This is a genomic window from Agromyces humatus, assembly GCF_021228295.1.
Lineage (GTDB): Bacteria > Actinomycetota > Actinomycetes > Actinomycetales > Microbacteriaceae > Agromyces > Agromyces humatus.
In genome coordinates this window covers 224373-336183 of sequence record NZ_JAJQPD010000005.1, presented here as the reverse complement: position 1 = coordinate 336183, position 111811 = coordinate 224373, and the positions used below count along the sequence as shown (strand labels likewise).

The 111811-nt window shown below is 69.7% G+C and carries 116 protein-coding genes, 1 tRNA gene and 2 pseudogenes (2 of these 119 only partly in view); 81 read left to right on the top strand and 38 right to left on the bottom strand.

Features of this window, described 5'->3' with window-relative positions:
- The 18 genes from ftsH to LSF15_RS10980 all read left to right on the top strand — a co-directional run.
- A protein-coding gene (gene ftsH, locus LSF15_RS11065; RefSeq protein ID WP_232498591.1) for an ATP-dependent zinc metalloprotease FtsH crosses the window boundary here: on the top strand, positions 1–60 show its 3' portion. It extends 1953 nt beyond the left edge of the window; only the last 60 of its 2013 coding nucleotides appear in the window; its start codon lies beyond the left edge, outside the window; it ends in the stop codon at positions 58–60.
- 22 nt (positions 61–82) lie between these two features.
- Positions 83–676 (top strand): GTP cyclohydrolase I, encoded by a 594-nt coding sequence (gene folE / locus LSF15_RS11060; RefSeq protein ID WP_232498590.1) that lies wholly within the window; start codon positions 83–85, stop codon positions 674–676.
- A gap of 118 nt (positions 677–794) precedes the next feature.
- A complete protein-coding gene (folP, locus tag LSF15_RS11055; protein WP_232498614.1) occupies positions 795–1586 on the top strand; it encodes a dihydropteroate synthase in 792 nt (263 codons plus the stop codon).
- Complete coding sequence (gene folB, locus LSF15_RS11050) at positions 1579–1965, top strand: dihydroneopterin aldolase (protein WP_232498589.1); 387 nt, start codon at positions 1579–1581, stop codon at positions 1963–1965. The genes folP and folB overlap by 8 nt, the downstream gene beginning before the upstream one ends.
- Positions 1962–2447, top strand: coding sequence for a 2-amino-4-hydroxy-6-hydroxymethyldihydropteridine diphosphokinase (gene folK / locus LSF15_RS11045; protein ID WP_232498588.1), 486 nt, complete (start codon positions 1962–1964; stop codon positions 2445–2447). Before folB ends, folK begins: the two co-directional genes overlap by 4 nt.
- Positions 2444–2917, top strand: a complete 474-nt coding sequence (locus LSF15_RS11040; RefSeq protein WP_232498587.1) for a DUF3180 domain-containing protein — start codon at positions 2444–2446, stop codon at positions 2915–2917. Before folK ends, LSF15_RS11040 begins: the two co-directional genes overlap by 4 nt.
- A complete protein-coding gene (locus LSF15_RS11035; RefSeq protein WP_232498586.1) occupies positions 2910–3383 on the top strand; it encodes a PH domain-containing protein in 474 nt (157 codons plus the stop codon). The genes LSF15_RS11040 and LSF15_RS11035 overlap by 8 nt, the downstream gene beginning before the upstream one ends.
- The gene (locus LSF15_RS11030; protein WP_232498585.1) at positions 3380–5203 is read left to right on the top strand and encodes a PH domain-containing protein; all 1824 of its coding nucleotides are present in this window, start codon (positions 3380–3382) and stop codon (positions 5201–5203) included. Before LSF15_RS11035 ends, LSF15_RS11030 begins: the two co-directional genes overlap by 4 nt.
- Positions 5200–5958, top strand: a complete 759-nt coding sequence (locus LSF15_RS11025; protein WP_232498584.1) for a Rossmann-like and DUF2520 domain-containing protein — start codon at positions 5200–5202, stop codon at positions 5956–5958. Before LSF15_RS11030 ends, LSF15_RS11025 begins: the two co-directional genes overlap by 4 nt.
- Positions 5955–6821 carry a pantoate--beta-alanine ligase gene (gene panC / locus LSF15_RS11020; RefSeq protein ID WP_232498583.1) on the top strand — a complete coding sequence of 289 codons (867 nt, stop codon included), beginning with the start codon at positions 5955–5957 and terminating at the stop codon, positions 6819–6821. Before LSF15_RS11025 ends, panC begins: the two co-directional genes overlap by 4 nt.
- A gap of 132 nt (positions 6822–6953) precedes the next feature.
- On the top strand, positions 6954–8486 hold the full coding sequence (lysS, locus tag LSF15_RS11015) for a lysine--tRNA ligase (RefSeq protein ID WP_232498582.1): 1533 nt from the start codon (positions 6954–6956) through the stop codon (positions 8484–8486).
- A gap of 35 nt (positions 8487–8521) precedes the next feature.
- Entirely contained in the window at positions 8522–8671 is a 150-nt protein-coding gene (locus LSF15_RS11010; protein WP_232498581.1) for a hypothetical protein, read from the top strand.
- A gap of 185 nt (positions 8672–8856) precedes the next feature.
- On the top strand, positions 8857–9651 hold the full coding sequence (locus LSF15_RS11005) for a DeoR/GlpR family DNA-binding transcription regulator (RefSeq protein WP_232498580.1): 795 nt from the start codon (positions 8857–8859) through the stop codon (positions 9649–9651).
- Positions 9648–10634 (top strand): 1-phosphofructokinase family hexose kinase, encoded by a 987-nt coding sequence (locus tag LSF15_RS11000; RefSeq protein ID WP_232498579.1) that lies wholly within the window; start codon positions 9648–9650, stop codon positions 10632–10634. Before LSF15_RS11005 ends, LSF15_RS11000 begins: the two co-directional genes overlap by 4 nt.
- A gap of 10 nt (positions 10635–10644) precedes the next feature.
- A complete protein-coding gene (locus LSF15_RS10995; RefSeq protein ID WP_232498578.1) occupies positions 10645–12753 on the top strand; it encodes a PTS fructose transporter subunit IIABC in 2109 nt (702 codons plus the stop codon).
- Between the two features lie 95 nt (positions 12754–12848).
- The gene (locus LSF15_RS10990) at positions 12849–13025 is read left to right on the top strand and encodes a hypothetical protein (protein ID WP_232498577.1); all 177 of its coding nucleotides are present in this window, start codon (positions 12849–12851) and stop codon (positions 13023–13025) included.
- Positions 13026–13041: 16 nt separating this feature from the next.
- Positions 13042–14517 carry a cardiolipin synthase gene (cls, locus tag LSF15_RS10985; RefSeq protein WP_232498576.1) on the top strand — a complete coding sequence of 492 codons (1476 nt, stop codon included), beginning with the start codon at positions 13042–13044 and terminating at the stop codon, positions 14515–14517.
- Positions 14518–14753: 236 nt separating this feature from the next.
- The gene (locus LSF15_RS10980; RefSeq protein WP_232498575.1) at positions 14754–17336 is read left to right on the top strand and encodes a M14 family zinc carboxypeptidase; all 2583 of its coding nucleotides are present in this window, start codon (positions 14754–14756) and stop codon (positions 17334–17336) included.
- Positions 17337–17411: 75 nt separating this feature from the next.
- Here the strand turns inward: LSF15_RS10980 and LSF15_RS10975 are convergent, their stop codons facing one another.
- Positions 17412–18476, bottom strand: a complete 1065-nt coding sequence (locus tag LSF15_RS10975; protein ID WP_232498574.1) for a pirin family protein — start codon at positions 18474–18476, stop codon at positions 17412–17414.
- A gap of 99 nt (positions 18477–18575) precedes the next feature.
- Between LSF15_RS10975 and LSF15_RS10970 the strand changes: the two genes are divergently transcribed.
- Entirely contained in the window at positions 18576–19088 is a 513-nt protein-coding gene (locus LSF15_RS10970; protein ID WP_232498573.1) for a hypothetical protein, read from the top strand.
- Here the strand turns inward: LSF15_RS10970 and LSF15_RS10965 are convergent.
- A complete protein-coding gene (locus tag LSF15_RS10965) occupies positions 19081–19332 on the bottom strand; it encodes a helix-turn-helix domain-containing protein (RefSeq protein WP_232498572.1) in 252 nt (83 codons plus the stop codon). The two genes, LSF15_RS10970 and LSF15_RS10965, sit on opposite strands and share 8 nt — an antisense overlap.
- On the bottom strand, positions 19332–19961 hold the full coding sequence (locus LSF15_RS10960) for a hypothetical protein (RefSeq protein ID WP_232498571.1): 630 nt from the start codon (positions 19959–19961) through the stop codon (positions 19332–19334). The genes LSF15_RS10965 and LSF15_RS10960 overlap by 1 nt, the downstream gene beginning before the upstream one ends.
- Positions 19962–20190: 229 nt before the next feature.
- Between LSF15_RS10960 and LSF15_RS10955 the strand changes: the two genes are divergently transcribed.
- The 4 genes from LSF15_RS10955 to LSF15_RS10940 all read left to right on the top strand — a co-directional run bounded on the left by LSF15_RS10955 (position 20191) and on the right by LSF15_RS10940 (position 24617).
- Positions 20191–22716, top strand: coding sequence for an ATP-dependent Clp protease ATP-binding subunit (locus LSF15_RS10955; RefSeq protein ID WP_232498570.1), 2526 nt, complete (start codon positions 20191–20193; stop codon positions 22714–22716).
- A 197-nt stretch (positions 22717–22913) separates the two neighbouring features.
- A complete protein-coding gene (locus LSF15_RS10950) occupies positions 22914–23417 on the top strand; it encodes an amino-acid N-acetyltransferase (protein ID WP_232498569.1) in 504 nt (167 codons plus the stop codon).
- Between the two features lie 63 nt (positions 23418–23480).
- Positions 23481–24119: a hypothetical protein gene (locus LSF15_RS10945; RefSeq protein ID WP_232498568.1), complete on the top strand. Its 639-nt coding sequence runs from the start codon at positions 23481–23483 to the stop codon at positions 24117–24119.
- 90 nt (positions 24120–24209) lie between these two features.
- The gene (locus LSF15_RS10940; protein WP_232498567.1) at positions 24210–24617 is read left to right on the top strand and encodes an SseB family protein; all 408 of its coding nucleotides are present in this window, start codon (positions 24210–24212) and stop codon (positions 24615–24617) included.
- A gap of 63 nt (positions 24618–24680) precedes the next feature.
- On the opposite strand, the gene radA is transcribed toward LSF15_RS10940, so the two are convergent.
- Positions 24681–26057, bottom strand: a complete 1377-nt coding sequence (radA, locus tag LSF15_RS10935; protein WP_232498566.1) for a DNA repair protein RadA — start codon at positions 26055–26057, stop codon at positions 24681–24683.
- A gap of 66 nt (positions 26058–26123) precedes the next feature.
- The gene (locus LSF15_RS10930; RefSeq protein ID WP_232498565.1) at positions 26124–26894 is read right to left on the bottom strand and encodes an SGNH/GDSL hydrolase family protein; all 771 of its coding nucleotides are present in this window, start codon (positions 26892–26894) and stop codon (positions 26124–26126) included.
- A 97-nt stretch (positions 26895–26991) separates the two neighbouring features.
- Here LSF15_RS10930 and LSF15_RS10925 point away from each other — a divergent pair.
- The 4 genes from LSF15_RS10925 (at position 26992) to LSF15_RS10910 (ending at position 28822) form a co-directional block, all read left to right on the top strand.
- Positions 26992–27081, top strand: a tRNA-Ser gene (locus LSF15_RS10925).
- A 122-nt stretch (positions 27082–27203) separates the two neighbouring features.
- Positions 27204–27497 carry a DUF6412 domain-containing protein gene (locus tag LSF15_RS10920; RefSeq protein ID WP_232498564.1) on the top strand — a complete coding sequence of 98 codons (294 nt, stop codon included), beginning with the start codon at positions 27204–27206 and terminating at the stop codon, positions 27495–27497.
- A 149-nt stretch (positions 27498–27646) separates the two neighbouring features.
- Entirely contained in the window at positions 27647–28453 is an 807-nt protein-coding gene (locus LSF15_RS10915; RefSeq protein WP_232498563.1) for a YidC/Oxa1 family membrane protein insertase, read from the top strand.
- 96 nt (positions 28454–28549) lie between these two features.
- A complete protein-coding gene (locus LSF15_RS10910) occupies positions 28550–28822 on the top strand; it encodes a GlsB/YeaQ/YmgE family stress response membrane protein (protein ID WP_232498562.1) in 273 nt (90 codons plus the stop codon).
- Between the two features lie 36 nt (positions 28823–28858).
- Here the strand turns inward: LSF15_RS10910 and LSF15_RS10905 are convergent, their stop codons facing one another.
- Positions 28859–29596: a glutamine amidotransferase gene (locus LSF15_RS10905; protein WP_232498561.1), complete on the bottom strand. Its 738-nt coding sequence runs from the start codon at positions 29594–29596 to the stop codon at positions 28859–28861.
- On the bottom strand, positions 29593–30240 hold the full coding sequence (locus LSF15_RS10900; RefSeq protein WP_232498560.1) for a LysR family transcriptional regulator substrate-binding protein: 648 nt from the start codon (positions 30238–30240) through the stop codon (positions 29593–29595). The genes LSF15_RS10905 and LSF15_RS10900 overlap by 4 nt, the downstream gene beginning before the upstream one ends.
- Before the next feature lie 115 nt (positions 30241–30355).
- Here LSF15_RS10900 and LSF15_RS10895 point away from each other — a divergent pair, with 115 nt between their 5' ends.
- The gene (locus tag LSF15_RS10895) at positions 30356–30754 is read left to right on the top strand and encodes a DUF5997 family protein (RefSeq protein WP_269756386.1); all 399 of its coding nucleotides are present in this window, start codon (positions 30356–30358) and stop codon (positions 30752–30754) included.
- 499 nt (positions 30755–31253) lie between these two features.
- Here the strand turns inward: LSF15_RS10895 and LSF15_RS10890 are convergent, their stop codons facing one another.
- The gene (locus LSF15_RS10890; protein ID WP_232498558.1) at positions 31254–31619 is read right to left on the bottom strand and encodes a CHY zinc finger protein; all 366 of its coding nucleotides are present in this window, start codon (positions 31617–31619) and stop codon (positions 31254–31256) included.
- Positions 31620–31746: 127 nt separating this feature from the next.
- Between LSF15_RS10890 and LSF15_RS10885 the strand changes: the two genes are divergently transcribed.
- The 3 genes from LSF15_RS10885 to LSF15_RS10875 are packed head-to-tail and all read left to right on the top strand — an operon-like array spanning position 31747 to position 34461.
- Entirely contained in the window at positions 31747–32889 is a 1143-nt protein-coding gene (locus LSF15_RS10885; RefSeq protein ID WP_232498557.1) for a 3-oxoacyl-[acyl-carrier-protein] synthase III C-terminal domain-containing protein, read from the top strand.
- On the top strand, positions 32886–33608 hold the full coding sequence (locus LSF15_RS10880; RefSeq protein WP_232498556.1) for an iron-containing redox enzyme family protein: 723 nt from the start codon (positions 32886–32888) through the stop codon (positions 33606–33608). Before LSF15_RS10885 ends, LSF15_RS10880 begins: the two co-directional genes overlap by 4 nt.
- A gap of 1 nt (position 33609) precedes the next feature.
- Positions 33610–34461, top strand: a complete 852-nt coding sequence (locus LSF15_RS10875) for a DUF6999 family protein (protein WP_232498555.1) — start codon at positions 33610–33612, stop codon at positions 34459–34461.
- Positions 34462–34472: 11 nt separating this feature from the next.
- Here the strand turns inward: LSF15_RS10875 and LSF15_RS10870 are convergent, their stop codons facing one another.
- Both LSF15_RS10870 and LSF15_RS10865 read right to left on the bottom strand, forming a co-directional pair.
- Positions 34473–35570 (bottom strand): lipocalin-like domain-containing protein, encoded by a 1098-nt coding sequence (locus LSF15_RS10870; protein ID WP_232498554.1) that lies wholly within the window; start codon positions 35568–35570, stop codon positions 34473–34475.
- Positions 35571–35826: 256 nt separating this feature from the next.
- Entirely contained in the window at positions 35827–36507 is a 681-nt protein-coding gene (locus LSF15_RS10865) for a YdeI/OmpD-associated family protein (RefSeq protein ID WP_232498553.1), read from the bottom strand.
- A gap of 119 nt (positions 36508–36626) precedes the next feature.
- Here LSF15_RS10865 and LSF15_RS10860 point away from each other — a divergent pair, with 119 nt between their 5' ends.
- The 10 genes from LSF15_RS10860 to LSF15_RS10815 all read left to right on the top strand — a co-directional run bounded on the left by LSF15_RS10860 (position 36627) and on the right by LSF15_RS10815 (position 48607).
- Complete coding sequence (locus LSF15_RS10860) at positions 36627–36908, top strand: hypothetical protein (RefSeq protein ID WP_232498552.1); 282 nt, start codon at positions 36627–36629, stop codon at positions 36906–36908.
- A 46-nt stretch (positions 36909–36954) separates the two neighbouring features.
- Entirely contained in the window at positions 36955–37230 is a 276-nt protein-coding gene (locus LSF15_RS10855; RefSeq protein ID WP_232498551.1) for a hypothetical protein, read from the top strand.
- A 224-nt stretch (positions 37231–37454) separates the two neighbouring features.
- Entirely contained in the window at positions 37455–39749 is a 2295-nt protein-coding gene (locus tag LSF15_RS10850; protein ID WP_232498550.1) for a glycoside hydrolase family 3 protein, read from the top strand.
- 101 nt (positions 39750–39850) lie between these two features.
- Positions 39851–40252, top strand: a complete 402-nt coding sequence (locus LSF15_RS10845; RefSeq protein WP_232498549.1) for a type II toxin-antitoxin system VapC family toxin — start codon at positions 39851–39853, stop codon at positions 40250–40252.
- Between the two features lie 146 nt (positions 40253–40398).
- Positions 40399–41301, top strand: coding sequence for a lytic transglycosylase domain-containing protein (locus LSF15_RS10840; RefSeq protein ID WP_232498548.1), 903 nt, complete (start codon positions 40399–40401; stop codon positions 41299–41301).
- Between the two features lie 458 nt (positions 41302–41759).
- Positions 41760–44192 (top strand): M14 family zinc carboxypeptidase, encoded by a 2433-nt coding sequence (locus LSF15_RS10835; protein WP_232498547.1) that lies wholly within the window; start codon positions 41760–41762, stop codon positions 44190–44192.
- A 231-nt stretch (positions 44193–44423) separates the two neighbouring features.
- Positions 44424–44918 (top strand): bifunctional nuclease family protein, encoded by a 495-nt coding sequence (locus tag LSF15_RS10830; protein WP_232498546.1) that lies wholly within the window; start codon positions 44424–44426, stop codon positions 44916–44918.
- 67 nt (positions 44919–44985) lie between these two features.
- Entirely contained in the window at positions 44986–46374 is a 1389-nt protein-coding gene (locus tag LSF15_RS10825; RefSeq protein ID WP_232498545.1) for an FAD-binding oxidoreductase, read from the top strand.
- Positions 46371–47735 carry a class I SAM-dependent methyltransferase gene (locus LSF15_RS10820; RefSeq protein WP_232498544.1) on the top strand — a complete coding sequence of 455 codons (1365 nt, stop codon included), beginning with the start codon at positions 46371–46373 and terminating at the stop codon, positions 47733–47735. The genes LSF15_RS10825 and LSF15_RS10820 overlap by 4 nt, the downstream gene beginning before the upstream one ends.
- A gap of 71 nt (positions 47736–47806) precedes the next feature.
- The gene (locus tag LSF15_RS10815; RefSeq protein ID WP_232498543.1) at positions 47807–48607 is read left to right on the top strand and encodes an alpha/beta fold hydrolase; all 801 of its coding nucleotides are present in this window, start codon (positions 47807–47809) and stop codon (positions 48605–48607) included.
- Positions 48608–48673: 66 nt separating this feature from the next.
- Here the strand turns inward: LSF15_RS10815 and LSF15_RS10810 are convergent, their stop codons facing one another.
- Positions 48674–49987, bottom strand: a complete 1314-nt coding sequence (locus LSF15_RS10810; protein WP_232498542.1) for a nucleotide disphospho-sugar-binding domain-containing protein — start codon at positions 49985–49987, stop codon at positions 48674–48676.
- 53 nt (positions 49988–50040) lie between these two features.
- On the opposite strand from LSF15_RS10810, the gene LSF15_RS10805 reads away from it, so the two are divergent.
- The gene (locus tag LSF15_RS10805; protein ID WP_232498541.1) at positions 50041–50712 is read left to right on the top strand and encodes a TetR/AcrR family transcriptional regulator; all 672 of its coding nucleotides are present in this window, start codon (positions 50041–50043) and stop codon (positions 50710–50712) included.
- 36 nt (positions 50713–50748) lie between these two features.
- Here the strand turns inward: LSF15_RS10805 and merB are convergent, their stop codons facing one another.
- Positions 50749–51444: an organomercurial lyase gene (gene merB, locus LSF15_RS10800; RefSeq protein ID WP_232498540.1), complete on the bottom strand. Its 696-nt coding sequence runs from the start codon at positions 51442–51444 to the stop codon at positions 50749–50751.
- 40 nt (positions 51445–51484) lie between these two features.
- Here merB and LSF15_RS10795 point away from each other — a divergent pair, with 40 nt between their 5' ends.
- On the top strand, positions 51485–51991 hold the full coding sequence (locus LSF15_RS10795; protein ID WP_232498539.1) for a MarR family winged helix-turn-helix transcriptional regulator: 507 nt from the start codon (positions 51485–51487) through the stop codon (positions 51989–51991).
- Between the two features lie 362 nt (positions 51992–52353).
- On the opposite strand, the gene LSF15_RS10790 is transcribed toward LSF15_RS10795, so the two are convergent.
- From LSF15_RS10790 to LSF15_RS10775, 4 genes are all read right to left on the bottom strand, one after another.
- Positions 52354–54381, bottom strand: coding sequence for a cell wall-binding repeat-containing protein (locus tag LSF15_RS10790; RefSeq protein WP_232498538.1), 2028 nt, complete (start codon positions 54379–54381; stop codon positions 52354–52356).
- Between the two features lie 144 nt (positions 54382–54525).
- Positions 54526–56487: a cell wall-binding repeat-containing protein gene (locus tag LSF15_RS10785; protein WP_232498537.1), complete on the bottom strand. Its 1962-nt coding sequence runs from the start codon at positions 56485–56487 to the stop codon at positions 54526–54528.
- 137 nt (positions 56488–56624) lie between these two features.
- Positions 56625–57197 carry a GNAT family N-acetyltransferase gene (locus tag LSF15_RS10780; protein WP_232498536.1) on the bottom strand — a complete coding sequence of 191 codons (573 nt, stop codon included), beginning with the start codon at positions 57195–57197 and terminating at the stop codon, positions 56625–56627.
- A 78-nt stretch (positions 57198–57275) separates the two neighbouring features.
- Positions 57276–57971 (bottom strand): TetR/AcrR family transcriptional regulator, encoded by a 696-nt coding sequence (locus LSF15_RS10775; protein ID WP_232498535.1) that lies wholly within the window; start codon positions 57969–57971, stop codon positions 57276–57278.
- A 186-nt stretch (positions 57972–58157) separates the two neighbouring features.
- Between LSF15_RS10775 and LSF15_RS10770 the strand changes: the two genes are divergently transcribed.
- Genes LSF15_RS10770 through LSF15_RS10740 form a run of 7 tightly spaced genes read left to right on the top strand, consistent with a single transcriptional unit; the run spans position 58158 to position 67824 of the window.
- The gene (locus tag LSF15_RS10770; RefSeq protein WP_232498534.1) at positions 58158–59819 is read left to right on the top strand and encodes an amidohydrolase; all 1662 of its coding nucleotides are present in this window, start codon (positions 58158–58160) and stop codon (positions 59817–59819) included.
- Between the two features lie 16 nt (positions 59820–59835).
- Positions 59836–61494: an ABC transporter substrate-binding protein gene (locus tag LSF15_RS10765; RefSeq protein WP_232498533.1), complete on the top strand. Its 1659-nt coding sequence runs from the start codon at positions 59836–59838 to the stop codon at positions 61492–61494.
- 48 nt (positions 61495–61542) lie between these two features.
- The gene (locus tag LSF15_RS10760) at positions 61543–62499 is read left to right on the top strand and encodes an ABC transporter permease (RefSeq protein ID WP_232498532.1); all 957 of its coding nucleotides are present in this window, start codon (positions 61543–61545) and stop codon (positions 62497–62499) included.
- Positions 62496–63356 carry an ABC transporter permease gene (locus LSF15_RS10755; RefSeq protein ID WP_232498531.1) on the top strand — a complete coding sequence of 287 codons (861 nt, stop codon included), beginning with the start codon at positions 62496–62498 and terminating at the stop codon, positions 63354–63356. Before LSF15_RS10760 ends, LSF15_RS10755 begins: the two co-directional genes overlap by 4 nt.
- On the top strand, positions 63353–65047 hold the full coding sequence (locus tag LSF15_RS10750) for a dipeptide ABC transporter ATP-binding protein (protein ID WP_232498530.1): 1695 nt from the start codon (positions 63353–63355) through the stop codon (positions 65045–65047). The genes LSF15_RS10755 and LSF15_RS10750 overlap by 4 nt, the downstream gene beginning before the upstream one ends.
- Before the next feature lie 57 nt (positions 65048–65104).
- On the top strand, positions 65105–66394 hold the full coding sequence (locus tag LSF15_RS10745; protein ID WP_232498529.1) for a flavin-dependent oxidoreductase: 1290 nt from the start codon (positions 65105–65107) through the stop codon (positions 66392–66394).
- Entirely contained in the window at positions 66391–67824 is a 1434-nt protein-coding gene (locus LSF15_RS10740) for an NAD(P)/FAD-dependent oxidoreductase (RefSeq protein WP_232498528.1), read from the top strand. Before LSF15_RS10745 ends, LSF15_RS10740 begins: the two co-directional genes overlap by 4 nt.
- A gap of 63 nt (positions 67825–67887) precedes the next feature.
- Here LSF15_RS10740 and LSF15_RS10735 read toward each other — a convergent pair whose 3' ends face one another.
- Both LSF15_RS10735 and LSF15_RS10730 read right to left on the bottom strand, forming a co-directional pair.
- On the bottom strand, positions 67888–68481 hold the full coding sequence (locus LSF15_RS10735; RefSeq protein WP_232498527.1) for an NADPH-dependent FMN reductase: 594 nt from the start codon (positions 68479–68481) through the stop codon (positions 67888–67890).
- A gap of 167 nt (positions 68482–68648) precedes the next feature.
- Positions 68649–69470: an alpha/beta fold hydrolase gene (locus LSF15_RS10730; protein WP_232498526.1), complete on the bottom strand. Its 822-nt coding sequence runs from the start codon at positions 69468–69470 to the stop codon at positions 68649–68651.
- An 88-nt stretch (positions 69471–69558) separates the two neighbouring features.
- Here LSF15_RS10730 and LSF15_RS10725 point away from each other — a divergent pair, with 88 nt between their 5' ends.
- Complete coding sequence (locus LSF15_RS10725; RefSeq protein WP_232498525.1) at positions 69559–70236, top strand: TetR/AcrR family transcriptional regulator; 678 nt, start codon at positions 69559–69561, stop codon at positions 70234–70236.
- Between the two features lie 38 nt (positions 70237–70274).
- On the opposite strand, the gene LSF15_RS10720 is transcribed toward LSF15_RS10725, so the two are convergent.
- Positions 70275–71783 (bottom strand): multicopper oxidase family protein, encoded by a 1509-nt coding sequence (locus tag LSF15_RS10720; protein ID WP_232498524.1) that lies wholly within the window; start codon positions 71781–71783, stop codon positions 70275–70277.
- Positions 71767–72249 (bottom strand): hypothetical protein, encoded by a 483-nt coding sequence (locus LSF15_RS10715; protein ID WP_232498523.1) that lies wholly within the window; start codon positions 72247–72249, stop codon positions 71767–71769. The genes LSF15_RS10720 and LSF15_RS10715 overlap by 17 nt, the downstream gene beginning before the upstream one ends.
- 197 nt (positions 72250–72446) lie before the next feature.
- On the opposite strand from LSF15_RS10715, the gene LSF15_RS19055 reads away from it, so the two are divergent.
- The 5 genes and pseudogenes from LSF15_RS19055 (at position 72447) to LSF15_RS10695 (ending at position 78153) form a co-directional block, all read left to right on the top strand.
- Complete coding sequence (locus LSF15_RS19055; protein ID WP_232498522.1) at positions 72447–74519, top strand: sensor histidine kinase; 2073 nt, start codon at positions 72447–72449, stop codon at positions 74517–74519.
- Between the two features lie 78 nt (positions 74520–74597).
- Complete coding sequence (locus tag LSF15_RS19050) at positions 74598–76697, top strand: GAF domain-containing sensor histidine kinase (RefSeq protein WP_232498521.1); 2100 nt, start codon at positions 74598–74600, stop codon at positions 76695–76697.
- Complete coding sequence (locus tag LSF15_RS10700) at positions 76690–77367, top strand: response regulator transcription factor (protein WP_232498520.1); 678 nt, start codon at positions 76690–76692, stop codon at positions 77365–77367. Before LSF15_RS19050 ends, LSF15_RS10700 begins: the two co-directional genes overlap by 8 nt.
- Positions 77368–77376: 9 nt before the next feature.
- A pseudogene (locus tag LSF15_RS19215) lies at positions 77377–77655 on the top strand (nuclear transport factor 2 family protein); the annotation flags it as partial.
- A gap of 120 nt (positions 77656–77775) precedes the next feature.
- Complete coding sequence (locus LSF15_RS10695; protein ID WP_232498519.1) at positions 77776–78153, top strand: nuclear transport factor 2 family protein; 378 nt, start codon at positions 77776–77778, stop codon at positions 78151–78153.
- Between the two features lie 12 nt (positions 78154–78165).
- Here the strand turns inward: LSF15_RS10695 and ectB are convergent, their stop codons facing one another.
- The gene (ectB, locus tag LSF15_RS10690) at positions 78166–79440 is read right to left on the bottom strand and encodes a diaminobutyrate--2-oxoglutarate transaminase (RefSeq protein WP_232498518.1); all 1275 of its coding nucleotides are present in this window, start codon (positions 79438–79440) and stop codon (positions 78166–78168) included.
- Positions 79441–79525: 85 nt separating this feature from the next.
- Complete coding sequence (locus LSF15_RS10685; RefSeq protein WP_232498517.1) at positions 79526–80023, bottom strand: ASCH domain-containing protein; 498 nt, start codon at positions 80021–80023, stop codon at positions 79526–79528.
- Between the two features lie 193 nt (positions 80024–80216).
- On the opposite strand from LSF15_RS10685, the pseudogene LSF15_RS19210 reads away from it, so the two are divergent.
- Positions 80217–80738 (top strand): annotated as a pseudogene (locus tag LSF15_RS19210) (M14 family zinc carboxypeptidase); the annotation flags it as partial.
- 756 nt (positions 80739–81494) lie between these two features.
- On the opposite strand, the gene LSF15_RS10675 reads toward LSF15_RS19210, so the two are convergent.
- Both LSF15_RS10675 and LSF15_RS10670 read right to left on the bottom strand, forming a co-directional pair.
- A complete protein-coding gene (locus LSF15_RS10675) occupies positions 81495–81878 on the bottom strand; it encodes a YciI family protein (protein ID WP_232498515.1) in 384 nt (127 codons plus the stop codon).
- Between the two features lie 103 nt (positions 81879–81981).
- Positions 81982–83181, bottom strand: a complete 1200-nt coding sequence (locus tag LSF15_RS10670; RefSeq protein WP_232498514.1) for an MFS transporter — start codon at positions 83179–83181, stop codon at positions 81982–81984.
- A 61-nt stretch (positions 83182–83242) separates the two neighbouring features.
- On the opposite strand from LSF15_RS10670, the gene LSF15_RS10665 reads away from it, so the two are divergent.
- Positions 83243–83713, top strand: coding sequence for an SRPBCC family protein (locus tag LSF15_RS10665; protein WP_232498513.1), 471 nt, complete (start codon positions 83243–83245; stop codon positions 83711–83713).
- Positions 83710–84024, top strand: coding sequence for an ArsR/SmtB family transcription factor (locus LSF15_RS10660; protein WP_231047595.1), 315 nt, complete (start codon positions 83710–83712; stop codon positions 84022–84024). Before LSF15_RS10665 ends, LSF15_RS10660 begins: the two co-directional genes overlap by 4 nt.
- Positions 84025–84066: 42 nt before the next feature.
- On the opposite strand, the gene LSF15_RS10655 is transcribed toward LSF15_RS10660, so the two are convergent.
- Positions 84067–85068 (bottom strand): alpha/beta hydrolase family protein, encoded by a 1002-nt coding sequence (locus LSF15_RS10655; RefSeq protein ID WP_232498512.1) that lies wholly within the window; start codon positions 85066–85068, stop codon positions 84067–84069.
- 116 nt (positions 85069–85184) lie between these two features.
- On the opposite strand from LSF15_RS10655, the gene LSF15_RS10650 reads away from it, so the two are divergent.
- The 11 genes from LSF15_RS10650 to LSF15_RS10600 all read left to right on the top strand — a co-directional run bounded on the left by LSF15_RS10650 (position 85185) and on the right by LSF15_RS10600 (position 93753).
- On the top strand, positions 85185–85793 hold the full coding sequence (locus LSF15_RS10650; RefSeq protein WP_232498511.1) for a TetR/AcrR family transcriptional regulator: 609 nt from the start codon (positions 85185–85187) through the stop codon (positions 85791–85793).
- 183 nt (positions 85794–85976) lie between these two features.
- The gene (locus LSF15_RS10645) at positions 85977–86903 is read left to right on the top strand and encodes an ABC transporter ATP-binding protein (RefSeq protein WP_232498510.1); all 927 of its coding nucleotides are present in this window, start codon (positions 85977–85979) and stop codon (positions 86901–86903) included.
- Complete coding sequence (locus tag LSF15_RS10640; RefSeq protein ID WP_232498509.1) at positions 86900–87775, top strand: ABC transporter permease subunit; 876 nt, start codon at positions 86900–86902, stop codon at positions 87773–87775. Before LSF15_RS10645 ends, LSF15_RS10640 begins: the two co-directional genes overlap by 4 nt.
- A complete protein-coding gene (locus LSF15_RS10635) occupies positions 87768–88814 on the top strand; it encodes an extracellular catalytic domain type 1 short-chain-length polyhydroxyalkanoate depolymerase (protein WP_232498508.1) in 1047 nt (348 codons plus the stop codon). Before LSF15_RS10640 ends, LSF15_RS10635 begins: the two co-directional genes overlap by 8 nt.
- Before the next feature lie 79 nt (positions 88815–88893).
- Complete coding sequence (locus LSF15_RS10630; protein WP_232498507.1) at positions 88894–89619, top strand: DUF998 domain-containing protein; 726 nt, start codon at positions 88894–88896, stop codon at positions 89617–89619.
- Positions 89616–89966, top strand: coding sequence for an ArsR/SmtB family transcription factor (locus LSF15_RS10625; protein WP_232498506.1), 351 nt, complete (start codon positions 89616–89618; stop codon positions 89964–89966). The genes LSF15_RS10630 and LSF15_RS10625 overlap by 4 nt, the downstream gene beginning before the upstream one ends.
- Complete coding sequence (locus LSF15_RS10620) at positions 89956–90465, top strand: SRPBCC family protein (protein ID WP_232498505.1); 510 nt, start codon at positions 89956–89958, stop codon at positions 90463–90465. Before LSF15_RS10625 ends, LSF15_RS10620 begins: the two co-directional genes overlap by 11 nt.
- 34 nt (positions 90466–90499) lie before the next feature.
- Positions 90500–91351: an alpha/beta fold hydrolase gene (locus tag LSF15_RS10615; RefSeq protein ID WP_232498504.1), complete on the top strand. Its 852-nt coding sequence runs from the start codon at positions 90500–90502 to the stop codon at positions 91349–91351.
- A 69-nt stretch (positions 91352–91420) separates the two neighbouring features.
- Positions 91421–91909 (top strand): DUF6069 family protein, encoded by a 489-nt coding sequence (locus LSF15_RS10610; RefSeq protein ID WP_232498503.1) that lies wholly within the window; start codon positions 91421–91423, stop codon positions 91907–91909.
- Between the two features lie 45 nt (positions 91910–91954).
- Complete coding sequence (locus tag LSF15_RS10605) at positions 91955–93130, top strand: histidine kinase (RefSeq protein ID WP_232498502.1); 1176 nt, start codon at positions 91955–91957, stop codon at positions 93128–93130.
- Positions 93127–93753 (top strand): response regulator transcription factor, encoded by a 627-nt coding sequence (locus tag LSF15_RS10600; protein ID WP_232498501.1) that lies wholly within the window; start codon positions 93127–93129, stop codon positions 93751–93753. Before LSF15_RS10605 ends, LSF15_RS10600 begins: the two co-directional genes overlap by 4 nt.
- 34 nt (positions 93754–93787) lie before the next feature.
- Here LSF15_RS10600 and LSF15_RS10595 read toward each other — a convergent pair whose 3' ends face one another.
- Positions 93788–94240 carry an Lrp/AsnC family transcriptional regulator gene (locus LSF15_RS10595; protein WP_232498500.1) on the bottom strand — a complete coding sequence of 151 codons (453 nt, stop codon included), beginning with the start codon at positions 94238–94240 and terminating at the stop codon, positions 93788–93790.
- Between the two features lie 105 nt (positions 94241–94345).
- Here LSF15_RS10595 and LSF15_RS10590 point away from each other — a divergent pair, with 105 nt between their 5' ends.
- Complete coding sequence (locus LSF15_RS10590) at positions 94346–95008, top strand: LysE family translocator (RefSeq protein ID WP_232498499.1); 663 nt, start codon at positions 94346–94348, stop codon at positions 95006–95008.
- 9 nt (positions 95009–95017) lie between these two features.
- Here the strand turns inward: LSF15_RS10590 and LSF15_RS10585 are convergent, their stop codons facing one another.
- On the bottom strand, positions 95018–95368 hold the full coding sequence (locus LSF15_RS10585) for a VOC family protein (RefSeq protein WP_232498498.1): 351 nt from the start codon (positions 95366–95368) through the stop codon (positions 95018–95020).
- 58 nt (positions 95369–95426) lie between these two features.
- Here LSF15_RS10585 and LSF15_RS10580 point away from each other — a divergent pair, with 58 nt between their 5' ends.
- Positions 95427–95948 carry a TetR/AcrR family transcriptional regulator gene (locus LSF15_RS10580; protein WP_232498497.1) on the top strand — a complete coding sequence of 174 codons (522 nt, stop codon included), beginning with the start codon at positions 95427–95429 and terminating at the stop codon, positions 95946–95948.
- A gap of 90 nt (positions 95949–96038) precedes the next feature.
- Positions 96039–96914 (top strand): LLM class flavin-dependent oxidoreductase, encoded by an 876-nt coding sequence (locus tag LSF15_RS10575; RefSeq protein ID WP_232498496.1) that lies wholly within the window; start codon positions 96039–96041, stop codon positions 96912–96914.
- Between the two features lie 26 nt (positions 96915–96940).
- Here LSF15_RS10575 and LSF15_RS10570 read toward each other — a convergent pair whose 3' ends face one another.
- Entirely contained in the window at positions 96941–97762 is an 822-nt protein-coding gene (locus tag LSF15_RS10570; RefSeq protein ID WP_232498495.1) for an NmrA family NAD(P)-binding protein, read from the bottom strand.
- Positions 97763–97909: 147 nt separating this feature from the next.
- Between LSF15_RS10570 and LSF15_RS10565 the strand changes: the two genes are divergently transcribed.
- Complete coding sequence (locus LSF15_RS10565) at positions 97910–98905, top strand: AraC family transcriptional regulator (protein WP_232498494.1); 996 nt, start codon at positions 97910–97912, stop codon at positions 98903–98905.
- Between the two features lie 152 nt (positions 98906–99057).
- Positions 99058–100650: an ABC-F family ATP-binding cassette domain-containing protein gene (locus LSF15_RS10560; RefSeq protein WP_232498493.1), complete on the top strand. Its 1593-nt coding sequence runs from the start codon at positions 99058–99060 to the stop codon at positions 100648–100650.
- 92 nt (positions 100651–100742) lie between these two features.
- Here the strand turns inward: LSF15_RS10560 and LSF15_RS10555 are convergent, their stop codons facing one another.
- Entirely contained in the window at positions 100743–101408 is a 666-nt protein-coding gene (locus LSF15_RS10555) for a winged helix-turn-helix transcriptional regulator (protein ID WP_232498492.1), read from the bottom strand.
- 146 nt (positions 101409–101554) lie between these two features.
- Here LSF15_RS10555 and LSF15_RS10550 point away from each other — a divergent pair, with 146 nt between their 5' ends.
- Positions 101555–102535 (top strand): alpha/beta fold hydrolase, encoded by a 981-nt coding sequence (locus LSF15_RS10550; protein WP_232498491.1) that lies wholly within the window; start codon positions 101555–101557, stop codon positions 102533–102535.
- Positions 102536–102611: 76 nt separating this feature from the next.
- Here LSF15_RS10550 and LSF15_RS10545 read toward each other — a convergent pair whose 3' ends face one another.
- Positions 102612–103892: a glycosyltransferase gene (locus LSF15_RS10545; protein ID WP_232498490.1), complete on the bottom strand. Its 1281-nt coding sequence runs from the start codon at positions 103890–103892 to the stop codon at positions 102612–102614.
- Between the two features lie 80 nt (positions 103893–103972).
- Between LSF15_RS10545 and LSF15_RS10540 the strand changes: the two genes are divergently transcribed.
- Positions 103973–104440 (top strand): recombinase family protein, encoded by a 468-nt coding sequence (locus tag LSF15_RS10540; protein WP_232498489.1) that lies wholly within the window; start codon positions 103973–103975, stop codon positions 104438–104440.
- A 22-nt stretch (positions 104441–104462) separates the two neighbouring features.
- Here the strand turns inward: LSF15_RS10540 and LSF15_RS10535 are convergent, their stop codons facing one another.
- Positions 104463–105509: an NADPH:quinone reductase gene (locus tag LSF15_RS10535; protein ID WP_232498488.1), complete on the bottom strand. Its 1047-nt coding sequence runs from the start codon at positions 105507–105509 to the stop codon at positions 104463–104465.
- A gap of 91 nt (positions 105510–105600) precedes the next feature.
- Between LSF15_RS10535 and LSF15_RS10530 the strand changes: the two genes are divergently transcribed.
- Positions 105601–106134, top strand: coding sequence for a dihydrofolate reductase family protein (locus tag LSF15_RS10530; protein WP_232498487.1), 534 nt, complete (start codon positions 105601–105603; stop codon positions 106132–106134).
- 20 nt (positions 106135–106154) lie between these two features.
- Here LSF15_RS10530 and LSF15_RS10525 read toward each other — a convergent pair whose 3' ends face one another.
- From LSF15_RS10525 to LSF15_RS10510, 4 genes are all read right to left on the bottom strand, one after another.
- Positions 106155–106613, bottom strand: a complete 459-nt coding sequence (locus tag LSF15_RS10525) for a hypothetical protein (protein ID WP_232498486.1) — start codon at positions 106611–106613, stop codon at positions 106155–106157.
- Positions 106614–106739: 126 nt separating this feature from the next.
- Positions 106740–107138, bottom strand: a complete 399-nt coding sequence (locus tag LSF15_RS10520) for a hypothetical protein (RefSeq protein ID WP_232498485.1) — start codon at positions 107136–107138, stop codon at positions 106740–106742.
- A 78-nt stretch (positions 107139–107216) separates the two neighbouring features.
- Positions 107217–107756: a GNAT family N-acetyltransferase gene (locus tag LSF15_RS10515; RefSeq protein ID WP_232498484.1), complete on the bottom strand. Its 540-nt coding sequence runs from the start codon at positions 107754–107756 to the stop codon at positions 107217–107219.
- 73 nt (positions 107757–107829) lie between these two features.
- Complete coding sequence (locus LSF15_RS10510) at positions 107830–108414, bottom strand: dihydrofolate reductase family protein (RefSeq protein WP_232498483.1); 585 nt, start codon at positions 108412–108414, stop codon at positions 107830–107832.
- A gap of 94 nt (positions 108415–108508) precedes the next feature.
- Between LSF15_RS10510 and LSF15_RS10505 the strand changes: the two genes are divergently transcribed.
- The 3 genes from LSF15_RS10505 (at position 108509) to LSF15_RS10495 (ending at position 110634) form a co-directional block, all read left to right on the top strand.
- Positions 108509–109084 (top strand): TetR/AcrR family transcriptional regulator, encoded by a 576-nt coding sequence (locus tag LSF15_RS10505; protein ID WP_232498482.1) that lies wholly within the window; start codon positions 108509–108511, stop codon positions 109082–109084.
- Positions 109085–109204: 120 nt separating this feature from the next.
- Positions 109205–109999 (top strand): SDR family NAD(P)-dependent oxidoreductase, encoded by a 795-nt coding sequence (locus LSF15_RS10500; protein WP_232498481.1) that lies wholly within the window; start codon positions 109205–109207, stop codon positions 109997–109999.
- Positions 110000–110088: 89 nt separating this feature from the next.
- Positions 110089–110634 (top strand): pyridoxamine 5'-phosphate oxidase family protein, encoded by a 546-nt coding sequence (locus tag LSF15_RS10495; protein WP_232498480.1) that lies wholly within the window; start codon positions 110089–110091, stop codon positions 110632–110634.
- A 5-nt stretch (positions 110635–110639) separates the two neighbouring features.
- Here LSF15_RS10495 and LSF15_RS10490 read toward each other — a convergent pair whose 3' ends face one another.
- The 3 genes from LSF15_RS10490 to LSF15_RS10480 form a co-directional block, all read right to left on the bottom strand.
- Positions 110640–111035: a hypothetical protein gene (locus LSF15_RS10490; RefSeq protein WP_232498479.1), complete on the bottom strand. Its 396-nt coding sequence runs from the start codon at positions 111033–111035 to the stop codon at positions 110640–110642.
- Positions 111036–111105: 70 nt separating this feature from the next.
- Positions 111106–111696 carry a hypothetical protein gene (locus tag LSF15_RS10485; RefSeq protein WP_232498478.1) on the bottom strand — a complete coding sequence of 197 codons (591 nt, stop codon included), beginning with the start codon at positions 111694–111696 and terminating at the stop codon, positions 111106–111108.
- Positions 111697–111809: 113 nt separating this feature from the next.
- On the bottom strand, positions 111810–111811 hold a 2-nt sliver of the coding sequence (locus LSF15_RS10480; RefSeq protein ID WP_232498477.1) for a glycoside hydrolase family 84 protein. It continues 2356 nt past the right edge of the window; a 2-nt sliver of its 2358-nt coding sequence is all that appears in the window; its start codon lies beyond the right edge, outside the window; only part of the stop codon is in view: it crosses the right edge, with 2 bases visible at positions 111810–111811.

The following is a 111811-nucleotide window of genomic DNA, read 5'->3' as shown; positions in this document are numbered from 1 at the left end:
ACGTCGGAGCCGGCAGCGGCACGCTCGCCCCGCTCGAACCCGCGCCCCGCGACCGCGTAACCGTCGACCCGAGAGGGGTTCCATGGCAGGAGTGGATGCGCAGCGCATCGAGCGTGCCGTGCGCGAGATCCTGCTCGCGATCGGTGAAGACCCCGAGCGGCCCGGCCTCGAGCGCACGCCGCAGCGCGTCGCCGAGGCGTACGCCGAGTTCTTCGGCGGGCTCGACGTCGACCCGCTGACCCACCTCGCCGACACCGTGCCCATCGGCACGACCGATGCCGGCGGGCCGACCACGTCCGACGCCGTGGTGTTGCGCGACCTCGCATTCCGGTCGGTGTGCGAGCACCACTTGCTGCCGTTCGTCGGCACGGCGCACGTCGCCTACCTGCCCGATGAACGGGTCGTCGGATTCGGCCGCATCCCCGCGGTGATCGACACGCTCGCGGCACGCCCGCAACTGCAGGAACGGCTCGCCGAAGAGATCGCCGACGCGCTCGTCGCGGGCCTCGACCCCAAGGGCGTGCTCGTCGTCCTCGTCGCGCAGCACCGATGCGTGACGACCCGCGGCCCGCGCCAGGAGCGCAGCTCGTCGGTCACGATCGTGAGCCGCGGCGCGCTCGCCGAGCCGGCGGCCAGAGCCGAGATCATGGCGTTGATCGGCGGGCGCGATGCCTGAAGAGCAACTGCGGGTTGAGGAGGCGCGCCAGCGCCGTCTCGAAACCGAGTCGGTCCAGAGGCCGGGAGTCGAGACGCGTCCTCCTTCGTCGGGCGCTCCTCGACCCACCACCCTGGTGATGGGCGTCGTGAACGTCACCCCCGACTCGTTCAGCGACGGTGGTCGCTGGTTCGATGCCGACGCCGCCATCGCGCATGGCCTCGAGCTCGTCGCCGAAGGCGCCGACATCCTCGATGTCGGCGGTGAGTCGACACGTCCCGGAGCGGCTCGGGTCGAACCCGATGAAGAGCTGCGCCGGGTGATCCCGGTCGTGCGCGAGTTCGCGAGCCGGGGCATCCGGGTGAGCGTCGACACGATGCGCGCGGCGACGGCCGAGGCGTCGGTCGAAGCCGGCGCCGAGATCATCAACGACGTGTCGGCGGGTCTCGCCGACGACGCGATGGGCCGGGTCGCCGCCGACACGGCGGCGCTGTACGTGGCGATGCACTGGCGCGGCCACTCCGATCGCATGGACGCGCTCTCGGTGTACGACGACGTCGCGGTCGAGGTGCGCGACGAGCTCTCGGTCCGCGTCGACTCGCTCGTCGCCGCCGGCGTGGCACCCGACCGCCTGATCGTCGACCCCGGGCTGGGCTTCTCGAAGCGCGGCGAGCAGAACTGGCAGCTGCTCGGCCGCCTCGACGTGCTCGGCGAGCTGGGGCTGCCCATGCTCGTCGGCGCGTCGCGCAAGCGATTCCTCGGTGCGCTGCTGCCCGACGGGGCATCCGTGACCGAACGCGACCTGCCCACGGCGATCGTGAGCGTGCTCGCCGCACAGGCCGGGGCGTGGGCGGTGCGCGTGCACGATGTGCGGGGCACGCGCCGTGCGCTCGACGTCCTCGGGGCGTGGCAGAGTGGACGACGTGGCTGAACTGCGCAGAAGTGACCGGGCAGACCGGATCACCATCACCGGCCTGCGCGTGCACGCCAACCACGGCGTCTTCGACTTCGAGCGCGCCGCCGGCCAGGAGTTCGTCATCGACGTGTCGGTCGTGGTCGACCTCGCCGCAGCGGCCTCGGGCGACGACCTCGGGCGAACCGTGCACTACGGCGAGCTCGCCGAAGCGGTCGTCGCGGCGGTCGAGCGCGATCCGGTCGACCTCATCGAGACGGTCGCCGAGCGCGTCGCGGGCGTCGCGCTCGGCTGGGCGGCGGTCGACGAGGTCGAGGTCACGGTGCACAAGCCGCAGGCGCCCATCTCAGTCCCCTTCACCGATGTCTCGGTGACGATCGTGCGAGGCCGGGCATGACCCGCGCAGTGATCGCGTTCGGCGCGAACCTCGGCGACCGTGAGTCCACGATCGCGGCTGCCACCCGCGAGTTGGCGGCCTCCGAAGGGGTCGAGCTCGTCGCAGTGTCGCCCGTCTACGAGAGCGCGGCCATCAAGACCACCGGCGTCGACCCGACGGCGCCCGCGTACCTCAACGGCGTCATCGTCGTCGAGACCTCGCTCGATCCGCACGCCCTGCTCGACGTGTTGCAGGCGCTCGAGCACGAGCACGGCCGCGTGCGCGACGAACGGTGGGGCGACCGCACCCTCGACCTCGACATCATCGACTTCGGCGGGCGCCGGCTCGCCGACGAGCGGCTCGAGCTGCCGCACCCGCGGGCGTGGCAGCGCGCGTTCGTGCTGCAACCCTGGCTCGACGTCGACCCCGCCGCGGTGCTCGCGGGCCGCGGGCCCGTCGCCGAGCTGCGTGCCGCAGCAGCAGACGAGGTGGTGCGCCGATGAAGCGCACGCGCCTCTCGACCATCGTCGCATTCACGCTCGGCGGGCTCGTCATCGGCTATCTCGGCGACCTCGCGATCGTCTCCGCCGGCACGAAGGCGCTCGTGCCGCCGATCTCGCTCGCCATCACGCTCGCCGGTGTCGCGGTCATCGTCGTGACGCTCGCCTGGCCGATCCGGCGGGCCGTCAAGGGAACAGCCACGAAGCACCTCGACCCGTTCCGTGCAATGCGCATCGCGGTGCTCGCCAAGGCGTGCAGCCTCAGCGGCGCCCTCGTGCTGGGCATCGGCCTCGGCATCACCCTGTTCCTCATCACCCGCAGCGTCGTGCCATCGGCGGGCACGATCTGGCTGGCGCTCGCCACGGCGGTCGGCGCGGGACTGCTGCTCGCCGGCGGACTCGTCGCCGAGTGGTGCTGCACGCTCCCCCCCGACGACACCGACACCGAGAAGGAAGAACACGCTCATGCATGAGGTCGACGCAGACTGGCGGCGGGTCTCGCCGAAGTACGTGGTCGTCGAGGTCGTGGGCTCGCTCATCGGCATGGCCGTGTTCGTCGGCGTGGGGCTCGTCGTGTACTTCCTGTTCGACCAGCAGTGGGCGCTGTGGGTGGCGATCGCCATCGCCGTGGCGTCGATCATCGGCATCGCGCTCGAGCCCCGCCGCGTGCGCTCCATCCAGTACCGCCTGCGCGAAGACGACCTGCTGTTCCGTCGGGGCATCATGTTCCAGCGGCAGGTGGCGGTGCCCTACGGGCGCATGCAGCTCGTCGACATCACCCGCGGTCCCGTCGCGCGTGCGCTCGGACTCGCCGACCTCAAGTTCGTGACCGCCGCCGCCGCGACCGCGGTCACGGTTCCCGGCCTCCCCATGGAAGAGGCCGACCGCCTGCGCGACGAGTTGGTCGCGCTCGCCGAGACCCGCAGGGCGGGGTTGTGAGCGCACCCACCCGCCCGGCACCGGTCACGAACCTCGCCGACGGCGAGTGGCATCGGCTGCACCCGGCGAGCCCCCTGCTGCGCGGCGGACTCGTCTTCCTCGCCGTGCTCGGCTTCATCATCGCGAACCTGCGCGAGCGCGCCATCGACCTCTTCCTCGTGATCTTCGCCCCCGACGCCGAGCGCTTCGGCGGTCGTGGCGGCCCGACGGGGGACGACTGGGCGAACGACCCCGTCGGTGCGATCGTGACCAACGGCCTCGTCGGGTGGGCCCTCGTGGCGCTCCTCGTCGTCGTCATCGCCGTGATCGTCGGGTTCTGGTTGTCGTGGCGCATGCACACGTTCCGCGTGACGCCCGAGGCCGTCGAGGTGAAGAGCGGCATCCTGTTCCGCTCGCACCGCAGCGCACGACTCGACCGCATCCAGGGCATCAACGTGAACCGGCCGCTGTTCGCCCGGCTCTTCGGCACGGCGAAGCTCGAGGTGTCGGTGGCCGGGCAGTCGGCCAACGTGCAACTCTCGTATCTCGGATCGACGCTCGCCGACGGACTCCGCGCCGACGTGCTGCGGCTCGCGTCGGGCGCGCGCGCCGAGAGGGCGGCGACGCAGGCCGCCGCCGCGACCGGGGTTGCCCTCGGCGCGACATCCGCCGACCCGTCGCCGGCGCAGCCGGCCGAACCGGGCCCGGCCGCCGCGCCGGCCCAGCCGGCGGCGTCGGCGGATTCGGGCCGACCCGCGGCGGCCGGCGTGCCGCTGACCGCTCGCGCCGGCGGGCTCGTGACGCATCGCGTCGACGAGTTCCTCGCTCCCGAACTCGACCCCGACCTCGCGCCGCCCGAGTCGGTCGTGCACCTGCCGCTCGGGCGGATGATCGGTTCGACCGTGCTCGGCGGGTCCACCATCTGGGCGATCGTGCTCGTGGCGATCATCGTGGCCGGCGTCACGTCGGGTCAGCTCTGGGTGCTGTTCAGCTTCGTGCCCGCCGCGATCGGACTCGTGAGCTACATGTGGTCGCGCATCACCAAGTCGCTGCGCTACTCGATCGCGGGCACTCCCGACGGGGTTCGCATCGGCCACGGGCTGCTGTCGACCGGCAACCAGACGATCCCGCCCGGTCGCATCCACGCCATCGAGGCCACCCAATGGGTGTTCTGGCGGCCGTTCGGGTGGTGGTCGGTTCGCATCAACGTCGCGGGCCAATCGGTGAGCGCGTCGAACGAGGCGGCCCAGCGCACGCTCGTCCTCCCCGTCGGCACCATCGCCGACGTGCACCGGGTGCTCGGACTGCTGCTGCCCGATGCCGCGACCGAGGTCGAGCCGTTCGTCGTCGCGGGCCTCACCGGCCGGGGCGACGGCGGGGGCTTCTCGAGCACCCCGCGGCGTGCCGCCTGGCTCCACCCGTTCTCGTGGCGTCGCATCGGCTGGGCGGCGGCGTCCGGCGTCGCGATCATCCGCAGCGGTGCGCTCGTGCGCAGCCTCACCCTGGTGCCGCTCGCGCGCATGCAGTCGGTCGCGGTCTCGGTCGGCCCGATCGATCGTGCCCTCGACCTCGCCGGCATCCGGCTGCACACCGTCACGGGCCCGGTGAGCGCCGTACTCCCCGTCGTCGACCGCGGCGAGGCCATGCGACTCTTCGAGCGGCTCTCCGAAGAAGCGGTCGAACGCGCCGCGAGCGACACGACGCACCACTGGGGAGCCGCCCAGGCCGCCCAGGCCGCCCAGGCCCCCGCTGCCCACGAAGCTGCGCACGGGGAACCGAACGACGAGCCTCCGACCGACGTGACGCCGACCGATGAGCCCTCCGAAGGACCGGTCCGATGAGCGCTGAGCGCGCGGGGCGGCTCGGCGTCGGCACGATCGGTGCAGGGCGGGTGGGTGCCGTGCTCGCCTCGGCGCTCGCGGGCGCCGGTCACGCGCTCACGGGCATCGCCGCGGTCTCCGACGCGAGCCGCGAACGGGCAGCGGCGATGCTGCCGTCGGTGCCGGTGCTGCCGATCCCCGAGATCATCGAACGCAGTGAGCTCGTGCTGCTCGCCGTACCCGAAGCCGAGCTCGCTCCGCTCGTGGCCGGGCTCGCCGAGGCGGGCGCGTGGCAGCCCGGGCAACTCGTGCTGCACACCGCAGCACGGTTCGGCACCGCCGTGCTCGACCCGGCGCGCGCGGCAGGGGTCATCCCGCTGGCCGTGCACCCGGCGATGAGCTTCACCGGCACGAGCATCGACCTCGCACGCCTGCCGGGCACCTGGTTCGCGGTGACGGCGCCGACCCCGGTGCTGCCCATCGGGCAGGCGCTCGTCGTCGAGATGGGCGGTGAGCCGTTCGTCGTCGCCGAGGCCGACCGGGCCGCGTACGGCGAGGCCATCGACACGGCGACGTCGTTCTCGAGCGCCATCGTCGACCAGGCGAGCGGGCTGCTCGACGGCATCGGGGTTTCGCGCCCCGGCGCGGTGCTCGCGTCGCTCGTGCGCTCGAGCGTCGAGAACGCGCTCGCGCGCCACGACAGCGGACCCCTGCCCGAGGGGGCGGGTACGATCGACGAGGCCGGCACCGACCGGCCGCTGGGAGGTGGCGCGTGACCGAGGTCACCGCGGACACACGGGTGGTGTCGACGATCGCCGAGCTGCGCGGGCTGCTCGCCGAACGGCGCGCGGGCGGGTCATCCGTCGCGCTGGTGCCGACCATGGGCGCACTGCACGACGGCCATCTCGCCCTCGTGCGCCGGGCCCGTGAGCTCGCCGACGTGGTCGTCGTCTCGATCTTCGTGAACCCGCTGCAGTTCGGGCCCGGGGAAGACCTCGACCGCTACCCTCGCACGCTCGACGCCGACGTCGCGGCGCTCGCCGAGCACGGCGTCGAGTTCGTGTTCGCGCCCGCCGCCGAGGTGATGTACCCCGCCGGCCCGGTCGAGACCACGATCGCCGCCGGGCACATCGGCACCCTCTACGAGGGCGCGTCGCGCCCCGGGCACTTCGACGGCATGCTCACCGTCGTCGCGAAGCTGCTCAACATCGTGCAGCCCGACGTCGTGGAGTTCGGCCAGAAGGACGCGCAGCAGGTCTTCCTCGTTCGCCGCATGGTGCGCGAGTTCGACGTGCCGGCCGTCGTCGACGTCGTGCCGACGGTGCGCGAGGCCGACGGGCTCGCGCTCTCGAGCCGCAATCGCTACCTCGACGAGTCGCAGCGCATGGCCGCGCTCACGCTCTCCGAGGCGTTGCGTGCCGCCGAGGCGGCAGCCGGCGACGGGCTCGCCGAGGTGCTCGCCGAGGGCGCCGCGGCCTTCGGCGACCATGACGACGTCACCCTCGACTACCTCGTCGTCGTCGACCCCGAGACGTTCCTGCCGGTCGCCGACGATGCCAGGGGCGACGCGGTCGCGCTCGTGGCCGCCCGTGTCGGCTCGACGCGCCTCATCGACAACACGACGATCTCGCTCGGCTGAGACATCCGCCTTCGAGGAGCGCAGCGTATCGAGACCCGAGTCGCGCGGGTCTCGATATGCTCCTTCGTCGCTACTCGACCGGCAGGCGCAAGTAGGCTGGTGCCCGCACGTTTCCGCGAACGAGAGTGAACGATGGCCGAAACCACAACGGATGCCGCAGCCGAGCCCACTGCCGAGGAGGTCTCCGAGCAGAAGGCGGTGCGGCTCGCCAAGCGCGAGCGCCTGATCGCGGCATCCGACGACCTCGCACTCGGCGCCTACCCGGTGCGCCTGCCGATCACGGCGACGATCCCCGAGGTGCGCGACCGGTTCGTCGGCCTCGGCGTCGATGAGGCCAGCGGCGAGCAGGTCGGCCTCGCCGGCCGAGTCGTGTTCTCGCGCAACACGGGCAAGCTCTGCTTCGCCACGCTGCAGTCGGGCGACGGCAACCGCATCCAGGCCATGGTTTCGCTCGCCGAGGTGGGTGAGCAGTCGCTCGCCGACTGGAAGGAACTCGTCGACCTCGGCGACCACGTCTTCGTGGCGGGCGAGGTCATCACGAGTCGTCGCGGTGAACTCTCGATCATGGTGAGCGAGTGGCGCATCGCGTCGAAGGCGATCCTGCCGCTGCCGAACCTGCACAACGAGCTCAGCGAAGAGACACGGGTTCGCAGCCGCTACCTCGACCTCATCGCCCGTGAGCAGGCGCGCAAGAACGTCATCGACCGGGCCAAGGTCAACGCGAGCCTGCGCCGCACGTTCGACTCGCTCGGCTTCATCGAAGTCGAGACGCCCATGCTGCAGGTCATGCACGGCGGCGCGTCGGCCCGCCCGTTCGTGACGAACTCCAACGCGTTCGATACCGACCTCTTCCTGCGCATCGCGCCCGAGCTCTACCTCAAGCGCGCCGTCGTCGGCGGCATCGAGCGGGTGTACGAGATCAACCGCAACTTCCGCAACGAGGGCGCCGACTCGACGCACAGCCCCGAGTTCGCGATGCTCGAGGCCTACCAGGCCTACGGCGACTACAACACGATCGCCGACCTCACGCAGCAGCTCATCCAAGATGCGGCGATCGCGGTCTCCGGCCGTCACGTGGTGACTTGGGCCGACGGCACCGAGTTCGACCTCGGCGGCGACTGGGCGCGCATCTCGATGTACGACTCGCTCTCCGAGGCCGTCGGTGAGAAGATCACCGCCGAGACGCCCATGTCGCGCTTGACGGAGCTCGCCGACGCCGAGGGCATCGAGATCGACCACCCGCTGCCCGGCAAGTACGTCGAAGAGCTCTGGGAGCACCACGTGAAGGGCGGTCTCGAGCGGCCGACCTTCGTCATGGACTTCCCGCTCGACACGTCACCCCTCGTGCGCGGGCACCGCACGATTCCCGGCCTCGTCGAGAAGTGGGATCTCTACGTGCGCGGCTTCGAGCTCGCGACCGGGTACTCCGAGCTCGTCGACCCGGTCGTGCAGCGCGAGCGCTTCGTCGAGCAGGCGAAGCTCGCCGCGGGCGGCGACCCCGAGGCCATGCGCCTCGACGAGGAGTTCCTTCGCGCCCTCGAGTTCGGCATGCCGCCGTCGGGTGGCATGGGCATGGGCATCGACCGTCTGCTCATGGCGCTCACCGGCCTCGGCATCCGCGAGACCATCCTCTTCCCGCTGGTCAAGCAGACGTCGGTCGAGTAGCGCAAGCTCGTATCGAGACCACGATCGGAACGAATGTGAACGACTACCTCCCCAAGAAGGACCTCGAGCCCGACCCCGACCCGAAGCGCCCGTCGAACACGCGCCTCGCGATCTGGATCATCGTCGGCGCGATCGGCGCATACCTGCTCGGCTCCGGCATCTGGGGCATCATCGCCGCCGGCTGAGTCGCCGCGCCCCTGCTCGACCTGAAGGCCCGATCTGAGTGATCGGGCCTTCGACGTGTTCCTGCCGCTTCGCTCCCCGGAAATCTGCGAATATGTTGCTTTCTGTTGGTTTGTGTGTGAATATTGCTCACACGTCGACGGCGACCGACCGGCGGCGCATGGCATTGGCAGACCGGGAGGGCCGCATGTACGCGACGGAGCGACACCAGCACATCGCCGACACCATCGATCGCGTCGGCCGCGTCTCGGTGGCCGGCCTCGCGCGCGACTTCGGCGTCACGACCGAGACCATCCGCCGCGATCTCGACGCCCTCGAGCAGCTCGGGCGACTGCGCCGCGTGCACGGCGGAGCGGTTCCCGCCGGGCAGTCCGCGCTCGCCGAGACCTCCCTCGACGAACGGCTCGTCCGCGACGCCGCCCAGAAGGACACGATCGCCCGGGCGGCGCTCGCCCTGATCCCGCCGACGTTCCGCGGTTCAGTGCTGCTCGACTCGGGCAGCACGACCGGTCGGCTCGCCGAACTGCTCGCGGCATGGGCGCCCGACGAGAACGGCGCGGTCCTCGACATCTCCACGAACTCGATTCCCCTCGCCGCCCGCCTCCACGCCGTCGCCAACCCGCACCTGCGGCTGCGAAGCCTCGGCGGCGCCGTTCGCGGCATCACCGGCGCGGCCGTCGGCCCGACGACGATCGCCCAGCTCAGCGAAATCCGGCCCGACCTCGCGTTCGTCGGCGCGAACGGCGTGAGCGCCGAGTTCGGGCTCTCCACGCCCGACGAGACCGAGGCGGCGGCGAAGGCCGCCATGGTGCACGCCGCCCGCCGCGTCGTGGTGCTCGCCGACTCCTCCAAGCTCGACGCCGAGTCGCTCGTGCGATTCGCCTGCCTCGACGAGATCGACACCCTCATCACCGACGCCGCGCCGGCGCCCGACCTCGCCGCGTCGCTCTCCGACGCCGACGTGCAGGTGGTGCTCGCATGATCGTGACGCTCACCGCCAACCCCTCGCTCGACCGCACCGTCGAGCTGGCCGAGGCCCTCGAGCCCGGTGCCGTGCAGCGAGCCACGAGTACCCGCCAGGACCCGGGCGGCAAGGGCGTCAACGTGACCCGGGCCCTCCGGGCATCGGGCATCGAGTCGATCGCCGTGCTGCCCGCGCCCGCCGGCGACCCCTTGCTCGCCGCGCTCGACGCCGAGGGCGTGCTCCACCGCGCCGTGCCGATCGACGGCGCCGTGCGCACCAACCTCACGATCGTGGATGCCGCCGGCGTGACCACGAAGGTGAACGAACCCGGGCCCGACCTCGACGAGGCCGCGCAGGCGCGGGTCATCGCCGAGACCGCTGAGGCCTCGGTGGGGGCCGACTGGCTCGTGCTCGCCGGGTCGCTCCCGCCGGGTGCTCCCGACGACTTCTACGTGCGCGTCGTCGAGGCCGCGCGGCTCGCCGCCGAGCGCGCCGGCGTCGCCGCGCCGCGGGTCGCGGCCGACACCTCCGGCCCCGCGCTGGCCGCACTCCTCGAGCCGGGCGTCCGCATCGATCTCATCAAGCCCAACGCCGAAGAGCTCGCCGAGCTCACCGGCTCCTCCGACGAAGCCGCCCTCGAGGCCGGCCCCGACGAGGCGATCGCCCTCGCTCGCTCGATCCCCGCCGACCGGGTGCGCGCGAGCCTCGTCACGCTCGGTGCCATGGGCGCCGCGCTCGTGGACGGGGATCACGCCTGGTTCGCGCGGGCTCCCCGCGTCGTGCCGCGAAGCACCGTGGGCGCGGGCGACTGCTCGCTCGCGGGCTTCCTCGTCGCCTCGGTCGAGGGTGCGTCGCCGGCCGACGCGCTCGCCCGTGCCGTGGCATCCGGTGCCGCAGCAGTCGCCCTCCCGGGCAGTGCGGTGCCCACCCGAGACCAGGTCGACCCGGCCCGGGTCGCCGTCATCGAGGTCGCCGGTCTTCCGGTCGGCGACCGCCAGTAAGGAGAACCCCATGTCCGACATCATCGAACCGGGCCTGGTCGTGCTCGATGCCGATCTCGGCGCCCAGAAGTCCGACGTCATCCGGGCGCTCACAGCACGCGTCGCCGAGAGCGGCCGTGCCACCGACGCCGAGGCGCTCTTCGCCGACGCGTGGAAGCGCGAGCAGCAGGCACCGACGGGGCTGCCCGGCGGGCTCGCCATCCCGCATGCGAAGTCGCCGGCGGTGCAGCAGGCGAGCCTCGCGATCGCCCGGCTCGCCCGTCCCGTCGAGTTCGACGAGGGCGAGGACGCAGACCTGGTGTTCCTCATCGCGGCGCCCGACACTGCGGCGCAGGAGCACCTCGCGCTCCTGTCGACGCTCGCCCGGTCGCTCATGCGAGACGACTTCGTGTCGTCGCTCCGAAGCGCCGCCACTCCCGACGAGGTCGTCGGCATCGTGCAGGGCGCGCTCGCCGCCGACGACGAGGACGAGGCCGATGCGGCCGACGAGGCCGAACCTACGACGGCATCGGCCGCGGCATCGGCCGCGGCGCCGGCCGTGGCGCCGGCCGTGGCATCGGCCGCGGCCGCAGGCGCGACGCCGGTCGACGGCGATGCGGCATCCGCTCGCCGCTCGATCGTGGCCGTGACCGCCTGCCCCACCGGCATCGCTCACACCTACATGGCAGCTGACGCGCTGGCCGCCGCTGCTGAGCGCGCAGGGGTCGACTACCACGTCGAGACGCAGGGCTCGTCGGGCGCCAAGCCCCTCGACCCCGCCGTGATCGCCGCGGCCGACGCAGTGATCTTCGCCGTCGACGTCGACGTGCGCGACAAAGGTCGTTTCGCCGGCAAGCCGGTGGTGCAGGCGCCCGTCAAGCGCGGCATCGACGAACCCGACGCGCTCGTCGCCAAGGCGCTGTCCGCGGCATCCGATCCGAGCGCCCCACGCGTGCCCGCCGACGGTGGCGCGACCGGCGCGACCGCCGCGGTTTCCGGCGGCCAGTCGTTCGGCTCCAACCTCAAGCGGTGGCTCCTCACCGGCGTCAGCTACATGATCCCGTTCGTCGCGGCGGGTGGCCTGATCATCGCGCTGGCCTTCCTGATCGGCGGCTACGAGATCGGGGAGAATGCCGGCGACATCGTCCTCAACAATGCACTCTGGAACCTTCCGCCGGGTGGCCTCTCCGAATACATCGGGTCTGTGCTGATCGTGATCGGCTCGGCGTCGATGGCGTTCCTCGTCCCGGCGCTGTCCGGCTACATCGCCTATGCCATGGCCGACCGGCCCGGTATCGCGCCGGGCTTCGTGGCCGGCTCGGTCGCGCTGGTCCTGAACGCGGGCTTCCTCGGCGGCCTCGTCGGTGGCCTGCTCGCGGGCGCCGCGGCCATGTGGCTCGGCCGGCTCCGGCCGCCGCGCTGGCTCCAGGGCCTCATGCCCGTCGTCATCATCCCGCTCCTCGCATCGCTGTTCTCGTCAGGCCTGCTCCTGCTGATCCTGGGCGCCCCCATTGCGACGCTCATGATGTGGCTCACCGACTGGCTGAACTCGCTCACCGGCGTCAGCGCGATCGCCCTCGGCGCGATCCTCGGGCTCATGATGGGCTTCGACCTCGGCGGGCCCGTGAACAAGGTCGCCTACGCCTTCGCGGTCACGGGTCTGGCCGCCGGTTCGATCGAGAACCAGGCACCATGGCAGATCATGGCCGCCGTCATGGCGGCGGGCATGGTGCCGCCGCTCGGCATGGCCCTCGCCTCGACGGTGCTCGCGCGTCGGCTCTTCACCGAGCCCGAGCGGGAGAACGGTGTGGCGGCGTGGCTGCTCGGCCTCTCGTTCATCTCGGAGGGGGCGATCCCGTTCGCCGCCGCCGACCCGTTGCGCGTGATCGCGTCCTCGATGGTCGGCGGAGCGACGGCGGGTGCCATCTGCATGGCCGCGGGCGTCACCTCACAGGCTCCGCATGGCGGCATCTTCGTCTTCTTCGCGATCGGCAACTTCGGGATGTTCCTCCTCGCGATCCTCGTCGGCACCTTGGTGATGGGGTTCATGGTGGTCGCGCTGAAGCGCTGGGCACGCCGTTCGGTCGCCGTCGACACGGCTGCCGAGGTCGCCGCAGGAGCCGCGGTCGCGACGGCCTGAACCGGCGGATCCGCGCACGAGGGCGCGGCGGGGATGAACACCCGTCGCGCCCTCGTTGAGGCGAACCCGTGCAAACCCCGTATCCTGAGGAGACTATGAACGATTTCTGGGCCAATGCGATCTGGTCGCTCGCGCCGACCGTGCTCATCGGCCTCATCTTCTGGTTCGTGATGCACTCGATCATCCGGGCCGACCGAAACGAGCGCAAGGCGTATTCGCGCATCGAGGCTGAGGAGCGGGCGAAGCTCGCACGCGAGCACCCGGCCGGGTGACGGAACCTCCCGCCGGATGAGGATCGACATCACGACGACCCAGGTCACGGCCGTCGTCGCAGCGGCGATCATCGTCGTCGACATCGTCATCCGCGTGATCGCGGTCATCGTCGTGCCGCGCAACCGCCGTCCCACCGCGGGCATGGCGTGGTTGCTCGCCATCTTCTTCTTCCCGGTGCTCGGCGGGCTCATCTTCCTGCTCATCGGCAACCCCAAGCTGCCGAAGCACCGGCGCGAGAAGCAGGCCGAGGTCGACGAGTTCATCCGCGAGTCGACCCACGGCATCGAACGGGTCAGCGACAGCCGCAACTGGCCCGCGTGGTTCGAGGGCGTGGTGCGGCTGAACCGCACGCTCGGGGCGATGCCGCTCATCGGCTCGAACAGCGCCAGCCTGATCGGGGACTACCAGGGGTCGCTCGATGCGATGACGGACGCCATCCGAGGCGCGCAGCGGTACGTACACGTCGAGTTCTACATCTTCGCCTACGACCGCACGACGGCGCCGTTCTTCGACGCGCTCGGTGAGGCGGTCGCCCGTGGCGTCGAGGTGCGCGTGCTGCTCGACCACATCGCCTCGGTGCGCGCGAAGGGCTACCGCAAGACCCTCGAGAAGCTCGACGCGATGGGCGTGCGCTGGCAGCTCATGCTCCCGGTGCAACCGTTCAAGGGCAAGTACCAACGCCCCGACCTGCGCAACCACCGGAAGATCCTCGTGGTCGACGGCGAGGTCGGGTTCATGGGCTCGCAGAACATCATCGATCGCTCGTACAACAAGCGCAGCAACATCCGTCGCGGACTCAAGTGGAAAGAGCTCGTCGCGCGCGTGGAGGGCCCCATCGTGTCGGGCCTCGAGACGATCTTCGCGACCGACTGGTACCTCGAGACGGGCGAGGCGCCGATGCGCGAGATCGTCCCGCTCGGGCAGGAGAGCGAGGCGCAGAACCTCGACTGCCAGGTCGTGCCCAGTGGGCCCGGCTACACGAACGAGAACAACCTGAAGCTGTTCCTCGCGTTGATGTACGCGGCTCGCGAGCGCATCATCCTCACGAGTCCCTACTTCGTGCCCGACGATGCCATGCTCCGCGCGATCAGCGGGGCGACCCAGCGCGGGGTGCACGTCGAGCTGTTCGTCTCGGAACTCGGCGACCAGGCACTCGTGTACCACGCGCAGCGGTCGTACTACGAGATGCTGCTCCGGGCGGGCGTGAGGATCTACCTGTACAAGGCGCCCTACATCCTGCATTCGAAGCACTTCACGATCGATGACGATGTCGCCGTCATCGGCTCGAGCAACATGGACATCCGCTCGTTCGAGCTCAACATGGAGGTGTCGCTGCTCGTGCGCGGGCAGTCGTTCGTGCGCGAGATGCGGGCCGTCGAAGACGACTACCGTCGCGAGAGCCGTGAGCTGACCCTCGACGAGTGGATGCGGCAGCCGCTGCGCTCGACGGTGCTCGACAACCTCGCGCGGCTCACCTCGGCGTTGCAGTAGCGAGCGGATGCCGCGGGCGACGGGTTCGCTCGTTGAGGTGCATGAATGCGCATGGTTGTTCACATGAACGCAACAGATCGCTCTGGAAAACGCTTCACCCGACTGCAAGAGTGATGGATACCGCCAGTTGGCGCAGGATTTCCTCTTCGTCCTGTGTCATCGGCTGCGTCCGCCCTGCACACCCGCGTCGGCGGTCGTGCCCGTTCCACCTTCCGAACCGAACGAAACGGAGCACCATGTCGTTCCAACGACTCCTCGCCGGAGCGAGCGTCGCAGCGGTCACCGCAGCGACGCTCGTCGTCGGCGCGGCCCCGGCGACCGCGCTCGAGCGCCTCGCAGCCTCGCCGATCGCCACGCCGATCTCAACCCTCGTGGTTCCACCCTCGAGCTACCCGTCGCAGCCCCTCCTGCCGACGGTGCCCGACGATCCCACCGACGCCTCGATCGCGCGGGGCGTCACGCCCTACGACGAGATCGCGCCGTTCCTGAACACGCTGATGGCGCAGAGCGACCGCATCTCGGCCCAGGTGGTGGGGCAGTCGACGCTCGGTCGCGACATCCACCTCGTCACGCTGACCGCCAAAGAGACGAAGGCGCAGACGGCCAAGCAGACCGCGTGGCGCGAACTCATCAAGTCCGACCCGGCCGCGGCGGCGAAGAACACGCCGCTGCAGAACCAGTACAAGGTGCCCGTCTGGTTCAACTCGAACATCCACGGCAACGAGTGGGAGGGCACCGATGCGGTGCTGAACTACATCGAGCACCTCGCCACGGCGCCGTGGCCCGAAGTGCGCGACGTCCTGCAGGACTACCGCCTCTACTTCACGGTGACGAACAACCCCGACGGACGGGCGCTCGGGCAGCGCGCGAACGCCGACGGATTCGACATCAACCGCGACATGATCACCGGCGCGACACCCGAGTCCCGAATCATCCGCGACCTCTCGAGCGTGATCCAGCCGACCTTCTTCGTCGACCTGCACGGCTACACGAGCGTGCTGCAGGTCGAGCCCTGCGGCCCGCCGCACGGTGAGAACTACGAGTACGACCTGTTCCTTCCGCACGCCTATGCCGCGGCCCTCGAGATCGAGCAGGCAGTGGTCGGCGCGAACATCCCGGGCAACACGTACCTCGCCGACAACGGGAGCGCGACGCTCGAGAACACGGGCAAGATCAAGATCCCCTACCGCGACATCCGTGCGGGCTGGGATGACTGGCCCCCGATCTTCACGCCGCAGTACGTCGCATACCAGGGCGCGATCACCAACACGGTCGAACTCCCGCTCGGACGCACGAACAACCAGGCGACGAACCAGGCCAACGCGAAGGTCAACATCGAGGTCGCCGGCGTGGTGATCGAGACGGCGGTCGACTATGTCGCCGAGAACTCCGACGTGCTGCTCGGCAACCAGATCGAGATCTTCCGACGTGGCGTCGCGGGCGAACCGCTCGTGACCGTGCCGGCCGACATCGACCCGGCGAGCGTCCCCGAGCCGAACCAGTGGGCCGAGATCTGGGACGAGACCGACGTCTACACCGCCGAGCTCCCGCGTGCCTACGTGATCCCGGTCGACGGGTCGCAGCGTTCCGCGACCGACGCGGCGACGCTCGTCGACCAGCTCATCGCGAACGGCGTCGAGGTGTCGCGCGCCACGACCGCGTTCGCCGCCGACGGCGTCGAGTACGCCGAGGGCTCGTACGTGGTCGACATGCATCAGCCGCTGCGCGGCATGGCCAACGTGCTGCTCGCCGACGGCTCCGACATCTCCGAGCGCGTGCCCGACATGTACGACATCTCGGCGTGGAGTCTCGCGCTGCTCTGGGGCGCCGACGTCGTCGCGGTCGGGTCGACCACCGACCCGGCACTCGACGTCGAGCTCGTGCGGGTCGCCGAGGCGGCGCCCACCGGTTCGGTGCCGGCTGCGGGCTCGTACCTCGAGCTCGCCACGAGCGGGGTCGCCGAGTACCAGACCGTCAACGCCCTGCTCGACGACGGTGTCGCGGTGTCGGCGTTCGACGACGGCTCGGTCATCATCGGCGACGACTCGACATCGTATGCGGCCGCGACCGCGGCGGCCGACGAGTTCGGGGTGACGTTCACGGCCTCCGACGGCTCCCGTCTCGCCACCGAGGAGAGCACCGGGCTCGACGAACTCCGGGTCGCCTACTCCGGCAGCCAGGACGAGCGGGTGACCCTCGGCAAGCTCGGCTTCGACGACATCGTGCAGGTGACGACCGCGAACCTCACGAGCGGCCAGGTGCAGCTCGACGACGTCGACGTGCTCTGGGTCGGTGCGAACCTCGCGTTCAACGCAAGCCAGGCCGCCGGCCGCACCGAGGTCGCCGACTACCTCGCGACGGGCAAGGGCGTCGCGGGCAAGGGCACGGCGATCGCCGCCTTCTCGAACGCGTTCGGCCTCGTCACCTCGACGGCGACGCAGGGCACGAGCGGCTCGAACGGCATCGTCTCGGTGACCGACGCCGACGGCGGCCTGCTGTCGACGTATCCGCAGGAGAACGCGTTCGTGTACCCGGCGGTCTGGTACTCGGGCCTCGGCGCGAATGCCGTGGTCGAGCAGACCTACGCGACGGGCGACCCGTTCGTCTCGGGTCACTGGGCGTCGACGCAGGCAGGCCGTACGATCGCCGATGCCGCAGGTCAGGCGTCGGTCGTGTCGGCCGAGTCCGCGGCAGGTTCGAAGGTGCTGATGTTCGGCACGTCGCTGAACTTCCGCACTCACCCCGTGGGCGGCTTCAGCCAGCTCGCACGCGGCCTGTTCTGGGCCGGCACCGAGGGCGCGGAGGTTCCTGCACCGTAGCGAGCGGATGCCTCGAACGGCGCCGGACCGGTCGACCCCGGTCCGGCGCCGTTCGCCGTCAGCGCGGCGCGGAACTCAGTGCCGCGGCTTCAGCCGAACCGTCGGCAACTCGGGCGCCGGCAGCGCGGCGCCGTCGTAGCCGCCGACGGTGCCGAACCTGCCGTCGGGGTTGTCACGGCCGATGACGTCGGCCTGCCACTGCCGACGGAACTCGGCGACCTCGTCGTGGTTGCGTCCGATGAAGTTCCACCACATCACGATCTCCTCGCCGAACGGCTCGCCGCCGATGAGCAGGACTCGCACCGGGGCATCCGCAGCCGTCAGGCGCACGCCCTCATGCCCGACCGGAAGGTACCCGAGCTGGCTCCATTCGAGGGTGGCGCCGTGCCCGGCGACGGTGAGCGGGTCGGCGCCGCCGGTGTCGTCGTCGGCCTCGTCGTCGAGCGCCGCGATCGTGACGCGCACGGGGCCGCGGTCGACGAGCACGCCGTGCTCGAATGCGGGGTCGAGGTCGATCCACGCCTCGCCGCCGGCCGGCAGCTCGACCTGCGCGCCGACGAGCGGCGAGAAGACGGCGACGGATGACCCGTGGTCGGGGTCGTGGCCGACGCCGGGCAGCGACCCGGCGAACACGCGCACGGTGGCGTCGTCGATCGTGACGGGTGTGGTCTCGGCGTGTTCGAAGAAGGGGAGCACATTGCGCGAGCCATCGGGCAGCGCGACCCAGAGTTGAACCCCGTGCAACTGCGTGGTTTCGGGCGTCGACACCTCGGAGTGGGAGATGCCGCTCCCCGCGGTCATCAGGTTGACCTCTCCGGGTCGCACGACCTCGTGGCTGCCCGTGGAGTCGCGGTGCTCGATCTCGCCCTCGAAGAGCCAGCTCACGGTCTGCAGCCCGGTGTGCGGGTGGGGCGGCACGACCATGCCGCCCGTCGTGCCGACGTCGTCGGGGCCGTAGTGGTCGGCGAAGCACCAGGCGCCGATCGTCGTTCGACCGCGCTGGGGGAGCGTGCGCCGCACGTTCATGGCGCGGGGCCCGCCGAGCGGCACCTCACGCGGGGTCAGCACCTGCACGGTCAGGCTGCGCGTTGCATCGGGCGGGCACACGAGTTCGAGCGGCTCCTTCTCGAGATTGCTCATGTTCGGCATGCTACCCGCGCGCGGCGAGCCGGCAGCGGTGCAGAATCCGTTCCCTTCCGATACCCCCAACTCGGCACCGTCGACCGCTAGCATGGCGGCATGGCTCCCTCCGTGCGTCTTCGCCGTACCGGCCTCATCGCAGTGGCGCTCTCGTCGCTCGTCCTGCTTTCGGCGTGCACGCCGCCCGGGGGCGCGGCCGAGGACTTCCCGGGTCGACCGGTGCCCGAAGAGGCGACCGCGGTCGACGTGGGTGCCGGGCCCGATGAGGCCGGCGTACCCGGCTCCGAAGGCGAAGAGGCCGAAGAGGCCGTCGACCCGATGGAACCGAACGACGAGCCGCTGGTCGTCTGGTGGGCCGACGGCGGGCAGCTCGCCCTCACCATCTCGGGCAGTTCGTCGTGCCCGGTGGTGGGCAGCGACATCCGCGTGCTCGAACCGGCAGGCGAGGGCAACCGCGTCGCGATCTCGCTCGTCGAGCGCCCCGCCGACGAGATCTGCACCATGGACTTCGTGCCGCACACCACCCTCTTCTGGACGCCGTACGACGTCACGACCACCGAACCGCTCTTCGTCGAGGTCATGGGCACCGAGGTCGAGGTCCCGATCAAGTAGCCGGGCCGGGCGGCGAGCGCCGAAGCACGAGCAGTTCGCCGATCTCGCACTCGAGCGCGTCGCAGATCGCCTGCAGTGTCGAGAAGCGGATGGCCCGTGCTCGGTCGTTCTTCAGCACGCTGAGGTTCACCACGCTCACGCCGACGAGCTCGGCGAGGCGCGTCAGCGTCAGGCCGCGCCGCTCGAGCAGTTCGTCGAGCCGGCAGTGCACGTCGGTGGCCTCATCGGGCTCGGCGGGCGCCATCAGATGAGCCCCTCGGTGTCGCGCTGGAGGCGCTCGCCGATCGCGAAGACCGTGCCGAGGAGGGCGACGACGAACGCGCCGAGCACGAGCGCGAACGGGTCGACCGTCATGATGACGTTGTTGAACGTGTGCTCGCTGAGCACCGCGAATGCACCGTTCGACGCCATGTTGCCGAAGAAGGGCACCGCGAAGTACCCGAGGAGCGCGACGGTGCCGGCGGTCGCGACCAGCACGGTGTTCGTGCGGCAGAAGACGACACCGCGCGCGACGTTGCGGCTGAGCCAGATGAGGGCGGTGACGACCGCGACGACGGCGACCACCAGGACGACCTGCTGGATGACGACCGCCCACACCGAGGCGATCGGGAGTTCGGGCACCGTGAGCACCGCCTGCTCGAGTTCGACCGTGACGGGCGCGCCGTCGGGGCCGATCGGCGCTTCTGCCGGCGTGCCGGCGAACGGGGCGAGCACGGCGACGTCGCGGTTGGGCAGCACCGCGATGATGCGAGCGACGGCCGTCCACGTGACCCAGACGGCGATGGCCGCGCCCGCGGCCATGAAGAGCCAGAGGCTCACCGCATCGGCGCGCGTGATGGAATGCCGGGGATTCGCGTGCGTGGTCGTGGCCATCGGTTCAGATCCTAACGATATTCGATAATAACGATAAACGATAAGCTACGGATGTCGCGGGCCGCTGTCAACCGTGGAACGTCGTGGCCGCGACATCCGGCCGCCCGATCGTCGCGTCACACGCCGCCGCGGCGCTGCGCCCACGGCGAACACCCGCCCACGGGGCATCCGGAGTGTTTACGCTCGTTGTATCGGCGCCCCTACCCAGCGGGGTCGTGAGGAGTAGAGCATGTTCGAGAGATTCACCGACCGAGCCCGTCGTGTCGTCGTCCTGGCCCAAGAAGAGGCCAAGATGCTGAACCACAACTACATCGGCACCGAGCACATCCTGCTCGGTCTCATCCACGAGGGTGAAGGCGTCGCCGCCAAGGCGCTCGAATCGCTCGGCATCTCGCTCGACGCGGTGCGCGAGCAGGTGCAAGACATCATCGGCCAGGGCCAGCAGCAGCCCACCGGTCACATCCCCTTCACGCCGCGCGCCAAGAAGGTGCTCGAGCTCTCGCTTCGCGAGGCGCTGCAGCTGGGTCACAACTACATCGGCACCGAGCACATCCTCCTCGGCCTCATCCGCGAGGGCGAGGGGGTCGCCGCCCAGGTGCTCGTCAAGCTCGGCGCCGACCTCAACCGCGTGCGCCAGCAGGTCATCCAGCTGCTCTCGGGCTACCAGGGCAAAGAGCAGGTGCAGGTCGGTGCCAACGACCAGCAGCAGCCGCAGGGCGGCTCGCAGATCCTCGACCAGTTCGGCCGCAACCTCACGCAGGCCGCGCGCGAATCGAAGCTCGACCCCGTGATCGGCCGCGAGAAAGAGATCGAGCGGGTCATGCAGATCCTCTCGCGTCGCTCGAAGAACAACCCCGTGCTCATCGGCGAGCCCGGCGTCGGCAAGACCGCCGTCGTCGAGGGCCTCGCGCAGGCGATCGTCAAGGGCGAGGTGCCCGAGACCCTGAAAGACAAGCAGCTCTACTCACTCGACCTCGGCTCGCTCATCGCCGGTTCGCGCTACCGCGGTGACTTCGAAGAGCGCCTGAAGAAGGTCACCAAAGAGATCCGCACGCGCGGCGACATCATCGTCTTCATCGACGAGATCCACACGCTCGTCGGTGCGGGTGCCGCCGAGGGCGCGATAGACGCCGCCTCCATCCTGAAGCCGCTGCTCGCCCGCGGTGAGCTGCAGACCATCGGCGCGACCACGCTCGACGAGTACCGCAAGCACTTCGAGAAGGACGCCGCGCTCGAGCGCCGCTTCCAGCCGATCCAGGTCGCCGAGCCGTCGCTGCCCCACACGATCAACATCCTCAAGGGGCTGCGCGACCGTTACGAGGCACACCACAAGGTCTCCATCACCGACGGCGCCCTCGTGGCCGCGGCGAACCTCGCCGATCGCTACGTCTCCGACCGGTTCCTCCCCGACAAGGCGATCGACCTGATCGACGAGGCCGGCGCGCGCCTGCGCCTCTCGATCCTCTCGAGCCCGCCCGAGCTGCGCGAGTTCGACGAGAAGATCGCCGTGGTGCGGGCCGCCAAAGAGACCGCCATCGAGGAGCAGGACTTCGAGAAGGCCGCGTCGCTGCGCGACGAGGAGAAGAACCTGCTCGGCGAGCGCCTGCGCCTCGAGAAGCAGTGGAAGTCGGGCGACGTGAAGACGACCGCGGTCGTCGACGAGGGCCTGATCGCCGAGGTGCTCGCGCAGGCCACCGGCATCCCCGTCTTCAAGCTCACCGAAGAGGAGAGCTCGCGTCTCGTCTTCATGGAGAAGGCGTTGCACGAGCGCGTCATCGGTCAGGAGGAGGCCATCTCGGCCTTGGCCAAGACGATTCGCCGCACGCGCGCCGGCCTGAAGGACCCGAAGCGCCCCTCGGGCTCGTTCATCTTCGCCGGCCCCACGGGCGTCGGCAAGACCGAGCTCGCCAAGGCGCTCGCCGAGTTCCTCTTCGATGACGAGGCGGCGATGATCTCGCTCGACATGTCGGAGTACGGCGAGAAGCACACGGTCTCGCGGCTGTTCGGCGCCCCTCCCGGCTTCGTCGGCTTCGAAGAGGGCGGCCAGCTCACCGAGAAGGTGCGGCGCAAGCCGTTCAGCGTCGTGCTCTTCGACGAGATCGAGAAGGCCCACCCCGACATCTTCAACTCGCTCCTGCAGATCCTCGAAGAGGGTCGATTGACCGACGGCCAGGGTCGCGTGGTCGACTTCAAGAACACGGTCATCATCATGACGACCAACCTCGGTACGAAGGACATCTCGAGCGGGCCCGTCGGCTTCCAGCTCGAGGGCGACCCGCGCACCGGGTACGACCTCATGCGCGGCAAGGTGAACGAAGAGCTGAAGAAGCACTTCAAGCCAGAGTTCCTGAACCGCGTCGACGAGATCATCGTGTTCCCGCAGCTCTCGAAGCCCGAACTGCTGCAGATCGTCGACCTGTTCATCAAGCGGCTCAGCGAGCGCATGCTCGACCGCGACATGACGGTCGAGCTCACGCTCGCTGCGAAGGAGCGTCTCATCGAGGTCGGGTTCGACCCGGCCCTCGGCGCCAGGCCGCTGCGCCGTGCGGTGCAGCACGAGGTCGAAGACGGACTGTCCGAGAAGATCCTGCACGGCGAGCTCAACTCGGGCGACCACGTGCACGTCGACTTCAAGGACGGCCAGTTCGTGTTCACGACGACGCAACGGGCCCTGCCCGTGGCGGTCGGCGTCAACACGAACGCCGCACTCGGCACCGGCCCGGCCACGCCCGACCTCGCGGCCTCGGGCCAGTAGCACGACGACACCGAAGGGCGGATGCTGCGGCATCCGCCCTTCGCCGTGCCCGCCCGCCCTCGCCCTCGTCCTTGCCCATCGCTCGTCTGCCGGATCAGGGGATTCTCGCGACACGCCGTCGCGGCGGCCGTAACAGCCGGCGTGTCGGGAGAATCCCCTGATCCGGCAGACACCGCGAGCCGGAATACGATGGGCGGATGACCCAGTTCCAGGTGCGCCGGGCGCGCACGAGCGACGTGCCGAAGATCATCGCACTCGTTGAGCCGCTCGTCGCCCGACGAATCCTGCTCGGCAAGGAGCGCGTCGACCTCTACGGGGCCGTCCAGGAGTTCCGCGTCGCCGAGTCGGCCGACGGCGAGGTCATCGGCGCGGGGGCCCTGCACGTGCTCTGGGAAGACCTCGGCGAGGTCCGCACCCTCGCCGTCGCGGATTCGTGGCTCGGACACGGCGTCGGGCATGCCCTGCTCACGAAACTCGAGGCCGAGGCTCGCGAACTCGGCCTGAGCCGCCTGTTCTGCCTCACCTTCGAGGTCGCGTTCTTCACGCGCCACGGCTTCGAGGACATGGGGCACGAGACCGTCGACCCCGACGTGTACGCCGAGCTCGTGCGCTCGCACGACGAGGGTGTCGCCGAGTTCCTCGATCTCGCGCGCGTCAAGCAGAACACGCTCGGCAACACCCGCATGCTGAAGCTCATCTGAGCGCTCGTCCGGCGCGCCGGGCGGCTGCCGCTCGCCGCGCACCCCCGGCCGTACCCTGTGTGCATGTCGACGAACCCACCACCGGCCGGGCGTCAATCGCCGCAGGTGTACCGTCGACGTCGGCTGGTCGTGCTGCTGGGTCTCGTCGCGGTCGTCGTGGCGGTCGTGCTCATCTTCGTGCGCCCGGGCGCGAGCCAGGGCGACGACTCCGGCACCGCCCCCGAGAACACGCCGACTGCGGCGCCGAACGAGCCCGAGCCCACGACGATCCCGACCGAGCCGGTGGCCGTCGACGGCGATCCGTGCGCCCCCGAGAAGATCACGGTCGAGGCCGTCACCGACAAGTCATCGTACGAAGCCGGCGAGCAGCCGCAACTGTCGGTCACCATCACGAACACCGGCAAGAACATCTGCGTGCTGAACGCCGGCACCAAGGCCCAACTCTTCACGATCACGAGCGGTACCGAGGTCTATTGGTCGTCAACCGACTGCCAGGTCGACCCGATCGATGCCGAGGTCTCGCTCATCCCGGGCACACCCATCAGCTCGAGCGCACCGATCGTCTGGGACCGCACGCGATCGACACCCGAGACCTGCGAAGGCCCACGCGAGGCGGTTCCGGCCGGCGGTGCGTCGTACCACCTCGCGGTCTCGGTGGACGGATTCGAATCTGCCGAGAAGAAGCAGTTCCTGCTCTATTGAGCACGGTGCGGATGTCGCGACCGAGCCGGCGCGGGCGGATCCGCATCGGCCGAGGCCGACTGCCGGGCGTACCCTCGCTAGCCTTGAACCATGGCAGGCAAGTCACGCAAGAAGGCGGCGCCCGCGCCGGTGGAGTTCCGGTCGCAGGCGCTCGCTGAAGCGCTCGAACGACACGACGTCGCCGCAGTCGCGCTTGCGCTGCGACATGGCAACACGGTGGTTCCGCTCATGAAGCCCGCGCCCCGCGACCGGCCGCTCGACGGCGAGGTGTGGACCTACCGCGACCCGAAGACGGGCGAAGTCGCGCTGCTGCTCTTCAGCGACGCGGCGAACCTGCCACCCAACCTGCCCCAGTCGGTCGGGCTGCACAGTCCGCAGTGGCTGCGCACCTTCCTGCAGCACCACGAGTCGACCATCACGACGGTGTTCCTCGACATCGCCGGGCCGCACCCCATGCAGGCGCCGCCCTCGGAGTTGCTGCGCGCGCTCGAGGCATAGCGTCGGGAAACGACCGGCGTCGGACGAGTCGGCGTCGGACGAGCCCGCGTCGGAGCGGCGACCTCAGAACGCCGCGTCGAGTTCTCGCTCGCGCGCGCTGCCCAGCAGCTCGGCCGCGCTCAGCATCGCCCGTGAGACCGCCGCTCGCACGGTGCCGACCTCGACGTCGAGGATCATCGTGTACCCGAGGCGCCTGGCCTCGGCGGCGCGCTGCTTGGCCGCGCTCACGGGGCGCACCTCGCCGGCGAGGCTGATCTCGCCGAACGCGGCGAGCTCGTGCGGCACCGCGGTGTCGCGCACCGCCGAGGCGATGGCGACGGCGATGGCGAGGTCGGCACCGGGTTCGGCGAGGCGCACCCCGCCGACGGTCGACACGTAGACGTCGTTGGCGCCGAGCGCCTTGAACGCCGCGCGGCGTTCGAGCACCGCGATGATCATGGCCACTCGTGACGGGTCGACCCCGTTGACGATGCGGCGTGGCTGTGGCGCGGTGGTCGAGACGACGAGCGCCTGCACCTCGACGGCCAGAGCCCGCCGACCCTCGAGGGCGACCGTGACGCAGGTTCCGCTGACCGCCGTGCGGCCGCTCGAACGGAACAGCCCCGAGGGGTCGGCGACCTCGGCGATGCCATCACCCGTCATCTCGAAGCAGCCCACCTCGTCGGTGGGCCCGAACCGGTTCTTCAGTGCACGTACGAAACGCAGCGCGTTCTGCCGGTCGCCTTCGAACTGGCACACGACGTCGACGAGGTGCTCGAGCAAGCGCGGCCCGGCGATCGTGCCGTCTTTGGTGACGTGACCGACGAGCAGGAGCGGCAGCTGGCGCTCTTTCGCGACGCGGATGAGCGTGGACGCGACCTCACGCACCTGGCTGGGCTGGCCGGGCAGCCCGTCGCTGAGCGACGACGCGACGGTCTGCACCGAGTCGACGATGAGCAGGTCGGGCGAGACCGCGTCGACCTGCCCGAGGACCGTCGCGAGATCGGTCTCGGCGGCGAGGTACAGCTCGGGGTGCAGTGCGCCCGTTCGCCCGGCACGCAGCCGCACCTGCGCGGTGGACTCTTCGGCGGTGACGTAGAGCACGCGCCGCCCGGTTGCCGCGACCTTCGCCGCGACCTCGAGCAGCAGGGTCGACTTGCCGACCCCGGGCTCGCCCGAGAGCAGGATGGCCGCGCCCGCGACGATGCCGCCGCCGAGCACCCGATCGAACTCGCCGATGCCGGTCGGACGGTGCGCGGCATCGGTGGTCTCGATGTCGACGATCGGCCGCGCCGTGCGCGACTCGCCGAGCTGCACGGCCTGCACCGCGCGCACGATGCCGGTGGCTTCGGCGACATCGACGACGGTGCCCCACTGCTGGCATTCGCTGCAGCGGCCCACCCATTTGACGGTGCTCCAACCGCACTCGGTGCAGCGGAACGTGGAGGTGGGACGGGCCATGCTCCGAGCCTAAGCTCGGCCTGCGACATCCGATCGCCGCCGTGCCGCCGGCGACGACCTCGCAGGCTACGGCGCGGTCTCTGGGGTCTCGAACCGCTCGACGAGCTGGGCGGCGAGCGACGGCGCGAACGCGTTCGCCCACACCCGGTAGCCGTGGTCGTTCGGGTGGAACAGATCGATCGCGAACTGGGTCAGCATGCCCGGGATGCCCTGATGCTTCGTCTCGGCGTGCAGCGGGACGACGGTCAGCCGATGCTCGGCCGCCACGCGCCGAACGATGCCGTTGGCCACCGCGACCTTGCGCTCGTTCTTCGGGAAGTAGAAGTACGGCAGGTCGGCGACGAGCGCGTGCGACGGCAGCGCAGCGAAGATCTCACGGATGCCGCGTTCGAACTCCGCCGGATCCCACAGGGCGATGTCGTTCGCCCCGATCGCGACCGTCACGATATCGGGACTCAGCTTCACGAACCGCGGCAGCTGGTCGCGCACCGCGAGCTCGACCGTCGCCCCCGAGACACTGAGATTGACGACCCGCAGCGTGCGCCCGGTCACCGCGCGGATCTCGTCGGCCAGCACGCCGACGTAGCTGCGGTTCGGGCTGCTCGCCCCGATGCCCTGCGCCGCGCTGTCGCCGATGGCGACGTAGAGCAGATCGCCCTTCTCCTTCGCATGGTCGCGCCACCATTTCGAGTGCACGGGCAGCGTCTCGTTGAGCACGAGGGAGTTGGCCTTCAGTCGCGCTCGGAATCGTCGCCATGCGGATGCCGCGACCGCGCCCCCTGCGGCGAGGACAGCGGCGACCACCAGCGCACGAGCGACTCGACTCGACTGAACCACGACGAAGAAGGTATGAGAGCACGCTGAACGACAGCTGAACGCGGGTCGGCATCCGCTCGTTTTGGTGGTCTGGGCGTCGTCGTCTAAGATCGTCCTCGGTACCGTGTCCGAGCGGCCGAAGGTGCAACTCTCGAAAAGTTGTGTGCGTGAAAGCGCACCGTGGGTTCAAATCCCACCGGTACCGCCATCAGAACCCCGCGATCGCGCCGATCGCGGGGTTCTTCGTTTCGTGGAAGGATCGCGAAACGCGGGTGCTACCGTTGACGCGGGTACCCGCACGGTGCCGACGAGACGTCCGGAGGTGATCGCGTGTTCGAGCTCATCACCGCGTTCCTCCGCTTCACCCAGGCATCGCTCGAGCTCGCGGTGGCGTCGAACACGCACCTCGCGGTGCTCCTGCTGGGCGTCGTCGGGGCGGCCGCCGTCGCGGTCATCGTGACCACATGTCGAGCTCTTCCGGCGCTCGTCGCCGCCGATCCGAGCGGTGCCTCGACGCGGTTCCGTCAGACGGCCGACCCGTGGCGCCTGCTCGCGCAGAGCGACCCCGACGCGCCGGGGCGTGCCCGGCCCCGGGCCCCGGGCCGCGGCATCCCGGCCGCGTAGCGAACCGGTTCGCGCCAGCGCACTCCGCGCCGGCGCACTGCGCGCCAGCGAACCTCTCGCCCAGCCGACGCTCGCCCAGCGGGCGGGTCGGCGACCCCTCGCGGCCAGACGGATCCCGCATCCCTCGACCGCAAGGAGCACCTCAGCTCATGGACCTCTACGCCTTCCCGCCCATCGCCGCACTCCTCGACGGCGCCCACGCCGTGCTCATGGGGCTCGCCGACCTGCTCGAACCGCTCGTCGGCGTCACGAGCGCGGCCGCCGCCGTCGTCCTCGTCACCCTGCTCGTGCGCGCCGCGCTGATCCCGGTCGGGGTCTCGCAGGCGAAAGCCGAGCGCACCCGCGCGCGGCTGGCTCCACAGCTCGCCGCGCTGCAGCGCAGGCACCAGAAGAACCCGGAACGTCTGCAGCGCGAGATGATGTCGCTCTACCGGTCGGAGGGCACGACACCGCTCGCCGGGTGCCTGCCGATGCTCATCCAGGCGCCGGTCGTCGGCATCATCTACGCACTCTTCATCCTGCCCACGATCGCCGGGCACGCGAACCAGCTGCTCACGCACACGTTCCTCGGTGTGCCGCTCGGGTCGAGTCTCGCGGGCTCGATCGCCTCGGGTACCGTCACGCTCGATGTGCTGCTCGTCTTCGGCGCCGTGATCGTGATGATCGCCGCGGTCGGCGAGGTGACGCGCCGGGTGTTCACGCCGCAGGCCACGCAACCGCAGGCCACGCAACCGCAGGCCACGACGGGCGGCTCCGGCCCCGGGGCATCCGCTTCGCCGCTCGAGAACCCGACCGCGCTGCGCCTCCTCGGCCTCGCGCAGTTCATCACCGCCGTGATCGCGGTGTTCGTCCCGCTCGCGGCCGGCCTCTACCTGCTCGTCACGGTCGCATGGACGCTCGGCCAGCGCATGCTGCTGCGCCGCGTGTACCCGTTGCCGGCGCCGAGCGCAGCGTGAGCTCCCGGAGCCTTCGTCGTCGCCGACACGCTCGCAGGTCCTTGCCAGCGGGCACGCAGAGTGATTGAGTGCAGCTACCTGAACGAAGGAGCAAAGATGGGTTTCCTCGCGTTTCTGATCCTCGGCCTCATCGCCGGCGCCATCGCCAAGCTCATCCTGCCTGGCAAGCAGGCGGGCGGCTGGTTCATCACGCTGCTGCTCGGCGTCATCGGCGCCATGCTCGGCGGGTGGATCGGCGGCCTCATCTTCGGTCGGGGGCTCACCGAGTTCTGGGATCTCGGCACGTGGCTGCTGGCGATCGCCGGGTCGATCATCGTGCTGTTGATCTGGGGTCTCATCACCCGCGGAAGCCGCAGCAAGAGCGCCTGATCGTCTGCGCGTGACGCGACGCGACGTCGCGTCGCGTCACGCGTCGGCGAGGTCGACGAAGCGGCGCAGCAGTCGTTGCGGTTCGGTGACGGATGCCGCGGCGAGCCGTTCGCTGACCTCGCGAAGCTCGCTCGCCGGAAAGTATCCGTGGTGTCGGTACACCTCGGCCCGGGCGACGAAGTCCGTGGTCGACACCTCGGGGTGGAACTGCGTGGCATACACCCGCGCCCCCGCGCGATAGATCTGCACCGGACAGGCCGCCGACGAGGCGAGCAGCACGGCGCCGTCGGGCAGGCGATCGGTGGCCTCCTTGTGGCCGACGAGGGCCTCGAACCGATCGGGCAGCACCCCGACGAGCGGGTCGCTGCGGCCGTCCGGGGTCAACTCGATCTCGACCGCCGCCGTCTCCTCGCCATGCAGCGTGCCCACGGTGCCACCGAGCACGAGCGTCAGCACGCCGATGCCGTAGCACGTGAAGAGCAACGGCAGGTCGGCATCGAACGCGCGCTCGGCCAGTTGCGCGAGTTCGGCCTCGACCCTGCGCTGCACGGGATGCTTGCGTTCGTCGGCCGTGGTGACGTTGAACGGGCTGCCACCGACGACGATGCCGGCGAACGCGTCGGGGTCGACCGCGTCGAGCGGGTCGATGTCGAGGCGCAGGTGCTCGAGCCGCGAGGCGTCGAGGCCGCTGGCCCGCCGCACCGATTCGTACTCGGGGCCGACGGCCTCGACCTCGGGCCGCGCGGAGATGAAGAGGAAGGGTCGCGCGCTCATCGGCCCCTCCGACGCGAGCGGGCGCGGCTCGCCCGCTTGGCGGACTGCTTCGCCGCGGCCTGCTTCGCGGTCGTCCGCTGCGCGGTGGCGCGCTTCGCTGCCCGAGTGGCCTTGGGGTCGGCGGCGGGTGCCTCGTCGGTCGCGCCGCGCGAACTGCGAGCCGTGCGTCCGCGCACGACGGCCACGAACTCCTGGATGTCGTCGTCGTCGCGCTCGATGCGCCACACCAGCGCGATGCGTGTGATCGGGGCATCCGACAGCGGAATCGCGACCACGTCCTTGCGGTGGTGCAACCTCGCGACGCCGTGCGGCAGAACGGCATAGCCGGTGCCGGCGGCAACGAGTTCGACGATCATCGCGGGGTCGGGTTGCTGCGGCGCGAGCGGCTCGTCGTCGAGGTCGGCGAGGGTGAGCGTCGCCCGGTCGGCGAGCGGGTGCTCACTCGGCAGCACGGCCACGGGGGTCTCCTCCCACAGCGGCACGACGTTCAGGCCGTCGGTGTCGATCGGGAGTCGGACGAATGCGAGGTCGACGTCGCCCGACGCGAGGCCGTCGGCCTGCTCGTGCTGCTCGACGCGCACGGCCTCGAGCGGCAGGTCGGCGCGTCGTTCGCCCCACGCGCGCAACCACTTCGCGGGGCTCACCCCCGCCACGTAGCGGAGCCTCAGCGGCACGGCACCCCCAGCGTCGTCATCGCCGCCGATCGGCGGTACTTCAGAGGGTATCGGCTACGGTGTGAGGGTGAGTCAGTCCCAGTCGATGAAGCCCGAAACCGCCGCCAAGAAGCTCGGCATCCTGCTCGAGGCCGCGCCCGAAGAGTTCCGGACGGGTGTCGTCACGCGCGACGAGCTCAGCGCCCTGCAGGCCGACCCGCCCGAGTGGCTGCAGGTGCTGCGCCGCGAGGGGCCGCACCCGCGCACCGTGGTGGCTGCCAAGCTCGGCGTCTCGAACTCGGGGCTGTCGCGCGCCGGCATCGACGAAGCGCTCACGACCGCCGAGATCAAGGCGCTGCTCGCCGCACCGCCCGCGTGGCTCGTGCAGGAGCGGGCGACGCAGGCCGCCGTGCGCGCCGAGAAGGTGCGCGTCACCGAGCGCGACAAGGAGCGCGCCGCTCGCGGCCGTGAGTCCGGGGGCGGCGGAGGCGGCGCGGGGGTCTGAGTCTCGCGGGTCTCGATACGCCCTGCGCGCTGCTCGACCGGCCCGGCGAGGATGGACGCTGCGCGCTACCCGGCTGACGGGGCGAGGTGCTTCGCGATGAACGCGGCCGCGTCGCTCAGCTCGATCTCGGCGATCGAGTGCGCGAGGCCCTCGTAGGTGCGCTGGTTGTGCGAACGTGCGTCCCGTCGAGAGCGGCGTTCCCAGGTACCCAGGCCTGCTCGGAGCGATGATCCGGAACCCGTTCACGCGCAGGAACTCCGCCCCCACGAGGCCCTGGTCCCATCCGCCGAGCGTGCCGTGGATGGCGAGGATCGCATCGCCGTCTCCGCGCTCGGCGTACTCGACAGTTCCGGAAGTCGTCGAGACGGTTCGTGGCGTCTCCTCGAGGCACTCGCGCAGGTCTTCCGGCGACGGTGATCTCGGCGTGCTGGCCATGGTCAACTCTCCCAAACGCAGAGTTTGGTCGGCCAGCCCCAGAAGTGCCGGGTGGCCTCGCCCTTCAGGCCTCGGTCTCGAAGTAGAGGTGCGTGTGCAGCCGGCAGCGCTCGTTGAATGCCGCCCCGCACTCCGGGCACCCCGTGGTGGCGAGGTACGCCGCGATCGTGAGCTCGGCGCCGCATGCCCCGCAGAGCACGGCCTCGCGGTCGCGTTCCGCGACGGGCCACTGCTCGGCGGGGTGGTCGGCCGTGTCAGTGTGGCACAGGTGGCACGGGTAGTACTCGCCGCAGCACGCGAAGCGGATCGCCACGATGTCGACCTCGGTCCGGTAGTGCACGCAACGCGTCATGTCGTCGACGACGAGGCCGCGCACGCGCGGCCGGCCGGCCCCGCGCGAATGCGCTGTGGGTGTCGTGGCCTCGGTCATGCCATCCATCATCGCAGCGGATGCCCCGCGGCTTCCGTGCTCAACGACACACCCGCGCGCGATCGGCGACTGACGCGCTGTGCGCGGATATAGGACCGGTGCGGCCGCGTGGCTTACTGTCATCACCATGGGCACGACGGCGACCGCATACCTCACGGGCTTCGGCCGGTATCTGCCCGGAGATCCGGTCGACAACGACGGCATCGCGGCGCGGCTCGGCGGCGACGACCCGGTCACCGATCGCATCCGCCGCCGCGTGCTCGAAGCCAATGGCATCCGGCAGCGGCACTATGCACTCGACGAGCACGGCGAGCCGACCGAGCTCAACGAGGAGCTCGCGGTGAAGGCGCTCCGCGCGGCGCTCGACGATCGGGGCATCGACGCCGACGACCTGCGAATGCTGGCATGCGCGACCACGATGGGCGACGTGCTCGTGCCGGGCTTCGCGTCGATGGTGCACGGTCGGTTGGGCGGCGGACCGATGCAACTGCTGACCGCGTCCGGGGTATGCGCATCAAGCCTTTCCGCGCTCGATGCCGCCGCCGCCAAGATCCGCCTCGGCGACCACCCGCGGGCCGCGGTCGTCGGCTCCGAGCTGGCGAGCCGCAGCCTCCGTCAGCTTCGATTCGACGGCATCCGCGCCGGCATGGACTCGCACTTCCTCCGCTGGATGCTGTCCGACGGTGCCGGTGCCGTCGTCCTCGAGTTCCAGCCGCACCCGACCAGACCGTCGCTGCGACTCGACTGGGTTCGGCACGTCTCGCTCGCACACGAGCATGACGTCTGCATGCGTTCGGGCATGACCGGTGCCGAGACGAGCGTGGGCCGCACGTGGCAGGATGTCGACATCACCGACGCCGAGGCGGCCGGCATGTTCGTGCTGCGACAGGATGTCAGCATGCTCGACGAGCTCGCCGAGGCCGGGCTTCGCCAGTTCGAGGAGCTCGTCGACATCGGTCTCGTCGACGTCACGCATCTCGACCACGTCGTGTGCCACTACAGCACCAACGTCTTCCGCGACCTCGCGTTCGATGGGCTGCGCCGCAGGATTCCGACGCTCGACACCGACCGCTGGTTCTCGAACCTCGAGACGCGCGGCAACACCGGCTCGGCAAGCATCTTCATCGCGCTCGAGGAGGCGTGGCGCACCGGCCGATTCGCCCCGGGGGAGACGGTGCTGCTCGCGGTGCCGGAGTCGGGGCGATTCTCGTTCGCCTTCGCCCACCTCACCGTGGTCGCCCCACCGGATCAACAAGGAGCCCCGACATGACTGACACGTCGACGAGCACGACCACCGCTGCGACATCCGCCGCCGACGCGGACGCAGCCGCCGGCGCGGACACCCTCGCAGACCGGCTCGCCGAGGTGTGGATCGAACTCGAGGAGCGCCTCGCGCACGTGCCCGTGCTGCGTCGGCTCGCCGACGGTACCGTGACGATCGACGACTACCAGCGGCTGCTCTTCAACCTCCGCCAGCAGGTCGTCGACGGGTCGCCGTGGATCTCGCGCGCGGCATCCAATTTCGACATCGACCACTTCGAGCTGCGGTCGGCGGCGATCCGCCACGCTGAAGAGGAGCACCGCGACTTCCTCATGATCGAGCGCGACTACGTCGCGATCGGCGGCACGCTCGACGAGCTGCGCCGGGGCCGCAAGAACGTCGGCTCCGAAGCGCTCTCGGGGTACATGTTCACCTACGCCGACCGGCCCAACCCGGTCGGGCTGCTCGGCGCGATGTTCATCATCGAGGGACTCGGCGCGAAGCGCGCGGCGGGCTGGGCGTCGAGGTTCCAGGAGGTGCTCGGGCTCGCCGACAACCAGGTGCACTTCATGCAGTACCACCAGCAGGCCGATAGCGAGCACACTGGCGACCTCGAGGCGATCCTGATCTCGGGGATCATCGACGACACCGCAGCCGACGAGATCGTCCGCTGCGCGGAGGTCGTCGCCCGGTTGTACGCGCTGCAGCTGGAAGAGCTGGATCGCTGACATGGCCGAGTTCGTGCGCTCCGATCCCAGCATGTGGGAGGCGGTGTACGCAGACCCCTCGGTGCCGCTCGACCGCGCGCTGGTGCGCCTGATCATCGACGACCAGCGCCGCCTCTCGCGGCGCTGGCTCTACCCGATCGCGCGAGTGGTCTCGCGCATCTTGGTCGCGCTCATCTCGATCGTCAAGCGCGTGCTGCCGTTCCGGTGGATGCCGCTGCACACGATGGACGTGCTGTGCGTCTGGTTCCTTCGGCGGTTCGTGTCGCCCGACGCGGTCGAGCTGCTCATCAGGCACTTCGTCGTCGAGACGAACCTCGTCAACTTCATCATCCGCAACACGCCGGTCTCGATGGAGCCGGTCACGCTGCGACCCGAGGCCCTCGCCGGGCTCGGCGACCAGGCCGTCGTCGAGCACGACGTCAACGTCTACGACCTGCTCATCGCGCTCGACGCGGTACAAGTGACGCGACCCGAGACGCTCGATTTCACGCAGCTCGACATCCCGCCGCTCGACGCCGAACGGCAGCGGCGCCGGCTGCTGCGCCTCGACATCCAGACCGCCCTCTGCTTCATGAACATCCCGTTCTCGATGGCGCTCACGGTCGAGGAGTACCGACGTGCGGTGCACTCCATCCGGTTCGACGACTCGTTCCTCGAGATCCTCGCCCTCGTCACCGACGATGACACGTTCCGGCACTGGAAGCTCGCGGGCATGAGTCTCTGGATGGACTCCAATGTCGACGTGCCACGCATGGTCTACCGGCACGCGCTCGTGTGCGAGTACGCGCACGCCCGCCTCGTGAAGCTCGCCCACGGAGCCTATCCGCGCCACACCAGCGTCGAGTTCGACTGACGCCCTCCTTTTCAGGATGTCGCAGGCACCCGCGCGTGCCCGAAGTACATCAGCTCCCAGATGGCGTCGTCGGAGTACTCCTCGACCCGCTGCCCCGACCGGAACACGGTCACGGTCATCGGCCCGGCGAAACGCAGGTACGCGCCGTCGAACCGTATGAGCCTCGCCAATAAGCGCTTCGCGCGCGGCAATTCGTCGACCATCAGGGCTCGCGTGAGGTCGCGCTCCCGAGTGAACGTGACCACCACCTGATCGTCGCCGTGCTCGTAGAAATAGCGAACGACGGATGCCACGGGCTTGCCAGTGAGGTCGTCGGTGTACACGCGCTCGGTCTCGAACCGCACGAGCGATGGGTCATCCGCCACGATCTCGCCATCGCGCGCGAGCATGAAGACCGGGATCGCCTCGTGGCCGAACTTCTCGACCGCGGTGATGTACGACGCGATGACGCTGTACGGGCCGGCCTGGCCACGCGCCCAGTACCAGTCGTGAATGATCTTGAGCAGGCTCACGTTGCCCCAGTTGTGGTCGTGATAGCCGACGCCGGTGACGGGAGTCGTCACGCCGTCGACGGTGTAGCTGCCGGTCACCGCGCCCTGCGGCACTGCGGGAAGCCACGCGAACTCGAGCTCGCGGTTCGCGCCGAAGAGCATGTGCCCGGTGCCGGGCCGCCACGGTCGGATCTGACCCGTGAGCGTCACGTCGACCGACACCTCGTCGGCCGTCGCCGTGATGCGGTACGTGTGCAGGTCGCCCTCGAATCGGTTATCGCCGAGCCGCACATCGGCACGGTCGGTCGCGGCAGCCCACGACTCTGCGGGCAGGTTCAGCAGCTTCTCGAACGAGCGGCCGTCGGGCAGGTCGAGGCTCAGGCGCAGCAGCGGCGACAGGGGCTGATTCGGGTTCACGACGTCCTTGTTCTGGAACACCACCACGAGCTTCGCCCCGTCGTCGAGATGCGCGTCGAAGTACCACCACTCGTAGGTGCCGGGCCGGTTGTCGGTGCGGGCGCCGTCCTCCCACGGGGCGATGGTCACCGGGTCGAGCCCGAAGCGCGCGTAGTCGGCTGGACCGTCAGCCGCGGATGCCGAGGTCGTGTCGCCGGCCATGGTGACTCCTTCGTCGGACGCGGATCACACTGTTGTTCGGATGCCCTCCTCACTGTGCTCCTCACGATGGTGTGCGTCCACCCGCAGTTCGTCGCCCGGCCGAAGAAGTTCGAAGCAAACTCCCGGATTGAGCGCGAGCGGCGGCTCTAAGCTGTTGCCGCAGCCTGGGTCGTGAGGGTCCGGGGGGTCGACGAAGACGCCGGCAGCCTCGTTGACCCCACGTACCGGGGCAGATCGTCTCGTATCACCTGCGTCGTCACGCCTGCTTCGAATCGGATGCCGCTTCACGCGCCGCCGCGGCGGCGCGCTCGACCCATCTCGGGGTCTCGCTGTAGCGCTGGAACGACACCAGCCGCCCCGCCGCGCTGTCGTCGATGAGTTGCGCGAGCCGTCGTTCACGCGTGGCCTCCTGCTTCGCGGAAAGCACCCAGTGGGTGACCTGGCGTCGGTAGGTCGCGGTCGCTGCGTTCCAGAATGCGGAGGCAGCGGCATCGGATGACAGGCGTGCAGCCGCCTCGGGTGGAAACTCGCTGTTCGGATTCTCGTGCGAGTACACGCCCGAGCGATCTTCGCGCCGCCGTTCGAAGGCGGCGACCCCCGCCGGGCGCATGCGGCCCTCGGCGGTGAGTCGCTCGACGAGGGCGATGTTGACGCTCGACCAGATGCTCGAGGGTTTGCGCGGCGTCCAGCGCTGACGTCGCGCATCGTCGTCGATGCGTTGCGACACCGAGTCGATCCATCCGAAGCACAATGCCTCGGGTACCGCCTGTTCCCAGGTCAGGCCGCCGTCGGGCACGTGCTTCTTGAACAGGCCCATCCACAGTTCAGTCTCGGTGGCGTGGTTGACCTCGAGCCAGGCGCGGAACTCGTCGGGCCCGGAGAAGAAGATGGCCGGCCGCTCGGGGGTGCCGCCCGGGGTGCCGATGCTCGTGGTCATGGCATGAGTCTGCCAGCGGCCACCGACCGAGCGACGCCATCCCTGAGGTGCACGGGCCGGATGCGGCGGGGGCCGCCGAGCGCTACGTTGACCCCGTCGAGTCAACGAATGGAGGCGTCATGTCGGATGCCGAGCTCGCGGACCTGCGAGAACGAGCAGCTCGCGGCGACCAGGACGCGGCCGCACAACTGGTGGAGCTGGCCGGTGAGCGGGGGGACGCGGCCGAACTGCGTCAGCTCGCCGAGAGTGGCCGCACCGATGCGATGGACGAGCTCGTTCAGCTCGCCGCAGAAACGGGCGACCTCGACGTGCTCCGACGACTCGCGGCGGGTGGCAGTCGCGATGCAACCGACGTGCTCGCCGAACTCGCCGAGGAGGATGCGACCGACGACGGTACCTGAGTGATCAAGCCGTTCCTCGGCGACCTGCTCGGGTGAGGATGGAGCCATGGACTTCATGGAGGTTCGCTTCGACCGCGCGCTACCGATCGACCGGGACGACGTCGAGGACGAGTTGAACGAGGCACTTGCCGGCCTGGGCGAGGTCAGCGGTGCCGGTTCCGGAGCGTTCGGCGCGCACCTCGATGTCGACATCGACCCCGCGGCAGCGCGGGACGAGGTGGTCGACCGCGTGCTGAGCGTGCTCAACGGGCTTGGACTGGCGGGGCTCGCTCGGATTCGCCCGGGTGACGGCACGGAGTGGTTTGAGGTCGGGGACAAGTAGCCGCGATGCAACCCGTGGCAACCGCTTGCCACCCGGGCGGAGGCGCACCGACACTTGGCTCAACCCGGGAACGGCCCGGGAGCCGGCGAGCGCTCCGTATCGGATGATCCGAGCAGCACGGGGAGCCGACCGGCTGCGGGTGTCCCGACACCCTGTTCAAAGGAGAACTGTTGATCAGAGCAGCTTCGCGTGGAATTCGACGGCGGGGCCTCGTGGGCCTCGCCGTGGCATTGCCACTCACGTTTGCAGTGGGAGTCGGCGCCGTCGCCGCCGCACCCCAACCCGGCACGGGAAACGAGGCCGCGGCCGCCGCGTCGGCCACGAACGAGGGCAACCATGGAAAGCCCCCGACACTCGAGGCGCGTGCCAAGGAGATCATCACGGTCAAGGGCCGGGAGTTCAAGGACCTGAACGCCAACGGCTCGCTCGACGTGTATGAGGACTGGCGCAAGCCGGTCGAGCAGCGCGTCGACGACCTCGTCGAGCAGATGACGCTCGAAGAGAAGGCCGGCCTCATGCTCATCGACACGGTGAACGCGGCCTGTGGGCCCGACGGCACACGAGGCACGGTGCCGGCCAACGGGCTCAACTTCATCAACAACCAGCAGATGCACCGGTTCATCTTCCGCAACGTGGTGACCAGCGATGACCAGGCCACGTGCACCGGCACGCCGAGGATCACGCCGGCAGAGGCCGCGACCTTCACCAACAGCATGCAGGAGCTGAGCGAGGTGACCCGTCTCGGAATCCCGGTGCTCTACAAGTCGAACGCGCGCAACCACATCGACGCCCAGGTGCGCGTCGGCATCAACGAGGCCCCCGGCGCCTTCTCGGCGTTCCCGAAGGAGGCCGGCATCGCGGCAGCCGCGCTCGGCGAGCAGGCCCTGGCCACGGGTGAGGCGACCGACGGCGACATGTCGGTCGTCGAGGAATTCGCCGAGGTCATGGGCGAGGAGTGGTCGTCGATCGGCCTCCGCGGCATGTACGGCTACATGGCCGACCTGTCGACCGAACCGCGCTGGTACCGCACGCACGAGACGTTCACCGAGGACGCCGATCTGGGTGCGAACATCATGGGCCAGCTCGTCAAGTCGCTGCAGGGCGAGGTCGGCAAGGACGGCAACTCCCTGAGCGCCGAGACCGACGTCGCGCTCACGATGAAGCACTTCCCCGGCGGCGGCCCGCAGGAGCTCGGCTTCGACCCGCACTACGCCTTCGGCAAGGCGCAGGTCTACCCCGGTGACGCCTTCGGGTACCACCTCAAGCCCTTCGAAGCGGCCATCGAGGCCGGTGTCTCGTCGATCATGCCGTACTACGGCGTGCCGGTCGACGTCACCTACGAGGGCGTGGACTACGACGAGGTCGGCATGGCCTTCTCCGACCAGATCGTCAACGGACTGCTGCGCGACCAGATGGGCTTCGCCGGCTACGTGAACTCCGACACGGGCATCATCAACGACCGTGCCTGGGGCCTCGAAGACGCGACCGTTCCCGAGCGTGTCGCAGCTGCGATCAACAGCGGGACCGACACGCTCTCCGGGTTCAACCGCGTGCAGACGATCATCGACCTCGTCGACCAGGACCTCGTGAGCGTTGAGCGCGTGGACCTCGCCGCCGAGCGACTGCTCGCCCCGCTGTTCGAGCTGGGCCTGTTCGAGGACCCGTACGTCGACCCCGCCGTCGCCACGGCCACGGTCGGCAGCGACGAGAACCGTGCGACCGCCGTCGACCTGCAGCGCAAGTCCACCGTCCTCCTGCAGAACCAGGAGGTCGAGGGTGACACCGTCCTCCCGCTCGAGGGCGGCGAGACCCTGTACGTGCTCGGCAACGTCGACGCCGACCAGGTCGCGGCCGCCGGCTACGACGTCATCGACGGCAACGACCCGGCCGAGTCGCGCACTGCTGCAGACGCCGACGTCGCGCTCGTCTCGATGACCGCGCGGAACGTGAACACCGGCTCCTACGTCAGCAACAGCACGACGTACGGTCTCAACCCCGAGCACATCAACCCGAGCGTCATCGAGGGCTTCGACGGCCTCGACGGGCAGAGCCTGTACGGCGAGTCGGACCGGTGCGTCATCACCCCCGGCACCTCGTGCACCGACAACCGGCTGGGCTTCGGTGGTTCCTTCCCGTGGGAGACGAGCATCCTCGACTTCACCGGCATGAAGGACGCCGAGTCGTGGGAGGTCACTCCCTCACTCGACCGGGTGAACGAGGTCATGGCCGAGGTCGGTGCCGAGAACACCGTTCTCGACATCTACTTCCGCCAGCCGTTCGTGCTCGACGAGGCCAGCGGCCTGCGTGACGCCGGTGCGATCCTCGCCAACTTCGGCAACAGCACTGCGGCGCTCATGGATGTCGTGTCGGGTGAGTTCAACCCGCAGGGCAAGTTGCCGTTCGCGCTGGCCGGCACCCGCGATGCGATCATCGAGCAGCACAGCGACACGCCGGGCTACGACGAGACCGAAGACGGGGCACTTTACCCCTACGGCTTCGGCCTCAGCTACGAGGAGTGACGCTGCTCTTCCAATGAGACGGCGGGCCACCGGACGGTGGCCCGCCGTTTCGCATTGATGCCGTCGACGTACCATCGAGACGGCGAAACCGAGGAGGGGCCATGACACGATTCGCGATCGACGCGCTCACGGCGCTGCGACTGGTGCGTGACGATATCAGGGTGCCCGAGGGTCACCGACTCGTCGCGCCCAACGTGCTGCGTTCGCGGGTGCTCTCCTCCCTCTACCGAGAGGTACGAGACGGAAGGTTGAGCCGCGAAGACGCCCGTGAGCAGCTGGAGAGGCTCACGACGTTGCGCGTCCGACTTCTGGGTGACCGGGTCTCGCGCGCGGTCGCATGGAAGATCGCCGAGCAACTCGACTGGGATGACACGACGAATGCCGAGTTCGTCGCGGTGGCTGAATTGCAGGCCGACGTCTTCGTGACCCTCGACGCGGACCTCGCTCGCCAGGTGGACGGCATCGTCACGATCGCGCCGTTCGAAGCCCTGCTCAGTCCGTGAGGAGCCGCACGCGCGTCTCCGGTCGGGTGGTCGGTACACGAGGGGGCGGGTAGTCTGTAGGGGCGGGTCGGTCGCGCGCCCTCCGAGGGGCACGGCGACCCGGGCGGGCGACCTACGCACCAGAGCCCGAACGGAGCGGTTCACCGATGTCCTGGGATGATGATTTCTCCGCCGATGAGTTCGGCGAAGGTCGTCGCGCGCGGGCGACCGGGCGGGCCGCGGGCTGGCAGTTCGTTCGCCGCGTCGCCGCCTATGCGGGCCTGGTGGTCGGTGTCATCGCACTGATCGTCGGCGTGGTCGTCGGGGTGAACTTCGCAGGGGTCGCCACGAGCCCCGACGGATTCGGGTCACCGGTCGCCGATGGGCCGAGAGTGGCGCTCCCGCCGGTGGTGCAGCCGATCGAACCGACGCAGCAGGCGAACCCAGGCGACCAACTCGAGGCGACGCAGGAGGAGCCGGCCGAGGTATCCGAGTCGACGGTGGTGCCGTTGCCGCAGGTCGATCCAGCATGGACCGCGGCCATGTCCGAAGCCACCGGCATCCCGACGCGCGCCTTGTCGGCATATGCGCTCGCGCACGTCGCGATCGCCGAGGATGAGCCGACGTGCGGTGTCGACTGGACCACGATCGCGGCCATCGGATCGATCGAGTCCGACCACGGGTTCCACGCCGACTCCGTGCTCGGCGACGACGGGTACCCGACGCCGGCGATCATCGGTCGGGCGCTCGACGGCGACGGGGTTGCCACGATCAGGGACACCGACGGTGGTGTCCTCGACGGTGATTCCACCTGGGACCGAGCGGTCGGACCGATGCAGTTCATCCCCTCGACGTGGGACCGGTGGGGGACCGACGCGAACGACGACGGGGTCGCCGACCCGAATCAGATCGACGATGCGGCTCAGGCCGCGGCGCAGTACCTGTGCGCGTCGGGATCGATGACGACCCCTGAAGGCTGGCGAGCCGCGATCTACTCGTACAATCACGACAACGACTACGTCGACAAGGTCGCGTCCGTCGCGATCGAGTACGCGGCGGCAGCCGGATAGCCGCACGCCCCACGACGCACGCCGAACACGGCTCGTCTTCGCCTGCAAGCGGGAAAACGCTTACTTCGACTGCCCGTGACGAGCCCATGCACACGCCGGCATGCATCAGGTGCGCCGTGATCCGGCGGTGAACTCGAACGCTCGTGGCGCACTGCCAGCGCTTCCAGTTCCGGAGAGCGCCATCCGGTTCATTCGCATCGTTTCGTCTCGAATATTGCAGCTTACGCCGAACGATTGGCACAACTTCGCACACTGCGCAGGGACGAATGGCGTGCGCCGCAGTATTGACGCTTCAAGTCGCCGTCCGATAGACAGAACGCAAGCGCCGACCCGACTCCACCTGGAGCGAGTCGGTGCCCCGTCGGAGTGACCACTCTCTGCATGACTCCACACGTATGACTCCGGCTCGACTGCACGACAGCGCCACCGCAACGAGGAGGAAATGCCCGATGTACACGATGAAACGAAGAAGAGTCATAGGGGGCTCGGCGGCGTTCGCCGCGCTCCTGGGGCTCGTTCTGACCTCGATGACGCCGATGGGACCGGCTGCCGGTTCCGAATCGGAGCCCGAGCTCGCGCGGAACGCCGATGAGGCGGTCAGCGTCGTCGAGGTGAACCTCGCGGATCACACGGAGCTCGACAAGCTGGTCGACACGGGAGTGGATCTCGATCACGCCGCCCACCTGAACGCCGATGGGACCATCACCGCCCATGCGGTGATCAGCGCCGGCGAGGCCGACGCCCTGCGGGCGCGCGGGTTCGCGGTCGGCGACACCCTGCACGACGAGGATGACACCGAAGCCGTGCTCGCGGAGCGCGACGCGACCATCGCGGCCGCGGTCGAGGAGAACGAGGAGTTCGCCGCCGCTGCGGACGCGGCCGCGGTCTCCGACGTCAAGATCATCCGCGCCGACTACTACACCTCCTTCGGGGTGGGGTACCTCTCGGTCGAGGCCAAGTGGGCCGACGGGCAGACCAACTCCGCCCAGCTGACCGTGCAGCGCGACAGCGGAGCGGGTACGGCGATCGGCAGTGGCGGCAGCCAGAACATCAGCCGCTTCGTCGACGCGAGCGTGTACCTCTACCACCGAGGTGCCGCGGTCGTCGAGACCCGGCCCGACACGATCCAGATCACGAGCCCGACCGGCGACGTCGCCACCGCCAAGGTGAACGACTGGCTGCCGATCGAGGGCGACGCCACGTGGGGTCCGAACTACCAGACCGACTTCATCACGTCGTACCTCACGCCGACCGAGCTCTACGACCGGGTCAAGGCCCTTGCGGCCGAGTTCCCCGGGATCTCGGAGATCGTCGAACTGCCGAACGAGACCAACGGATACCGGCGCAACGCGCAGGCCGTGCTCGGCACCGCCAACGCGAGCCGCGTCGCGGTCGACTCGGTCGCCTGGGGGCACGAGGGGGGCAACGACGTCAGCGTCGCGCTGACCTCGCCCGGCGTCGCGGACGCACCGCTCTCGGTCGCCGTCGACGGCCCGAGCGTCACGGTGTCACTGGCGACGAACGCCAGCGGCGCAGTCACGAGCACCGCGGCACAGGTGGTCGCCGCGATCAACGCCTCGCCCGCGGCATCCGCATTGATCGTCGCGTACACGTACCGCGGGAACGCCGGCGCGGGCGTCGTCGCGCCGACGTCGGCCGCGCTCAGTGACGGTCTGTCGGCGCCGGAGACGGTTTCGCGCGACCCGCACCCGGTATACGCGATCCGCATCGGCAAGACGCGCGACGGCTCGAAGCCCGGCGTGCTCGCGTACGCCCAGGAGCACGCCCGTGAATGGGTGCCGCCGCTCGTGGCGGTCGAGTCCGCGGAGCGCCTGCTGCGCAACTACGCGCAGGATGCCGACACGAAGCGACTGGTCAACAACCTGGACATCTGGATCGTCCCGTCGGTCAACCCCGACGGCGGCCACTTCTCGTTCTACGACTTCGCGTCGCAGCGCAAGAACATGACCAACCACTGCGAGCGCAGCGGCAACGCCGACTTCCTCGCACGGACGAGCTGGGGTGTCGACAACAACCGCAACTACGACACCTACAGCCTGTTCGACGGGTACAACGGGGCATCATCGTCATGCACGAGCGGCACGTACGCGGGCCCGGCCGAGCTCAGTGAGCCCGAGAGCGCGAACATCGACTGGATCGCGGGGGCCAACCCCAACATCAAGTTCGCGATGAACCTGCACAGCTCGGGCAACTACTTCATGTGGTCGCCCGGCGCGTACATCACGCCCGGTCGCATCTCGACACCGCGCCCGACGCTCGAAGAGGAGTCCTACTTCTGGGGCGCCTCATCGAGGATCCTCACCGAGATCAAGCGGTACCGCGGCATGTCGGTGACCCCGGCACGCACGGGCCCGATCTCGGATGTGCTGTACTCCGCCGCCGGCAACTCCGGCGACATGCTCTGGTACAAGCACGGGATCTACGCGTGGAACTTCGAGGTCGGCACCCAGTTCCAGCCGCCGTTCGAGAATGAGGACCCGACGGGCGCATCGGCGCACGCCGAGTCGCAGGAGTTCGCCAACGGGCTCATCGAGCTCATGCGGGTGGCGTACGACTTCGACAAGGACTCGCAGCGCCCGACGAGCTCGGTGAAGGCGTCCGCGAGCTCCGAGGCCGGCATGGTCGACGTGACGTTCGACGTCTCCGAGTCGGCGGCGGTGTTCTACACCCTCGACGGGTCCAAGCCCACGTACGAGTCGGCCCTCTACGGCACCGCCGGGCTCCGGGAGGGCGCCGAAGTGGTCACCGTGCCGGCCGGCACGACGCTGAACTGGTTCTCGGTCGACTCGGCGGGCAACGTCGAGAAGAACTACCGTCCCGATGGGAACGGGAAGAACCACAACTCGACGACGGTGATGGCCCCCCGCTGATCCGACGTCGATGAGGGCGGCGGCCGCGGCGATCCCCTGTGGATGCCGCGGCCGCTGCAGCGGGTTTCTCGCTCGAAGCGCCGGAGGGAGGGCGGTTCCTCATCCGTTCCCGTCTGATGACAGCTGACCCCGTGGATCGGCCGGCGGGTCCGTCGCCCCAAGCGGCGACGGACCGCCGGCCGTACCATGGCAGTGTCACGCCCGATCGCTCATCGCTCGACGGGAGGCGCCATGATCGAAGTCCGCGTCCTCGGGATCGCGCTCGACCCTGCCGGGCAGCACATCGTGCTGCTGAAACCGATCGGCCAGGACGAGGGCGCGGGGCGTGTGCTCCCGATCTGGATCGGCGGGCAGGAGGCGACGTCCATTCTGATCGCGGTCGAGGGCGAGCACGCGCCGCGTCCGCTGTCGCATGACCTCATCACGACCCTGTTCGGCGCGGTCGGCGCCAAAGTCGATCGGGTCGAGGTGACCCGAATCGACGACGGAACCTTCTACGCCGAGCTCACCCTCACCACGCCCACCGGGCCGCAGGTGCTCGACGCCCGGCCGTCCGACGCCGTCGCACTCGCCGTGCGGGCCGACGCCCCGATCTTCGTCGCCGACGAGGTGCTCGACGACGCGGGCATCCCCGCCGAGATGGCCGACCTGCGCGACGATGAAGAGAAGGTCGACGAGTTCAAGCACTTCCTCGACGACGTCGACCCCGAGGACTTCCAGGGCTGAAGCCGTCGTGAGCACCGCGCGTGACGAATCAGTCGCGGCCGATGCGGCTGAGGGCTAGCGTTGAGGCGTGTCCGTCACACGAACCGACGCACGGGCCGCTCACGCCGTCGGCGTGGAGCGTCTGCTCGAGAGCTATCGGGCAGTTCCCCCGACGGCGCCGGTTCGACTCGCCAAGCCGACGTCGAACCTGTTCCGAACTCGCGCGTCGACAGGCGCCGCAGGCCTCGACACGTCGGGGCTGTCGCACGTCATCGCTGTCGACCCCGAGGCTCGCACGGCCGACGTGGCCGGCATGTGCACCTACGAGGACCTCGTCGCCGCGACGCTGCCCCATGGGTTGGCGCCGCTGGTCGTGCCGCAGCTGAAGACCATCACCCTCGGCGGCGCCGTGACCGGCCTCGGCATCGAGTCGACCTCGTTCCGCAACGGGCTGCCGCACGAATCGGTGCTCGAGATGGACATCCTCACCGGCGCCGGCGAGGTGCTCACCGTCTCGCGGGACGAGCGGAGCGAGCACGCCGACCTGTTCCGAGCCTTCCCCAACTCGTATGGGACGCTCGGCTACGCGGTGCGCCTGCGCATCGAACTCGAGCCGGTCGAGCCGTTCGTCGAGCTCACGCACCTGCGGTTCCATGCGGTCACCGACCTCGTCGCCGCGATGGGTCGCATCATCGAGACCGGCCGCGTCGACGGAGTGACCGTCGACTACCTCGACGGCGTGGTCTTCAGCGCCGACGAGAGCTATCTGTGCGTCGGCACGCAGACTGCCGAGCCGGGCCCCGTCAGCGACTACACCGGCCAGCGCATCTTCTACCGTTCGATCCAGCACGATGACCCCGAGCAGCACGACCGCGTCACCATCCACGACTACCTGTGGAGGTGGGACACGGACTGGTTCTGGTGTTCGAAAGCGTTCGGGGCGCAGCATCCGCTCGTTCGTCGGTTCTGGCCGCGACGTTACCGGCGCAGCAGCGCCTACTCGACGCTCATGCGATTCGAACGGCGATTCGACATCGGCGATCGCCTCGAGAAGCTCAAAGGGCGCCCACCCCGCGAACGCGTGATCCAAGACGTCGAGGTGCCGATCGAGCGGTGCGCCGAATTCGTCGACTGGTTCCTCCAGAACGTGCCGATCGAGCCGATCTGGTTGTGCCCGCTGCGCCTTCGTGACGACGATCGCTGGCCACTGTATCCGTTGAAGCCGAACCGCACCTACGTCAACGTCGGCTTCTGGTCGACCGTGCCGGTCGGGGCGACCGAGGGCGAGACGAACCGGCTGATCGAACGCAAGGTCAGCGAGCTCGACGGGCACAAGTCGCTGTACTCCGACGCGTACTACTCGCGTGACGAGTTCGACGAACTCTACGGCGCACCGACCTATCGGTCTGCGAAAGCGCGCTACGACCCCGATTCACGGCTCCTCGACCTCTATGCGAAGGCGGTGCAACGACGATGACGTCGATCAAGGGGCAGGCTCCCGACACGGCGCAGGCGCCGGAAGATCCGACGAAGACGGATGTCCCGGCCGCGAGCGAGGCCGGCGGAAAGCTCACCCTCGCCGAGATCCTCGAGCTCTTCGCAGGCGGCCGGCTGCCCCTGCGGTTCACCGCGTACGACGGAAGTTCGGCCGGGCCGCCCGATGCCGCGCTCGGCATCGAGCTGAAGACGCCGCGGGGAACGACCTACCTCGCCACCGGCCGCGGCGACCTCGGCCTGGCGCGCGCTTACATCGCCGGTGATCTCGAGATCCATGGCGTGCACCCCGGCGACCCCTACGAGTTGCTCAAGGCGCTCGCCGACGAACTGGTCTTCAGGATGCCGCCACCGCGCGCGATGGCGCACATCGTCCGGTCGATCGGGGTCGAGCACCTGCGGCCGATCGCGCCGCCGCCGCAGGAGGTGCCGCCGCGGTGGCGTCGCGTCGCCGAGGGGCTGCGGCACAGCAAGTCGCGTGACGCCGAGGCGATCCACCACCACTACGACGTCTCGAACACGTTCTACGAGTGGGTGCTCGGGCCGTCGATGACGTACACCTGTGCGTGCTACCCGCGCCCCGATGCATCGCTCGACGAGGCACAGGAGAACAAGTACCGACTGGTCTTCGAGAAGCTGCGGCTGAAGCCCGGCGACCGCTTGCTCGACGTCGGGTGCGGCTGGGGCGGCATGGTGCGGTACGCTGCCCGGCGCGGCGTGCGGGCCATCGGCGTGACCCTGTCGCGCGAGCAGACCTCGTGGGCGCAGCACGCCATCGCCGAGGAGGGCTTGGCCGACCTGGCCGAGGTGCGCTTCGGCGACTACCGCGACATCCGCGATGACGGCTTCGACGCGGTGTCGTCGATCGGGCTGCTCGAGCACATCGGCGTTCGCAACTATCCGTCGTACTTCCGGTTCCTGCAGTCGAGGTTGCGCGCCGGCGGGCTGCTGCTCAACCACTGCATCACCCGCCCCGACAACCGGTCCGAACCCTCGACCCGCGGATTCATCGACCGGTACGTCTTCCCCGACGGCGAGCTCACCGGCTCGGGCCGCATCATCCGCGAGGCGCAGGACGTGGGACTCGAGGTGCTGCACGAGGAGAACCTGCGCCCGCACTACGCGTTGACGTTGCGCGACTGGTGCGCCAACCTCGTCGAGCACTGGGAAGATGCCGTCGCCGAGGTCGGGCTTCCCACCGCGAAGGTATGGGGTCTGTACATGGCCGGATCACGGCTCGCCTTCGAGACCGGCGGGATCCAGTTGCACCAGGTGCTGGCCGTCAACCCCGACGACCGCGGCGATGTCGGCGACCTGCCGTTGCGGCCGTGGTGGACTCCCTGAACCTGCCCGACCCACCCGCTCCCGCGCGCGGCGCTGGCCGCGGCATCCGTTCGCCGGGAAGAATGGCCGACATGGATGCCGCGATCCCAGCCCTGACCGAGATGCCGAAGCCGAAGTTCGTGATGTCGGCCGAGGGCCGCCGCATCGCGACCTATTCGTGGGGCGACGACGTCGCACCGACGGTGCTGTGCGTGCACGGGTTCGCGTCGAGCTGCCGAGACAACTGGGTGAACACGGGGTGGGTGCGCGACCTCACCCGCGCCGGGTACCGCGTGCTCGGCGTCGACCAGCTCGGCCACGGCGCGAGCGACAAGCCCTACGACGCGGCCGAGTACGCCATGGACGCGCTCGTCGCCGACCTCATCACGGTGCTCGACACGTACCTGCTCGACCGGGTGCTCTACGCCGGGTACTCGCTGGGCGCGCGCGTCGGCTGGCAGCTCGCGGTACAGGCCCCCGAGCATGTCGAGCGGGCCGTACTCGGCGGCATCCCCGACGGGCGTCCGCTCGCCCGCCTGCAGATCGAGCAGGCGCGCGCGTACGCCGAGCAGGGCACGCCCGTCGGCGACCAGGTGACGCGCAACTACGTGACGCTCGCCGAACGGGTCGACGGGAACGACCTGCGAGCGGTCGTCGCGCTCGCCGAGGGCATGCGAACGGCTGACGCCGATCCCGACCCGGCGCGTCCGCCACGCCAGCCGATCCTGTTCGCCACCGGCAGCGACGACGCAATCCTCGAACAGTCGAGGGCCTTGGCCGCTGCCACGCCGGGCGGCACGTTCGTCGAGCTGCCCGGTCGCCACCACTTCAATGCGCCGGGCTCGCGGGTGTTCCGGCAGGCGGCGGTGGAGTTCTTCGCGCAGGGCGCGTAGGGCCGCCGGCCGCGTGCGGCTGTGTCTCATGGGGCACCGTGAAAGCGGCCGAGACCCAGATGCGCATCACGCACCCCCGGACGCGGGTGCCGATGCGCGCGCAGCGACGAGCTCCTCTACAGCGTCGACGAAGCCCGCCGCGCCGGGGGAGGCGGCGATCTCCTCGCCGATGCGGGATGAGGCGTCACGGAATCGCGGGTTCGCGAGCACGTCGCTCACCGCCGCTCGGATCGCCTCGCGGGTCGGATGCCCCGTCTTGAGGTTCACCCCGACACCCGACCACGCCACTCGCGCGGAGGTCTCGAGCTTGTCCTCGGTGTCGCCTGCCACGACGATGGGCACGCCGTGTCGCATCGCCTCGTGGAGACCGCCGTAGCCGCCGTTCGTGACGAACGCAGACACCTTGGGCATGAGTTCGGCATGCGGGAGGAACTCCGCGACGCGCGCGTTCGCAGGCAGAGGCGGAAGATCCCCGATCGGGCGGCCATCGGTTCGGCCGGTCGCCACGACGACGAGTACCGGCTCGTCGGCCAGCGCTTCGAGGGTCGGGCCGACCAGCTCACCGAAGTCGGTATTCGCGACGGTGCCCTGCGACACGTGCACGACCGGGCGTGATCCGTCGAGTTCGCTCCACCACTCGGGCGGTCGCCAGTCGGGCCGTGCGGGAACGCTCAACGGACCGAAGAAGCGCACCACCGACGGCAGGTCGGAGCGCGGGTACTCGAACGCCGGGACCGTGAACTGCCCGAGCAGGTCGATCATGCCGTCTCGGAGCATGTAGTCGGTGAAGAACGTGCTGCCCAGCCCCGGGAGCCCGAATGACCGGTAGAACTCATCGATCTGGCGCTGCACGCGGGCCAGGATCACCTTGCGCGCCGTCCACGACATCATGCGGTGCTGCAACCTGCCGATGGCGCCTCGCTTCGGTGTCGCCCCCAGCCCGAAGGGCGGGGTGTCGACGCTCGAGACCATGAGCGGGAAGATCCCGCACGTGGCGAGCACCGGACGCGCCGGGAGCGAATTGAGCAGCGACATCGCGAGGAAGCTCGGGTCGCCGGTGACGGCGTCGACGGGCTCTGCGTCGAGGGCCTCGCACAACGCCTGGAATTGCGGAGGGGTCGGCTCGATGAAGGTGCGGTAGATGCCGTCATTCAGGGCCTTCACGCCCCGCGCGTTTCCCTTGAGGTCGATCGAGTCGAGCACGTCCCCCTCTGGTGGGAGGGCGATGGCGGTCGCACCGGTCGCGTCGACGCGATCGGCGAAGCGTGCGCCGGTGAGCACGCGCACCCGCCATCCCTTGTCGACGAACCCCTTCGCCACGGTCAGCACTGGGCCGACGTGCGATTCCGTGGGATTGATGCAAACGAGAATCGAGGACATGACGCCTCCGCTCTTCCGGATGATTATTTCAATATGGTATCCTCATATCTAATATGGGTCAAGGGACGAAGAGCCGTGGAGCGACCGCTCGAGACAAGCGCTCCTACGATGCGAGCGGGCGACGCCGCCGCGCAGAAGAGCGTCGAGCGGCCGTGATCGACGCGGCGGCCTCGGTCTTCGCCGCACAGGGCTTCGACGGAACGACGATCGCCGACATCGCCACGGCCGCGGGCGTCTCGGTGCCCTACTTCCAGAAGTTCGGCACGAAGGCCGACCTGTTCGTCCTGGCCATCGAGCGTGTCACCGTCGGTCCACAACAGCGCACGGTCGACCGAGCGCGAGACGAGCTCGAGACGACGGCGATGAACCTGACCCGCGACGAGTTCCTCACGAGCATCGCGACGCTGACCACCGAGTGGAACGAGCGCTCGTATGGCATGTGGCGTGCGTGGGCGAACACCGACGACCCAGAACTCCGCGCGCGCTGGGAGGCCCAGATGGCCGACATCCGTGCCGAATGGGCCCGGTATCTCGCATTCTTCGACGACCGCGGCTGGTGGCGTGCCGATGTGCCTCGCGACGAGCAGGTCGCCGCCGTGTGGCTGCTCACGATGGCCGAGACCTATGAGCGCATGAAGGTCGTCGCGGGCCTCTCGAGCGATGAGTACACCGCATGGCTGCGCCGCGCGATGGTGGCCGTGCTCGTCGGACCTGAATCGGGTTGAGCGGCAGCTGCGTCGTCGGCGCTGAAGCCGGCGCCCCTACTCCTCCAACCCCCAGAACGCGCCCTTCAGGCCGACCTGCGCGAAGTACGCCTTCGCCTCCGACGGCTCACGCCGCACGTAGGGGGAGTCGAGCCGGCCCTCGTACCAGTGGGCCGCGAGTCGCCAGAGCGTCGCGAGATCGAAGACCGACCCTCGCTCGTTGCCCGTGGCGGCGAGCCAGTCGTCGACGCATTTCTCAGTGCAGAAGATGCGCTGGTTCGAGCACGTGTGCACCACGTCGTCCCACGAGTGGGCCGCTGGAACGAGGAAGTGCGCGACCTCGTCACCCGCAGGCGGCTCGGCGGTGCCGACGACATACGCGTGAGGAGTGCCGCACGCCGCACACGTCGTCGCGACGAGCACCTCGTGCTCGCCCGGCACGAGGTGGGGGATCGCGAACGCGTCCCATGCGCACCCGCCCCACCAGAGGGTGTGCGTGCCCTTCACCGAGAAGTGCAGGTCGATGCTCGCGAACGGGTGCGCCATGATGATGCGGCCGTCGTCGTCGAGCACCACGTGACGGGTTTCCGCAAGCGTGGTGAGCGCGTGCTCGACCTCTGCGGGCGACAGGCGGGTCGCTGCCTCGATGGCGGGACGAGAGGGCGGATGTCCCTGCTCGGCGTAGCTTCGATAGACCTCGACCCGAACCCGCTCGATGTCCGTCTGCGCTCGTTCGCTCACCTCAGCGTCCATGGGTGAAGGCTACGCCGATGAGTCGCGGTACGTTCGAGGTATGTCCCCGACGGCGAGTGAGCGCGACGACGAAGTCGACCTGCTCATCGACGCGTGGTCGCGCCGCCTTCCCGACGTCGACCTGACGCCGCTCGACGTCATGTCGCGACTGCGGCGCGCCGCGAACCGGCTCGCGCGACTGCGCGCCGACGCCTTCAAGTCGGCCGGACTCGCGGCATGGGAGTTCGACGTGCTCGCGGCACTGCGGCGCGAGGAGCCGCCACACGAACTGAATCCCGCGCAGCTGATCGAGGCCACGATGATCGGCAGCGCGGCCATGACCAATCGTCTCGACAACCTGTCGCGGCGCGGGTTCGTCGACCGGCGACCCAATCCCCGCGACGGTCGCAGCGTGCTCGTACGGCTCACGTCCGAGGGCGCCACGCACGTCGATGATGCGATGCGACAGCTCGCGGCACGCGAGGGCAACGAACTGCGCGGCCTGTCCCGCGAGGACCAGGCGACGCTCGTCCGGTTGCTGCGTCGCCTCGTGCAGGATCCCGACTAGCCGAGGCGATGTCCCCGACACGCGTCTTCCCGAGTCGCCGCACCGTGTGGTCGGGGCGAATGAATTGGAGTCGGTGGCGGGTGGGACCAGTCGCGCTCTGCTTGACGCAACCCGGAGGTCGTCTGAAACCCGGTTTCCCGCTCTTACCTCGCGACTGACCGATTCTCGTTCGACCCTTCAACGATAGCGGCGCCGCGCGCGCCGCGGGAGGTCCTCTTCGAGAACGACATGGAGTTCGCCGACGGTGCAGATCAGCGCCGACCCCGCGTCGGTCGGGTCGGCGAGCTCGCGCGACGGTACCTGACGGCGTCGTCGTCGGCCGGCTCACGCCGGCCGAGCCGAACCGCGGCCGAATCGTCGCACTACGGCTCGATGGCGCCGCCCGCGGGGCCTGTGTCGAAGGGCTCGACGCCGGGTTCGAAGTGCTGCTGGAACTCGCGTGTGGCACCGAACGGCGACGGTTGCCAGTCGGCTCGCAGCTGGTCGGCCCATTCCGCGAAGCGGGCATCGCCGGTGATGCGTGCGAGCGTGTCGAGTTGCCAGATGACGATGAGGTGGTAGCGGTCGCTCTGCCAACGCGGGCGATGGCAGTACTCGGCCTGAACGCAGTAGAACGAGATACCGCCCTCGACTCGCGCGACGGGCAGCATGCGTTCGAGCACACTGGTCGCACTACCGTCGAAATAGCGCCTGGCCTCTGCGTCGCCCGTGTAGCGCCAGTAGTCGTAGACGCCGAACATGGCGAAGACATGCGTGTTCAGCACGAGCAGCGGCGGCTGGTTTCCGGCGAACGCCTCGAAGTAGAGATGATCGTCGATGACCAGGGTGCCCCACGGCGAGCCCGTCGTGTGCTCTTGGGCGAAGCTCGCCCAAGTACGATCGGCCGCCTCGGACCAGCGGGCATCGCCGGTCGTCTCGGCGAGTCGGGTGAACAGCGACAGGGCCTCACCCTGCGCCATCGCCGACCACCACGGCGTGGTGAGGGTGCGATCGACATACGTCCAGGGGAATCGGTACGGATACCACCACGCGCCGTCGTGCTCGACGCGGATCTCGGTGAGCCGTTCGGCGTGGCGCAGGGCACGTGCGAGCCACATCGGCTCGCCGGTGCGCTCGTACTCGATGAGCGCCGAGAGGCCGTACTGCGCGTAGACGACGGGGTGGTCGGCGCGCACGCCGTTGTCGAGGCGCAGGTAGATGCGCAGCCCGGTCGCATCGATGCCGAGGCTGGGGTCGTTGACGTTCGCGGGCGGCCGGTCGAAGTACGGCGGCTCGACGCCGTCGGCGAGCGTCATGCCGGATACGGTCCAGCTGTCGATGGGCTCGTCGGTCACGGGGTAGATGCACCGAGCCCCCGACGCGGCCGTGTCGGAGACCGCTGCGACACCGCCGAGCACCACGAGACTCGAGGCACCGACGGCATTGATGACATCGCTGACCGGAGGGTGCACGCAGCTGCGGAGCGTCACGTTGAGCGGTGCGCCGAGCTGCCCGGCGAGCGCGGCGCCCGCAATGGCGTCGGGGAAATCGACACCGGTGGCGAGGAACGTGCTCGTCGCCGAACCGGCACCGAAGTACGCGCCGTTGATGATCGCCGCCGTGTCGTAGCGGGTGGCGCCGCCGTACCGCGTCACGGAGTACCCGCGGGCCGTGAGCTGTGCGTGGATGCCGTCGCTGACGGCGCCGGTGCCGCCGGCGATCGAGATCGACGACACGCCGAGGCGCTCGAGTTCGGCGAGCGTCGCCGCGCTCACGGTCGGCCTCGTTCCATCGACCAGCATGACCGGCGCATTGCGCGCCCCCGCCGCCCCGGTGGCGGCGAGCGCGTCGGGGAAGGCCCGACCGGTCGCGACGATGGCATGGTCGGCGGTGGTGAACGCCGACCTCGTGATGGCCAGCCCGGTGGTGTAGCGGTCCCGTCCGGCGAGGCGGGTGGTCGGGGCGATGCCGTTCAGGGCGTTCTGCACACCGGCGCCGATCGCGCCGGTTCCGCCGATGAGCGAGATACGTGCGGGGTCGAGGCGCTGCAGCTCTTCGAACACGACCGCGGGCAGTCGCGTGGGATGCGTCAGCAGCAGAGGTCCACCGGCGAGCGCGGCAGCAGAGGCGGCCGCGAGCGCGTCGGGGAAGTCGGCACCCGACGCGACGAACACCACGGGCACGCCGGGCGAGTGTCGCTGCGACACGGCGACGGCCGTTTCATAGCGCGACGCCCCGCCCAGCCTGGTGACGCCATCGGGGATCGGTTCGACGTCTGCCAGCATCGCGGCACTCGCCGTGGCCGGTGCCGCAGCGGTGGCGCTCGTCGGCATGGCGGCCGTCGGCGCTGCGAGGGCGAGGGCGAGCGCCAGCCCGGAAACGATGGTCGCACGCGGTGCGCGGAGTCGCATATCGGAACCCTTCGTCGGGCGAAACGCGCGATCGCACGCGCATTGGCCCGAGCCTACCCATTCGGCCGGCCGATGGGCAGGGCTCCGCACGGCACGCCGCACCTGCTCCCTGCCCGAGCCGGCATCACCCGCAGCGTGAGACGGCTACGGCGCCATCCAGTCGGACCCGGTGCTCGTGAACGGGGCCGCCGTGGCGGGCGACCAGTCGGCCCGCAACTGTTCGGCCCAGGTCGAGAAGCGGGCGTCGCCCGTGATACGGGCGACCGTGTCGAACTGCCACGAGTGGATGACGTGGTACTTCTCGCTCTGCCAACGCGGTATCTGGCAGTAGTCGGCCTGAACGCAGTAGTACGACACGCCTCCCTCGACCCGGATGAGGGGCACCATGCGGTTCGCGACCGTCGTCACCGCGCCGTCGATGTAGCGGGCGACCTCGGCGTTGCCCGTGTGCCGCCAGTAGTCGTAGAGGCCGAACGTCGCGAAGAGATGGCCGTTCAGCACCAGCAACGGAATCTGCTTGCCGGCGAACTCCTCGAAGTAGAGGTGACGATCGATCACGAGCGACGACCAGGGGGCGGTCGTCGAGTGGGGCTGGGCGAAGCTCTGCCACGTGCGGTCGGCCGCGACATCCCACTTCGACTGACCGGTGGCCTCGGCGAGCCGAACGAACAGCGACAGTGCCTCTCCTTGAGCCATGCCCGAATACCAGGGCGGGGTCATCGTGCGCTGCAGGTAGGTCCACGGGTGCTTGTAGGGGAACCACCACGCACCGCTGCGTTCGACGTGGATGTCGATGAGCCGCTGGCCGTGCCGGATGGCCCGCTCGAGCCAGAGCGAGTCGCCCGTGCGTTCGTGCTCGAGCAGCGCCGAGATGGCGTACTGGGCGTAGGCGACGGGGTGATCGGAACGGGTGCCGGTGTCGCGGCGCAGATAGATGAGCAACCCGGTCGAGTCGAGGCGGATCGAGGGGTCGTGCACGTCGACCGGTGGGCGGTCGGAATATGGGGCGGCGACGTCGGCTCGCAGCGTCACCCCCGAGACGGTCCAGTCGTCGAGCGGCTCCCCGGTGACGGGGTAGACGCATCTCGCATTGGCGGCCGCCGCGTTCGAGACGATCGCGGTGCCGCCCATGACGGCGCGACTGGGCGCCCCCAGTTCGGTGATCGCATCGCTCACCGCGTGGTCGGCGCAGTTGCGCGGTGTCAGATAGAGCGGTGCGGCGAGATGGCCTGCCAGCGCGCCTGCGGCGAGCGCGTCGGGAAAGTCGAGGCCCGTCGCGAGGAACGACGTCGTCGCCGAGTTCGCCGGGAAGTAGGCCCGGTTGATGAGCGCGGCGGTGTCGAAACGGGACGCGCCGCCGTGGCGGGTCACCTGGAATCCCGAGTTCGCGAGCTGCGACTGGATGCCGCGACTGACGACTCCCGTGCCGCCGGCGATCGAGACCGAGGACACCCCGAGTTGCGTGAGCGCGGTGAGCGTCGCCGCGGGCACGGTGCTCTTCGCACCGTCGACCAGGATCACCGGGGCCTGGCGCGCTCCGGCCGCACCGGTGGCGGCGAGGGCATCGGGGAACGATCGGCCGGTGGCGATGATCGCGTGGTCGGCGCCGCCGGTGAACGTCGAACGCACGACTCCGAGTCCGGTCGCGTAGCGGTCGCGCCCGGAGATGCGGCTGGTGGGTGCGACGCCGTGCAACGTCGCCACGACGCCGGCGCTCACGACGCCTGCGCCGCCGACAACGACGATGCGACCGGGTTTCAAGCGCCCGAGTTCGACGCGCACGGCATCGGGAACCTTCGTCGACTGCGTCAGCAGGAGCGGGCCGCCGGCGACCGCTGCGGCGGCCGCCGCCGAGAGCGCGTCGGGAAAGTCCGCTCCGGTAGCGACGAAGGCCACGGGCACGCCCGGCGCATATCGCTGCGACACCGCGACCGCGGTCTCATAGCGGGTCGCCCCGCTCAGCCGCGTGACCCCGTCGGGGAGCGGGGTGATCGCAGCCGATGGGGAAACCTGCGCCGCGTCGGCCGTCGTCGCGGACTGGGCGACCGCCATGGGCAGCGCCAGCCCGATCATGGCAACGGCGGCGACGAGCGCACGAACTCTCATGTCTGGCTTTCTCCGTCTCGAACGTGTGCGGCTCGGCGCACTCCCCGTCGACCATAGCCTGCGGCGAGAGGGTCGGAGCGGCGCCATGCGCACGGCACCCGCGCACGCCGCGGGTTGGGTCGCCGGGGGCGGGCGGCTCAGCGCAGGTCGAGCCGCATGAGCACCCGCGGGAACCCGTTGAGCACCGAGTCGGTGTCGGCGGCCTTCGTGAAGCCCGCCCTCTCGAAGAGTGCACGCGTGCCGACGTATGCCATGGTCAGGTCGATCTTCGCGCCCTCGTTGTCGAGCGGATACCCCTCGATCGCCGGTGCGCCGTGGTGGCGGGCGAACTCGACGGCGCCGGCGAGCAGTCGGTGCGAGATGCCCTCGCCGCGATGCCCCGGCCGCACCCGGACGCACCACACCGACCAGACGTCGAGGTCGTCGACGTGCGGAATCCGGCGGTTCGTCGCGAAGCTCGTGTCGGCCCGCGGATGCACGCCCGCCCATCCGACGACCTCATCGCCGTCGTACGCGACGACACCGGGCGGCGGGTCTTGGGCGACGAGCTCGCGAACCCGGTCGCCTCGATCGGTGCCCTTGAGCGCGAGATTCTCTTTCGACGGGACGCGGTAGCTCAGGCACCAGCACACGTTCGCGTCGGGCCGCTTGGGCCCGACCATCGCCTTGACGTCGGCGAACACCGTCGCGGGCCGTACCTCGATCGCCATTCGGCCAGTCTGCCACCAGCCTCGGACACCGCCGATCGGGTCCGTGACCGGTCGGCTGCGCTCACCGACCCCTGAAGCTCAGGCCGAATCGCGCGCCGCGCCCTGCTCGGCCGACTGGATGATGGACTCGACACCCATGGTGAAGAGCTCGCGGTCCTCGAGGTCGGCGATCTGCGTGTTGAACGCGTGGATGAGGGGGTACTTGCGCGGGTCCGCGAGGATGGGGCCATCGAACCAGGGGCTCGCCTCGCCCGGCGCCGCCCGCTGACCGTGCGCACGGGCGATGCCTGCGGCGCTCGAGAGCACGTGCGAAGCGAGCAGCGCGTAGTGGCGCACGACGTCGTCGCCACTGAGTCCTGCTGACGAGAAGGCCTCGAGCATGAGCTCGATGGCGTCGAGCTCGCCCGGGCCGTGCGTGGTGAGCACGACCGCCTCGGCGCCGACGGCCGGATACTCGACGTACAGCGCGAGGGTCGCTTGGGCGAGCTGCCGCAGTCGCTCTCGCCAGTCCGCCCGGTCGGCAGTGACCGCGGCGACAGTGCGCGACGAAAGCTCATCGAGGAGCGCCTGCATGAGGTGCTCCTTGCTGCGGAAGTGCCGGTAGATGGCCGTCGGATCGGCGCCGAGGTGGGTGCCCAGTTCGCGAACCGAGATCGAGGACGTGCCCGACGCGGCGAGCTCGAGGCCGGCGGCGATGATCGACTCGCGATCGAGTCGCGCCCTGGTCGAGCCGCGGGCTTCCCGTCCGCGCGCGGAGCCTGTCGCTGTCGCCATCGCCCCTGTCCTCTCGCCGATCGTCCCATGGTGCCATGCGCGTGACCGCGTCGGGTGCACCCAGCGTGGTCGTGGCGAATTCAGCCTAGCGAGTGTGTCATCACCGATGTCAACAGTGTTGACAGTGGTGTTGAACTCAACTACTCTCGCCTCACCCACCCTTCAACGACGAAAGCGAGGGCGCCCATGCCAGCTGCTGAGCTGCTGTTCACCGGAGCAGCCGTGTTCACCGGAACCGGCCGGCCCATCCATGACCACGCCGTGGCCGTCACCGCCGGTCGCATCGTCGCCGTCGTGCCCGATGCGGCGGCGGACGACTTCGTCGACGAGCGCACCCGGGTCGTCCGGCTCGAAGGCGCGCTGCTCAGCCCCGGATTCCAGGACGCGCACGTGCACCCGATCGGTGCCGGTGTCGAACTGCTGAAATGCAACCTCAGCGACGCGGTCGACGCCGCCGGCGCGGTCGCGACGGTCGCGGCGTACGCCGAGGCGCACCCCGACGAGGCGTGGATCATCGGCGGAGGATGGTCGATGGACCACTTCCCCGGCGGCGCACCGGTGCGTGCGCTGCTCGACGGGGTCGTGCCCGATCGACCGGTGCTGCTCATGAGTCGCGATCACCACAGCGCATGGGCCAACACCGCGGCGATCAGGCTGGCCGGGCTCGACGCGTCGACCCCTGATCCCGCCGACGGTCGGATCGAGCGCGAATCCGACGGCTTCCCGGCGGGCACCTTCCACGAAGGCGCCGAGCACCTGTTCCGCGAGGTGCGTCCGCAGATCTCCGACGACCTCGCGTACGCCGGTCTGCTCCGTGCGCAGGAGGAACTGCTCGCCCTCGGCATCACCGGATGGCAGGACGCCTTCGTCGGCGGGGGACTCGGCGGCATCCAGGATATCGACGGTGTGTATCGACGCGCCCTCGCCGAAGGCGCACTGCGGGCCCATGTCGTCGGTGCGCAATGGTGGGAGCGTGACGGCGGTCTCGACCAGGTCGAGGCCATGACGGCCCGCCGTGACGCCGTGGCGACGCTCGGCGGAACGTGCCGCTACGAGCTCGGCACGACGAAGATCATGGTCGACGGCGTCGCCGAGAACCAGACCGCAGCGATGCTCACGCCCTACCGTGATTCGCACGGGCACGACACCGACAACCGCGGGCTGTCATTCATCGATCCGACGCAACTGCGCGCGATCGTGACGGCGCTCGACGCGGCGGGCTTCCAGGTGCACTTCCACGCGCTCGGCGACCGTGCCGTGCGGGAAGCGCTCGACGCGGTCGAGGCGGCTCGCCACGCGAACGGCCCGAGCGACGGCCGCCACCACCTCGCCCACCTGCAGGTCGTCGCCGAGGCCGAGACCGCCCGGTTCGCCGAACTCGACGCCGTCGCCAACCTCCAGGCGCTCTGGGCGACGCACGAAGACCAGATCGACGAACTCACGCTGCCGTTCCTGCAGGACGGCGCCGAGGCTCGCCAGTACCCGTTCGGCGACCTCGTTCGCGACGGTGCCAGACTCGCTGCCGGCAGTGACTGGCCGGTCTCGAGTGCCGACCCGGTCGACGCGATCCACGTCGCGGTGAACCGGGTCGCCCCCGGAATCGACGCCGAGCCGCTCGGCGGCGCCCACCAGCGCCTCGACCTGGAGACGGCGATGGCCGCCTACACCTCGGGCACCGCCTACGTGAACCACCGTGACCATGACACCGGTCACATCCGCGAGGGCTACCTGGCGAATCTCGTCGTCCTCGAACCCGACCCCTTCTCCCTCCCGCAGGACGAGATCCACCGCTCGACGGTGGCCTCGACCTGGATCGAGGGCGAACTCGTCTACTCGCGCACCGCCTGATTCCCGAGGAGTCATCATGCCCAATCCCCACACTCCCGGCGTACGTCGCCGGACCACCCGGATCACCGCGATCGTCGCGGGCGGCCTCGGCGCGGCGCTGGCCCTGTCATCCTGCACCGCACCCGCACCCGACAGCGCCGCCGCCCCCGACTGGGAGTACACGACCGAGACCGGAGCGCCGGCAGGCGACATCGACTCGTACTCGTGGGTGAGCTATGCCGAGCCGTACTCGCTCGACTACGCGTACGCCTTCGACTACGCCGACAACCAGGTGCTCGCGAACGTGTGCGAATCCCTGCTGCGGCTGAACCCCGACTACACGCTCTCGCCGGGGCTCGCCGAGTCCTTCGACCACCCGACGCCCGAGACATGGGTCTACACGATCCGCGATGGAGTGACCTTCCACGACGGCACGCCGCTGACGGCGGCCGACGTGGTCGCTTCGATGAACCGCCACCTCGACCCCGCAGTGGGCTCGTCGTGGTACTCGGTCTACCAGAACGTGGTGTCGATCGAGCAGACCGGCGACCGCCAGGTGACCGTGACCGAGGCATCCGCCGACTCGCAGTTCAATCTCGCGATGGGCGGCTCGGCCGGCGTCATCGAATCGGGCGCGACGCTCACCGAGAAGGGCGCCGACTACGGCAACTCGACCGGCGGCGTGAACTGCACCGGCCCATTCAGCCTCGAGGAGTGGAAGTCGGGCGAACGCATCACGCTCGCGCGATACGACGACTACTGGGATGAAACGCTGCGCGCCAAGGCGGCCGAAGTCGAGTTCGTCTTCATGAACGATGCCAACGCCCGGGTCAACGCGCTGAAGTCGGGCGACGTCGACGGCGGGTGGATGCTCCCGTACGAGGGGATCGCCCAGCTCACCTCAGCCGGCACCGGCGAGGTGTACTTCGGCCTGAACACCGCGGTCTCGAGCCTCATCGTGTCGAACCTCGAGGGTCCGCTGGGGGATGAACGTGTTCGCAGGGCCATGCTGATGGCACTCGACCGCGAGGGCATCGTCGAGGCGGCATCGAAGGGTTATGGAGAAGTCACGAACGCCCTGACCACGGAGTCGGTGTGGGTCGGCGCCAGCGAACAGGGTCTGGCCGACGCCTTCGAGGGCCTCGAGGAGTACCCCTACGACGTCGAGGCGGCGAAGCAGCTCATCGATGAGGCCGGCGCGACCGGTGAGGAGATCGTGCTCGCGACCGCGCCGATCAGCAGCGATTTCGCGGTGATCGCACAGGCGACCGCGGCGGCGGCCGAGTCGATCGGCCTGAAGGCGACGATCGAGACGGTCACGCCGAACGCGTACACCGCGCTGTTCTCGGATCCGGCCGCACGCGAGGGCGTCGACCTGTTCTACACCGTCTGGTACCTGTCGAGCCCCGACCCCCTCGAGATGTACAGCGTGCTGCGCACGGGCGAGTTCAGCAACTACGGCGGCTGGAGCAACGCGGAGTTCGACCAGGTCGTGAATGAGGCGATCGCCACTGACGACCCCGCCGCACGGTCCGAGAAGACCGCGGAGGCGCAGCGCATCGCGAACGAGCAACTGCCGTGGCTGCCCCTCTCCACCGCACCCATGTCGGTGTTCCTCGGCGAGCGCATCTCGGGAGTCGCGCCGTCGATCGCCTTCCTCTACTACCCATGGGCGGCCGCAATTGGCGCACGCTGACGTCGCCCGGCAGCGTTCGGACGGGTTCGGCGGAACGGCGGCCGGATCATGACCACGCTCCGCCAGGTGGCCGGCAAACTCGGCGGCCTGCTGCTCACGCTGTTCCTCGCGTCTCTGCTCGTCTTCTTCTCTCGATTCCTCGTGCCCGGCGACCCCGTCAGCTTCCTGCTCCGAGGACGCAAGCCGAGCCCTGAGGCGATCGCACAGGTCGCGGCCCAGTACGGGCTCGGCCTTCCGCCGTGGCAGCAGTACCTCGATTGGGTCGGGGGAATCCTGCAGGGTGACTTCGGTCGCTCGCTGCAGTTCCGGCAGGACGTCTCGGTGGTGATCGGCGAGCGGCTGCCGGTGACGCTGGGGCTCGTCGTCATGGCGGGCACGATGATCGCCGTCGTCGGCCTGATCGCCGGCGCCGTCGCGGCCCTGAACCGCGGGCGCGTGCTCGACCGCGCCGTGCTCGTCGGGCTGACCGTGCTCGGTGCCATCCCGTCGTTCGTCGGATCGATCGTGCTGATCGCGGTATTCGCGGTGCAACTCGGCTGGTTCCCCTCGTTCGGCTCGGGCGAGGGGTTCCTGGACACCGTGTACCACCTGGTGCTTCCCTCGATCGCGCTCGCCGTCGTGTTCGTGGTACTCATCGCGAAGGTGACGAGGTCGTCCATGATCGACCAGCTGGGGCGCGAGCACGTCGAGGTCGCGACCAGTCGCGGACTCACCCGCGGCACCGTCATCCGACGCCACGTGTTCCGCAACGCGATCGGGCCGATCCTCACCGTGAGCGGACTGCTCGTCGCGGGCCTCCTCGTGGCGAGCTCGATCGTCGAGGCCGCCTTCGGCCTCTCCGGCATCGGGTCGCTGCTCGTGCAGTCGGTCGACCGTCTCGACTTCCCCGTGGTGCAGGCGATCGTGCTGCTCATCGTGACCGCGTTCGTCGTCGTGAACGCGATCATCGACATCCTCGAACCCTGGGTCGACCCCCGATCCGCTGCAGGAGCTGGTGCCCGATGACCACCCCGACGATGGCCGTCAAGGTCCTGCGCGCACCCCGCGTTCGCCGCGGGAACCTCTCGTTCGACATCAGCCTGGCCATCCTGGCCGTGATGACGCTCGCCGCGATGTTCGCCCCGCTCATCGCGCCGTACGACCCCGATGCCGTGGACTTCGCGGCGATCTACTCGGGGCCGACCGCGGCGCACTGGCTCGGGACGGATGCGCTGGGTCGCGACATCCTGAGCCGCATGATCTTCGGTGCCCGCCCCGCCCTGCTGGGGCCGTTGCTCGTGGTGGTCGCCTCGACCGTCATCGGCATCCTGCTCGGCCTGCTCGCCGGATGGCGAGGCGGGTGGATCGACGCGGTGCTGGGCCGCATCTTCGACGTCGTATTCGCGTTCCCCGCGCTGCTCATCGCGATCATGGCGGTCGCGCTGTTCGGCAAGGGCCTCGTGGCGCCGGTCGTCGCGATGAGCATCGCGTACGCGCCATTCGTGGCCCGCCTCACCCGAACACTCGTCGCGTCCGAGCGCAGTCGGCCGTACGTCGCGGCGTACCGGGTGCAGGGGTTCTCCGGCAGCTGGATCGCACTGCGCCGCGTCCTGCCGAACGTGACGCCCATCGTCGGCGCGCAGTCGACGCTGAACTTCGGCTACGTCCTCGCCGAACTGGCCGCGCTCTCGTTCCTCGGCCTGGGCGTGCAGGCACCGACCGCCGATTGGGGCGCGATGATCAACGAGGGCCAGGCGGGAGTCGTCGGCGGCTACTTCCTTCCCGCGATCGTTCCCGCGATCGCGGTCGTGATCGTGGTCGTCGCCGTGAATGTGATCGGCGAAGAACTCTCGGACCGCATCGGTGGAGGGATCCCCGCATGACACTCCTCGACATCTCCGGGCTGACGCTCGACCTGCCGAACGGCACCAGGCTGCTCGACGCCATCAGCATCACGGTCGCCGAGGGCGAGACGGTCGGGCTCGTCGGCGAGTCCGGCTCGGGCAAGTCGCTCACGGCGCGCTCGGTGCTCGGGTTGCTGCCCGACCGCGCCGAGACCGGTGGTTCCGTGCACCTGCTGGGGCGGTCGGTGCTCGGCGCGAGCCGCAGCGAACTGCTCGACCTGCGGCGCACGACTGCGTCGATGATCTTCCAGGACCCGCGCGCGGGCATCAACCCGATGCGCACGGTCGGCGACCACCTCACCGAGGCGATGCGGTTGTGCGAGCAGCGCTCGGCCGCCGACGCGAGGGCGGCGGCCTCGTCGCTGCTGGCGGCGGTGCGGATGCCGCGACCCGACGAACACCTGCGCCAGTACCCGCACGAGCTGTCGGGCGGCATGCTCCAGCGCGTCATGATCGCGGGCGCGCTCTCGAGTTCGCCCCGCCTGCTCATCTGCGACGAGCCGACCACGGCGCTCGACGTGACCACGCAGGCCGAGATCATCGCGGTGCTCGCCGAGCAGCGGGCGAGTCGTGGCATGGGCATGCTCTTCATCACGCACGACCTGAACCTCGCGGCCTCGATCTGCGATCGCGTCTACGTCATGAACGCCGGCCGGGTCGAGGAGCAGGGCGACGCCCGGCAGGTGTTCCGCGATCCCCAGGCCGCGTACACGAAGCGGCTCGTCGCGGCGACGCCCACGATCGTCGTCGCCGACGCCGAGATCGACGCGATCGAAGCGCGGGCGGATGTCCCGGGGCGCGCATCGACCGCAGCCCCGGCGAGCTCGCTCCCGGCCGGGGCCGGCGTCGTCGCGACTCCGGCGTCGACCGAGCCGATGCTCGTCGCGAGCGGGGTCTCCAAGACCTACCTGCGGCGCGGCAAGGCGCCGGTGCACGCCGTCATCGACGCATCCATCGAGATCCCTCGTGGTGGTGCCCTCGGTATCGTCGGCGAATCGGGGTCGGGAAAATCGACGCTCGCCCGCATGATCGTCGGCCTCGAGCAGGCCGATGCCGGGGACATCCGCATCGCCGGACGCGAACGCACCGGCGCGCCGACCACCCGCGTGGCCCGCCTCGCGCACGCGCGCTCGGTGCAGATGGTGTTCCAGGACCCGTACCTCTCACTCGACCCGCGGATCACCGCGGGTCGTGCGATCGAGGATGCGCTTCGCCTGCACGCACGCCTGACCACGGCCGATGCCCGAGCGCGCGTGGTCGAGCTGCTCGAGCAGGTCGGTCTCGGCGACCGGCACGCGCAGGCACGCCCGCGCACGCTCTCGGGCGGACAGCGCCAGCGGGTCGCGATCGCGCGAGCCCTCGCGATCGAGCCCGACCTGCTCGTCATGGACGAGGCGACGAGCGCCCTCGATGTGTCGGTGCAGGCGCAGGTGCTCGGCGTGGTCGAGCGCATCCGCCGCGACCGCGGACTGACGGTGCTCTTCATCAGCCACGATCTCGCCGTCGTGCGCCGGTTGTGCGACGAGACCGTCGTCATGAGGACGGGCGAGATCGTCGAGCGCGGTCGCACGATCGAGCTCCTCAGCGCTCCGCAGCAGCCCTACACGCGGCTGCTCATCGACTCGGTGCCGCGACCCGACTGGGGACGCGAGGCGGTACCGCAGAACTGACCGAACGTCCCCTCGACGAACGAAACCACCGAATCACCGAACTGGAGACCCACCACCATGGACGTCATCATCGCGGGCGCCGGCATCGGCGGCCTGACGACGGCGCTCGCGCTGCACGCGGCAGGCATCGACGACGTGACCCTGTACGAGTCGGCGCCCGAGCTCCGACCGCTCGGCGTCGGCATCAACCTGTTGCCGCACGCGGTGCGCGAGCTCACCGAGCTCGGGCTGGGCGAGCGCCTCGCCACGATCGGGGTGGCCACGAGCACCCTGACGTACTTCAACCGGTACGGCCAGGAGATCTGGAGCGAGCCGCGAGGCCTGGCCGCCGGGTACGACTGGGCGCAGTACTCGGTGCACCGCGGCCGGTTGCAGCTCATGCTGCGCGACGCGGTCGTCGAACGCCTCGGCGCCGACGCCATTCGGCTCGGTTGCACGGTCGATGACGCTCAGGATGACGGTGAGCGCGCGAGCGTGCGGGTCACCGAGCACGGCGGCCCCGAGAAGGGCGGCACGGTGCGGCGCGCGTCGGCCGATGTCGTGGTCGGCGCCGACGGAATCCACAGCGCCCTCCGCCGCCAGCGCCACCCGGGTGAGGGGGCACCGGTGTGGAACGGGCTGATCCTCTGGCGCGGCACCGCGCGCGTCGCGCCGTACCTCGACGGGCGAACCATGATCATGGCGGGCGACGCGCAACAGAAGTTCGTCGCATACCCGTTGTCGGCACCCGGCGATGACGGGCTGCAGGTCGTGAATTTCATCGCCGAGTACCGTTCCGACGATGACGAACCGGGTGCGAGCAACTGGAACCGCAGCGCCGATCCATCCACCGTGCTCGGTCGCTTCGTCGACTGGGGCTTCGGCTGGCTCGACGTGCCGGCCGTCATCGGTGCGGCCGACGAGATCCTCGAGTACCCGATGGTCGACCGCGACCCGATCCCGCGTTGGACGTTCGGCAGGCAGACCCTGCTCGGCGACGCTGCACATGCGATGTACCCGATCGGGTCGAACGGCGCATCGCAGGCGATCATCGACGCCCGGACCCTGGGGTACGAACTGGGTACGAAGGGGCCGACCCAGCTCGCGCTCGACGCCTACGAGGCCGAGCGTCGGCCGCGCACGACGCAGCTCACCCTCAGCAACCGCTCGATGGGACCCGAGCGGGTCATGCAGCTCGCCTACGAGCGCGCCCCGGGCGGCTTCGACGACATCGAGCTCGTCGTGCCGTTCGCCGAGCGAGCGGCGATCGCCGCTCGGTACAAGTCGGCCGGCGGCTTCGTGCCCGAGCAGCTCAACCGCCGTGCGAGCCTCTCGGTTCCGGCATCCGCGAGAGGACAGCTGGCATGAGCCCGAAGCACACGACGGTCTTCGAGCGCGACCCCGCGACATCCGCCGCCGTCGAACGCGCGCTCGCCGACACGGTCGCGCGCCCCTTCTGGATCGACGATCTCGGTGCGGACGTGGCCCGATATCCGGCGCTCGCGGGAGACGCGAAGGCGGATCTCGTGGTGGTCGGCGGCGGGTACACCGGACTCTGGACGGCGTTGCGCGCCATCGAGCGGGAGCCCGGGCTGCGCGTCGTGCTCCTCGAGGCGCAGCACGTCGGCTGGGCGGCGTCGGGACGCAACGGCGGATTCTGCGAGGCGAGCCTCACGCACGGCGAGGAGAACGGCCGGTCGCGCTGGCCCGGCGAGATGGAGGCGCTGACGCGGCTCGGCCTCGAGAACCTCGACTCCATCGAGCAGACGGTCGCACGTTACGGGATGGACTGCGATTTCGAACGCACCGGCATGCTCGCGGTCGCGATCGAGCCGCACCAGCTGAACTGGCTGGCCGAGCCGGATGCCGCGGACGGGAGTGACGTCTTCCTCGACGGCGACACCGTGCGTGGCGAGATCGCGTCACCCACCTACCTCGCCGGGCGTTGGGATCGGCGCAGCACCGCCATGGTGCATCCGGCGAGGCTCGCCGCCGAGCTCGCGCGGGTGATCACCGGCCTCGGGGTCGTGGTGCATGAGGGCACCGCGGTGCGGCGCATCGACGATGCGGACGGCGGCGTCGAGGTCGTCACCGATCGCGGCACCCTGCGAGCGCCGCGCGTGGCGCTCGCGACGAACGCGTTCCCGTCGCTGCTGAAGCGCAACCGGCTCATGACCGTGCCGGTCTACGACTACGTGCTCATGACGGAGCCGCTGTCGGCGGCGCAGCTCGCAGAGATCGGCTGGGCGAACCGTCAGGGCGTGAGCGATCTCGCGAACCAGTTCCACTACTACCGGCTCAGCGCCGACAACCGCATCCTGTTCGGCGGCTACGACGCGATCTACCATGCGGGCCGCAAGGTCAGGGCCGAGTACGAGGATCGCCGTTCGTCGTTCGAGAAGCTCGCGAGCCACTTCGCCACGACGTTCCCGCAGCTCGAGGCGGTCGGCTTCACGCATCGCTGGTCGGGCGCGATCGACGCCAGTACCCGCTTCTGCGCGTTCTACGGTTTGGCCCGGCGCGGTCGCGTCGCCTACGCGGCCGGATTCACGGGTCTCGGTGTCGGTGCCGCCCGATTCGCCGCCGACGTGATGCTCGACCGGCTCGGCGGGCACGAGACCGAGCGCACGTCGCTCGCGATGGTCGAGGATCGCCCGTGGCCGTTCCCTCCCGAGCCGGTCGCCTCGATCGGCATCCAGCTCACGCGATGGTCGCTCGACCGGGCCGATCACCGCGAGGGGCGCCGCAACCTGCTGCTGAAGGGGCTCGACGCGCTCGGCCTCGGGTTCGACTCTTGACGACGGGCTGAGACGACGGATGCCCCCGCCGCAGGTGCGGCAGGGGCATCCGATCTCGCGGGGTTACGCGGCGATCTGCTCGACGTCCTCGCGGACCGATCGCAGCGCGTCGGCCCAGGCGACGACCTGGTCGACCTGCGTCTGCAGCTCGCCGGCCTTCTGCTCGGCGGGGGTGAAGGCAGGGCTGCCCGTCATCGCGCCCTCGAAGTCGGTGAACAGCGAGAACATGACGTGCTGGCGAACGTCGGCGATCTGCAGTTCTCCGAAGATCTGGCGAAGGTGCTCGCCGGCGCGCACGCCGCCCATCGAGCCGTAGCTCACGATGCCGGCGGCCTTGTTGTTCCACTCGGCACTGACGTAGTCGAGCGCGTTCTTGAGCGCGGCGGGAATCGAGTGGTTGTACTCGGCGGTGACGAAGATGAAGCCGTCGAACTCGGCGACCTTGTGCGCCCACGCGTTGGCACCGGCGCCCTGGTAGTTGCCCGCGCCGGCGGGGAAGGGCTCCTCGAGCATCGGCAGCTTGAAGTCGTGCAGGTCGACGAGCTCGAACGACACGCCCTGAGCCTTCGCGTTGCGCTGCACCCACTCTCCGACGAGGGGGCCGAGACGGCCAGGACGAGTGCTTCCGACGATGATGCCGATCTTGAGGTCAGACACTGAGAACCCTTTCATGAGAACCGATCACCGAATCGGTGACGCGTCAACTATCTCACAATGGTTGTCGGATCAACAATCTGATTCATGCAGATTCATGCAATTCACAGATTCCGTGTGACCAAAGCACGCTGAGGCGAAGATGAGCTTTGCCGGCTCATGCGAGGCGATCAGGCGGAGCGAGCGGCCCGCGCCGACGCCGCCACCGCTGCCGCGGTCACGAACTCCACGAGCTCGCGCGCCATCGACGCGGGTTCCCACGAGTGGTCGGCGCCGGGCACCTGCTTCCAGGTCGCTCCGGGGATGGCGGCCGTGATCGCCTTGGCGGCGTCGAAGAGCGCGGGGAACGTCTCGTCGCCGAGGAGCACTTCGACGGGCACCCGGATGTCGCGGAAGAGCTCGGCCATCGGAGCCGACTCGACCCATGCGAGCGATTCGCCGTCGGCCCGGTAGCTGACGACCTGCGCGACGTAGTCGGGGTAGTCGGGCGACTGGCGCGCTCCTTCGAGCCACTCGGGCGGCATGTCCTTCATGTAGTACTCGAGCGCGCCCTCGAGGTTGCCCGCGTCGATGCGACGCTCGACCTCGGCGGCCCACTCGCGTGCGGGGCCGTCTTGCGGGCCGAACGGCGCCTCCCAGAGCACCAGGCCGGTGACGGGCAGGCCGCGAGCCGCCGCGGCGAGGCTGATCGAGCAGCCCGAGGAGTGCCCGCAGAGCACGGCGCTGCCGCCCGCGAGTTCGATGAGGGCGGCCAGCGCGGTCAGTTCACGATCGAGATCGAGGCGCCCACTCGCCGGACTCTCGCCGCGCCCCAGCCGGTCGTACACGAGTGTGCGGATGCCGGCTTGGGCCGCGAGCTCGGCCGTCTCGGTGGTCCACGGGTCGATCGCCCGGTACGGCCCGGCCCCGGCGATGAAGATCAGGGCGGGCCCGTCGCCGCGGAGGTCGTAGGCGATGCGGTCGCCGCGTGCGGTGGTGATGAAGTCGGTCATCAGGGAATCCAATCAAACTAGACCGTATAGTTCCGTTACGCGGCAGACTAGACTGATCAGTACTGGATGTCAACGACGGGTGGGTGCAATGGGTGATCGAGTCGCGGCGCCGCTCGACGGGGCGACAGCTGGTACCCCGGCCGGGGACGAGATGGGGCGTTCCGAGCGGAAGCACCGCGCGATCCTCGCCGCAGCACAAGAGATGTTCCTCGCCGGCGGCTACCTCGGCACGAACATGGACGAGCTCGCCGCGCGGTCGAGCGTGTCGAAGCAGACCGTGTACAAGCACTTCGGCAGCAAGGAGGCGCTGTTCGTCGAACTCGTCACGTCGATGACCGACGCCGCGGGCGACCGCGTGCACAACGAGGTCGCCGACCCTGCCGACGGCGACGATCTCGTCGGATTCCTCGAGTCGTACGCCGACCGGCAGCTCGACATCGTGATGACGCCGAAGCTGCTGCAGCTGCGGCGCCTCGTGATCGGCGAGGTCGGCAGGTTTCCCGACCTGGCCGAGGCGCTGTACGAGCACGGGCCGAAGCGGGCGATCGGCATGCTGGCGGCGATGTTCGCGCGACTCACCGAACGCGGCATGCTCCACGCCGACGACGCCACCGCGGCCGCGACCGCGTTCAACTGGCTGGTCATGGGCGAGTCCCTGAACCGCGCCATGCTGCTCGGCGACGCGGCGATCCCTTCGACCGCCGAGCGGCGTGCGCAGGTGCGGGCGGCCGTGCGGGTGTTCCTCGCCGCCTACGGCGCCCGCTGAGCGTTCGCCGTCGCCGTCACTCAGGCTGGGTGCCGCGGCTACTCGGGCTGGTTGCCGGCGTCGCCGTTGATCGTGAAGGGGGTCGTGACGCCCTCGTACATCACGTGGGCGATGAGCCCGTCGACGGCGTGGGGGAGCGTATGGCAGTGGTCGCTCCAGATCCCGGGGTTGTCGGCGACGAACGCGATCTCGTACGACTCGCCCGGGTGCACGTCGAGCGAGTCGACGATCCATGGGCTTCCGGATGCCGCGACGCCGTCACGTGACAGCACGGCGATGTGGTGGCCGTGCAGGTGCATGGGGTGCACCTCGCCGGAGTCGTTGACGATGCGCATCGCGACGACATCGCCCTCGCGCACGTGGAACATGGGCACGTCGGGGAAGAGCCGGCCGTTGATGGTCCAGAAGTTGCCGGGGCGGCCGTCGATGACGCCGAAGCGGCGGCCGATGACGTAGTCGTACGTGCGGTCGGGCGATGACGCATCGAACCCCAGGGGCGTCGGGTCGCCGTAGGCGAGCAGGTCGAGCGTCTGCGCCGGCTGCGGTGTACGAGCGGCGGATGTCCCTGGCTCGCCGATCTCGATGCTGCGAGCTCCACCCACGTGCAGGCGCACGGCTCCACGTGGCGGGGCCTGCACCGCGACATCCGCCCGCCCGCCGGCGGGGATGAGGAGCCGCTGCCCATCGACCGGGGTCGGTGCGTCCACCTCGTGCCCGTCGGTCGCGAGCACCCGGAACGGCGACGCCGACCACACGGCGGCGGTGCCCGGATCGGAGTTGATGACGCGCACCCGCACGGTCTCGCCTGCCGAAGCGGCCACCTGCTCGTCCCCGACGCGTCCGTTGAGTGTGTGCTGCCCGCCGTACACGTGCAGCAGTGCGGTGACCTCGACGTCGGCGGCGACCTCCGGGGGTGCGGCGGGGTCGATCACGATCGCGCCGAGCAGCCCGCCCTTGACCTGCTCGTGCGACACCTGGTGGGAGTGGTACCAGTAGGTGCCGGCATCGGTGGCCTCGAAGCGGTAGACGTGGCGGCCGCCGACCGGCACCGCGTCCTGCGTGATGCCCGCGACCCCGTCGGCCGCGTTGGGCACGTCGATGCCGTGCCAGTGCAGGGTGGCGCCGGCGGCGACCGACTCGTTCACGAACGTCGCCTCGACGAGGTCGCCCTGCCGGGCGCGGATCTCGGGGCCCGGCGACGTGCCGTTGAGCGTGTAGCCGTCGACCGAGCGCCCGCCGGGCACCTCGACGAGCTGCTGCCGGGCGACGAGTTCGACGCGCACGTCGGCGGGGCGGTCGGGGTCGGCGGCGAGCGACGTCACGCTGACGTCGCCGGTCGCCGTGAGGGTGCCGGATGCCCCGGTGGGTGACGCGCCCGCCGACACGGGTTCGCCGTGCCCGGCGTGCCCGTGGTCGCTGCTTCCCATGTCCATCACGGAGTACTCGCCGAGCAGCGTGGAACTCCACGCGAGCGCCCCGGCGCCGAGCGCGGTCGCGACCGCGACGCCGACGACGGCGCACCGCACGAGGTCACGCCGCGATGGCATCTTCGGTCGCCTCCTCGGCGGTCGCGCGCGTCGCGCGGGCGCGACGGGAGCGGCGTGCGAGCAGCGCGGCCGCGACCGCGGACACCACGACGGCGAACGCGTTCGCACCGTGGATGAGGCCGAGGAAGGGCATGTCGGTGATCGAGAAGCCGAGGGTCACCTGCAGTACGACGAGCCCGAGGGTGATCGCGGCCCACAGGCGCGCGCCCTTCGCGCGGGCGAAGAACGAGACGGCGAGCAGCGCGACGGCGAGCAGCGGGATGACCCCGGCGCCCACGATCCCGTGGATCCAGAAGCCGAGCTCACCGGTGCCGCCGGCCCCGCCGCTCTCGAGGAGCGCCTTGTCGACCACCCCGCCCCCAGCGACGTTGTTGAGCACGCCGCCGAACGCGAAGGCGATCGCGGCGGCCTGCACGACGACGGCCGCGGCGATGATCCAGGCCAGGCCCGCGTAGAGCTTGCACATGAGGTTCACTCCCTGTTCGTGCGGCGCCGTGGCGCGGCCTCCGCCTGGAAGAACGCTCGCCGACGGCGGCGCCCGCCGGAACACGGCAGACCGGATGCCGCGTGGGGGAGCGCCGCACTGCCGATGGAGGACAGCCGCTAAGGGATGTCGGGGGTCACCCCCTCCCGCAGGCGGCCGCCGAGGAGGACGATGGGAGTGTGCTCCGCAGGTGGGGATGGCTCGCAGCCCTGGCGCCGCTCGGAGCGGCGTCCCTGCTGTACGTCGTGATCGCGCGCGGATTCCTCGCGGGAGCGGTGGATCCGAGCCTCGGCTGGCCCCTGCTCGGCATCCTGCCGCTGTTCGCGTTCAGCATGTGGCTCTTGACCGCCTCCACGGCACGCTCGGCGCTGTTCCTCGCGTGGGCGGCGACCGCGATGGCGGTGGGCTCCGCGTACGAGACGTTCGTGCTGACGAACCCCGACGTGCTCCGGGAGCCCTGGTACCCGATCTTCAACCTCGTCGGGTTGACCGCCTCCACGGTCGCGTCAGCGGCGTTCGTCAGCATGTTCGCGACCTTCCCGACGGGCATCCCGGAGCGGCGGTGGCAGCGGATCTCGGTCGGGTTGTTCTGGGTCCCGGTCGTCGCCGTCCCGTTCTCGCTCCTCGTGGTGCCGCACGTGCTCACGGTGCAGGTGCACGCCGAGCAGGGAGCCGGCATCCCGAATCCGTTCGCCCTGCCGGTCCTCGCCTGGGCGGACCCGATCGTGGAGTGGATCGTCTACCTGTGGCCGGCGGTGTTCCTCGCACTCGCCGTGCTGATCTCGCGTGCGTTCTTCGGGGATCCAGAGGTGCGCGTCCGCACGCGCCTGATGGCGTGGCTCACCTTCGCGATGGTCGTGAGCTACTCGCTCACGCTGTTCATCCCCGAGAACGTGATCGCGAACGCCGCGGTGCTCGTGCTCCTCACGGCGATCCCGCTCGTGGCGATCCACGGCATCCTCCGCCACGGCGCATTCGACGTGGCCGCGGCCGACCGCGCGCGCCTCGTCACGCGGTCGTCGAACGTGCTCATCACCGTGCTCTACGGCATCGCCGTCGTGGCCCCCGCCGTGCTGCTCGTCGATCGACTGACACCCCTTGGGATCGCCTTCCTCACGGGGCTCATCGCGCTCGCCCTGCTTCCGGTGCGGGGGTGGCTGCAGCGGTGGATCCATCGGGTCGTCTTCGGCGACCGCGACCGCCAGCTCGCGATGCTCAGCCAGCTCGGCTCGGAGCTCGAGCGCACGGCCGAGCCCAACGACCTTCTGACGCACCTGGCGGCTGCCGTGGCCGACGGACTCGGCGCGTCGTGGGTGCGCATCCGCCTCGCGGCCTCGGACGGTGCGCTCACCACGTCGCCCGCGGGGGTCGCCGGCGACGTGGTGGGTGAGCCGATCGAGGCAGTCGACCTCGTCCACGCGGACGAGGTCCTCGGGCGCATCGACGTCGGGCCGCGCCATCGCGGGGAGTACAGCGACGCCGAGCGGACGCTGCTGCGCACGGTCGCCGGCCAGGCCGCGGCATCCGTTGCCAACATTCGCCTGACGGCGCGGCTCGCCGAGCAGCTCGTCGAGTTGACCGCCTCGCGCGAGCGCCTCATGGCGGCGCAGGATGACGAGCGCCGCCGTTTGGAGCGCGATCTGCACGACGGCATCCAGCAGGACATCGTGGCGCAGATCGCCGGCCTCAGGCTGGCGCGCAACCGTCTGGAGCGCGGTCAGCTCGGCCCTGCCGAGTTGTCGGAGCTGCAGCAGCAGGCCCGTCAGACCCTCACCGACCTGCGCGAGCTCGCGCACGGCATCCACCCGCCGGTGCTGAGCGACAACGGGCTCGTCGCCGCGATCGAGTCTGGGGCGGCGCGGTACCCGATCCCGCTGGCCGTGGACGCCGACGCGCGGGTCCGCTCCGAGCGGTATCCCGACGATGTGGAGACGACTACCTACTACGTGGTGCGGGAGGCACTGGCGAACACCGCGAAGCACGCGAACGCCACGATGGCGACCGTGGCGCTGGCCCGGACCGACGGCCGGCTGCGCGTCTCGATCCGCGACGACGGATGCGGCCTGGGTGCCGTCCTTCCGTCGTCGGCGGCGAGCGGCGGGCTCGCGAACATCCGCGACCGCGTCGCGGTGCTGCGCGGCACGGTCCGGATCTCTTCGGGGAGCCCCTCGGGCGGCGGCACGACGGTGGACGTCGATCTCCCGGTCCGGGATTTCGCCGCGGCCGACCGGGCGGGATCGCCGAGCCCATGAGGGGATGGAGGACAACCCCCACGCGCGGGCATGGATGGCCCTCTCCCGCGAGGGCCACGGCAGGAGGACGATAGGACCGTGGACCGAAGGTGGGTGTGCATCGCAACGCTGGGCCCGATCGGGGTCGCGGCGCTGGTGTACATCGTCGTCGTGCGGGGCTTCATCGAGGGCGACGCCGACCATGCGCTCGCCTGGCCGCTCCTCGGTGCGCTGCCCTTCTTCGTGCTCGGCATGTGGCTGCTCACCGTGACGCGCTCGCGCATCGCGGTGCTCGTGGCGCTCGCCGCCACGGCGATGCTCGTCGGCTCGGCCTACGAGACGTTCCTGCAACGGAACATCGAGGTCGTGACGGAGCCGTGGTTCCCGCTGTTCAACCTGATCAGCCTGACGGCGGATGCCACGGCCACCTCCGCCCTGCTCGTCGTGTTCGCCTCCTTCCCCGACGGCGTGCCCGAGAAGCGGTGGCAGCGTATCGCCGTGGTGTTCCTCTGGACGCCCATGCTGGTCGGTCCCTTGACCCTGCTCACCACGTCGCACGTGGTGATGTCGCCCTACATCGGCATCAGCGGCGACGCCATCCCCAACCCCTACGTCGTGCCGTGGCTCGAGTGGGCGGCGCCGGCGGTGAACTTCCTCGTCTATCAGGCGTGGCCGGCTGTGGCGCTCGGGTTGGTGGTGCTCGGCACCCGTGCCCTGTTCGGAGCGCCCGAGGTGCGTGCGCGCACGCGCGTCATGGCGATCACGGTCGCCGCGGCGTGCGTGGCGTTCATGCTCTGGCCGATCCTGCCGTGGCCGGCGGTCGGGCAGTTCCTCGTGTTCGCGTGCCTCATCGCCCTGCCGATCGCCGCCGTGCACGGCATCTTCCGCTACGGCGCGTTCGACATCGCGCCCGGCGACCGCGGGCGCAGCGTGGCGCGTTCGTCGAACCTGCTCATCACGGTGTTCTACGGCATCGGGGTCGCGACACCCGCCATCGTGCTGTCGGGGCAGCTCCGGGTGGTGCCCGCGGTGCTCCTCACGGCGCTCGTCGCGGTCGGGCTGCTGCCGGTGCGCACGTGGGTGCAGCGGTGGATCCACCGCAGGCTCTTCGGTGACCGCGAGCGGCAGTTCGAGATGCTCAGCGAACTCGGCGCCCGCCTCGAGGAGGCCGGCGAGCCGCGTGACCTGCTCACCAGGCTCGCCGAGGCGGTGCGCGGCGGCGTCGATGCCTCGTGGGTGCGGATCCGGCTTGCGACGAGTGACGGCGCCCTCGCCGCAACCCCCGTGGGCGTCGCCGGGGATGCAGTCGAACCGCGCGTTCTCGCGGATGCCGAGGATGTCGTGCTCGCGGCCGATCTCGTGCGCGGCGACGAGACGCTCGGGCGCATCGAGGCCGGCCCCCGCCGCCGCGGCGACTACAGCGAGTCCGAGCGAACGCTGCTGCACACCGTCGCGGGCCAGGCAGCGGCATCCGTCGCCAACGTGCGCCTCACCGCGCAGCTCGCCGCGCAACTCGACGAACTGACCGCGTCGCGCGAACGGCTCGTGGCCGCGCAGGACGACGAACGCCGCCGCCTCGAACGCGACCTGCACGACGGCATCCAGCAGAACGTGGTGGCGCAGATCGCCGCACTTCGTCTCGCTCGCAACCGGCTGGAGCGCGGCGAGCTCACGCCCGCCGAGCTCGCCGAGCTGCAAGACCAGGCGCGCGAGACCCTCACCGACCTGCGCGAACTGGCGCAGGGCATCCACCCGCCGGTGCTGAGCGACAATGGGCTCGTGGCGGCGGTCGAGTCGGGTGTGGCGCGGTACCCGATCCCGCTGTCGGTCGTGGCCGACGCCGCGGTGCGCGCCGAGCGGTTCCCCGACGACGTCGAGACGACGGCGTACTACGTCGTGCGCGAAGCGCTCGCGAACACCGCGAAGCACGCTGGTGCGACCCACGCCTCGGTCGCGCTGCGCCGCAACAACGGGCACCTGCGCATCGCGATCAGCGACGACGGTCGCGGAATCGGCAGCGTCGAGCCCGCGTCGGTCACGGCGGGCGGGCTGGCCAACATCCGAGACCGGGTGGCGGCACTGCGCGGCACGCTGCGGGTGTCGGCGGCCGAGCCGTCGGGCACGACGGTGCTCGTCGACATTCCCGTGGATCGCCCCCCAGCGGTCGCCGCCGAGCGCGAGGCGGACCGCGTTGGATGACTCGGTCAAGCTGCGCGTCGTGATCGCCGAGGACAACTACCTCGTGCGAGAAGGCCTGCGCCGCCTGCTCGAGGACTCCGGCGAGATCGATGTGGTCGCCTCGACCGGCAACGCCGCCGAGTTGCTCGACGCGGTGCGACGACTCAACCCCCAGGCGGTGCTCACCGACATCCGCATGCCGCCCGGCCACCACATGGAGGGCATCGAGGCCGCCCGCGACATCCGTGCCGCCCACCCTGAAACGGGTGTCGTGGTGCTCTCGCAGCACGCCGACGAGAGCTACGCGCTCGCCCTCTTCGCCGACGGCTCGGCCGGGCTCGGCTACCTGCTGAAGGACCGCATCGGCGACCTCGAAGACCTCGTGCATGCGCTGCGCGAGGTGTGCACCGGCGGTTCCGTCATCGACCCCCAGATCGTCGACACCCTCGTTCGCCGCCGCAGCGCGGGTGCGGCGAGCCCGCTCGCCGCACTGTCGCCGCGCGAGCTCGAGGTGCTGCGCGAGATGGCGCAGGGCAAGTCGAATGCGGGCATCGAGCAGTCGCTGTTCCTGTCGACCTCGACCGTCGAGAAGCACGTCAACGCGATCTTCACGAAGCTGCGGCTGCCCGAGTCAGGCGTGCATCGGCGGGTGGCAGCGGTGCTCGCGTTCCTGCAGAATGACGCTGCGTAGGGGGACGACATGCCTGACGAGGTCATTGGCAGGTTGGTGGTGGCGGTGAACGATCACGACCTGGAGGCGCTGGTCGCGCTCTTCGACCCCGACTACGACAGCCGGCAACCGGCTCACCCGGCGCGCGCCTTCGTCGGCCGCTCCCAGGTCCGAGCGAACTGGGAGGCGATGTTCGCCGGCATACCCGACTTACGGGCTGAACTCCTTCGATCGGCGCAGCACGGCGATACGACCTGGTGCGAATGGGTCTGGTCGGGCACTCGCGCCGATGAGCAGCCGTTCGAGGTGCGGGGCGTCACCTCCCCCGGCGACCGGCGCTCTGCCCTTGACGCCTGCCCGTGTCGGGGGCACGCTGATCGCATACGTCAACCGCAACGGCGCGGGATCCCGCGCGAGAGGGCAGGTCTCATGAACCCCACGGCTGAACTCACCACCGACCTCACGACCGAGAAGATCGCGTGCGCGTTCTCGAGTCACCGATTCGAGGTCGCTCTGCCGCACCTGGCCGACGACGTCGTGTGGACCCTCGTCGGCTCCGATCCGCTGATCGGGCTCAAGGCCGTGAGGAAGGCGACCGAGCGCACCGCGAAAGATCTCGCCGGGGTGACGACCGAGTTCCAGCGGCAGCGCACCGTGGTGGGTGAGGACAGCGTCGCGGTCGACAGCCTCGCCAGGTACACCGACGCCACGGGAGACGTCTCGATCGTCGCCTCGTGCGACGTCTACGACTTCGACAACGGACGCATCACCGAGATCGTCTCGTACACCGTCGAGCTCTCGCGCTGAGGCCGCGGGCGGTCAGCGGGCGAGCACCGCGTCGAGGCTCTCACGCACGATCGCGAGGCCACGGGTGAGTTCGTCGTCGGTGATCGTGAGCGCCGGGAGGAACTTCAACACCTCGTCGAAGGCGCCGGATGTCTCGATGATGAGGCCGCGCCGGAAGGCCTCGGCCGAGATGCGACCCGCGAGGGTGCGGTCGCCGTCGCAGGCGAGCCCGTACATGAGACCTCGGCCGCGCGGCGCGAGGCCGAGTTCGGGGTGGTCGGCGGCGATGCGGTCGAGCTCGGCGCGCAGCAGTGCCGACTTGGCGGCGACGCCGTCGGTGAAGGCCGAGTCTGCCCAGTAGGCCTCGAGCGCGACGCGCGCCGACACGAATGCCAGGTTGTTGCCTCGGAACGTGCCGGTGTGCGCGCCCGGCTTCCACACGTCGACTTCGGGGCGCAGCAGCACGAGCGACATCGGCAGCCCGGATCCCGAGATCGACTTCGACACGGTGATGATGTCGGGGACGATGCCCGAGTCCTCGAAGGCGAAGAACGTGCCGGTGCGGCCGACGCCCGCCTGGATCTCATCGAGGATCAGCAGGATGCCTCGCGCCGCGGTGATCTCGCGAAGCCGTGCCAGCCACGGCACGCTCGCGACGTTGATGCCGCCCTCGCCCTGCACCGCCTCGACGATGACCGCTGCGGGCAGGTCGAGCCCCGAGCCGGGGTCGTCGAGCATCTTCTCGAGCAGGTCGAGCGTGTCGACGTCGGGCCCGAGGTAGCCGTCGTAGGGCAGTCGCGTGATGTCGCCGAGCGCGATGCCCGCGGCATCCCGATACGTGCTGTTCCCGGTCGCGGCGAGCGCGCCGATGCTGAGGCCGTGGAATGCATTCGTGAACGCGACGACGTTCGAGCGGCCCGTGGCCTGGCGGGCGACCTTGAGCGCCGCCTCGACGGCGTTCGCACCCGTCGGCCCCGTGAACTGCAGCTTGTGGTCGAACCCGCGCGGCGCGAGCACGTACTGCTCGAACGCCTCGATGAACGCCTTCTTGGCCGACGTGGCCATGTCGAGCCCGTGGATGATGCCGCCGCGCTCGAGGTACTCGACGAGCGCACGCGTGAACACCGGGTTGTTGTGCCCGTAGTTCAGCACCCCCGCGCCGGCGAAGAAGTCGAGGTACTCCCGGCCGTCGGTGTCGACGAGGGTCGAGCCGCTCGCGCGGTCGAAGACCGTCGGGAAGGCGCGGATGTACCCACGGACCTCGGATTCGCGGCGGTCGAAGACGTCCAGGGCTGCGGCGTCGCTCATGGCGTGCGGGCTCCTTCTCAGGGGATGGCGGGGATCCTTCGAGCCTAGAACGTCCGGCTGGGTGCCCGGTGCGCGGGGCGCGCGGTCAGTCCTCGCCGGCGGGTTCCGGCCAGGCGATCTCGAACCGCTCGAACACGATCTCGTGCTGTTCCGTCCACTCGAAACCGAGATGGGCGCTCACCCGCCGCCAGTACCGGCTGTGGTTCTCGCGCCACGATTCGAGCGAACGGTCGTCTTCGCCCTCGTCGAACGCGAAGGCGGCGTCGACGCTCGCGAACGTGCCGATGCGCAGTTCGGTGTCACGGAGGATGACGCGAGGGCGGCCGGTCGAGTCGCAGGCGATCCAATGACCGCCGATGCGCGGAAGGGGTTGGCCATCGAGGGCGAACTCGGCGACCAGCGCGGCGGTGGCTCGCTTGGTGCCGTCGAGCACGAGTCCGAGGAGCTCATCGGTGAGTTCGGGGTTGTCGCCGAAGACCTCCGCCGGCGGCGGCTCCGGGTCGGTGGCGCGATCCGGTCGCGCCGCGCGATACTCCTCCCACATCTCGCTCGCAGCGGCCTGATCGATGGGGGCGTTCTGCATGAGATCAGTCTGGCAGTGAGGCCGCGGAACGCGCCGAAGGCGGGCTCGGCCGGACGATCGGCGCGGCTCGGGCCCGAGGTGCGGACGAGCGGCCCTTGACGCGTGCGAAGCCGTCTCCATAGGCTCCGAGGAAGCCCTCGGGGAAAGCGTCTTCCTTGCTCGATCCCGAGGGGCTCGTGTCGCTCCCGGCGGCATGTCCGACTCGATGAGGAGCATCCTGATGAGCTTTGGCCGTAACCCACTGCATCACCGTCGTCGCACCACCCTTCTCGCCGCGGCGGCCGCATTCGCCGTCGCCGTGCCGCTCACCGCGAGTGGCCCGGCTCTCGCCGACGCGAACTTCCCCTCTCCCAACGGCAACACCAACATCGCCAGCATCGTCACCTACGACGACGTGATCGCCGAGCTCGACCGGCTCGAGCGCACGTCGAACTTCGGCCTCGACGTCATGACGCTCGCCGAGGTCGGCACCGAGGTCAGCACGTCCGAGCAGGGCCGCGACCTCCATGTCGCCACCGTCGGCGACGGGCCCGAGGCAGTGTGGCTGCAGGGTCGCATCCACGGCAACGAGCCCTACGGCACCGAGTCGCTGCTGGCCGTGCTGAAGGAGCTGGGCACGAACGGCTCGCACGACTGGAACCTGCTGCGTGAGACCTACACGTTCCACGTCGTGCCGATGTACAACCCCGATGGTTCGGAGCTGAACATCCGCCAGACGATCCTGCAGGACGGCTCGGGTACCCGCATCGACCTGAACCGCGACTGGGGCGCGGGCAAGTTCGTCGCCGCCGAGTCCGAGGCGTTCTACGAGTACTGGACGATGGTCGACCCGGTGTTCGCCATCGACATCCACCACCAGGGTCTGAAGCGGCAGGCCGGCACCGGTGACGAGGTGACCCTGTCGCTCGGCATCTCGCTCGCTCCCGGCGGGCCCACGCTGCCGACGATCGAGGGCGGAGCCTATGACGTCCTCACCCGGCAGATGCACGTGCACGTCTTCGACGAGCTCGCGAAGTACGGCAACATCAACATGGATCGCTATCAAGTGGGCGGAAGCCTCGAGATCGACATCAAGGGCGGTGTCGTCTCGGCGATGATGCTCGGGTTCGACTACAAGGGCCTCAACCCCGAGGGCCACAGCAACCCCGCCGTCTTCTTCGAGACGAGCGGCAACTCGAGCGACGGCAGCCTCGGCCAGAAGGCCCGCGGCAAGTCGATCCGACAGAACGTGCTCGCGATGCAGGAGCTGCTGCTGGGCATGGCCACCGGAGAGGTGCAGCAGGAGGACGCGGCCCGCTGGGAGGAGATCCCGCACGCACCCGTCACCGGTTACCAGACCGACGACGGCGTGATCCCCGCTTCCTTCTGACGCACGCTCGCTGCTGATCAGGTCGGCGGCAGGGTCTCCGGCGATGCCGGGATCCTGCCGCCGCTGTCTCGTGGGGTCGATGCGGATGTCGCGCGCTCGGCCTCAGTCGTCGGGCATCGAGCGGCGGTCGCCGACCGTGCGGTCGGAGCGCGGGAATGCGAGCGAGTCGGCGCGCACCCACCACTCCATGACGTCGTAGGCGAGGCGCCCGGCCGCGACCGACGGGTCGCCGTCGGACAGGCGGGCGGCCTCGACCGGGTCGCAGGCGAAGATCGACATGCCGCGATACGTCGGGTCGCTCTGCTCGTCGAACGGCCCGTTCACGACGATCACGCCCGTGCGCCCCAGCTCGGCGCGGTAGGCGAGGTGGCGTGCCTGGAGCTCATCGAGTTCGTCTTCGGACAACTCGGGGGCATCGGCCGGCCGCCGCAGCACGACGACCGTGTAGACGTCGAACGCGTCGGGGATGTCGGGATTGCGCGGCACGACCGTCAGCTTTCAGTAGATGTGCGGCTTCTGCAAGAGCGCGAGCGTGTCGTCGAGGGTCTCGAACGGGTCCGTGTTGCGCTTGATCAGACGAGCACCGGGGTCAGGCGTTGGTCGCGGCGACCGCCTGCTCCGCTTCCGCCTCGTCGATGGCGCGCTGTGCGGCGGCATCCTTGGGGTAGATGCGGTACATGATCGTCCACAGCACCGCGTTGATGGCGTACGGGACGGAGATGAGCCAGAACATCAGCAACTGAAGGCCCAGCGCATCCGCGAGGAAGCCGAACGCGAGGCTGAAGAGCGCCGCGAACAGTCCCTGGACGAACGAGAAGATGAAGGCATAGGCAGTCGCCACCACGCTCTTGTGCACGACTGATCCGACGATCGGCAACACGGCGCCGGGGTGGCCGATCGAGTTGATGAGTCCGGTGGCGAACACCGCGATGTACACGGCGACGCCGTGACCCCAGTCGATCTGGAACAGCAGTGCCGTCGACACCGCGTACGCCACGAGGTAGCCCTGCATCATCATGACGCGACCTCGTGAGCCGTACCGCCGTTCGAACCAGTCGCCGAGGAAGCCCCCGATGAAGCCGCTGATGACCGCCCCGAGCATGTACGCCGACATCAGCAGCGCGGCATCGGCGGTGGTCCAGCCGCGATCGTCGACCCAATAGGTGATGAAGAAGGCGAACAGCACCAGGCTCGTCGTGAACACGACCTGCACCGCCATGAACAGGATGGTCCGGTTGCGAAGCAGCCCGACCGCGTCGCGGAGGTTGAACCTCATGGCGTCGGGGTCGATCGCGCCGACGGGCGTGTGCTTCCTGGGCTCATGCACGAGCAGCAGGATCAGGATGCCCGAGAAGATGCTGATGCCGCCTATCGCGAACATGCCGTAGCGCCATCCGTCTTCGACGTTGGCGAACTGGCCGATGATGGGCGTCGCGATGACGGATGCCCCGACGCCGATCGTGTACAGGATGAACAACTGCGTGGCGTCCTGCGCGAATCCGGCCGCAACCGTCCACAACCCCCACAGCCCGGTGGCGATGAACAGGATCTTCTTACGGCCGAACCGGTCGGCCAGTGCCGCCCAGACCGGCCCGAACAGCATGCGCGCGAAGCGGCTGATGGCGGTGAGGATGCCCAAAGCGCTCGTCTGCAGGCCGAGCGAGTCTCGGATGACGGGGAAGAGGGTGTTGACGAGTCCGCCCTCGAAGCCGTCGACGATGCCGGCGAACGCGAGGGCGATGCACCGATCTTCTCCCGCTTCGCAATATGCAACCAAAGGGTTGCGCAAGGGTCATTAATCTGCAACCATGAAGTTGCAGACAAGCACGAAAGGACTGATCATTGTGAGCATGACCGACAACGAGGCATCCGTCATCGACGAAGGCACCTTCACCGTTCGGCGCACCATCCGCATCGCCGCGCCCATCGAGAAGGTGTGGACCGCCGTCACCGCGCCCGAGCACATCTCCCGCTGGTTCGGGCGCACCGTGCTCGACGGCGCAGGCGTCGGTGCGACCGGCACCATCACGTTCCCCGAGTACGGGTCGGTGCCGATTCGGGTCGAGGTGTTGGATGCGCCGCGCACGGTGTCGTACCGATGGGGCAACGACGATGCGCTCGGGCACCTGCGCGACGAGCTCGACGACCGGTCGACCGTCTTCACCTTCACGCTCGAACCGGTGCCCGACGGCACTCGACTCACCGTCGTCGAGACCGGCTTCGACCGCACCTCCGACCCGGCGGCGAACATGGCGAGCCACGGCGAGGGCTGGGTCGCCGAGCTCGACAAGCTCGTCGCCCTGCTCGAGGGCGACGCGTGACGACGACGCTGGTGCCGGTGTTCGCCGCACTCGGAGACGAGACCAGGTGGAGCATCCTGGCGGCACTCGGCGAGGGCGACGCGTCGGCGTCGGCCCTCGCCGGGCGCCTGCCGGTGACCCGACAGGCGATCGCGAAGCACCTCGCCGTGCTGCAGGACGTGGGGCTCGTCGAGCCGATCCGGGTCGGGCGCGAGGTGCGCTACCGGGTGATCGGATCGCAGTTGAGCGACACCGCGCATCGGCTCGACGCCATCGGCGCCGAGTGGGACCGCCGTCTCGCCGCGATCAAGGAGATCGCGGAGGGGCTCTGACCAGGTCGCCCGCACGCGCTCGGCCGTGCCGAGGTCAGGCGGTCACGCCGCTTGATGCTGCTGAGTTGCGCCACCACGCTTGCGGTCCACCCGTCCGATCTCATCGCCGACTTCGGCCAGGAGCGCGCTGGCGGCGCTCCAACTGTGATCGTCGGGGTTCAGCGCACTGCGCAGGTACGCCGACGTGAGCCGCTGCAGCACGGCGACGCGCACCGGGTTCTCATCCGTCGTCTCGGCGACCTCGTACCCCGGGATGCCGCCGAGTGAATGCTCCGCGCCGAACAGGGTGAGCAGGTCCGTCGCACCGGGACTGAACGTGAACGCGTCTGTGAACCAGTCCGGTCCCCGGCTGGACATCCGCGACTGATCGCGGTCGCCGGCCACCACCAGCGTCGGCGTGCTCAGCTCGGCGAACGACGGCGACATGAACGGGAAGTTCTCGGCAGCGAATGGGTGGAGTTGCGCGCCCGCCAGGCCTGTCGCTGCCAGCAAGACGCCCGCCTTGACTCGCGGATCAGACATGTCCGGCCCCGGTTCACCGTCGGCGTCAAGGACACGTGCGCCAAGCAGCGTCTGCACGGTCTGTGCGCCCCAGGAATGACCGACTGCCGCGATGCAGTCGCGGTTCACCCGGCCCTCGAGTCCCGGCACGGCGGCCTCGATCAGGCCGAACTCGTCGAGGATACGGGTCATGTCGTCGATCCGTTCGAGCCAGATCCGCGCGAAGCGCGGATCGCCGAAGCCGATGCCGAGACGCCGAGAGTCCAGATGCGTGGGCTGAACGACGACGAAGCCTCGCGAGGCCCAGAACGATGCCAGCGGCGCATACCCATCCAGGGGCCAGCCGTTCCCGTGCGAGAACACGATCACCGGAAGATTCGAACCCGTGAGCGGCGCCGAAACGCGCGCCTCCAAGGGCACGGCGCGACCGGGCGTCGCCAACGTCACCGGTGCCACTGAAACCACCGGGTCGGCACCCCCGATGATGGCGTCCAGCGCACCCACGATTGGTGCGGTCGAAGGCTGGGCGGTCACTGTGCTCATCCAGAGCGTCCTTTCGTCACAGGCGCATCTGAGTGGATAATGAAAACGGAGCGCCGCTCCGAATACGATACGGAGCAGTGTTCCGTTTTGCAAGCATGCGAACCGATGGAGCCGAATTGTCCCGAGTCCGACCGACCGAATCGACCTCGGTCAGGGCCAGGCGGGTTGACGCGAGCCGAAACGAACGGATTCTGCTCGAGGCAGCCGCCGGCGTCTTCGCCGAGCGCGGCGTGAACGCGCCCGTTCGTCTGATCGCCGTCGCCGCAGGCGTGGGCATGGGCACGATCTACCGACACTTCCCGACCCGCGCCGACCTGGTCATCGCCGTGTACCGGCATCAAGTCGAGAGCTGCGCCGCAGCAGGGCGGGTACTGCTTGCCGAGTCCTCGTCACCGGCTGCGGCGCTTCATGCATGGGTCGACCTCTTCGTCGAATTCCTCGTCACGAAGCACGGGCTCGCCCAAGCGCTTCGCGACGACCGCACCGGCTTCGACGCGCTGCACGACTACTTCCTCGATCGCCTGGTTCCCGTCTGCGGCGAGCTCCTCACCGCGACGACACCCGATACAGCCGAGCCGGCGATCAGCGCATACCAGTTCATGCGAGGGATCGGGAACCTCTGCATCCGCGCTCCCGAGGACGAGGGGTACGACCCTCGTCCGCTCGTCCGACTCCTCATCTCAGGAGTACTTCACGAACAAGACCAGCGCGCTGGGACGAGCTGACCCGACGGTCTCGTGCGGTGAAGTTCTCGAGGCGGCGGCACCCGTCGCCGCCCGGATTTGACCGTGTTCCGACAACACGGTGTGGACTCGTCGCAGACACGGATGCGGCGCGCCATCGGCCCCGCTCGCGCCGGCGAGTGACCGCCGGCCATCCCGACCATCGAAGAGAAACGAAGATCGCCCATGATCCAGGCCCGATCCCTCACGAAACGGTACGGCGCGAAGACCGCGGTCGACGGTGTCGACTTCACCGTCCGCCCGGGCGTCGTCACCGGGTTCCTCGGCCCGAACGGCGCCGGCAAGTCCACGACGATGCGCATGATCATGAACCTCGACCGACCATCGGGCGGCTCGGTCACCGTGAACGGCAAGCCGTACGCGCAGCATCGCGCTCCGGTGCGGCAGGTCGGCGCGCTGCTCGACGCGAAAGCGGTGCATCCCGGGCGGACGGCCCGCAATCACCTCCTCGCCATCGCCGCCACCCATCGCATCCCCCCCTCGCGCGTCGACGAGGTGATCGAGCTCACGGGACTCGAATCGGTGGCGCGCACACGAGTCGGCGGGTTCTCGCTCGGGATGAGCCAGCGACTCGGTCTCGCGGTCGCGCTGCTCGGCGACCCCGCAACGCTCATCCTCGACGAGCCCGTCAACGGGCTCGACCCCGACGGTGTCGTGTGGGTCCGCCTGTTGGCGCGGCAGCTGGCGGCGGAGGGGCGCACCGTCTTCCTCTCCTCGCACCTCATGAGCGAGATGGCGCAGACGGCGGACCACGTCCTCATCCTCGGTCGAGGCCGGATCGTCGCCGACGCCCCGATGAGCGAGATCGTCGCGGGAGCCGGCAGCGCGTCGGTGCAGGTGCGCACGCCGCATATCGCGCGCCTCGTGCCGCTGCTCGAGGCGGACGGTGCGACCGTGTCCGGCGCCGAGCCCGACCTGGTATCGGTGACCGGGCTCGCAGCGCCGCGCATCGCGGAGATCGCCGCCGGCGCCGGAGTGGTCGTTCACGAGCTCACCCCGGTGACCCGCTCGCTCGAAGAGGCCTACATGGCGCTGACGCGGGACGACGTCGAGTACCGCGCCGAGCGGATCGCCGTGGAGGCGAACCGATGACGACCGCGACAATGCCCCAGGAGATCACCCCCGTCGCTCGCGACCTCGGCTTCGCCGGCATCATCCGTTCGGAGTGGATCAAGCTCCGCAGCGTCCGCTCCACCTGGTGGTCGCTCGCGATCCTGCTGGCGCTCACCGTCGGACTCGGAGCACAGGTATCGTCGTCGCTCAGCTTCCAGGGTGTCGCGGGTGTTCCCACGCAAGACGCGGTTCAGGACCTGGCGGTGTACGCCGTCATGGTCAGCACCGACTTCGGTGCTCTGATCGTCGGAGTGCTCGGCGTCATCGTCATCGCGGGAGAGTACGGCACCGGCATGATCCGATCGACCCTCACCGCCGTACCGATGCGGGTGCCGGTCCTCTTCGCGAAAGCGCTCGTCCTCGCCGCCGCGATCTTCGTCGTCAGCGCGGTCGCTTTCGCCGTCACGGTCCCGATCTCCGTCGGACTGCTCGCCGGCAATGGTGTCGCCGTTCGCCTCGACGACCCGCAGTACTGGCTCGCGCTGCTCGGCGGCACGGGATACCTCGTGCTGGTCGGTCTCATCGCCTTCTCCATCGGCGCGGTGCTGCGCAACACGGCCGGCGGAATCGCGGTGGCGCTCGCGCTGCTCCTTGCAGCGCCGGTCGCCCTCGGCCTGGTGCTCGGCTTGACGCCTTCGACCTGGCTCGAGACGGTCTCGACGCTGCTGCCGTCCCTGGCGGGCACGGTGCTGTACAGCTACCCGACGACGCAGAGCTGGGTGAACCTCTCCACCGTGACGGCTGACGACGGCTGGCTCACCGAGCCGTGGCAGGGCGCGCTGGTCCTCATCGTCTGGGTGGTGGTGCTGTTCACCGCCGCGGCCGTGCTGCTCCGGCGACGCGATGCGTGACCGCGACGAGCGGCCCGCCGGTCGTGGGCGGCGGCGTCGGTGGCCGTGGATCGTCGGCGGTGCGGCGGCGGCACTCGCGGCCTTCGGCGTCGTGCTCACCCTCGTGTTCCAGTTCGGCCTGGCGTGGTGGAGCGGCGACGGCGACCGCAATCACATCCACGTCTCGCAGGACGGCGCCCAGCAGCACTACCAGGTCCACCTTCCGCCCCAGCACGACGGATCCGCGAAGCTTCCGGTGATGATGGCGATCCACGGATGCGGCATGACCGGGTTCGGGTGGAACTCGATGAAGGACACCACGCAATTCAACGCACTCGCCGACAGAGAGGGTTTCATCGTCGTCTACCCCACTCAGCGGATCTTCGAGAACAGCATCAACTGCTGGAACTCCGCGGACCCGCGCAACCAGATCCGAGGTGCGGGCGAGCCGGCGCTCCTGGCCGGCGTGGCGCAGGAGGTCGTCGAGACCTACGGCGCCGATCCCGACCGGGTCCACGTGTCGGGGGCCTCGTCGGGAGCCGGCGCGGCGGTGATCCTCGGCGTCACCTATCCTGATGTGTTCGCGACGGTCACCTCGGTCGCCGGAGGCGAGTACGGGCTCAATCAGGTCGACCCCGACGATCCCGACGCCACCCCTCCGTCGGTCACCGGCCGGCAGGCGTGGGCGCAGATGGGCGACCGCGCTCGACCGGTGCCCCTGCTCGTCGTGCAGGGCGGTCGGGATGACGTCGTGCCGCCGATCGTCGGCGAGCGGCTCGTGGAGCACTGGAGCGCGGTGCTCGACCTCGTCGACGACGGGGTGCTCGACGACAGCCTCGGCCTGCGTGCGGAAACCGTCGCCCATCCGGCGCGAGGGGAGCGGTACGGGCACGAACAGACGACGTTCCGGTCGCCCGAGGGCGACGTGCTCATCGAGTACGTCTTGGCGGCCGAGCTTGCGCATTCGTGGCCGAACCCCGATGGCGAGGGCCTTTTCACGGACATCGCGGGCCCGAACGTGACCGAGATCGCCTGGAGATTCGCACAGCTCCACGATTGACCGTGTGGTCGGAGCACGTCGACTGTCGCACCGCAAATATCTACTTGTGTGTATATACACACAGGTGTATTCTCGAGGTATGACGAAACACACTGCTCCATCACCGAACCGCATCCGCCGCGCACCCGCGCTGGTCGCCGTGTTCGGCGGCGCGGGTTTCGTGGCCTTCTTCGTGGTCGCGCACCTCGTGCAGCCGACCGTCGACGGGTCGTGGCAGCCGCCCAGCGAGCTCGCGCTCGGCGCGAACGGCTGGGCGATGACCATCGCCTTCCTCATGCTCGGCGTCGCCGGCATCGGCCTCTTCCTGGCACTGACCTCGCAGGTCGTCACGTGGCCGGGCCGCATCGGGTTGGCGGCGATCCTCGTCGCCGCGATCGGGTTCATCGTGGCCGCGGTGTTCCCGACCGATCCCGCCATGACACCTCCGGGCGAGATGACCCTCAGCGGCATGCTGCACTCGATCGGGCCGGTGCTCGCCGACGGCATCCCCATCGCCGCGATCATCCTGGCCGTGTCGCTGACCCGCCACAGCCCGCAGTGGCGTCGGGTGCGCTGGGTGCTCGTGCTCGGAGCAGTCCTCACGGTCTGGGCGGCCGTGCTGCTCACGGTGAGCCTGGCCGTGCTGATGCCGGCGACGGGTCAGCTCGGTCCCGACGTGCCGGTCGGATGGCAGGGTCGGTTCCTGCTGGTGGCCGACGCGGTGTGGCTCGCCGCCGTGGGCGGCTGCGCGCTGGCGATCCGCCGCGGCCCCCGGCACGGGGCATCCGACCTCTCGGCGCCGACGATGTCAGGGCGTGTCTCGTGAGCGTCGCCGCTCTCGACCTCGACGTGCTGGTCGCGCTGGCCGAACCGAACCGCCTGCGCATCGTCGAGCTGTTGCGCAGCGGACCACGCCCCGTCGGCGAGATCGCCGAGCGGCTGTCGCTGCTGCAACCGCAGACGTCACGCCACCTTCGTATCCTCGCCGAGGCGGGTCTCGTGAGTGCCGAGAAGCAGGCCCAATCGCGGGTCTACCACCTGCTGCCGACGCAGTTCCGCTCGCTCGAGGCGTGGCTCGACAGCTTCGCCGACGTGTGGACGGATCGTGTCGACCGACTCGATTCGTACCTGTCCGAACTCGACGCACGAACGGACGACGCCGATGCCCGCTAGCACCGTCACGAAGGACTACGAAGGCCGCCGGCTCATCGTCGAACGCGAGGTTGCGGCATCCGCTGACCTCGTCTGGGCGTGCTGGACGCAGGCCGAGCACCTGCGCAAGTGGTGGGGGCCGAACGGATGGCTCGTCGACATCTTCGAGCTCGACGTGCGCCCCGGCGGCGTGTGGCGGTATCGGCTCCGGCCCGAGGCCGAGCACGAACTCGACGACGAGCAGTGGGGTCGGGCGGTCTACCGCGTCGTCGATGCACCCCACCGTCTCGCGTTCGACGATGCATTCGCCGAGCCGTCGGGCGCCGTCATCGAGGGCAGTGAGATGCCCACGACGGTGCTGATCGGCCATGCGCACGGCCTGACCTCGGTGTCGATCACCGTCGCGTTCTCACGTGCCGAGCAACTCGACGAGGCCGAGGCGATCGGCATGGTCGAGGGCTTCACCGACACGCTCGAACGGCTCGCTCGCGCGCTGGCGCTCGGCGATGAGCCGGGCTGATCACCGGCACCTCCTGAACAGAACGGAGCAGCTCATGTCGAAGACGGATGTCGCAGCGCGACGTACTGACGGAACCGTGACCTCGACCGACGGGGTGACCATCGCCTTCGAGCGCTCGGGCAGCGGCCCGGTGGTCGTGCTCGTCGCGCAGGCGCTCTCGGATCGACGCGACAACCGCAAGCTCGCCGCGGCGCTCGCAGACGAGCACACGGTCGTCAACTACGACCGGCGCGGACGAGGCGCCAGCACGGACGCGGGGGACTGGTCGATCCAGCGCGAGATCGACGACATCGAGGCGCTCATCGACGAGCACGGCGGCAGTGCGCTCCTCTTCGGCGCGTCCTCGGGTGCGGTGCTCGCGCTCGATGCGGCCGCCGCACTGCCGTCGAAGGTGGCGGGCGTCGTCGCCTACGAGGCGCCGGTGATCGTCGACGACCAGCGCCCGCCGGTGCCGCGCGAGCTCGCCGATCGCGTCGAGGCACTGGTCGACGATGGGCGCCGATCACAGGCAGTCGCCGAGTTCATGAAGTCCGCGCTCGGCGCGCCCGGGTTCATGGTGGGCGCGACCAGGCTCATGGTGCCGATCTGGCGCTCGATGGTCGCGATGGCGCCCACCACGGCGTACGACCTTCGACTGTGCGCCGGACTGCAGGACGGCACGCCGCTCACGACCACGCGGTGGAAGGGCGTCGTCGGCCCGGTGCTGGTGCTCGTCGGCGGCAGGGGCGACCCGTTCATGCGCACCGGCGGTGCCGCGCTCGCCGCTCACTTGGGTGTCGCGCTCGAAGTGGTCGCCGGTGCCCACCACGCCACGCCCATGATGAAGCCGGCGCTGCTGGTGCCGACGCTCGAGCGGTTCTTCGCGACCTCCCCCGGGGCTGACTGACATTCGTCCTGCCCGGGTCGTGACATCCGACCCTGCCGGGTGCGACCGGGCGCCCGTAGCGTCGCGGGCATGAATGAGACCACGACGCAGTATTCACCTTCCAATGCTGGCGAGAACGCCCGAGCGGATGCCTCCGGCTCACGCCGCAGGCGCTACGGCAGGGTCGCGATCCTCGTGGCCGCCGTGGCCGGACCGCTCGTCGTGTGGGCGATCGCAGTGCCGATCGCCCGCATCGACCTCACGGCCGGCACGGGCCCTGCGGCGCCGACCGTCACGCCATCGTCGATCGTGGTGGCGGGGCTCGTCATGGGATTCGGCGCGTGGGGGGTGATCGCCGTGCTCGAGCGGTTCTCCACCCGCAGCGGCCGCATCTTCGCGATCGTCGGCTGGACGGTGCTCGTGCTCTCGCTGCTGGGGCCGGTCGTGACGGGCGCGACCGGCGTCGTGCTCGCGGTGCTGCTCGCGATGCACCTCGCGACCGGCGCGACGTTGATCATCGGGCTTCCGCTTGCGGCCCGCGGTGCGGCGACGGTGTACGGAGCCCGTCTCGAGCGATGACGTAGATTGGCCACGCGAGACCCCGGTCGAGCAGACAGACTCGGAATGAGCGACACGATGACGACGATCGACGACCTCCAGCACGCACCGATCCGACCCGCGACCCGGTGGATCGTCTACCGCCCCGGCCCCTGGCTGCCGCTCATCGCGGCGCCCGTGCTGCTCATCGCCCCGCTCGTGGCGGCGATCGTCGCGGGTGACTGGCTGCGCGCGGGATATGTGCTGCTGATCGGCGCGGTCTTCGGCATCTCGGTGTCGCTGCCGTTCGGTTCGCGACGCCGACCCACTGCGGTCACCGAGTGGGTGTTCTTCGCGCTGCTGCTGATCTGCGCCGGCTATCTGGTCGCATGGCGCACCGGCCAGGCGCTCCTGTTCCCGCTGCTCGCGGTGGCTGCATCGCTCGCGATCCGCCGCAGGTGGGCGATGGGGATGGTCGGGGCGGTCGCGGTGAGCGGAGCGCTGGCCGTGGGCTTCGAGACCTGGTCGCTCGAGGCGGCGGTACTCGTGGGGTTCGCCGCCTTCGCGGGAGGCGCCGGCAACTTCGTCGTGCAGTACTACCTGGCACTCGTGCGCGAGCTCGAGCGCAGTCGCGAACGGCTCGCGGTCGCCGCGGTCGGTGAGGAACCGCTGCGCTTCTCGCGCGACCTGCACGACCTGCTCGGGCACTCGCTGTCGGTGATCGCGGTCAAGTCCGAAGCGGCCCGCCGCCTGATGAGACCGGATCCGGATGCCGCGGCCACGCACATCGCCGAGGTCGAGGCGATCGCGCGGGAGGCGCTCGGTGAGGTTCGGTCAGTCGTCTCCGGCTCCCGGTCCGTGAGCCTTGCCGAGGAGATCGCCAACGCGCGTCGCTCGCTCGAGGATGCCGGGGTCGCGACATCCGTCACCGTCACCGATCAGGTGCTTCCGATCACCGCGGATGCGATCCTCGGTTGGGTCGTTCGCGAGGGCGCGACGAACGTGCTGCGCCACTCGGCGGCGCGCCGCTGCACGTTCGAGGTGAGCGTGTCCGCGCAGGGCGCCCGCGTCGAGATCGCCGACGACGGGCCGCGGCACGCGCATGGCGGGTCCGCGCGGACGCCCGACCTCTCCTCGGGAAGCGGGCTCGAGGGGCTTCGCGAACGCATCGAAGACGCCGGTGGCGAGTTCGCCGTGGAGGCGTCGGCGTCGCGGTTCCGATTGACCGCCGTCGTTCCCCTCCCTGCGCAGGCGCGCCGATGAGCGGGCCGGTCAGCGCACCGACGACGATCCTCATCGCCGAAGACCAGGGCATGATGCGCTCGGCGCTCACGACACTGCTCGACCTCGAACCCGACCTCACCGTCGTCGGGGGAGTGGAGCGCGGCGACGAGGTGGTCGCTGCGGCACAGCGCCTGCGGCCCGACGTCGTGCTCCTCGACATCGAGCTTCCGGGTCGCAGCGGCCTCGACGTGATCGCGCCCGTGCTGGAGGCGGTGCCGGCCTGCGATGTGGTGGTCGTGACGACCTTCGGCCGGCCCGGATATCTCGCGCGGGCGCTCGCCGCGGGTGCACGTGGGTTCCTGGTGAAGGATGACCCGGTCGCGCAGCTTGCCACGGCCATCAGGCGGGTGCGGGCCGGCGAGCGGGTCGTCGACCCGCAGCTCGCCGCCGAAGCGCTGGGCGTCAGCGACAACCCGCTCACCGATCGCGAGGCCGATGTACTGCGCGCGTCGACCGAGGGCGCGACGATCGCCGACATCGCCGAGCAGTTGTATCTGTCACCGAGCACGGTGCGCAACTACCTCTCGGCGGCGATCGGCAAGCTCGGCGCGCGCAACCGCCTCGAGGCGCTCACGGTCGCGCGCGACCGCGGGTGGCTGTGACCAGCATTGCGCGCGACCTCGTCGAACCCTGCCGTCAGATCGGCAGCGGCCGGTCGTCGACGATCGTCTTCATGACGAGGGTCGACTCGACGCGGCGAACGCCCGGCAGGCCCGAGAGTTGTTCGTCCCAGAGCCGTTGGTATGCCGGCAGATCGGGTACGGCCACACGCAGCAGGTAGTCGGGGTCGCCGAAGAGTCGCAGCGCCTGGATGACCTCGGGAATCTCGGCGACGGCGGCATCGAAAGCCGGGATGGTCGCGCGATTCGCCTGCTCCATCGTGACGAACACGAGGGCGCCGAACCCGAGGCCGACCACTTCGGGGTCGATGACAGCCCGGTACCCGGTGATCGCTCCCGAGGCCTCGAGCGCGTGCAGTCGACGGTGCGTCGGCGACATGCTCAGCTGCACGCGCGCGGCGAGATCGGTGAGGCTCAGGCGGCCGTCCTGCTGCAGTTCGGCAAGGATTCTCCGATCGATGGCGTCCATGGGGTGAATTCTTCCACGCAGGCCGCTTGCGGAGGTGAAACACGGCAGCCTATTCTGCCCGTTCTTGCGTACCTTCGTCGTATCGAACGACGAGAGGGGCGCAGCGTGAACACCGAGCTGCTGATCGCATGCTGGGGCATGATGACGCTCATGGTGCTGGTTCCGGGCCCGGACTGGGCCTACATCATCGATGCGGGAATGCGGGATCGCAGCATCGTGCCGTCGCTCGGAGGGATCCTCGTCGGATACCTCGCGGCGGTCGTGGCGGTCGCGGTGGGGGTCGGCGCTGCGGTGGCCGCCCTGCCGTGGGTGCTCGTCGGGCTCACGTTCGCGGCCGCGGGCTACCTGTCGTACCTCGGCATCCGCGTGCTCAGGCAGCCGCCTTCGCTCGCCGTGGCTGGTGCGACGGGTCACAGCGGAACGGCCGGCCCAGACGTCGCGCTCGCTGCTCGGCCGTGGGTGCGCCTCGCCCAGGGCGCCGGCGTCAGTGGACTGAATCCGAAGGGGCTGCTCGTGCTGGTCGTGCTGCTGCCCCAGTTCACCGACGCGGCGGGCGCCTGGCCGATCCCGGTGCAGCTCGCCGTGCTCGGGCTCATCTTCGTCGCGAGTTGCGCGCTCGTCTACTCGGTCGTGGGCATGAGCGCGAGAACGGTGCTCCGCTTCCGGCCGTCGGCGATGCGGATCATCTCGCGTATCTCAGGGGCCGCGATGATCGTGCTCGCCGTCGTGCTCGTCGTCGAGCAGGTGTCGCATCTCGCCGGCGGGTGAGGCGGGCGGCTATTGCTCGGAGGCGTCGGTCGCCTGGTCCATGACGTAGATGGTGGCACCGCCCGGATCTTGGTAGGTGGCCATGAAGCCGCCCGGGATCTCGCCTGGCGCTTCGACCACGGCGAGCGTCTCGGGCCGGGCAGCGTGGAACGCCTCGACGCTGTCGACGACGAACAGCGGCCCGATCGGGGCATCGGGGTCGTGCGAATCGAGCATGAGCTGCACATCGGAGCCCGGCAGGGCGAGGGCCACCGTCGCATCGCCCTCGCGCCACGTCTCGGTGAACCCGAGACCGTCGCGGTAGAGGTCGAGCGAGGCACTCAGGTCGGACGTCGGAACGAATAGGAACTCGAGCTTCATGGCGCATCCTTCCGTGTCGTAACTAGATTAAAGCTCAGCATAACGCCATTATGTTGATGTGCGCGAGTGGATTCCGATATCGACCTCCCCGAAGGGCAGGCTCGCGCTCGCCGCCGTGAAGGAGTTCGGCGCACGCCCCTTCGATGAGGTCACGGTCGCCGAACTGGTTACGGCTGCGAAGGTCACCACCGGTGCCCTCTACCACCATTTCGGCAGCAAGCTCGGGTTGTACGCCTTCGTGCGCGACGACGTCGAGCAGCGCCTGCTCGATCGCATGGAGGGCGCCATCGCGGCATCCCCGACGTCGGATCGCCCGGCGGCCGTGGGCGCCGCGCTGCTGATCGGGTTCGACTTCGCGGTGCGCGAGGGCTTCCTCCGCATCCTGGGTGACCCACCCGCGGGCGCAGACGGCGACCGCCTGACCGGACTCCTGAGTGCGACGACGGCTCCGGCCCCGCCCGTGCTCGGCCGGATCCTCGCCGCCGCTTGGCGGGCTGCGCTCGTCGCCGTCGCCGAAGGGGCGGATGCGCGGCAAGCGCGCGAGTCGCTCGCGGCCCTGGAGTTCCGACTCGCGTCATGAGCCCGCCATCGCGCCCGTCGACGCGCGAGCAGGGGGCGTCACGTCGGCGCGGCCGTGCCGTCGGCGCGCAGGTGCTGCAAGAGTGATGGCATGCCACGAATCGGAGCGATCTTTCAGCCCGCCTTCCCGCCAGAGCGACTCCGGGCCGTCGTCGACGCGGCCGAGCAGGGCGGGGTCCCCGAACTCTGGCTCTGGGAGGACTGCTTCCAGGAGTCGGCGTTCGCGACTGCCTCGGCGGCCCTCGCCTGGACCGAGCGACTGCGCGTGGGCATCGGGGTCGTGCCGATGCCGCTGCGCAACGTCGCGATCACGGCCATGGAGGTGGCCACCATCGCCCGCATGTTCCCGGGTCGCCTGCTGCCCGGCGTCGGGCACGGCGTGCAGCGCTGGATGTCCCAGACCGGGAGCAGGGTCGCGTCGCCGCTCACGCTCATGCAGGAGTACGCGCCGGCCCTGCGACGGCTGCTCGCCGGTGAGGAGGTCACGACCGACGGCCGGTACGTGAAGCTCGATCGGGTGCGCCTCGACTGGCCACCTGCGGTGGTGCCGCCCCTCTACGCCGCCGGCGAGGGGCCGAAGACGCTGCACCTCACCGGCGAGGTCGCCGACGGCACCGTGCTGACGGGCGGCACCACGGTCGAGCGTGCTGCACAGGCCGTCGCAACGATCGCGGCGGGCCGCAGCGCCGCCGGGCGCGAGGGGCGCAACGAAGTGGTCGTCTATCTTCCGGCCGCGTTCGGCAGGGCTGACGCTGAGGCGCGCATGGCTCGCGAACTCACGATCTGGAACATGCCCGACGACCAGCGTCTCGCCGCCGTGGGCGATGCCTCCGCCGTCGCTGACGTCGCCGCACGGTTCTTCGCGGTCGGCGTCGACGCGGTGGTGCTGCAACCGACCTCGGATGAGCCCGACCTCGAAGGATTCCTGCGGCACGTCGGCGACGTCGCCCGGCAGTTCTCGTCGTAGCAGTTGCTCGATCGAATCCCCGGACTTCAGGCCGCCCAGGCGCCCACCCGCGCGGCCTCGGTGAGCACCGTGCGAGCATCGCGGGGCGGTCGGCCAAGCGCCTCGAGCACTCCCGACGTGGGGGACTCGTTGCGTCCGTCGAACACCTCGCGGCACAGCTCGGTGAGCATCGTCGCCACTTCGGGCCCCTCGGTGGCGGCGACGGCGGCATGGAACTCGTCGAAGCTCACGGGGACGTACTGCACCTCGCGTCCGTGGATCTCGGAAAGCAGTGCCGCCACCTCGGTGAAGGTCAACGACTGCGGGCCCGTCACCTCGTGGACACGGCCCTCGTGACCGGTGCCCGTGAGCGCCTCGACGGCGACTTCCGCGATGTCGTCGATGTCGATGAAGGGCTCGCGCATGCCGCCCGCGGGCACCGCGAGCACTCCCGTGAGCACGGAGTCGCGCAGCATTCCCTCGGTGAAGTTCTGCATGAACCAGCTGGCGCGTACAACGGTCGCCGGGATACCGGAGGCGAGCACGATGTCTTCGCTGCGACGCGCGCCGTCCTCGCCCCGACCAGAGAGCAGCACGATGTGACGCACGCCCGCATCGCCCGCGATCTCGGTGAGGCGGGTGATGGCCGCCGCGGCTTCGGGTGTCGCGAGGTCGGGCACGTAGGCCGCGTAGAGGCGATCGATGCCGTCGAGGGCCTGACGCCACGCCTCCGGTCGGTCCCAGTCGAACGCGGGTGTCGTGCCGCGGGAGAGGCGGCGCACGTCGCGGCCCCGTTCCTCGAGCAGGTCGGCGACGCGTCGGCCGGTCTTTCCGGTGGCGCCGATCACGGCGATGGTTGTGGAGGTCATGTCGGATGTCCCTTCGAGTGGTGTGGTGTTCCTGTGTGTCCACCTTCACGGCATCCGTGTGGACGATCAATCGCCACACGTCCTCTTCTCTTTGCCGTCCGTCCAGATCGCAGGTGTTTCGGCAGCTCGGCATGCCACCGTGGACTCATGGTCAATCCACGTACCGGCGCCGGCGCCCAGGTTGCGTCCGGCGATCAGCTCGGCGACGGCCTGCACCTGCTGCACTTCACCGGTGCGCTGTATTGCCGCGCCGAACTCTCGGCACCCTGGGGCGTCGAATTCCCCGACCTCGACGGATACATGACGCTCCCCGTCGTGCTGTCGGGTCGGTGCGTCCTCGAGGTCGGCGATGATCGGTACCCCCTCGAAGCGGGCAGCGCCGCCCTCATCACCCGCGGCACGCCGCACCGGTTGCTGAGCACAGCAGATGCCCCGGCGACGCCGCTCTTCGAGATCCCCGTCGAGCAGCTCAGCGACACGTATGAGCACATGCGTTTCGGCGGCGGGGGCGAGCGTGCCCAGATCGCGTATGCGGCGATGCGGGTGGATGCCCCACTCACCGCACGCCTGATCGCCGAGCTCCCCGACGTGATCCGGGTTGACGCGTGGGACGACGGCGAGGCGGGCATTTTCGGGGCGGTGCTGCGGTTGCTCGCCCGCGAAGCGGAGGCGATCGAGCCCGGCGGTGAGGCGGTGATGACGAGGCTGGCCGACGTGCTCGTCATCCAGGTGCTCCGCCGCTGGCTGCGCAGCGCCGACGCAACGACCGGATGGCTCGCTGCGCTTCGCGACCCGCAGATCGGCCGCGTCATCGGCAGGATGCACGCGCATCCCGACGACGAGTGGACCCTCGTGAAGCTCGCCCGCGTGGCGAGCATGTCACGCTCGGCCTTCGCCGAGCGGTTCACGACGCTGGTCGGCGAGTCGCCCATGCGCTACCTTGCGGGCTGGCGGCTCGAGCAGGCCCGGTCGCAGCTCACGCGAACGGATGACCCGATCGCGGCGATCTCGACCCGCGTGGGCTACACCTCGGAGGCCGCCTTCAGCCGTGCATTCAAACGGCACCACGGGGTGACGCCCGGCTCAGTGCGTCAGACAGGCACTCCGGCGCGACCGCTGACGCCGCTTCGGGCCGGGCCATAGCCGAGTGGCAGCGAAGGTTCTGCTGAGAACCGCCGGGTAGAGTTGCCCCGGCCAGATCGCCGCCTGCGCCCATGACCGGTGCGATTCGCGCACACGCCGGCGCGAGGCATCCGTCTCGCCGAATCTCCATCCTCCTGAATCGAAGGACACCCGTGAGCCTGATCCGCCTGAACGACGTGAGCATGGAGTTCGACGGGCGACCGGTGCTGCGCGAGGCGTTCCTCAAGCTGCGCCGCGGCGACCGCATCGGGCTGATCGGCAAGAACGGCACGGGCAAGACGACGTTCCTCGAGTTGGTGCTCGGGCGGCGCGAGCCGACGGGCGGCACGGTCGACGTGTCGCTCGGCACCACGATCGGGTACTTCTCGCAGTTCTCCGAACTCGACGGCGAGCAGAGCACCTACGAGACGCTGAGCGCGCAGTTCGCGGCGGTGCACGAGACGCAGGCGCGGATCGACGAGATCGGTGCGCAGCTGGCCGAGCCGATGACGGATGCCGCGATGACGGCGTTGCTCGCCGAGCAGGGCGAGCTCTTCGAGCGCATGGATCATGTCGGCGGCTGGACGTACGAGAACACCATCGACACGGTGCTCACGAGCCTCGGGTTCGACGAGGAACGACGCCACCTGCCGGTCGGCCGATTGTCGGGCGGATGGCGCAACCGGGCCGCGCTCGCCCTGATCCTGGTGCAGGCGCCCGACGTGCTGCTGCTCGACGAGCCGACCAACTTCCTCGACCTCGACGGGGTGCGCTGGATCGAGGGCTGGCTGCAGGGGTTCGCCGGTGCGGTGCTCGTGGTCTCGCACGACCGGCAGTTCCTCGACGGGGTCGTCGACCGCATCGTCGAGATCGAGAACTACCGACTGCAGGAGTACGAGGGCAACTACTCGGCCTACGTGCACGCGAAGCAGTCGCGCCTGAAGATGCTCGAGCGCCAGTTCGCGCACGAGGAGGAACTGCTGGCGTACGAGCAGGCCGCGTCGGCCGCGCGCCGTGAGGCGGCACGGAATCCGTCGAACGCGGTCGCGCGTCGGCTCGCCGACATCAAGAAGCGACAGGCGCCGCGCCCGATCGACCAGATCATCACGGGCATCTACGACGGGCTGCGGGTCAGCAACGACCTGCTCACCGTGACCGGCCTGACGAAGGGCTTCAACGGCACGCCGTTGTTCGCGGGCCTCTCGTTCGACCTGCAGCGCGGCGATCGGGTGGCGGTGCTCGGCTCGAACGGGTCGGGCAAGTCCACCCTGCTCGACGTGCTGACCGGCGAGACCGAACCGGATGCCGGCACGGTGCGATGGGCGAAGGGCGTGAGGTACGTGTCGTACAACGCCGTCTATGCCGCGCTCGACCTGGATGACACCGTCGGGCACGCGGTGAACGCCTACCCCGATTCGCTCGCGTTCACGGCGACGAAGAAGAGTGTGAACCGGTTCCTCGCGATGCTGCAGTTCTCAGAGGCAGACCTTCAGCAGAAGATCGGCACCCTCTCGGGTGGGCAGCGTGCCCGGGTCGCGATCGCGCAGTGCCTGCTCTCCGGCGCCGCGGTGATCGTGCTCGACGAGCCGACGAACCACCTCGACATCACGTCGACCCAGGTGATGGAGCGGGCGCTCACGCACTTCCCCGGCGCGGTCGTCGTCGTCAGCCATGACCGGTTCTTCGTCGACAAGCTCGCCGACCGGCTGCTGGTGTTCGACGGCGGGCCGGGCGTGCGCGAGACCGCCGCCACCGGGGCGCTCTGACGACGAGTTCGGTGCCAGTGAGCTTCGTGCCGAAGTAGGGCGCCTCAGGGTCGCCCGCGCACTTCTTGCGTCCCTGCGCGCGTTCTGAGGGGTCAGGGAGCCGGTTCGGCTGCCAGATCGGGCAGCGCGAAGCGCGCCAGGAATGCCGCGGCACGCCTGCGGTCTCCGGCGATGGCGATGTCGCCCGCCGCGACGGCGTCGTTCAACGTCAACCGCCCGAACAAGACCGCGCGCACGGTCGCTTCCGTGCCCTCGATGACGAGGTCTGGATCGGCGCCGGCGGCGCGGGCGACATCGATGCCGACACCCTCGACCGACACATCGAAGGCGTCGCGCACGAGCCGCAGCCGTACACGCCCGCGGAACCCGTCTCGAGGCGCGGGCACGAACAGCGCCTTCAGTGCGAGGGCGAACGCGTCGTTGCTCATCTCGGAGTCCGGCGCCGCGGGCGTGAGCGCGCCCCAGCGCGACATCGCGACCAGCACCGGCTCGAGTGCGTTTCCGAGCGCCGTCAACTCGTACGCCTGCGTGCTCGCGGGCGGGCCGAGGACGGTGCGCCGCACGCCGCCGCCGGCCTCGAGATCGCGCAGCCGCTGGCTCAACACGTTCTGGCTGATGCCGCGGAGCCCGGAACGCAGGTCAGTGAAGCGCTTGGGCCCGAAGAGGAGCTCGCGCACCACCAGCAGGGCCCAGCGCTCGCCGATCACGTCGAGCGATCGTGCGATGCCGCAGGCATCTTCATACTTTCTCGTTGACACGGGAATAGACTACGCCACTCGCACGCTAAACTCCTACAACAGGATCAAATGATCCTGAATCAGGAGTGAAATGGCGACCATCGGCGACACCGCCGCGCTCGCGGCCTGAACCACCAACCCACCAAGAGACACCGTAAGGAAACATCATGTACACCAGCCCCGAACTCACCCGATTCCCCGTCGCCGACGGAGCCGGCTCCGTCTCGCAGGCACCCGACCTGCCCGAAGGCTTCGCCGACACGTTCACCAGCCGCTACATCGAGGCCAACGGCATCCGCCAGCATGTCGTGGTCGGTGGACAGGGCCCGGCTCTCGTGCTCGTGCACGGCTGGCCGCAGACCTGGTACGCCTGGCGGCTCCTGATGCCCAAGCTGGCGAAGCGGTTCACGGTCATCGCCCCAGACCAGCGCGGTATCGGCCTGTCCGAGCGCGCCCGGTCGGGCTATGACTCCACCACTCTCGCGGCCGACGTGATCGGCGTGGTCGACGCGCTCGGCATCGACCGGTTCGCGGTGGCCGGACACGACACCGGGTTCATCATCTCGTACGCGCTCGTCGCGGACTATGCCGACCGAGTCGATCGCGTCGCGCTCGCCGAGATCCCCGGGCCGCCCGCGCCGTCGAACACGCCGCCGCTCTTCGTGCCCTCGCACCTGAACGCCAAGCTGTGGCACATCCCGTTCAACCGTGCAGACGACCTGCCCGAGCAGCTCATCGCCGGACGCGAGGACGTGTTCTTCGGCTACGAGTTCGCCATCCAGGGCGGCGGACTGCCTACCGAGCTCATCGAGTTCTACGTCGGCCTGGTCTCCGACCCCGAATCGCTGCGCGGGAGCCTCGGCTTCTACCGCGCGTGGGACGCGACGCTCGAGCAGAACGCCGAGCGCGTGACCCGCAAGCTGATGCTGCCGGTGCTGGCCGTCGGCGGCGAGCGCAGCTACGGCGGCTTGGTCGAGCACGCCATGAGTGCGCTCGCCGATGACGTCGAGGGCGTCGTGATCGATGGCGCGGGCCACTGGCTCGCCGAGGAGGCGCCCGAGCAGCTGCTCGCATCCTTCAATCGATTCTTCGAGCCCTACCGTGCCGCGGCGACGGCTGATCTCGTCGAGGCACCCGCGGTGCGCTGATCACCGCTGATCGCACCGCAGTCGCACTCGCCGTGTCGTCGGGCTTCACGCCCGCGGCACGGCGAGTGTCGTTCGCTCAGACCCGTTCGAGCTCCTCGACCAGCGCGCCGCTCTCTGCGTCGCGGGTGATGGCCTCGCCCAGTCGCTGCGCCGATTGCCGGTACGACGGGTCGCCGAGCACGTCGGTGATCGCCATCGCGATCCGTGATGCGGGTGCCGTGCGGCGCACGGCGATGCCCGCTCCCCGTGCGGTGACCCGCACCGCGTTGTCGGCCTGGTCGCGACCGTGGTGCAGCACGACGAGCGGCACACCCGCTGCGAGCGTCTTGATGACCGTGCCGTGGCCGCCGTGCGTGACGACGAGGTCGGCCCGCGGCAGCACGAGGCGGTGCGGGGCGGATGCCACGACCGCGACGTTCGCGGGAGCGCGGATGGCGCCCGGCTCGACCGCAGGCCCGGTCGTGACGAGACCATGCACCGGAAGGCTGCCGACGGCGTCGGTGATGCGCTGCATGCAATCGACGTGGTCCTGGAACGTCGATGACATCGCCACCACGACCAGCCGCCCATCACCCGGGGGCGGCGTCCAGGTTTCGTCGGCCGCCCAAACCGGGTCGTCGAGGATGGGGCCGACGTAGCGGGCGTTGGCGGGCAGCTCGGCGGGGAAGTCGAACGCAGACGAGGTGAGCACCAACTGCCGTCTCGCGCGGCCCAGCTGGTCCCAGGTGTGCGCGAACGGCTCGAGGCCGTGCTCGGCGCGCAGCGCGTTGGTCTTCGCGAGTGCGTACCGGTCGATCAGCCCGGTGCTCGCCGCCCGGGCGAGCCGATCGCGCGTTCTTCCGAGCGGCCCGCGCGCCGGGGACATCCCGGCACCGAATGGCGGCATGCCCTTCGCCGGCAGCGGATACGCGTTCGGAATCAGGATGTCGAACGGAACCCCGCACGCCTCTGCGCCGATCATGGCGCCGAGCGCAAGTGACGACGCGACCACCAGGTCGGGCCTGATCGCATCGATCGCCGCGATCGTGTCGGCGGCCTGGCCCGGTGCCGGCCCGGTCATCAGGTACTCGGACGTCGCTCGCGCGACGCTCAGCGGCGACTTCAGCTCCCAGTCGCGCAGCTCGGGGGCCGGATTCGGCGTCGCCGGCAGGTGTGCAGCTCCGCTGCGCCGCACCTGATCGGCGATCGACTCGTCGGCGACGACCGTCACGCGGTGACCGCGCTCGACGAGGCGCCGAACGACCCCCAGCTCGGGCGGCACGGTTCCGCCCGCGTCGGTGAGCGTGAAGAGGTAGGTCCGAGGGGTTGGCGATCCCTCGGACCCGGCTGTGGTGCGCGGCGACTCGCCGTCGTCCATGTGGCCATAGTACGCAGGTCGCGCCTCGCCTCGATCGGGGAGAGGATGGAGGGTGACACGAAGGGCATGGCATGGGTGACATGACATCGGATTCAACGGGCGCGACGGCGCCGACTGCGACGGATGAACCGCGCGCCGCGCACGGCCCCGGACATCACGTCCTCGGCTGTCCCGAGTGCTTCGAGGAGTTGCAGCGCAACCGCGACTGGTGGAAGGCGCGCCCCGAGGGTGCACGCCTCGTTGGACTCGTGGTCGCGCGCGACGACATGCCGTCGGTCGCCGAGCAGCGCAACGATCTGGCCGACTTCGGCGTCGCGATCCTCGACTTCAAGCACCCGGCTCCCGAGGCGCAGGAGCCATGGGAGCAGCGGCTCGGCCGCCTGTTCGGCACGCTGCAAGCCGGCGACGTGCTCGTCGTGGCGAACGAACGCGCACTCGGCCGCGACAGCGACGAGGTCGCGCGCATGATCCGAACCCTGCGGCGGCACAACCTCGTGGTGAAGGTGCTCAGCCACGGCGCGCCGCACCTCGAGGACGCCCGCGACTGATCGCGAGCTGGTCGCGGGCCGGTCAGGCGGTCGCGACCCCGGCGTCGGGGGCGACGTCGATGAGCACCTTGCCCACGGTGCCCGCTTCGACGGCGTCGTGGGCCTCGGCCGCGCGCTCGAGCGGGAACCGGGTGAGCGGCAGCCCGGCGTGCTCGCCGACCGGAAGTGCGCCGTCGTCGAGTGCCCGCACGATGTCCGCTGCGGCGGTCGCGAGGGCCGTGTCGCCCACGGTGTAGAGCAGCAGGAACTGGTAGCGCACGTTGAGCGCGAAGTGCCGACGCACGTCGAGAGTCATCTCGGCTCCGCCGTCGGTGGCGTACACCGCGATCGAGCCGTGGTTCGCGATCACTCGGGAATTGAGCTCCGCGTTGCGGGCGGGGGAGACCTCGACCACCTGGTCGACGCCGTCGGGTGCGATCGCGCGGATCGCCTTGGCCGGGTCATCCGCTCGGTAGTTCACGACGTGGTGGGCGCCGGCCGCGGTGGCGAGGGCGGCCTTCTCGGGCGAGCTCACGGTAGTGATGACGCGCGCGCCCGACCAGCGCGCGAGCTGGATCGCCGCGTGGCCGACGGCGCCGGCACCGCCGGCGACGAGCACGGTGCGGCCGTCGAGCGCGCCGGGTGCGAGGTGCGTGGGTCCGTCCTCGTGCACGGTGAGTGCCCGGTGCGCGGTCATGGCAGGGACGCCGAGGGATGCCCCGAGGGCGAAGCTCGCGGCATCGGGCAGGTGCACGACACGTGCGGTCGGCAGCACCGTGAACTCCTGCGCCGTACCGGTGGGCCGCTCATGGGCGGCGAGGAACACCCAGACGCGATCGCCGACCTCGAAGCCCGAGACGCCGTCGCCGAGGGCGTCGATCACGCCCGCGCCGTCCTGATCGGGGACGACCTCGGGGAACGGCGTCGGCCGGCCGGTCTGCGAGCCCGCACGTGCCTTCCAGTCGGTCGGATTCACGCCCGACACGACCACGCGAACGCGCACCTCGCCGGCAGCGGGTTCGGGGACGCTGCGCTCCACAAGCTGCAGCACGGAGGAATCACCGGTCTTCGAGTACGCCATCGCTCTCATGCTGAGGGCAACGCGGGATGGGCCGTGGGTGTTCCGGGCAGCGTCACGCGAAGTGGTGACATCCAGCAGGAAACGGAGCAGGCTGGGCCGCATGGGCAAAGTGACGATCTCATTCGAAATGACGCTCGACGGGGTGTTCGACCAGATGGAGCACTGGTTCGACGTCGAGGATCCCGAACTGGTGCGCCACTCCGACGAACTCGTCTTCGGTGCCGACGCGGTGCTGGTCGGTCGGAGGGCGTACGAGTTCTTCCGCGAGTACTGGCCGGCGCAGACCGATGACCGCGGCTTCGCCGAGCACTACAACGCGCTGCCCAAGTACGTCGCCTCGACGACGCTGACGGGCCCGCTCGACTGGAACGCGACGCTCATCGAGGGCGACGTCGTCGAGACGGTGCGGCGCCTGCGCGACCAGTACGGGTCGATCATCTCGCACGGCTACGGCCAGTTGGCCGCGACGCTCGTCGACGCCGGGCTGGTCGACGAGGTGCACGCGGGCATCCACCCGTTCATCGTGGGCAACGCCGACGATCGGCTGAGCACGCCGCACCCCGTCGGGTTGCGACTGCTCGACGCGCAGACGTTCGACTCGGGCATCATCGCCGCCCGGTACGCGCCGGCGTAGCAGCCGGGCTTCGACGAGCGCTACGCGCTGCCGTCGCGTGGCCGGGCGCGGTCGACGAGCAGGCGGACACCGAGTCGCGCGACCATGAGCACGATGATCAGCAGCGTGACCGAGAAGAACCCGCCGAGCTGCACGGCGTCGCCGAACACGAGGTCGGTGATCCACAGGATGAGGAACTTGCTGCCGGCGCCGAGCAGCAGCAGCAGCGCGGCGTTCAGCGTCTTGCGCGCGGGAGTTCGCGACGCGCGCACCCGATCGAGAATGCGCGTCTTGAGCACCGCGATGACCTCGAGGGCGAGCTTGAACAGCACGGCGGTCAGCAGCGAGACGACGAACGACTCGGTGATGACGTTCGGGAGGAACTGCGTGAACAGCCCGAGCACGACGAGGTAGACGAAGACATCGACGACGTCGACGGCACGTAGGCGCACTGGTCGCTCCTCGATCTCTGCGGCCGATGCGCCGATCTGCGGGAGCAACGGTGCTCGCAGGTTACACCCGGTGTTCGCGCGGCCCGGTCTCGAGGATGGCGGCTGGGCCATCAGGGGGCGCCATTACGTTTTCGTCGTCACAGTGCGGCATTGCATTTTCGTAGCAACGCCGCCTCAGTCGGACAAGCGCGCGCTGACGACGCGGATCGTATCGCCGTCGACGCGGACGACGCAGCGGACCTGGGCGTGATCGACGTGGCCCGAGTCATCGACGGAGGACACGGTGCCCGACACGCGCTGGGCGCCGTCTGCCTCGGCGATCTGGAACGACCGGGATACATCGACATCGGAGTGCCCGCGCGTTTCGAGCTTGGCCTCGACGGCCGACCGGCACATCGATTCCACCGTCGCGGGTGGTTGCGCCTCCGCTGCCATGGCGCTCACGACCACGGCCGCGCCGCCCACGAGGACGACGGCCGGCACCACGATGCGCGCCCACAGCGGTGTTCGCGCGATCCAACTCGATTGCGTTGCAGGCGGCTCGGTGGCGAGTTCGTCGGTTTCAGGTGACATGGCAGCACGGTAGGCCGCTCGGGTCGGCACGGCATCCGTGCGCTGCACGGATCCTCGGGTCGCACCGCTGGGCGGGCGCTACCTCACTCGCCCCGGTGAGGCATCGCTCGGCACCCGGTACTTGAAGCCGACGTGCGAGCCGGAGAACCCGAGGCGCTCGTAGAAGCGGTGGGCGTCGGCGCGGGCGGCGTCGGAGGTGAGTTGCACGAGGGGCGAGCCGAGCGCCGGTGCTGCGACATCCGTGACCCAGCGCATCATGGCGCCGCCGATGCCCGACGAGCGTGCATCGCTGCGCACCCGCACGGCCTCGACCTGGAGGCGTGTGGCACCGCGCCGCGCCATGCCGGGAATGCGCGTGAGCTGGAAGGTGCCGACGAGTCGGCCGGTCGGGTCGGCTGCCACGAGCAGGTCGTTGCTCGAATCCCCGATGATCTGCTCGAGCGCGTCGCGGTAGGCGAGCCGATCGTTCGGCGCCGCGACGTCGCCACGCGAGGCGCTGACCGGGTCGTCGGCCAACAGCGCCATGAGCGGGTCGAGGTCTTCGGATGTCGCGCGCCGGAGAACCATCTGGCTCGAGGTGGCGACGAGGACGACTGGCAGGTCGAGTTCGCGGAGCATTCCTCCAGTGTCCCAGCGAGTGACGACGTCTTCGTTGACGTCGGCTGATCAGGCAGCCGCTTCGCTCAGATCATCAGGCCGCGTACGGCGTGCGCGAGTACCACTCCACGACGTTGCCGCCCTCGAACGAGCGCACCGCATCGAGCGCGAAGACGGTAGGCGAGAAGTCGGGGCCGAACGCCGGCAGCCCGTCGCCAGCAACCACGGGGTACCGCTTGATGACGAGTTCGTCGATCTCGTCGAGCAACTGGCCGGCGAGGCGTCCGCCGCCCGCAAGGTAGATGTCGAGCGGTGAGTCCTCGGCCTTGAGGGCACGAACGGCCTCGACCGGGTCATCCGCGATCATCGTGACCGCGGCATCGGTCTGCTCGAGGCTGCCGGAGACGACGTACTGGCGCAGGTGCGAGTACGGCGAGGTGATGCCGAGCTGCAGCGCGGGGTCGTAGGTGCGGCGCCCCATGACGATGGTGTCGAATCGCGTGAGCGGGGCATCCGCGATGCCGAGCTGCATGCGTCCGTGGGAGGGCAGGGCGTCGCCGTAGTCGGCCACCATCCACGCCATGTACTCGTCGGAGCCGGGGAAGAAGTCGACCTCGTCGTCGGGGCCGGCGATGAAGCCGTCGATCGAGAGTGAGATGTAGTAGCTGAGCTTTCGCATACGTCCTTCAAGGTTCAGTCGTCAGGCTCAACCACTATACGCATAGTTGTTACGATGGCAACAGGGTGCGGTGGAGTGCGGGAGGAGACGGCTGATGGTTCGGAACGCCGAGCGGCGACGGCAGCTGCTGGATGCTGCGGTGGAGGTGATCGCCGGCCAGGGGAGCCGCGGGCTTACGTTCGGCGCGGTCGATCGCGCGGCCGGCGCGCCCACTGGAACGGGGTCGAACTACTTCGCGTCTCGCGACCAGCTCGTCGACGAGCTCGCTGCGCACGTGTTCGAGCGGCTCACGCCCGACCCGGTCGAGGTCGCGAAGCGGATGAGTCCCGCCCATACGCGGGAGACCGAGCGAGACCTCATGCTGTGGCTCGTCGAGCGTGCGATGGCCGACCGGGCGGCGCACCTGGCGCTGTTCGAGTTGCGGCTCGAGGCAACGCGCAATCCGCGGCTCGCGCCCGCCGTCACGCGGCATTTCGCGGGGAACCTGGCCATCGCGACCACCGATCATGTCGACGGCGGATTCCCTGGGGATCGCACGACCGCGTTGGTGCTCTACCTCGCCATGAGCGGGCTGCTCCTCGAGCACCTCACCATGCCGGGTCTGCTCGGGGAGGATGCGGTGAAGCGGGTCGTGGATCAGGTGGTCGCCGCGGTCGTGCCTGCCGAGTGACGACACCTGACGCGCAAATATGTGCAACCTATGAGTTGCAGTTTGCCCGGCGATATGCAACCATAAGGTTGCAAGACTCCGGAGTGGGAAACGAACGATGACAGGAATCGAGGCGACGTGATGCTGCTCGAGAACCAGGTGGCCGTGATCCACGGCGGTGGCGGTTCGATCGGAGGCGCGGCAGCGCGGGTGTTCGCCCGCGAGGGCGCACGGCTGTTCCTCGCGGGCAGGAGCCTGCCGCGACTCGAGGCGGCGGCATCCGTCGCCCGGGACGAGGGGGCGGACGTCTCCATCGCCGTCGTCGACGCGATGGACCAGGACGCGGTCGACCGGCATGTCGACGAAGTGGTTGATGCCGCGGGCCGCATCGACATCGCCCTGAACACCGTCGGATTCGACCATGTGCAGGGCCTCCCGATCGCCGAGACCTCGCTCGAGGACTACCTGCACCCCGTGGTCGGGTACCTGCAGACGAACTTCGTCACCGCGAAGGCCGTGTCGCGGCACATGATCGCGCAGGGGAGCGGCGTGATCCTCACGATCTCGACGCCCGGCGCGCGGCTCACCGGTCGCGGGCTCATCGGCAACGCAGCTCAGTCGGCGGCACTCGAGGGGTTCTCGCGGGCGCTCGCCGGCGAACTCGGGCCCGACGGGGTTCGGGTGGTCTGCGTGCGTCCGCACGCGATGTCGGATGCCCTCGCGACTTCGTACACCGGCGAGATGTTCGGCCGCATCGCCGACGCCGGCGGTATCCCGATGGATCAGTGGATGAACGGCTTGGTGGGCATGACCCTGCTCGGCCGACTGCCGGTGCTCGACGAGGTCGCGGAATACCTCGCATTCGCGGCATCCGATCGTGCCCGCTCGATCACCGGGGCGATCGCGAACCTGTCGGCCGGCGCGCTCGTCGACTGAGGCGGGGCCGTCGGGCTCGGGCCCCGATCCTCGCCTTCGGCGAGCGGTGACCGTCACGACGTCGTTTCACCGCGTTCTAGTCTTCAAGCATGGGCAAACTCTTCGACTCCATTGACGACAGGTTGCAGGCATGGATCGAGGCGCAGCCCATGTGGTTCGTCGCGACCGCCCCGCTCGACGCCGAAGGTCACGTGAACGTATCGCCCCGTGGGCACGACTCGTTCTCGGTTCTCGACGGTCACCGCGTCGCCTGGGTCGACTACACGGGCAGCGGAGTCGAGACGATCGCCCACCTTCGGGAGAACGGGCGAGTCTGCCTGATGTTCTGCTCGTTCGACAGCCGCCCGCGAATCGTGCGATTGCACGGGACGGGAACCGTCTCACTGCCCGGTGACGCAGCGTTCGAAGAGGTCGTCGCGCTCCACCCCGACCACCCGAGTACCCGTGCCGTCATCACCGTGGACGTGACCAGGATCAGCGACTCGTGCGGCTGGGGCGTCCCCATCATGGAGATGATCGGCGAGCGCGAGCTTCTGCGCCTGCAAGCCGAGAAGAAGGGTGTCGAGGGCATGGCCGAGTATCGCGTGGAGAAGAACACGCGGAGCGTTGACGGCCTCCCCGGGCTCGCCGGCTGAACCCGCTACATCATCGACTGCAGCAGCTGCGTGGCCCGCTGGTTGTCGGTCGTCGCAAGGACGACGCGGTTCCTGGCGGCCACGTAGGCGAGCGTGATGTTGATTCCGGCGTCGGCGAGCGCGCGCGCCATCGCACCGAAGATGCCCGGCGTGTCGATTTGAGGATCGGGCAACGCTGGGCTGACGAGGACGTCGGTCTCTGCCTCGACCGTGATGCCGGCGCCCTCGAGCGCCGCCTTGGCGCCCGCGACGTCTTCGACGAGCACGTGGACGGCGCCACTTCCGCCCTCCATGATCGCGCAGAAGCCCTCGATGTTGACGCCCGCGTTGCCGAGTGCCTCGCCGAGTCGAGCCCCTTCGCCTGGCTGGTCCTGCAGCGTGACCAAGAGATCCTTCGCCATGACGGCACCTCCTACTCGGATGTCTCAGGTCTACGCCCGCGCCCGCGGCGCGTCAACGCCGTTCAGTGAGTCAGGCCGGGTCGATCCGCAGCACCGGCGCCGACTCGCCGATGGTGAGGTCGTCGATGACCCGGATGCCGCGCGCGAGATCGTCGATGGCGCCGATGACGGTGCCGAACCGCTCGCGGTCGCTGCACACCGCCGTCACGCTCACGAAGTGCGTGCCGAGATCCCATGTATATGTGGCGAACGGCGGGCGACCGCCCGGCGGAAGCGGCATGGCGAGCTTCTCGCCCATGCCGAGGTAGGTGCCACGGAACTCCTCGGTGTCGTCGTACTCGATCGGCATGGATGCCCGGGCGACCCGCAACTGCGGGGTCGCGGCCTGCACCTGCGCCATCGCCACGACCAACTCGGGGTCGGCCTTCCAGACCCACACGAGGACCCGGCCGGCCGCCTTGCGCATGAGGAACGGAACGGCCTGACTCATCGCCCAGGCGGTGAAGCCGCCGCCCGCGCCGGACGGCGCCGCGTCGGGCCCCTTGGCCTGAGCGAGCAGCATCCCGATCGCCGCCTTGCGGTGGCGGCGACCGCGGAACCCGAGGGAGTCCGTGACGGGTACCCACTTCGATCGATCGGGCTCAGCGTGGAGTCGGGGCACGCTCCCAGCCTACGAGTCGGCGCCGGATCGCGCGGTTGATGCCCGCGCACCGAGACGGGTGCCCTCCCGCTCTGCACGAGCGGGAGGGCACCCGGGTCACCGAGCGGCGGTGATC

What these genes read in the sequence shown, in the direction of transcription:
- folE (WP_232498590.1), top strand. Translation starts at nt 83, where the DNA reads ATGGCAGGAGTGGATGCGCAGCGCATCGAGCGTGCCGTGCGCGAGATC.
- folP (WP_232498614.1), top strand. Translation starts at nt 795, where the DNA reads ATGGGCGTCGTGAACGTCACCCCCGACTCGTTCAGCGACGGTGGTCGC.
- folK (WP_232498588.1), top strand. Translation starts at nt 1,962, where the DNA reads ATGACCCGCGCAGTGATCGCGTTCGGCGCGAACCTCGGCGACCGTGAG.
- LSF15_RS11040 (WP_232498587.1), top strand. Translation starts at nt 2,444, where the DNA reads ATGAAGCGCACGCGCCTCTCGACCATCGTCGCATTCACGCTCGGCGGG.
- LSF15_RS11035 (WP_232498586.1), top strand. Translation starts at nt 2,910, where the DNA reads ATGCATGAGGTCGACGCAGACTGGCGGCGGGTCTCGCCGAAGTACGTG.
- LSF15_RS11025 (WP_232498584.1), top strand. Translation starts at nt 5,200, where the DNA reads ATGAGCGCTGAGCGCGCGGGGCGGCTCGGCGTCGGCACGATCGGTGCA.
- lysS (WP_232498582.1), top strand. Translation starts at nt 6,954, where the DNA reads ATGGCCGAAACCACAACGGATGCCGCAGCCGAGCCCACTGCCGAGGAG.
- LSF15_RS11005 (WP_232498580.1), top strand. Translation starts at nt 8,857, where the DNA reads ATGTACGCGACGGAGCGACACCAGCACATCGCCGACACCATCGATCGC.
- LSF15_RS11000 (WP_232498579.1), top strand. Translation starts at nt 9,648, where the DNA reads ATGATCGTGACGCTCACCGCCAACCCCTCGCTCGACCGCACCGTCGAG.
- LSF15_RS10995 (WP_232498578.1), top strand. Translation starts at nt 10,645, where the DNA reads ATGTCCGACATCATCGAACCGGGCCTGGTCGTGCTCGATGCCGATCTC.
- LSF15_RS10990 (WP_232498577.1), top strand. Translation starts at nt 12,849, where the DNA reads ATGAACGATTTCTGGGCCAATGCGATCTGGTCGCTCGCGCCGACCGTG.
- cls (WP_232498576.1), top strand. Translation starts at nt 13,042, where the DNA reads ATGAGGATCGACATCACGACGACCCAGGTCACGGCCGTCGTCGCAGCG.
- LSF15_RS10980 (WP_232498575.1), top strand. Translation starts at nt 14,754, where the DNA reads ATGTCGTTCCAACGACTCCTCGCCGGAGCGAGCGTCGCAGCGGTCACC.
- LSF15_RS10975 (WP_232498574.1), bottom strand. Translation starts at nt 18,476, where the DNA reads ATGAGCAATCTCGAGAAGGAGCCGCTCGAACTCGTGTGCCCGCCCGAT.
- LSF15_RS10970 (WP_232498573.1), top strand. Translation starts at nt 18,576, where the DNA reads ATGGCTCCCTCCGTGCGTCTTCGCCGTACCGGCCTCATCGCAGTGGCG.
- LSF15_RS10965 (WP_232498572.1), bottom strand. Translation starts at nt 19,332, where the DNA reads ATGGCGCCCGCCGAGCCCGATGAGGCCACCGACGTGCACTGCCGGCTC.
- LSF15_RS10960 (WP_232498571.1), bottom strand. Translation starts at nt 19,961, where the DNA reads ATGGCCACGACCACGCACGCGAATCCCCGGCATTCCATCACGCGCGCC.
- LSF15_RS10955 (WP_232498570.1), top strand. Translation starts at nt 20,191, where the DNA reads ATGTTCGAGAGATTCACCGACCGAGCCCGTCGTGTCGTCGTCCTGGCC.
- LSF15_RS10950 (WP_232498569.1), top strand. Translation starts at nt 22,914, where the DNA reads ATGACCCAGTTCCAGGTGCGCCGGGCGCGCACGAGCGACGTGCCGAAG.
- LSF15_RS10945 (WP_232498568.1), top strand. Translation starts at nt 23,481, where the DNA reads ATGTCGACGAACCCACCACCGGCCGGGCGTCAATCGCCGCAGGTGTAC.
- LSF15_RS10940 (WP_232498567.1), top strand. Translation starts at nt 24,210, where the DNA reads ATGGCAGGCAAGTCACGCAAGAAGGCGGCGCCCGCGCCGGTGGAGTTC.
- radA (WP_232498566.1), bottom strand. Translation starts at nt 26,057, where the DNA reads ATGGCCCGTCCCACCTCCACGTTCCGCTGCACCGAGTGCGGTTGGAGC.
- LSF15_RS10915 (WP_232498563.1), top strand. Translation starts at nt 27,647, where the DNA reads ATGGACCTCTACGCCTTCCCGCCCATCGCCGCACTCCTCGACGGCGCC.
- LSF15_RS10910 (WP_232498562.1), top strand. Translation starts at nt 28,550, where the DNA reads ATGGGTTTCCTCGCGTTTCTGATCCTCGGCCTCATCGCCGGCGCCATC.
- LSF15_RS10905 (WP_232498561.1), bottom strand. Translation starts at nt 29,596, where the DNA reads ATGAGCGCGCGACCCTTCCTCTTCATCTCCGCGCGGCCCGAGGTCGAG.
- LSF15_RS10895 (WP_269756386.1), top strand. Translation starts at nt 30,356, where the DNA reads ATGAAGCCCGAAACCGCCGCCAAGAAGCTCGGCATCCTGCTCGAGGCC.
- LSF15_RS10890 (WP_232498558.1), bottom strand. Translation starts at nt 31,619, where the DNA reads ATGACCGAGGCCACGACACCCACAGCGCATTCGCGCGGGGCCGGCCGG.
- LSF15_RS10885 (WP_232498557.1), top strand. Translation starts at nt 31,747, where the DNA reads ATGGGCACGACGGCGACCGCATACCTCACGGGCTTCGGCCGGTATCTG.
- LSF15_RS10880 (WP_232498556.1), top strand. Translation starts at nt 32,886, where the DNA reads ATGACTGACACGTCGACGAGCACGACCACCGCTGCGACATCCGCCGCC.
- LSF15_RS10875 (WP_232498555.1), top strand. Translation starts at nt 33,610, where the DNA reads ATGGCCGAGTTCGTGCGCTCCGATCCCAGCATGTGGGAGGCGGTGTAC.
- LSF15_RS10870 (WP_232498554.1), bottom strand. Translation starts at nt 35,570, where the DNA reads ATGGCCGGCGACACGACCTCGGCATCCGCGGCTGACGGTCCAGCCGAC.
- LSF15_RS10865 (WP_232498553.1), bottom strand. Translation starts at nt 36,507, where the DNA reads ATGACCACGAGCATCGGCACCCCGGGCGGCACCCCCGAGCGGCCGGCC.
- LSF15_RS10860 (WP_232498552.1), top strand. Translation starts at nt 36,627, where the DNA reads ATGTCGGATGCCGAGCTCGCGGACCTGCGAGAACGAGCAGCTCGCGGC.
- LSF15_RS10855 (WP_232498551.1), top strand. Translation starts at nt 36,955, where the DNA reads ATGGACTTCATGGAGGTTCGCTTCGACCGCGCGCTACCGATCGACCGG.
- LSF15_RS10845 (WP_232498549.1), top strand. Translation starts at nt 39,851, where the DNA reads ATGACACGATTCGCGATCGACGCGCTCACGGCGCTGCGACTGGTGCGT.
- LSF15_RS10840 (WP_232498548.1), top strand. Translation starts at nt 40,399, where the DNA reads ATGTCCTGGGATGATGATTTCTCCGCCGATGAGTTCGGCGAAGGTCGT.
- LSF15_RS10835 (WP_232498547.1), top strand. Translation starts at nt 41,760, where the DNA reads ATGAAACGAAGAAGAGTCATAGGGGGCTCGGCGGCGTTCGCCGCGCTC.
- LSF15_RS10830 (WP_232498546.1), top strand. Translation starts at nt 44,424, where the DNA reads ATGATCGAAGTCCGCGTCCTCGGGATCGCGCTCGACCCTGCCGGGCAG.
- LSF15_RS10820 (WP_232498544.1), top strand. Translation starts at nt 46,371, where the DNA reads ATGACGTCGATCAAGGGGCAGGCTCCCGACACGGCGCAGGCGCCGGAA.
- LSF15_RS10815 (WP_232498543.1), top strand. Translation starts at nt 47,807, where the DNA reads ATGGATGCCGCGATCCCAGCCCTGACCGAGATGCCGAAGCCGAAGTTC.
- LSF15_RS10810 (WP_232498542.1), bottom strand. Translation starts at nt 49,987, where the DNA reads ATGTCCTCGATTCTCGTTTGCATCAATCCCACGGAATCGCACGTCGGC.
- LSF15_RS10805 (WP_232498541.1), top strand. Translation starts at nt 50,041, where the DNA reads ATGGGTCAAGGGACGAAGAGCCGTGGAGCGACCGCTCGAGACAAGCGC.
- merB (WP_232498540.1), bottom strand. Translation starts at nt 51,444, where the DNA reads ATGGACGCTGAGGTGAGCGAACGAGCGCAGACGGACATCGAGCGGGTT.
- LSF15_RS10795 (WP_232498539.1), top strand. Translation starts at nt 51,485, where the DNA reads ATGTCCCCGACGGCGAGTGAGCGCGACGACGAAGTCGACCTGCTCATC.
- LSF15_RS10790 (WP_232498538.1), bottom strand. Translation starts at nt 54,381, where the DNA reads ATGCGACTCCGCGCACCGCGTGCGACCATCGTTTCCGGGCTGGCGCTC.
- LSF15_RS10785 (WP_232498537.1), bottom strand. Translation starts at nt 56,487, where the DNA reads ATGAGAGTTCGTGCGCTCGTCGCCGCCGTTGCCATGATCGGGCTGGCG.
- LSF15_RS10780 (WP_232498536.1), bottom strand. Translation starts at nt 57,197, where the DNA reads ATGGCGATCGAGGTACGGCCCGCGACGGTGTTCGCCGACGTCAAGGCG.
- LSF15_RS10775 (WP_232498535.1), bottom strand. Translation starts at nt 57,971, where the DNA reads ATGGCGACAGCGACAGGCTCCGCGCGCGGACGGGAAGCCCGCGGCTCG.
- LSF15_RS10770 (WP_232498534.1), top strand. Translation starts at nt 58,158, where the DNA reads ATGCCAGCTGCTGAGCTGCTGTTCACCGGAGCAGCCGTGTTCACCGGA.
- LSF15_RS10765 (WP_232498533.1), top strand. Translation starts at nt 59,836, where the DNA reads ATGCCCAATCCCCACACTCCCGGCGTACGTCGCCGGACCACCCGGATC.
- LSF15_RS10760 (WP_232498532.1), top strand. Translation starts at nt 61,543, where the DNA reads ATGACCACGCTCCGCCAGGTGGCCGGCAAACTCGGCGGCCTGCTGCTC.
- LSF15_RS10755 (WP_232498531.1), top strand. Translation starts at nt 62,496, where the DNA reads ATGACCACCCCGACGATGGCCGTCAAGGTCCTGCGCGCACCCCGCGTT.
- LSF15_RS10750 (WP_232498530.1), top strand. Translation starts at nt 63,353, where the DNA reads ATGACACTCCTCGACATCTCCGGGCTGACGCTCGACCTGCCGAACGGC.
- LSF15_RS10745 (WP_232498529.1), top strand. Translation starts at nt 65,105, where the DNA reads ATGGACGTCATCATCGCGGGCGCCGGCATCGGCGGCCTGACGACGGCG.
- LSF15_RS10740 (WP_232498528.1), top strand. Translation starts at nt 66,391, where the DNA reads ATGAGCCCGAAGCACACGACGGTCTTCGAGCGCGACCCCGCGACATCC.
- LSF15_RS10730 (WP_232498526.1), bottom strand. Translation starts at nt 69,470, where the DNA reads ATGACCGACTTCATCACCACCGCACGCGGCGACCGCATCGCCTACGAC.
- LSF15_RS10725 (WP_232498525.1), top strand. Translation starts at nt 69,559, where the DNA reads ATGGGTGATCGAGTCGCGGCGCCGCTCGACGGGGCGACAGCTGGTACC.
- LSF15_RS10720 (WP_232498524.1), bottom strand. Translation starts at nt 71,783, where the DNA reads ATGCCATCGCGGCGTGACCTCGTGCGGTGCGCCGTCGTCGGCGTCGCG.
- LSF15_RS10715 (WP_232498523.1), bottom strand. Translation starts at nt 72,249, where the DNA reads ATGTGCAAGCTCTACGCGGGCCTGGCCTGGATCATCGCCGCGGCCGTC.
- LSF15_RS10695 (WP_232498519.1), top strand. Translation starts at nt 77,776, where the DNA reads ATGAACCCCACGGCTGAACTCACCACCGACCTCACGACCGAGAAGATC.
- ectB (WP_232498518.1), bottom strand. Translation starts at nt 79,440, where the DNA reads ATGAGCGACGCCGCAGCCCTGGACGTCTTCGACCGCCGCGAATCCGAG.
- LSF15_RS10685 (WP_232498517.1), bottom strand. Translation starts at nt 80,023, where the DNA reads ATGCAGAACGCCCCCATCGATCAGGCCGCTGCGAGCGAGATGTGGGAG.
- LSF15_RS10665 (WP_232498513.1), top strand. Translation starts at nt 83,243, where the DNA reads ATGACCGACAACGAGGCATCCGTCATCGACGAAGGCACCTTCACCGTT.
- LSF15_RS10655 (WP_232498512.1), bottom strand. Translation starts at nt 85,068, where the DNA reads ATGAGCACAGTGACCGCCCAGCCTTCGACCGCACCAATCGTGGGTGCG.
- LSF15_RS10645 (WP_232498510.1), top strand. Translation starts at nt 85,977, where the DNA reads ATGATCCAGGCCCGATCCCTCACGAAACGGTACGGCGCGAAGACCGCG.
- LSF15_RS10640 (WP_232498509.1), top strand. Translation starts at nt 86,900, where the DNA reads ATGACGACCGCGACAATGCCCCAGGAGATCACCCCCGTCGCTCGCGAC.
- LSF15_RS10635 (WP_232498508.1), top strand. Translation starts at nt 87,768, where the DNA reads ATGCGTGACCGCGACGAGCGGCCCGCCGGTCGTGGGCGGCGGCGTCGG.
- LSF15_RS10630 (WP_232498507.1), top strand. Translation starts at nt 88,894, where the DNA reads ATGACGAAACACACTGCTCCATCACCGAACCGCATCCGCCGCGCACCC.
- LSF15_RS10620 (WP_232498505.1), top strand. Translation starts at nt 89,956, where the DNA reads ATGCCCGCTAGCACCGTCACGAAGGACTACGAAGGCCGCCGGCTCATC.
- LSF15_RS10615 (WP_232498504.1), top strand. Translation starts at nt 90,500, where the DNA reads ATGTCGAAGACGGATGTCGCAGCGCGACGTACTGACGGAACCGTGACC.
- LSF15_RS10610 (WP_232498503.1), top strand. Translation starts at nt 91,421, where the DNA reads ATGAATGAGACCACGACGCAGTATTCACCTTCCAATGCTGGCGAGAAC.
- LSF15_RS10605 (WP_232498502.1), top strand. Translation starts at nt 91,955, where the DNA reads ATGAGCGACACGATGACGACGATCGACGACCTCCAGCACGCACCGATC.
- LSF15_RS10600 (WP_232498501.1), top strand. Translation starts at nt 93,127, where the DNA reads ATGAGCGGGCCGGTCAGCGCACCGACGACGATCCTCATCGCCGAAGAC.
- LSF15_RS10595 (WP_232498500.1), bottom strand. Translation starts at nt 94,240, where the DNA reads ATGGACGCCATCGATCGGAGAATCCTTGCCGAACTGCAGCAGGACGGC.
- LSF15_RS10585 (WP_232498498.1), bottom strand. Translation starts at nt 95,368, where the DNA reads ATGAAGCTCGAGTTCCTATTCGTTCCGACGTCCGACCTGAGTGCCTCG.
- LSF15_RS10575 (WP_232498496.1), top strand. Translation starts at nt 96,039, where the DNA reads ATGCCACGAATCGGAGCGATCTTTCAGCCCGCCTTCCCGCCAGAGCGA.
- LSF15_RS10570 (WP_232498495.1), bottom strand. Translation starts at nt 97,762, where the DNA reads ATGACCTCCACAACCATCGCCGTGATCGGCGCCACCGGAAAGACCGGC.
- LSF15_RS10565 (WP_232498494.1), top strand. Translation starts at nt 97,910, where the DNA reads ATGGTCAATCCACGTACCGGCGCCGGCGCCCAGGTTGCGTCCGGCGAT.
- LSF15_RS10550 (WP_232498491.1), top strand. Translation starts at nt 101,555, where the DNA reads ATGTACACCAGCCCCGAACTCACCCGATTCCCCGTCGCCGACGGAGCC.
- LSF15_RS10545 (WP_232498490.1), bottom strand. Translation starts at nt 103,892, where the DNA reads ATGGACGACGGCGAGTCGCCGCGCACCACAGCCGGGTCCGAGGGATCG.
- LSF15_RS10540 (WP_232498489.1), top strand. Translation starts at nt 103,973, where the DNA reads ATGACATCGGATTCAACGGGCGCGACGGCGCCGACTGCGACGGATGAA.
- LSF15_RS10535 (WP_232498488.1), bottom strand. Translation starts at nt 105,509, where the DNA reads ATGAGAGCGATGGCGTACTCGAAGACCGGTGATTCCTCCGTGCTGCAG.
- LSF15_RS10530 (WP_232498487.1), top strand. Translation starts at nt 105,601, where the DNA reads ATGGGCAAAGTGACGATCTCATTCGAAATGACGCTCGACGGGGTGTTC.
- LSF15_RS10520 (WP_232498485.1), bottom strand. Translation starts at nt 107,138, where the DNA reads ATGTCACCTGAAACCGACGAACTCGCCACCGAGCCGCCTGCAACGCAA.
- LSF15_RS10515 (WP_232498484.1), bottom strand. Translation starts at nt 107,756, where the DNA reads ATGCTCCGCGAACTCGACCTGCCAGTCGTCCTCGTCGCCACCTCGAGC.
- LSF15_RS10510 (WP_232498483.1), bottom strand. Translation starts at nt 108,414, where the DNA reads ATGCGAAAGCTCAGCTACTACATCTCACTCTCGATCGACGGCTTCATC.
- LSF15_RS10505 (WP_232498482.1), top strand. Translation starts at nt 108,509, where the DNA reads ATGGTTCGGAACGCCGAGCGGCGACGGCAGCTGCTGGATGCTGCGGTG.
- LSF15_RS10500 (WP_232498481.1), top strand. Translation starts at nt 109,205, where the DNA reads ATGCTGCTCGAGAACCAGGTGGCCGTGATCCACGGCGGTGGCGGTTCG.
- LSF15_RS10495 (WP_232498480.1), top strand. Translation starts at nt 110,089, where the DNA reads ATGGGCAAACTCTTCGACTCCATTGACGACAGGTTGCAGGCATGGATC.
- LSF15_RS10490 (WP_232498479.1), bottom strand. Translation starts at nt 111,035, where the DNA reads ATGGCGAAGGATCTCTTGGTCACGCTGCAGGACCAGCCAGGCGAAGGG.